Consider the following 99,208-nt stretch of genomic DNA (forward strand, 5'->3'; position numbering starts at 1 on the left):
GCCTTCGCGGCCGCCTGTCAGAGCCTGCAGACGCTCATGTTCGGTCGAGGCGTCGATGGTCCGGGCGCCTTCGCCGGTCTGGGCCACGGTCGCAACCTGGCTGGCGGCGTCGTCCTTGCGCCAGAACATGATTCGATTGGCCCAGCTTTCTTCCTTGTGGGCGATGTTGCCGAACTCGTCATCGACAACATAGCGGGCTAGGGGGTCGGCGCGATCGGCGCCGGCCTGGGCGGTCAACGCCTGCTCGCCGGCGGTGCGGGTCACGGCTTGGCGCTGGCCCAGCAGAATCTGGCGCGCGGCGCTTTCCGGGGCCAGCTCCTGCGGGCGCGGGGCGCCGGGCGAAGGCGGGGTCAGGCCGTATTCCGGCGGCACCACCAGCGGGGCGCTGGCCACGGTGACGAATTCGTCCGGCACGACCTTGGACAGGCCGACGCTCTGCTTCATCGATCCGCAGGCGCTCAGGCTGAGGGCCGCGCCGGCGGCCAGGGTCACGATCAGGACAGGACGGTTACGCATGGGTCGTTCGGCTCCGGGAGGCGCGCCGCACGGGCGCAGGCTCGGGTCGATAAGTTAAGAGGGTGTGATTACGACTTTTCGTGGGCCGCGCCAACTGTCGAACGGCGCTCGGACAGGAAGCTGTCCAGGATCAGCAGGACGACGCCGACGGTGATGCCGCTGTCGGCGATGTTGAAGATCCAGGGGAACAGGCCCGTGCCGGAAAAGTCGAGGAAGTCGACCACGCCGCCGAAGCGAATGCGGTCGATGACGTTGCCGATGGCGCCGCCCATGACCAGGCCGATGGCCGCGATCAGCAGTCGGCGGTCCGCCCGCGTCGCCCACCAGGCCAGAAGCCCGGCCACGACGACGGAGAAGACGCTCAGGATCCAACGCCCGGCGCCGCCGCCGAACAGGCCGAAGCTGACGCCCGTGTTCAGCACATAGGTCAGGTTGAACACCGGCGGCGCCACCTCGGCGATGCGGAAGCCGTCGGGAATGTGGGTGATGTGTTCCGCGCCGATGGCGCTCAGCACCCAGGCCTTGGTCAGCTGGTCCAGCACGATGACGGCGAGGGCGATCAGATAGGCGCCCAGGGCGAGACGGGAAATCTTCATGCCGAGCGGGTTAGCAGGAAGACGTTCGGCGGCGAAGAGGGAAATCGAAGAGGCGCGGATCGTCCGCACGGCCTTTCCCCTCGGTTTTCCCTCGCTATAAGCAGGGCATGACCCTGCCTCATCCGCTGCCCCGCCTGTCCGCCGTCGCCGACGACTACGACATCCTGCTCTGCGACGTCTGGGGTGTGATCCACAACGGGCGCGAAAGCTGGCCTGCGGCCTGCGAGGCCCTGACCCAGTTCAATGAGAAGGGCGGCCATGTCGTTCTGATCTCCAACTCGCCGCGCCCCTCGCCGGACGTGGTGGCGCAGCTGGACGCCCTGGGCGTGCCGCGCAGCGCCTGGCAGGCCTTCGTCACCTCGGGCGACGCCACCCGCATGGAACTGGCGCGCCGCGCGCCCGGACCGGCCTGGATCATCGGGCCGGACCGCGACTTCGTCCTCTATGAAGGTCTGGACCTGACCAGCGCCCACGACGCGGGCGACGCCGCATTCATCTCCGTCACCGGCCCCTATGACGACACGACCGAGACGCCCGAGGACTATCGCGAGCGCCTGACGCCCGCCGTCGAGCGTGGGCTGGAGCTGATCTGCGCCAACCCCGACCGCATCGTCCAGCGCGGCGATTCCATCATCTACTGCGGCGGCGCCATCGCCGATCTGTATGAGTCCATGGGCGGCCGCGTGGTCATGGCGGGCAAGCCGTTCGCGCCCATCTACGCCCTGGCGCTGAAGGAGGCCGAGGGGTTGATGGGGCGGCCGGTCGATCGTTCGCGCGTCCTGTGCATCGGCGACGGCGTGGTTACGGATGTGCTGGGCGCCGCCGAGCAGGCGCTGGACTGCCTGTTCATCGCCCAGGGTATTCATGGCGACGCCGCCAAGGGCCCGGACGGAACGCTCGATCCGGCGCGTGCGGCCGAACTCCTCCGTGCCGAGACGACCTTCGCCCGCTACGCCGCTCTGGAACTGACGTGGTGAGTCTCGCCATTTCGTCGCACCTGCCTTAAAGGGCCGCTCATGGTTGATCTGGTCCAAGCGCACCCGTCGGGCGGTTACATCCTCGACGAACTCCACGTCGGCATGGCCGCAGAGAAGACGGTTCACGTCACCGAAGAGCGGATTCGTCTGTTCGCCGAGGCGTCCGACGACTTCAATCCGGTGCATCTGGACGAAGCCTTCGCCGCCAAGACGGCCTATCGCGGTCGGATCGCCCACGGCCTGCTGTCGGCGGCCTTCGGTTCGGCGGTGGTGGGGACCATCCTGCCGGGCGCGGGCTCGATCTACATCTCTCAGACGCTGGCCTTCCACTTCCCGGTGCGGATCGGCGACACGGTGCGGATCGTCATCACCGTCATCGCCCTGGACCACGACAGCGCGCGCGGCGAGCTGCGCTGCGAGGGCTTCGTCGAGGACAAGCTGATCATGGACGGCGTGGCCGTCGTGCGCGTGCCGCGCCGCCGCAAGCCCTCGGCGCGCTGAGAGCCGTCCGCATGGTCGAGGTCATTCGCGACTGGCGCGGTCTGACCGCCGCGCAGCAGGGGGCGGCCGTGGCCGTCGGCGCCTTCGACGGCGTGCATCGCGGCCATCAGGCGGTCATCGCCTCGGCGCGCGAGGCGGCGGATCGCCTTGGCGTCCCCCTGGCCGTGGTCAGCTTCGATCCTCATCCGCGCCGCCTGTTCCAGCCCGAGGCCGCGCCCTTCCGCCTGATGACGCCGGACCAGATGGCGCGCGCCCTGGCGCCGCTGGGCGTCGACCGCCTGTATCTGTTGCCGTTCGATCGCGAGATGGCGGGCATGTCGGACGAGGAATTCGCCCGCCGCGTCCTGTCCGAGGGCCTGGGGATCAGACACGCCGCCGTCGGCTTCGACTTCACCTTCGGCAAGGGCCGCTCCGGCTCGCCGGCTCTGCTGCAAGCCTATGGCGAGACGCTGGGCTTCAGCGTCTCCGTCACCGACCGCATCGACGACGCCTCGGGCCTGAAGCTGTCGTCCAGCGCCGTGCGCGAGGCGTTGAAGGCCGGCGACATGGATCGCGCCGCCGCCATCCTGGGCCGCCCCTTCGCCATCCAGGGCGAGGTGATCCACGGCGACAAGCGCGGCCGCACCATCGGCACGCCGACCGCCAACATCGCCATGGGCGACTATATGCGCCCGGCCTATGGGGTCTATGCGACCCGCACCCGGCTTCCGGACGGGCGGGTGGTCAAGGGTGTCGCCAATCTGGGCGTGCGTCCGATGTTCGAGGTCGAAGAGCCCCTGCTGGAAGTCTGGCTGCTGGACTTCGACGAAAGCCTCTACGGCCAGGTGCTGGAGACCGAGCTGATCGCCTTCCTGCGCGGCGAGATGAAGTTCGACGGCCTCGACGCGCTCAAGGTCCAGATCGACGCCGACGCCGCCGCCGCCCGCGCGCTTCTGGGCTGAGGCCTGGGCGCCCCTGCGGCGTGACTCATTTGTAAGTCGGAACGGCGTTCGTCCTGAGCTAGCCTCTGCGTTCAACAGCGGAAGAGGCTCGCCATGAGGCAGGGATTTTCGCGTGTAGTTCTGGCGGCGGTTCTGGCCGTCGCGGCCGGATCGGCGGCGGCCCAGGCGCCGCAGGTCGTCACCTATAAGACGGCGGGCGAGCAGGCCCTGTCCGCCCATCTGTTCGCCCCGAGCGATGTCGCTGCCGAGCCGCGACCGGCGATCCTGATGTTCCACGGCGGCGGCTGGGTGGCGGGCGAACCGGCCTGGACCTATCCGGCCGCGCGGCGGATGCAGGCGCAGGGCCTGGTCGCCATCCCCATCGAGTATCGCCTGTCAGGCGAGACGGCGACGCCCGCCGACGCCTTGTCCGACGCCTGCGACGCCTTCGCATGGGTGCGCGCCCATGCGGCGGAGCTGGGCGTCGATCCGCAGCGAGTGGCCGGTTACGGCGTCAGCGCGGGCGGGCATCTGGCCGCCGCCACCGGGTTGGGCGGCTGTGCGGAAGGGATCAAGGGGCCGGACCTGCTGCTGCTCTGGTCGCCCGCGCTGGACCTGGCCCAGGACGGCTGGGTGCGGCGGCTGCTGGGCGGAGCCGATCCGGCGACGATCTCACCGCTGAGTTTGGCGGCGCGAGGCGGTCCGCCCGCCGTCATCGTGCAAGGCGCGGCCGACACCTTGACCCCTGCGCGCGGCGCTCAAGCCTTCTGCGACGCCCTGGTTCAGACGGGCGGGGCCTGCGATCTGCATCTCTATCCGAACCTGGGGCATCTGCTGACCCGCAACCTCGACAATCAGGAAAGCGACTTCGACCCCGATCCCGTCGCCCGCGCCGACGGCGAAGCGCGGCTGGACGCCTTCCTGGTCGCGCACGGTTACGGATCAAAGCCATAGCGGGCCGCTTGCGCGCCGCGCCCTGCGCGACCAGATGAAGAACGGCGTTCACGGGAGCGGCGAATGCAGAGTGATAATCCAATGGCCTGGCGAGCGATCGCGGGCGTCTGCGCCCTGTGGGCCGCCGCGGCGGCGTTCAGCGGGGCGGGCGTGTCGGCGCCGCTGCTGATCGGAGCCTTGGCGCTGATTTGCGGCGTCAACGCCGACGCCCGGCGCTGGACGACAGGCAAGCTGTCGTGGGCCTTGTCCGGCTCGGCGTTGCGGCTCGTTCTGGTGATGATCGGCGTGATGATGCTGTGGCAGACCGTCGGCCTGGAAGTGGCCCTGTTCGCCGCCGGTGACGTGCTGGCCTATCTCGAAGTCCTGACGGCGGTCAGCCTGATGACCGCCCAGGCGCGGCTGGCGCCGGTCAGGGCGGCGATGACGCGGCGCGTGACGGCGCTCATGCAGCCGCTGCGCCGCTTGAAACTCAGAAGTCGGGCGCGCCGTATCCGGCCGAAGACGCCGCCGTCTTCCAGCGACGCCGACGGACCGGCGGGCGTCTGGGCCTTCGCTTGAGGCTTTAACTCTCCGCCTTTTCGGCGATGGCCATCAGGTCGTCGTGCAGCGACTTGCCCTTGTCGTCGATGATGTCGGCGATGCGCCACATCGGGCCTTCCTTCACCAGCTTCAGCGTCTGGCGACGCTCGCGGCCGTGGTTGGTGAAGACGACCTCGGCGGTCGCGGCTTGGGGGCCGTCGGGCGTCATCGTCACCGCCTTCAGGGCGAAGCCGTCGATGTCCTGGCAGGCGCAGATGGGGTCGTAGTTCAGATAGGGGACTTCGTCGCGGGACTGAGCCTCGCGGAAGTCGACGCCGATCAGGGCGTTCAGGGTGCGTGAATAGAGCGGGTCGCGGCCGGGGGTGATCGCCGCCTCGGCCGGGTCGGGCGCATCACGAGGTTCCGCCGCGCGGGCGTAGAGGGCGCGCACGAAGGCCTCGGCGTCTTTTTCGCCCGCCGCATAGACGGCGGCGCGGCCTGTCAGGGCCGACGCGGCGGCCTCGGCCGGAGCGGGCGCCTCCTTTTCCGCCGAGCAGGCCGCCGCCGTCAGGGCCAGCACCGCCGCCGTCGCCAAGGCCTGAATACGCATCCGATCCGTCTCCCGTCTGTTCGCCTGGACTATGGCGCCGGGGGCGTGCGGTCTGCTAGAGCTTTCCCATCATGACCGTTCGCGTGATCCGTCCGATTTCGATTAGCCGCCCGGCGTAGCGCTGCAGGGCTGACAGCCCCGCGCACGTCGGGATTTCTCGAAACATTCCGCCGGGAAGACGCCGCCTTGAGCCATCAGGGCATGGGCCGTCCGGCGCCTTCACGCTAGACTGACGCCCGACGCCGTTTTCATGACGGCCGTGCGCGCAAAGACGAAAAGACATTCCATGGCCGACGCCGACACCCAGACCCCTTCCGGCCGCGACTATCGCGACACCGTCTTCCTGCCCGAGACGCCGTTCCCGATGCGCGGCGGCCTGCCCAAGAAGGAGCCGGAAATCCTGGCCCAGTGGGGCGACCTGTACGGAACCTTGCGCGCCCTGCGTCAATCGCAGAAGGCGCCGCTCTATGTGCTGCACGACGGCCCGCCCTACGCCAACGGCGACATCCACATCGGCCATGCCCTGAACAAGACGCTGAAGGACTTCGTGGTCCGCTCGCGCTTCCTGCTGGGCTATGACGTCGACTACGTGCCCGGCTGGGACTGCCACGGCCTGCCGATCGAGTGGAAGATCGAGGAGCAGTTCCGCGCCAAGGGCCGCCGCAAGGACGAGGTGTCGAAGGAAGAGTTCCGCACCGCCTGTCGCGAATACGCCGGCAAATACATCGACCTGCAGCGCGACCAGTTCCTGCGTTTGGGCATCACCGGCGACTTCGCCAACCGCTACGCCACCATGGACTTCACGTCCGAAGCGGCCATCGTCGCGGAGTTCCACAAGTTCAAGAACTCGGGCCAGCTGTATCGCGGCTCCAAGCCGGTGATGTGGTCGCCGGTCGAGCGCACGGCCCTGGCCGACGCCGAGGTCGAGTATCACGACCACGTCTCGCCCACGATCTGGGTCAAGTTCCCGGTGGTCGGCGCGACCGACAGCCACCCGGACGACCTGCTGACCTTCCGTGCAGCGACGCCCTCGATCGTGATCTGGACGACCACGCCGTGGACCATCCCGGCCAACCGGGCGATCAGCTACGGCCCCGAGATCAACTACGGCCTGTATGAGGTCACGGCCCTTGAGGAAGGGCTGGACTATGAGCCGTGGGCCAAGCCGGGCGACCGCTTCATCCTCGCCGACAAGCTGGCCGAAGAGGTGTTCAAGGCCGCCAAGATCGCCGCCTGGACGCGCGTCTACGACATCGACCCGTCGGGTCTGGAGTGCGCCCACCCGCTGGCCGCGCTGGACAGCGGTTATGGCTTCTCGGTGCCGCTGCTGGCGGGGGATCACGTCACCGACGACGCGGGCACCGGCTTCGTCCACACGGCGCCGGGCCACGGCGCGGACGACTTCGCCGTCTGGCTGGCCCACGGTCATCGCGAGGTGCCGGACACGGTCGATCCCGACGGCGCCTACTACGACCACGTGCCCCTGTTCGCGGGCCTCAAGGTGCTGGAGACCGAGGGCAAGAAGACCGGCAAGTTCGGCCCCGCCAACGGCGCGGTGATGGAAAAGCTGATCGAGGCGGGCAACCTGCTGGCGCGCGGCCGGATGGAGCACTCCTATCCGCACAGCTGGCGCTCCAAGGCGCCGATCATCTTCCGCAACACGCCCCAGTGGTTCATCCGCATGGATGAGGAACTGGAAGACGGCGCGACCCTGCGCGACCGCGCTCTGAACGCCATCGACGCCACCGCCTTCCACCCGGCGGCGGGCAAGAACCGCATCCGTTCGATGGTCGAGGGCCGCCCCGACTGGCTGATCAGCCGTCAGCGCGCCTGGGGCACGCCGCTGGCCATGTTCGTGGACAAACAGACCGGCCAGCCCCTGCACGACCCCGAGGTCGACGCCCGCATCGTCAAGGCCGTGGCCGAGGGTGGCGCCGACGTCTGGTTCTCGGCCCCCGACGCCGACTTTCTGGGCGCGCACGATCCCGAGCGGTTCGAGAAGGTCACCGACATCCTCGACGTCTGGTTCGACTCGGGCTCGACCCACGCCTTCACCCTGGACCCGCGCACGGCCGAGAGCGGCTATACGGGCGACCGCCCGTCGCACTGGCCCGCCGACCTCTATCTGGAAGGTTCGGACCAGCATCGCGGCTGGTTCCAGTCGTCGCTGCTGGAGGGTTGCGGCACACGCGGCCGGGCGCCGTTCAACGCCGTCCTGACCCACGGCTTCACCCTGGACGAGAACGGGGAGAAGATGTCGAAGTCGCGGGGCAACACCACCGACCCCCTGACCATCATCAAGGAGTCGGGCGCCGACATCCTGCGTCTGTGGGTGGCCCTGGTCGACTATTCGGACGACCAGCGCATCGGCAAGCAGATCCTGCAGACCACGGTCGACGCCTATCGCAAGCTGAGGAACACCGTCCGCTATCTGCTGGGCGCGCTGAACGGCTTCGATGAGGCCGAGCGCCTGACCGACTATTCGCAGTTCCCGCCGCTGGAGAAGTTCATCCTGCACCGCCTGTGGGAGCTGGATGGCCAGGTGCGCCAGGCCTATGCCGAATACCGCTTCCAGGACGTGGTGCGGCCGGTGCTGGAGTTCTGCTCGGGCGATCTGTCGGCGCTGTATTTCGACGTGCGCAAGGACAGCCTCTATTGCGACCGTCCCGACAGCATCAAGCGCCGCGCCGTCCGCACGGTGATGGACGAGGTGTTCAGCCGCCTGACCGCCTGGCTGGCCCCGCTGACGCCCTTCACGATGGACGAGGCGTGGACGACGCGCTTCCCCGAGGCGGGCACCAACTGCGCGCGGGTGATCCCCGAAACGCCGGGCCAGTGGCGCAACACGGCCGAGGCCGAGCGCTGGACCAATGTCGAGACGGTGCTGGAGGTCGTTAACGAGGCGCTGGAGGCCGCGCGTCGCGACAAGGTCATCGGCGGGGCGCTGGACGCCTGGCCGGTAGTGACGGCCCCGGCCGAATTGCTGGCGCCGTTCGAGGGCCTGGACGCCGCCGAGGTGTTCCGCACCTCGGGCGCCGAGCTCAAGATCGGCGGCGAGGCGGTGACGGTTGAGGTGAAGACCGCCGACTATCCCAAATGCGCCCGCTCCTGGCGCCGGGTGCCGGACGTCGGCTCTGACGCCGACTACCCTGACCTGTCGGCCCGTGACGCCGATGCCGTGCGCTGGCTGGACGCGCAGAAGGTTTAAACAGGATCAGGCCCCTCCGCTCCGGCGCAGGGGCCTTTTTCTTCCTTCTCCCCTTGTGGGAGAAGGTGGCAGGCGGAGCCTGACGGATGAGGGGTGTGTGCGCAGCGGCCTAAACGGCTGCCACGACGCCCGAAACGCCAGAACGTCAAATGGCGCGCCGACACCCCTCATCCGAGCGCCTCCGGCGCCCACCTTCTCCCACAAGGGGAGAAGGGATCAGACGGCGTCGTGGAAGATCAGCCCCAGCGTCATCCGCTTGCCCGCGCGCACCGTGCTGACGCCGTGGCGCATCTGCACGCGATAGTCGCCGCGCGTGCCGGCCACCGGGCGTTCGCGCACGGCGAAGATGACGGCCTGTCCTTGTTTCAACGGCGCGACATGGGCCTGCGACTGCGAGCGGGGCTTCTGCTCGACCAGAACGAACTCGCCGCCTTCGAACTCGGACGGATCGCTCAGCAGGATGGCGGCCTGCAGCGGGAAGACCAGATCGCCGTACAGATCCTGATGCAGTCGATTGTAGTCGCCGGGACCGTAGCGCAGCATCAGCGAGGTCGGCCGCGTCTGTCCCGCCGCCCGGCAGCGGGCGGTCAGTTCAGCCAGTCGCGCCGGAAAGCCGGGTCGTCCCATCCGTCTCGCCCAGTCGTCGGCGATCGGCGCCAGGCCTTCGTAGAGATGCGCGCGCAGTCGCGGCAGGGGATCGGGCAGGGGATCGGCGAAATACTGATACTCGCCCTGCCCAAATCCGTGGCGCTGCATGACGATGCGGCTGCGGAATCGCTCGGGCTGATCATAGAGGGTCTGCAGCGCCTTACAGGTCGCGGGCGTCAGCAGGGGGCCGGTCATGGCCCAGCCCTGGGCGTTCAGGTCGGCGGCGATGCGGGGCCAGTCTAGGGCGGCGTCGGTCATGCCGCCATCAGAGCGCGCGGCGGCCCGACTGTCTGGCGGCTTTCGGCCGTGGCCTAGAGGCGCACCCTCTGCTCGGCCGATTTCAGCGTCGAGCGGACGAAGTCGGCGGGCGGGTCGGTTTCGGCCAGGACGGCTTCCTTGATGGCCCGCGGCTCGCCGAACAGGTGGCCCTGGCCCATGCCGATGTCGAGTTCGAGGATGTCGACCACCTGTTTCTCGCTCTCGACCTTTTCGGCGATCAGTTCGAGGCCATGGCGGCGGGTCAGGGGGGCGAAGTCCCCAGCGCGGATATCCGGCTGGCTGGGCAGGGGGGCGGCGCCGTCCAGATCAAGAAGTTGCTCGATCAGCAGGTCCGCCGCCACCTTGATGAAGCGCACGTCCGAGCGTTGCAGGTCGGCGAAATCCAGGTCCAGCGTCTGCACCTTATCGATGGAGAAGCGGAAGCCCAGGTCGGCCAGCTTGGCCATGTTGCGCGCCTCGATGGCGCCGCGCGCGTCAAAGGTCGCCTGACCCAGTTCGAAGATCAGGGCGTCCTTCAGGTCGCGGTTCTGGCTCAGGAAGTCGAGGAACTGCGGGAAGAAGGTCTCGTCGCCCAGAGACGCCAGCGAAATGTTGCAGAAGACGCCGACCTTGCGGTCCTGCCCGGCCAGACGGCGCACGATCTGGGCGCAGCGGAACAGCAGCAGGTTGTCGATGGCGGGCAGCAGACCCTCGCCCTCGGCCACCGACAGGTATTCGGCGGGCATCATCACCCGGTTCGACGGGTCGCGCAGGCGGGTGAAGCTCTCATAGAAGACCGTCCGCCGCTGGGGCAGGGTCACGACCGGCTGCAGATACAGGTCGACGCGGTTCTCGCTGAGGGCGTCGTGGACAGTCTTCAGCAGGGTGTTCGACTGGACCTGACGGCGGCCCTCGAAGGTGTCGGCGGTCAGGGTGGAGGCGGCCAGCCGCTCCTCGATGGATTCGCTCATCTGCTGGACCAGGCCTTCCAGCATCCGCACCTCGCCGGTCAGGGCGTCGGTGCGCGACAGGGCGCCGGTCTCGATGGCTTGCGCCAGTTCGGTCAGGGCCCCTTGGGTCGACTCCATCGCATCGGCCAGCAGGCGGTGGGCCTCGCGCACCTTGGCGATCTCCAGACGCAGGGCGCGACGGTCGGCCATGCCGGTGACGAGGGCGTGAACGCCGGCCATGATCCCCAGCGCGCCCAGCACCCCGGCCGCGCCCGCGCCGCCGCCCAGACCGGCGCGCCAGATCGCCGCCCCGATGGTCAGGGCGAGGAACAGGTAGCCGAAGAACAGGAAGCCGCCGGTGATCTTTCGCATGGGGCCGGTCAGAACCGCCTTTCCCTATAGAATCGATCAAGTATCACGTTAACGAAGGCTAACGGCTAGGGTCCGCGCGGATAAACGGGCGGTAAAAGGAGGTTAACGCATGGAATTGTTCGATCTGAGCGGCAAGGTCGCCATCATCACCGGCTCTTCCAAGGGCATCGGCAAGGCCATCGCCGAGCGTCTGGCCGAACACGGGGCGCGCGTCGTCATCTCCTCGCGCAAGGCCGGGCCGTGCGAAGAGGTCGCCGTCGCCATCAATGAGAAGCACGGCGAAGGCCGCGCCATCGCCATTCCCGCCAACATCGCCTCCAAGGAAGACCTGCAACGGCTGGTGGACGACACGCGCACCGCCTTCGGCCGGATCGACATTCTGGTCTGCAATGCGGCGAGCAATCCCTACGCCGGGCCGATGGCCGGCATCGCCGACGAGCAGTTCGAAAAGATCCTTCAGAACAACGTCATCTCCAACCACTGGCTGATCGGCATGGTCGCGCCCGAGATGCTGGAGCGGAAGGACGGGGCGATCCTGCTGATCTCCTCCATCGGGGGCCTGCGCGGCAACGCCCTGATCGGCGCCTACAACATCTCCAAGGCGGCGGACATGCAACTGGCGCGCAATCTGGCGGTGGAGTTCGGTCCGTCGAACGTGCGGGTGAACTGTATCGCGCCGGGCCTGGTTCAGACCGATTTCGCCCGCTATCTGTGGGAGAACCCGGAGCTGCTGAAGACCGTCACCGAACCGGCGCCGCTGAAAAGGATCGGCCAGCCGGATGAAATTGCGGGCACGGCGGTCTATCTGTGCAGCCCTGCGTCGGCCTATGTGACCGGCCAGACTCTGGTGGTGGACGGCGGACTGACGATTGCCTGGTGAGAACAACAAGACGCGCTCAAACAGCCCGAAGGGCGATAGCGCCGCCAAACTGGGGCAGGATATCGTCTGGCGGCTGGAGGCGGCGGCGTTCAGGGCGCTGTTCGGCTTCCTGCGCCTGCTCGGGGTCGAGCGGGCCTCGGGTTTCGGCGGCAAGCTGCTGCGGACGCTGGGGCCGCTGACCGGCACGCACAAGACGGTGACGCGCAATCTGCGCATCGCCTTTCCCGACATGGATGAAGGCGAGCGCAAACGTCTGGCCGTGGATCAGTGGGAGCAGACGGGCCGCACCTTCGCCGAACTGGCGGTCATGGACCGGCTGACGCCGGAAAGCGGGCGCATTGATCTGGTCGGCATGGAGCGGCTGCACGCCATCCGCGACTCTGGCCGGCCGGTCGTGCTGATTTCGGGCCATCTGGCCAATTTCGAGGTCATGGCGGCGGTCATCATGGCGGCAGGCGTGCCGTGCCAGGTGACCTATCGCGCGGCCAACAACCCCTATGTCGACGCCCTGATCCGCCAGAGCCGCGAGCGTTACGGCATCAAGCTGTTCGCGCCCAAGGGCGACGGCACGCGCGAGCTGATGGCGGGGATGAAGCGGGGCGAATCCATCGCCCTGCTGGTCGATCAGAAATACAGCCAGGGGCCGGAGGTCGAGTTCTTCGGCCAGCCGGTCAACGCCTCGCCCGGCGCGGCGCGCATGGCGCTGAAGTTCGGCACGGTGATGCAGCCCCTGTCGGTGGTGCGCCTGCCCGGCGTGCGCTTCCGCGTCACGGCGCACGAGCCGATAGCCGTCCCTGATACGGGCGATAAGGCCGCCGATGTGAAGGCGGGCGTTCAGGCGGCCAACCGCTTCGTCGAGGATCGGGTGCGCGAGCATCCGGTCGACTGGTTCTGGGTCCACAAGCGCTGGCCGCCGAAGGTCTATGAGGCGCTTCGGGCGCCGGAAACCTAATCCACTACGCCGTCGTCGGCACGGCGGAAGGGACCAGCGTAGCGCTCGGTTCGTGTGCGGCGACGGTCCGGGCCGAAATAGCTGGGTGAACGCACAAAGGGCCGCGGACGCAGGATCACCGCCTCGATCCGCGTCAGCAGGGTCTGGGCCTTCACCGGCTTGGCGACGAATTCGGTCACCCCCGCGTCACGGGCCTCGGTGACACGGCTCTTCTCGGAATGGCCCGTCATCATGATGACCGGCAGATAGGGGTTCGGGCTGTCGCCCTCGTTGCGGACTGCGCGGGTGAAGGCGGCGCCGTCCATCGGCTTCATGCGGAAGTCGACGATGGCGATGTCGACCGCCTCCTGACGCAACAGGTTCAGCGCCGCCGCCCCGTCCTCCGCCTCGGTCAGGCGGCCCACGCCGACGGACTTCAGCATGGCGGCGACGATGGCGCGCATATTGGGATTGTCGTCGACCAGCAGGACGTGGATCGAACTCAGGGCGGACTGCATCTCGGGGCACCGACGAACAGGGAGGCCGGATGCGATCCAGCGACAACATCAGAAATAGGGCTCAGCGCCCGGCGGCCGCCAGATACTCGTGCGGTCCGGCGTAGGCCTCCTGCTTTTCGACCGACCAGTAGCGCAGGGCGGTCAGGGGAATGGCCGCGCCGCTGACGGCGCACCGCACATAGGCCCCGGCGGACAGGACCGCGAACTCGCCGTCGCCGTAGTGAAGGCAGGCCTCGCTGGGGACGGAAGAGGGGGGCTGGGTGCTCATGCCGCCATCATAGCGTGAAGCTTGTGCGGGACGAGAGCCGAATCGCCGTCATCTGGCCGCCTGTCGTTCACAATTTCGGATGTTCCATGTCCCGCTCGCCCGCCGACATCCTGGCCGCCGCCGTTTCCGCCGCTGTCCTAGTCGCCGCGCCCGGCGCGATCGCCCAGGACGGTGCGGCCGAGCGCCCGACGATCCGCGACCTGGGCCGGGCGCCGGGCATCCTGTCGCCGGGGCCGCTGAACGCCATCACCGACGTGGCGGGCGTGAAGGTGGGGCAGGTGACGCTGCGTTCGGGCGACAGCGTCCGCACCGGCGTCACCGCCATCGTGCCGCACGGCGGCTCCCTGTTCCGCGACAAGGTTCCGGCCGGACTGTCGGTCGCCAACGGCTTCGGCAAGCTGGCGGGCGCGACGCAGATCATGGAACTGGGCGAGATCGAGACGCCCATCGTCCTGACCAACACCTTGTCAGTGGCGCGGGGAATCGACGGCGTTCTGGACTGGACGCTGAAACAGCCGGGGCATGAGGACATCCGCTCGGTCAACGCTGTGGTGGGCGAGACCAATGACGGCGGGCTGAACGATATCCGCGCGCGCGTCGTCACGGCCGCCGACGTGGTGCGGGCCATCGAGACGGCGAGGCCGGGGCCGGTCGAGCAGGGCGCGGTCGGCGCCGGGACGGGGACCATTGCGTTTGGTTTCAAGGGCGGCATCGGCACAAGCTCGCGCAAGCTGCCGGACAGTCTGGGCGGCTTCACCGTGGGGGTGCTGGTCCAGTCGAACTATGGCGGCGTGTTGAGCATCGACGGGGCGCCGGTCGGGGTGCGGCTGGGCCGCTACTACCTGCGCGAAGAGGTGGAGAATGAGCGCGCCGACGGTTCGATCATGATCGTGGTGGCGACGGACGCGCCGCTGTCGGACCGCAATCTGGAGCGGCTGGCGAACCGCGCCTTCGCCGGGCTGGCGCGGACGGGGGCGGCCTTCTCGAACGGCTCGGGGGACTATGCGATCGCTTTCTCGACGGCGGAGGGCGTGCGGCGGACGCCAGAGCGGCGGGCTGGGCAGGCGAGCGTCGCCGACTGGCCTAACGACCGCATGTCGCCCCTGTTCGTCGCAGTCGCCGAGGCGACGGAGGAGGCCATCCTCAACTCCCTGCTGAAGGCGCAGACGACGGCCTCGGTGATCGACGGCAAGCCGGTCACGGTCGAGGCGCTGGATATTGAGGCGGTGAAGGCGGTGCTGGCTGAGACCGCCAGCCGTTAGGGAGCCGCGCCTCTAAACCGGCTCATCCCGGCGTCCGCCGGGATCCAGTGAGAGCGACGCGCTCGGTCTTCTGAAGACTGGCGCTGAGTTTAGGCACAGAGGTTGAAGCCAAAGCACTGGGTCCCGGCGTCCGCCGGGATGAGCGGAATTGGCAATGATGAGCGGAGCTTTAAGGGGTCAGAACAGGTCGCCTTGGCCTGCAGGCGGGGCCTTCGGGCGTGGCATGGGCTTGGGCGCAAGCGTCGGACGCGGCGTCGCGCCCTCGCCGTCGATGGTGGCGCCCTTGGCGCCGTCGCCGAAGACGATCTGCACCGCCTGCCCCGGCGACAGCGCGGCGGCCGAGGCGATCATCGCGCCGTCGGCGTCCTCGATGCGGGCGAAGCCGGGCTTGGGCGTCTTGGGGTTCAGCGTGGTCAGGGCGCGGGACAGGGCGGCGAGGCGGTCCTCGGCGCGTTCCAGCCGACGCGGCATGACGCCGTCCAGACGCACGCTCAGGGCCTCCAGTCGCGCCTGCCGTTGGTCGAGGCGGCGGTGCAGGGGCGCGGGGCTGAGGCGGCCCGTCGTCTGCAGCAGGCGGCGCTCGTTGCGGGCGACGCCCGCCCGAAGCGCAGAGCTCAGACGGTCGGCGGCGCCGCGCAGGCGGTCCTGACCGCGCTCGACGCGGGCGCGCAGCAGGCCGGGCGTCAGCCGACCGGCCGCGACGGCCAGCTGGCGTTCATGCACGGCGACGTTGCGGTGCAGCCCTGAGCCCAGACGGCTGGCGGCGTGGTCCAGCCGTTGCTGCGGCAGGGCCAGCAGGTCTTCGGGCCGGGCGGGCAGGCCGCGCGCAGCGGCGCGCAGGCGGGTGCGGCGGTCCTCCAGCATCCGCGCCCCGGCGCGCGACAGCCGTCCCTCCAGATCGCTGAGCGCCCAGCGCAGGTCGGCCAGAACCGGCGTGGCGATCTCGGCCGCGCCGGTCGGGGTCGGCGCCCGGCGGTCGGACACGAAGTCGATCAGCGTGGTGTCCGTCTCGTGCCCCACGGCCGAGATGATGGGGATGCGGGCGGCCGCGACCGTGCGGGCCAGCGCCTCGTCGTTGAAGCACCACAGATCCTCGACCGAGCCGCCGCCGCGCGCGACGATCAGCAGGTCGGGGCGGGGGATCGGGCCGTCCGACGTCATGGCGTCGAAGCCGCGGATGGCGTTGGCGACCTGACCGCTGGCGGCGTCGCCCTGAACCACCACCGGCCAGACGATGACGCGGCTGGGCCAGCGCTCGGCGATGCGGTGCAGGATGTCGCGGATGACGGCGCCGGTCGGGCTGGTGATGACGCCGATGGTGGCGGGGAAGGTCGGCAGGGCCTTCTTCTTCGCCGGGTCGAACAGGCCCTCGTCGCGCAGTTTGACCTTCAGCCGCTCCAACTGGGCCAGCAGGGCGCCCGCGCCCGCCGCCTCCATGCTCTCGATCACGATCTGATAGGAGGACCGCGCCGGATAGGAGGTGATCTTGCCGGTGACGATGACCTCCAGTCCCGTCTCGGGCTGGACGCCCAGACCGCGCACCACGCCTTTCCAGATCACGCCGTCGATGGCCGATTTGTCGTCCTTCAGCGTCAGATAGACGTGGCCCGAGGCGTGGCGGTTCACCTTGGAGATTTCGCCGCGCAGCCGCACATGGCCGAAGCGTTCCTCCAGGGTGCGTTTGAGCGCGAAGCTCAGCTCCGAGATCGACAGCGGCGGATTGTTGTCGCGGGCGGGCTGCGGGGCCGCGCCCTCGAAGGCGTAGTCGTCGTCGGAGGTCATGGCGCCACCCTAGCCGCCGCCGCCGCGCCCGCAAAGACATGGTCGGCAAGCGTGGCGGAACGGCCGCGTCCCCGCGCGCGTTCGCCGATCATGGTGCAGTCTCAAGACCCGTTTCCGGAAGAGCCGACGGCCGATGACCTGCCGCCCGACCAGGCGCGCGAGCGCGAACTGGCGCGTCGCAGTAACAATCCGACGCTCAGCCCGTGGCTGGTTCTGGGGCTGATTCTTCTGGCCGGCGCCGGCGTCTATGTGGTCTCGGCCCTGATCTAGAGACAGGAGGGTTCGATGATGAAGACCTTGTTCGCGGCCGCCTCGGCCGCGGCTCTGCTGGCGGCCTGTTCGCAGCCGCCGGCCAAGCCCGATAAGACGCCCGAGGCCTCGCCCGACGCCGCCTCGGCGCCGACCATGGCTGGCGCGCCCGCCGCTGGGGCCGGGGCCATGGCGCTGGGCCTGACCGTGGCTCAGTTGGAGGACGCCGACATCATCACGCCGGCGGGCGTCGATCTGGGCGATGTCCAGCGGGTCGATGTGGACGCCTCGGGCGTTGTCACCGGCCTGATCATCGAGCCGGCAGGCGAGGGCGGACCGCGCTGGGTTCGCATTCCGCTGGATGGTCTGACCACCCGCAAGGAAGGCGATGACTACGACCTGGTGTCGACCATGACGCTGGCGCAGTTGAAGGCCTTGCCCGCCTGGGTTCCCTGATTTGCGTGACCCAAGGGGCCGCTAACCCTTTCCGGCGCTTGACCGGGACGGCGCGTGCGGCCATTCCGCCCCCATGAACATTCTGCTCGTCGGATCGGGGGGGCGCGAACACGCCCTGGCCTGGAAGATCGCCCAGTCGCCGCTGGTGACGCGGCTCGTCGTCGCGCCCGGTAATCCGGGCATGGCCAAGCTAGGCGAGATGCGCCCGGACTTGAAGGCGACCGATGCCGAAGGCCTGGCGGCCCTGGCGCGCGAGATGAAGGCGGACCTGGTCGTGGTCGGTCCGGAATCGGCCCTGGCCGAGGGTCTGGCCGACCGGCTGAACGCGGCGGGCATTCCCTGCTTCGGCCCGACGCAGGCGGCGGCGCAGCTGGAGACGTCCAAGGCCTTCTCCAAGGCCTTCCTGCAACGCCACGGCATTCCGACTGCGGGCTATGGCGTCTATGAGGACGTCGCCTCGGCCAAGGCGGCGCTGGATCAGTATTCGGCCCCCTATGTCATCAAGGCCGACGGTCTGGCGGCGGGCAAGGGCGTGGCCATCAGCCCCGATCGCGCCGACGCCGAGGCCGAGATCGAGCGGATGCTGGGCGGCCGGTTCGGCTCGGCCGGGTCGCGCGTGGTGATCGAGGAATTCATGGACGGGGAGGAGGGCTCCCTCTTCGCCCTGTCGGACGGGACGCGGGCCGTGCTGTTCGGCGGCGCCCAGGACCACAAGCGCGCCTTCGACGGCGATCTGGGCCCCAACACCGGCGGCATGGGCGCCTATTCGCCCGCGCCCGTCTTCACGGCGGCCTTCACCCAGGCGGCGAACGACCGCGTCGTTGTCCCGACCATTCAGAAGATGGCCGAGGAAGGCGCGCCCTATCGCGGCGTTCTCTATGTCGGGCTGATGGCGACGGCGGAAGGCCCCAAGGTGGTCGAGTTCAACGCCCGCTTCGGCGACCCGGAATGCCAAGTGCTGATGATGCGGCTGGACGGCGACGTCGTGCCGCTGCTGCTGGCCTGCGCACGCGGCGACCTGACCCAGGCGCCGGCGCCGGCCTTCAAGCCGGGCGTGGTGATCTGCGTGGTGCTGGCGGCCAAGGGCTATCCCGACAGCCCGCTGGAAGGCTCGGTCATCCGGGGCGCGGATCAGGACTTCGGCCCGCACGTCCAGGTCTTCCACGCGGGGACCAAGCTGCGGGACGACGGCGCCCTGGCGGCGGCGGGCGGCCGGGTGCTGAACGTCTGCGCCTATGGCGACGACGTGGCTCAGGCGCGCGAGCGCGCCTATGAGGCCATCGCCAAGATCGACTGGCCGGGCGGTTTCCACCGCACCGACATCGGCTGGCGGGCGCTGGAGCCGCGCTAAGCGGCTCAGCCGTGCTTTAGGTCATGGCGAACAACAGCCGGCCTTCGCCCATGCGTTCGCGCAGGGGGATCAGGTCGGCGTGGGACACGGAGAAGCAGCCGTAGGAGCGGCCCAGCTTGCCCTGTCGCGCCAGGAAGGCGGGGTCGGCGTAGTCGGCGCCGTGGATGATGATGGCCCGTTCGCGCGCCAGGTTGTTGGAATACTCCAGCCCGTCCAGCAGGACGTTCGGCCCCTGCTGGCTGCCCCAGCTGGCGCCCGCCGTGGCGTAGGCGCCGATGGACGACATGTGGCTGTCCGGGCGGTTCGAGAACTGCTGCGCATAGCCTGAATGCGCCGGGTCCGAGCCGCGCCCGTGGCTGGTGCGATAGGCCGTGACCCAGCCGCCTTCCAGATCGACCTCGTAGAAGCGGTCCTCGCCCGAGAATTTCTGGAAATCGACCAGATACATGCGGTCGCGCCGGCTGATCTTATGGCCGTGCACGTCCATGGCGGCGCGAGCGCGTTCGAGCAGATCCTTGCGGACGACGCCGTGGGGATCGATCATAGTTCCGGTCTGCGCGACCTGGACATGAGCCGCCGCCGCCCGCTCAGGTAGGGTCGGAAGCGTAGGCGCGACGGCTCCGGCGAGCTGAAGGCTGGTGGTGGAAGCGGCGGAGGAACACCCCGCCAACAGGGCCGAACCGCCCAGGATCAAGCCACGTCTGGAAAGCCGCATGCGACGCCCCTCGCACGTTAAACAACTGTATCGGCTTGTTTCATGAACCGTCCGTGCAAGGCAACCTTGGCCTTGGCGCAAAGATTGGAACGGTTATGTTGCCCGCTCTAGTAACGGGAGGGATTCATGAAAAAGCTTGCCCTGATTGTGACCGCGGCCGTTTTGGCCGCTACCGGAGCCGAAGCGCGTCAAACCCCGGCGCCCGCGTCGGTTTCCGCCGAACAGCTGACGAAGTTCGTTCAAGTGGGGCGGCTTTTGGCCGATCCGGCCAGCGGCCGGGTGCTGCGCGATAAAACTCTCGTGATCAGAGGGAACCAAGTCGTCGAGATCCGCGACGGCTTCGTAGGCGAGGGGAATATCGTCGACCTGCGTTCGGCTTTCGTCTTGCCCGGCCTGATCGACAGCCACGTCCATCTGGGCAGCGAGCAGAGCCCGAACAGCCGCCTGGACCGGGTGACGATGTCGAACGCCGACCAGGCCATGGTCGGCGCGCGTCATGCCCGGCGTACCCTGAACGCGGGCTTCACCACGGTGGCCGACCTGGGCGGCGCCAATGAGTCGATCTTCGCCCTGCGCGACGCCGTGCGGCGCGGCGACGTGCCGGGGCCGCGCATCATCGCGGCCGGTTCGTCCGTCTCGGTGCACGGCGGTCACGGCGACGCCAACGGCTATCGCGAGGACATCCTGCACGTGATGTCGAACGAGAGCGTCTGCTCGGGGGCCGAGGACTGCCGTCGCGCGGTGCGGACGCAGGTGCGCGCCGGCGCCGACATCATCAAGATCACGGCTACGGGCGGGGTGCTGTCGAACACCGCCGCTGGTCTGAACCAGCAGTTCACCCAGGACGAGCTGGCCTCTATCGTCGAGGTCGCGCACCGCATGGGCCGGCAGGTGACGGCCCACGCCCACGGCGTCGACGGCATCAACGCCTTCCTGCAGGCTGGCGGCGATTCCATTGAGCACGGCACCTATCTGGACGACGAATCCATGCGTCTGTTCAAGACGAACGGAGCCTGGCTGGTGCCGACACTGCTGGCGGGAGATTTCGTGGCGCGGGTCGCGTCGAGCCCTGACAACTTCTTCACCCCGGCCCAGACGGCCAAGGCGTTGGAAGCCGGACCCAAGATGCTGGACATGGCCGCGCGCGCGCATCGCGGCGGGGTCCGGATCGCCTTCGGCACCGATTCCGGCGTCTCGGCCCATGGCGACAACGCCCAGGAATTCGCCCTGCTGGTCCGGGCGGGCCTGACGCCGCTTGAGGCCATTCAGTCGGCCACCGTCGGCGCGGCCGAGCACCTGAAGATCTCGGGAGAGGCGGGCCGCATCGCGCCGGGCATGCCCGCCGACCTGATCGCGGTCACGGGCGATCCTTTGACCGATGTGACTGAGCTTGAGCGCGTCCGCTTCGTTATGAAGAGCGGCCAGGTCTTCCGTCAGGACTGAGGTTTCAGTTGATCCAGCAGGAAGGCGGCGAAAGCCGCCTCATCCTCGAAACGCGCGACCACGGGCCAGGGCGATACCCTGGCCCTTCTTTCCGGGGTGAGGCGCACCCAGTCCTTTTCCGTCGTCACCAGTCCTGCGTCGTAAAGGGCGGCGCGGTCGGTCAGGAAGGCGAAGTCGCGATCCGACAGTTCGGCGTGGTCGGGAAAGGGGACGAAGTCCTTCAGGTCGCACCCGGCGGCGATCAGCGACCGCTCCACCTTCCACGGCTTGGCGATGCCCGCGAAGCCGACCTGCGGTCCCGGCGGCGGCGGGCCTTCAGGCTCCAATCGGGCCAGGAAAACGGGCAGGCTGGCGAATGTCTCGAGCAATTCCGGATCGACCTCGTCCAGATCGGTCGGCAGCAGAATGATCACCCCGTCGGCGCGCGCCAGGCCCGCCTTCAACGGCTCGCGCATCGGGCCGGATGGAAAGACGGAGCCGTCGCCGAACGGCCATTCGCCGCCCCGCGTCTCGCCATCCACGACGATCAGGCTGATCGTCTTCTTCAGCGACGGGTGCTGATGGGCGTCATCCAGCACCAAGACGGCGACGCCGGTTTCGGCCGCCGCGCGGGCCCCGGCGACGCGGTCGCGAGCGATCCAGGCGGGCGAACCCAGCGCCAGCATCAGCGGCTCGTCGCCGACGTCGGCGGCCGTGTGGGCGGCGGGATCGACACGGACCGGGCCTTCCAGCCTACCGCCATAGCCGCGCGACAGGGCGGCGGCCTCGATCCCCCGATTCCGCAGCAGGCGCAGCGCCTCACGCGCCACGGGCGTCTTGCCCGAGCCGCCGACGGTCAGATTGCCGATGGAGATGACCGCCGCGCCCGGATCGACCGGCGTGGCGCGGGCGATCTTGCGCGCCGTGACGCCCGCCCACAGCCATGAGGCGGGCTTCAGCATCATCCGCGTCATCGGGGCGTGGCGGCGGTCGCGGCTATACCACCAGCGGGGGGTGTTCAGTTTCATGGGCGCCTGCGTGAAGGGGCGGCGGGCAGGTGGGTCTGAAGCGCCAGCCACAGGCGGTCCAGCCCGGCGGCGGCGGCCTCTGCAGAGCGGCGGGCGCGTTCGCCCATGTCGCGGCCGGCCTCGGGATCGGCCAGCATGGGGCCGACGACCGAGGGCAGCTCGGCGGGCGACAGGACGGAGACGAGGCCGCCCGCCTGTTTCAGCATCCGGGTCACGGCCTGCCAGTTGCTGGCGTCGGGGCCGGTGACGATGGGCTTGGCCAGCCGCGCAGGCTCCAGCGGATTGTGGCCGCCGACGGCGCCGCCGCCCAGCGCCGGGGCGAAGGAGCCGCCCATGACCACCACATCGGCCAGCCGCAGGAACAGGCCCAGTTCGCCCAGCGTATCGGCCAGGTAGATGTCGGTCTGGTCGCAGATCGGCTGGCCCTGGCTGCGCCGGGCGAAGCCGTAGCCGTCGTGGTTCAGGGCTTCGGCGATGGCGTCGGCCCGTTCCGGGTGGCGCGGCACGACGATCAGGAACAGGCGGTCGGCCAGATGATCCAGCGCGCCGACGATGGCCATTTCCTCATGCTCATGGGTGCTGGCGGCGACGACGACGGGGCGGTCGTCGATCAGGGCCGACAGGCGGGCGAACTCGCCCTTGTCATAGGGCAGGGGCTCGCCGGACAGCTTCAGATTCACCTGACCGTCGACGCGGGCGCCCAGGGCCGTCAGCCGGTCGGCGCTGTCCTGATCCTGAGGCCAGACGTGCTGGAACCCGTTCATCAGGGCGCGGGCCATGCCCGGGGCCTTCTTCCACCCTTGGGCCGTCTTGTCGGTGATGCGGGCGCTGACCAGGGCCAGAGGCACGCCGCGCTTGCGGGCGGTGGTCAGGAGGTTGGGCCACAGCTCGCTCTCGACAAAGACGCCGACATTGGGCCGCCAGTGGTCGAGGAAGGCCGCGACCGCCGAGGGGGCGTCCACAGGGGCGAATTGATGGATTACGCCGCGCGGCAGGCGCGTCGCCAGCACCTGGGCCGAGGTCAGGGTGCCGGTAGTGACCAGCACCGTCACATCGGGCCGGTCCTTGCGGATGCGCTCGGCTAGCGGAAGGATCGACAGGGCCTCGCCGACGCTGACGCCGTGGATCCAGACCAGAGGCCCGTCGGGGCGCGCCATGCCGGGCAGGCCCAGCCGTTCGTCGACGCGGGCGGGGTCTTCCTTGCCCTTGTTGACGCGGGCGTCCAGCAGGCGCGGGGCCAGCGGCTCCAGCAGGCGGGTCAGCAACTGATAGGCGATCAGGGCGGGGCTGAAGGCCACGGTCAGACGCGCTCCAGCCCGGTGAGGGCGTCGGCCCGCGCCTCGACGGCGGTCAGGCGCGCGGTCCAGTCGGCGGCGACCTCGGCCAGGTCGGCGTCTTCAGGATACCAGGCCTTGTCCCAGACGATGGCGCCTTTCCCGAACGGCAGGGGCAGGATCGCTCTGTCCCAGCTGTTCAACCGGATCGCGGGTTTGCACGACAGGCCGATGAACAGAACCGGCGCGCCGGACATCTTGGCCATCAGCGGCAGGCCCTCGGCCATCTGGCGGGCTGGGCCGCGCGGGCCGTCCGGCGTGATGGCCAGACCGCCGACCTTCAGCTGCTTCAGGCCGTCGCGCAGGGCCTGTGCGCCGCCCTTGGACTGTTTGGCCTTGTCCTTGTTGGCCGAGGAGCCGCGCACGGCGGGAATGCCCAGGCGGCCGACGGCCTTGGTGAAAAATTCACCGTCAGGGCTGAGGGAGACCAGACCCTTGACCGGCTGTGCCCGCGTCATCGGCCAGCAGACCGGCGCCAGGGCGAGGCGCGAGTGCCAGAAAGCGCACAGGACGCCGCCGCCGTCGGCCCAGACCTCTTCGGCCGCCTGTTCGTTCTCATGCGTCCAGCGGGTGGTGGCGTAACAGAACCGCATCCACTCGGACAAAAGCCAGGCGGCGGTGTTCTGGATGATCGGATTGCGGAGGGGTCTCATGCGCCGGTCTCGTCGGGCAGTTCAGCCAGCGGGGACAAGGCGATCGGATCGCTGTCCAGCGACTGCTGACGGGCCAGGCGGGCATAGAGGCCGCCGTGCGCCACCAGGGCGTCGTGGGTTCCTTCCTCGACCACGCGGCCGCCATCGATGACGTAGATGCGGTCGGCGTTCTTCACCGTCGACAGGCGGTGGGCGATCATCAGGGTGGCGCGGCCGTCCATCAGACGCTCCAGAGCGGCCTGAACCAGGGCCTCGCTCTCGGTGTCCAGCGCGCTGGTCGCCTCGTCCAGCAACAGGATGGGCGCGTCCTTCAGGAAGGCGCGGGCGATGGCGAGGCGCTGGCGTTGGCCGCCGGACAGGCGGGCGCCCGCCTCGCCCACGCGGGTGGCGTAGCCGTCGGGCAGGGCGGCGATGAAGTCGTGGGCGGCGGCGGCGCGGGCGGCCTCGACGATGTTCTCGGCGGTCGCGCCGGGGCGGCCATAGGCGATGTTGGCGGCGATGGTGTCGTCGAACAGGAAGGGCTCCTGCGTCACCAGGGCGATGTGGTCGCGCAGGGACGAAAGGCTCAGCTCGCGGATGTCGCGGCCGTTCAGCGTCACCCGTCCCGCCGTCACGTCATAGAAGCGCGGCAACAGGCTGAGGATGGTCGACTTGCCGCCGCCCGAGGGACCGACCAGGGCGATGGTCTCGCCGGGCGCGACGTGCAGGCTGACGTCCGACAGGGTCGGGGCGGACCCGTCCTCGTCGGCATGATAAGCGAAACTGACATGGTCCAGGGCGACGGTGACGGGGCCGGGGGCGACCACGGCCGCGTCATTGGCCTCGCGGATCTCGGGTTCGATGTCCAGGGCGGCGAACAGGCGGCGCGCGGCGGTGAAGCCCTCGCTCAGCACCGTCGTCAGGTTCGTTACTTGCCGCAGGGCCTGACCGGCCAGCAGCAACATGCCGATGAAGGAGGCGAAGGCGCCGACCGTCATCTGGCCCTGGCTGGCGCTCCACCCGGCGTAGGCCATGACGGCGGCGACGACGCCGTAGGCGACGATGTCGCTGGCCGGACCGGAGAAGGCGCGGCTGTCGGCGCCCTTGATGACATGGCGCTGGCGGCGGTCGATGACGGTGGAGACGCGGGCTTCCTCGGCCGCCTCGCGATTCTCGATCTTGATGACGCGAACGCCGTCCAGGTTCTCCATCAGGGCGCTGGACAGGGCCTCGGTCTCGACCATGGCGCCGCGCGCGGCCTTGCGCGACTTCTTGCCGAAGCGGCGGATGATCCAGCTGACGATAGGCACGCCCAGCAGCACGATCAGCGTCAGCGGCAGGTCAATGAAGCCCATGGCGACGATGACGCCCAGCAGCATCAGGGCGTTCTGGGTGTAGTTGACCACGCCCGAGGTGAAGGCCTCGCGCACCAGGTTGGCGTCGAACAGGACGGAGGAGACGAACGTCCCCGAATGCTGACTGCGCAGGCGCGACAGGTCGGCCCGGATCATGCCCGAGAACAGCTGCTTCTGGATGTCGCCGACGATGCCGTGGCCCAGCCGGTTCACCAGCGCCGCCTGGCCCGCCATGCTCAGCGAACGGATCACCGCCACGACGATGATGAACAGGGGAATGGCGATCAGCACCTTGTCCGCCGGGATGGTGACGGTCTTCCAGATCGTCACCGGCCCCTGATGCCGGCCGAACAGCAGGTCGATGGCCGGTTCCAGGAACTTCAGCAGCAGGGCTGTCAGGCCGCCGGATACGCCCGCCAGCAGCATGGAGGTGAAGAAGGCCGGCTTGTGTCGCGACAGATACTCGCGCCAGATGCGGACGAGCAGGGGCCGCAGCGGCTCGCGGGCGTCGGCATGGGGGGCGGGAACGGTCATCGGCCTTCGGTCGAACGGCTGAGGCGTCAAGTCAAGCGGCCGCGCGCGAGAGAGACGGCCTTGGGACGGGTGACGCCGGGTGCAAACGGCGCTATCTCGCCGTCATGGGGCGCTACGATCTGACTACGCCGTTCGGCCGTTTCAAGGCGCGCTGGTCCTATTTCTGGAAGGATCACGCCTTTCTGCGCACGGCGTTCACCAACGCCCACTGGCTGGGGCCGGACCTGGTGCGGACCAATCAGCCGTCGCCGCGCCAGTTGGCCTGGTGGAAGCGGCAGGGCGTCCGCACCGTCGTCAATCTGCGCGGCCAGAGGGACGAGGCCTATTACTGGCTCGAGAAGGACGCCTGCGAACGGCTGGGGCTGACCCTGATCGACGCGCCGCTGGATTCGCGCGATCCGCCGGGCAAGGACCGTGTGCGCAGGGCCAAGGCGCTGTTCCAGACGATGGAGTATCCGGCCCTGATCCACTGCAAGTCGGGCGCGGACCGGGCGGGAATGATGGCGGTCTTCTATCGCCACTTCCACCTGGGCGAGCCGATCTCGGCGGCGATGGAGGAGCTGGGCAAGCGCACCCTGCACAGCCGTGAGGGGCTGACCGGCGTGCTGGACTATACGCTCGAGAAATATGTCGCCGAGGTCGAACCCACGGGCGTCAGCTTCGAGGACTGGGTCGAAAGCGACGCCTATGATCCCAAGGCGATCCGCGCCGAGTTCAAGGCCGGATGGTGGGGCAAGCTGGTCGTCGACCGCCTGTTGAAGCGCGAATAGGGGTCAGCCCCAGGGGCCGCGTCCGGCGGCGGGCGGCGGGGCGTTGCGCGCCGCCTGTTCCTTCTTCCACCGCTTGATCTGACGAACTTGGTCGCGCTGGCGGGCCAGGACGATCAGCCACAGGGCCAGGACGGCGATCAGGGAGACGACGCCGAAAATCTGCTGGCCGTCCAGCGTCTGGCCGAAAAGGGTCAAGGTCTGCGTTCCCGATCAGCGGGGGTGATGGGGTCGTTCCAGGCGGTGTCTTGATCCTCGCCGGGGCGGGCGACGTGCGGCGGCCCCTTGCGCACGACCCAGACGATCGCCGCCACGGCGACAATCACCAGAAGCAGGACGATGAGGGTCGGCAGCATGGGAAATCCTGTTCATGACAAAGGCGGCTGATGAGAAAGCGCATCAGCCGCCCCTGCGGTTCCTGAACAGCGGCGTAACTGCGCCGTGAACGGTGGATCAGGCGTCGGTGCGCGGGTCGATCAGCTTGTGCGCGTGCAGGATGAAGTAGCGCATGTGGGCGTTGTCGACGGTCGCCTGGGCGCGGGCCTTCCAGGCCTTCTTGGCTTCTTCGTAGTTGCCGAAGGCGCCGACGAACTCGACCTGCGACAGGTCGCGGAAGACGGGCTCGGCCGGATGGCGCATTTCGCCGCCGATGACGAGGTGAAGCAGTTGGGGGTCGTGAGAGTCGGCCATGGAGAGGGGGTCCATTGCGGGAGGAATGTCAGATGGCCAGCGGGATAGGCGCTGTACGCCTCACGATCAACGGGTGAAGGGCCGGCGCGGCGCATATCAGGCTGGTTTGACGCGGATCGGGGCGATTAAAGCGCCACGGACGGCCCATATGGTCGCTGACCTTGGCTCCGGCTTCTTCAGCGATCAGGGCGCCGGCGCAGACGTCCCAGTCCCATTTGGGGCTGATGGCGATGGCCGCATCGAAGGCCCCCGCCGCCACAAGCGCCATGCGATAGGCTAGGGCGTTGCGCTTGGAGAAACGCATCGGCGGCCACGGCTCGTCCCATTCGCGCGCCTCCATCAGCCGGGCGTCGGCCAGAAGCTCGGCGTCCTCCAGATCGTCGGTGTCCGAGGCGCTGATGGGGCGGCCCTGAAGGCGAGCGCCGCCGCCCAGGGTGGCCTCGAACACCTCGTCCATCATCGGGGCGTGGATGACGGCGGCGACGGGGCGGCCGTCCTCGACCACGGCGATGGGCACGCACCACCACGGCTTGTTCTTCATGAAGGCGACGGTGCCGTCGATGGGGTCGACGACGAAGATGCGCTTTTTCGACAGGCGGTCCGTGCTGTCGGCCGTTTCCTCGGACAGCCAGCCATAGTCGGGCCGGGCGGTCAGAAGCGTGTCGCGCAGCAGCTGGTCCACCGCCAGATCAGCGCTGGTGACGGGCGAGCCGCCGTCCTTGGACCAGACCTTCAGCCCGGCCTCGCGGTGTTCGAGCGCCAGCCGACCGGCGGCCAGGGCCGCGTCGCGGATCAGGGCGAGGTCGGCGCTGTAATCGCTCATTTGCCCGCGATCGCTACCTTGTCGAACAGGAGGGAGGGGCTGTTGAACGAGCCGCGGAACTCCAGATCCCCGGCGCGCTGCAGGCGGGCGTAGAGCTCGATCAGATTGCCCGCCACGGTGACTTCGCTGACCGGATAGGCGCGCTGGCCGTCCTCGAACCAGAAGCCGGACACGCCCGCCGACCAGTCGCCGGTGTTGCCGTTCAGCGAGGGGCCGAACATGGAGGTGATCAGCAGGCCCGTCCCGGCCTGGGCCATCAGGGCGTCCAGATCGCCTTCGCCCGGCGTCAGGTGCAGGTTGTGGGTCGAGACGCCCGACGGCCCTGCCAGCCCGCGCGAGGCGTGGCCGGTGGTTTGCAGGCCCAACTGGGCCGCCGAGGCCGTGTTCAACAGCCAGGTGGTCAGGACGCCGTTGCTGATGATCTCGCGCCGCTCGACCGCCACGCCCTCGTCGTCGAAGGGGGTGGAGCCGAGGCCGCGCGCGCGGAACGGGTCGTCGATCAGATCGACGCCGGTCGGCAGCACGGCCTGGTTCAGATTGTCCTTCAGGAAGGAGCTGCCGCGCGCGATCGACGGGCCGGAGATGGCGCCCAGCAGCGGCGACAGCACCTGTGTCGCCACGCGGTTCTCGAAGATGACGGGAGCGGTGGTCGAGGCGATCTTGCGCGGGCCGACGCGGGCGACGGCGCGCTCGCCCGCCTTCAGGCCGATGGAGGCGGCGTCCGGCAGGTCGGACAGGTGACGGACGGCGCGGCTTTCGCCGCCGCGCTCCATGGCGCCGTCCTTCTCGGCGATGACGCCGACGCCCAGAGAGAAGGCGCTGCCGCGATGGCGGCCGTCGAAGCCGTGCGAGGTGACGAGGCGCCACTCGCTGGCTGACCATGAGGCGTGGCCGCCTTCGGATTTGGACACGCCGGAGACAGCCAGGGCCGCGGCCTCGGCCTCGGCGGCGGCGGCTTCCAGCGCCTCGGCCGAGCGTTCGGCGGGGTCATAGAGGTCGAGGTCCGCGTGCGGCGCCGCGGCCAGACGGTCCTGCGGCGCGAGGGCGGCGTAGGGATCTTCCGGCGCCAGCTTGGCCATCGCCACGGCGCGCTCGACCAGACGGGCGCGGGTCGCGTCGGACAGGTCGGAGGCGGACACCGTCGCCTGACGCCGCCCGATGAAGACGCGCAGGCCCAGATCGCGGGCTTCTTCACGCTCGACGTCTTCCAGCGCGCCGTTGCGCACGCCGACGGACAGGGAGGCGCGATGGGCGGACACGGCCTCGGCCGCGTCGGCGCCGGCCTTCAGCGCGGCGGAGATCAGATCGTTCAGGATGTCGGGGGAGGGCGTCTTATCGGACATGCCCCGATATGGCGGAGGGAAGGGTTGGCTGCAACAGCATACCCTCTCCCGGCGGGAGAGGGCTTGAGCGCACGAGAGCGTCAGCGATCGTTCTTGCGCGAAAGGGTGAGGGGCTTGTCCCGTCAGTCGGCGAAGCCGTGGCGCGACGGCCTTGCGGCCGACCTCACCCGCGAACCCTCACCCTTTCGCCTTAGCCAATCGCTACGCTCTTGGAGGCTCAAGCCCTCTCCCATCGGGAGAGGGTTACAGGATCGACCAGGCGATTAGGCTGAGCGCCGCCACCAGCAGCGCCAGCCAGGTCAGGATCATGCCGACCGAGCGGCCCAGCGACGGTCCTTCCTGGAACAGCAGGCCCAGGGCGTGGATCACCCGCCCGGCGAACAGCATCCCGCCGACCGCATGGATCAGCAGGGCCGGGGCGCCGAGGAAGGCCAGCAGGATCAGGCCGCACATCCCGGCGGGGATGTACTCGGCCGCATTGGAGAAGGCGCGGGTGGCGCAGACCAGCTCGCGCACGCCGCCGTCGCCAAACTCGACCAGATGCTGACGCCGCCGCCGCACCACCACGCCCGACAGGACGAACAGCAGCAGGATCAGCAGACCGCCCCACAGGGCGGCGGCCTGAATGGTCGGGATCAGGCTCAATTTTCACGCCCCACCGGATAGAGGCGATAGCGCTGGTCGTAGAAGGGCGTGCGCTCATAGAACCAGGCCAGACGCGCGTCGCCGTCGGCGGCGAAGGCGGGATCGGCGGCCAGCTTCGCCTCGAACTCGGCCTTCAGCGCCGGGTCGGCGGCCAGCATCTTTTCCGCCAGCGGGGCGATGGCGTAGGCCTCGATGTATTCGACGCGGTTCAGCACCTCGGGGAACATCCCCCAAGCGAAGAAGCTCTCGTTCGACTGCGGCTCCAGCAGCAGGATGGCGACGTCGCCCATTGGCTGATCGGTCGGCACGCGGACGGAGCCGACGGGGAAGGTCCAGTCGTGGGCTTCGGGCCGGACCTCGCTGACCGAGATCGGCACATGGCCTTCATTGGTCCGGCCCGACACCTTGGGATCAACGAGGCGCAGCATGTCGACGGAGACGGTGCGCGGGGCGTCCAGCACCTCCATCTGCACGCCGTGGACGCGCAGGCGCTCGATCACGTCCTGACGATAGGATGGCACCCAATAGGCGGTCGGCCGCTTCAGCGTCAGCGTGGGGTGCGAGCCATAGAAGGGCATGGGCCACAGTTCGGCGTCCGGCTGGCCCAGCCAGCGGATTTCGGGGCGGCCCGAGGCGACGCTGTCGAAGCTCTCATAGCGGATGCCCTTGAACGGGCGGGTGCGCGAGGGCGTCTCGTCGCCGTCGAAATTGGCGGGCAGTTCGGCGGGGCGCAGGGCGCGGTCGGCGGCGATGGCGGCGCGCAGGTCGCCGGACTTTTCGGCCAGCAGCTTCAGGGCTTCCTCGAGGAAGACGTAGGTGCCCAGCACCCGCTGCGCGTGCGGCTTCAGGCTGTGGTTCTCGATCAGAATGGTCGGGACGTGGGCCGCCGAACCCCAGCCGTTGGAGAAGCGCTCGCCCAGGCCGCCGTCGTTCAGACCCTTCTTCGGATCGCGGTCGTCGATGGCGAAGACCAGCTCGCCGGGAATGTGGCCTTGAGCCTCCAGCGCCTCATACATGGCGGGCTTGAAGGCGGCGTCCAGCCATGAGGCGATGGCCGGGCTGCGGCTCCAGACGCCGTCCTCGCCGTTGTAGCCGAAGGTGACGTCGTATTGATAATCGATGCCGTCGGTGACGTGGATGTCGACGTAGAGGTCCGGCTGATATTTGTGGATCAGGCCCATGGCGGCCTGCATCTCGACCTGATCCAGCTTCATGAAGTCGCGGTTCAGGTTCTGGTTGGTCGCCGTGTGGCGCCAGCCCTGGATGCGCGGCCCGCGCTGGTTGGGGCGCGAATAGGCGCCTGCGCGCTCGTGCCCGTCGACGCTGAGGATCGGGATCAGGATCAGGTTGGCGCGGTCCAGCAGGCTGTCTTTTCCGTAGAAGGCGATGTCGCGCAGCAGCATCATGCCCGCGTCCTTGCCGTCGATCTCGCCCGGATGGATGCCGGCCTGGGCCAGCAGGACGGGCTTGGACGGATCGAACGTCGCGCCGTCCTTGGACGCGATCACGGCGTAGATCGGGCGGCCTTCCGGCGAGGTTCCGAACTGCTCGATGCGGATCAGGTCGCTGGCGGCGTCCAGTTTGTCGAACCAGGCGCGGGTGTCGGCGTAGTTGGGCGAGAAGTCATGCGCCGCATCGGCCTCGAACCCCGTGACCCAGGGATCGGCGGCGCCTCGCAGCAGGGCGCGGCTGGGGCCGTCCCAGGCGGGCGCGGGCGGCAGGAAGGCCTGGTCCCACGGGGCTTCGTTGGGAACGGAAGCGGACGGGGTCTGGGACATGGCGGGGCTCGCGAGACAAACTAGGGCGGCGACGGCCGCTGTGACGAAACGGTCTAGGCGCATAGGCCCTTCGTGATCCGATCACAGCCGTCTGGCAACCCCGGCGCAGTTCGCGAGAGGCGCGTCCGGCCGCGCGTGTCGGCCGGACGCAGTGTCGTTACGCGGGCAGTTCCACGCGGTTCATGTTGCCGATGGCGCTGTTGTAGCGATCCACGACGGACTCGCGGTAGCTGTCCGAGTTGGACTGCTTGAAGTCGCGATAGGCGCCGACCATGCCGCTGAGGTTGTCGGCGATGCTGGACAGGTAGGACTTGTTGCTGTTGTCCGCCGGCATCTTGGCCTGTTCCTCGCGCAGCTTGGCGATGGCCGCTTCCATCGCCGGCAGCTGGGCGTCCGCTTCGGCCTTGTTGTCCTCCATCACCGCATTGGTGAACAGGTCCGCCTTCTGCATGGCGTCCAGCAGGCTGGCCTCGGCGGCGTGGCCTCCCTTGCGCATGGCCTCCATCTTGGCCGCGTTGCTGGCGCGCTGGTATTCGGTCAGGGCGACATCCAGTTGTTCGATGCCGGCGACGCTGCCCTGATAGGCCTGGGTCTGGGCGGCGTGGGCCGCCTTGGCCTTGGCCAGGCCGTCGTCGCGATAGGCGCGGGATTCGAAATAGGGGTCGAGCGCCTGCCACTGGGCCAGCAGGGCCTCCAGTTGCGGGATCAGCTTGTCGGCCGCCTCATCGGCCTTCTTGCCCTGATTGCCGCCGTTCAGCGCCCGGCCTTCCTTCAGCTTCGCGATCGCGCGCTCCAGGTGCGAGATGTTCTCCGGGAAGTAGAGATTCGCCGTGGCCGAGGCGTTCGGGATGTCCAGCTTCTGATAGTCGCCGAAGTATTTCGACACGCCCCAGTGGTCGTCGATCAGCGCGTTGAAGGCGTCGATGTAGAGGTTCATCTTCTCCTGGGTGGCCTCGTTGCCCGCCGCCTGGGCGACCGACTTGGGCGCCGGATTCTCGGCGTTGCCCTTGCTGTCGCCGCACGCCGAAAGGCTGAGCGCGGCGGCGAGTGCGAGCGTGGCGACGCCGGCGCTGGTGCGTGAAATCATATGGATTCCCCTAGGCCGATCAGCGCGCCCCAAGCGTCGCCGTTCCTTCGGTCGGGAAACTGAACGCCGATCAGCCATTTGGGTTCTCTGGCGAGACGAGTTTTTGCAATCGGTTCCTAAAGACCGGTTCTGCGCTTCCAGATCGGCGCACCGTCGCCGGGCAGGCCGAGGCTGTCCCAGATGTCATTGACCCGCTCGACCACGGCCTCGTCCATGCGGATCTCCTCACCCCATTCGCGCTTGGTCTCGGGCTCCCACTTGTCGGTGGCGTCCAGACCGATCTTGGACCCCAGCCCGCTTTCGGGGCTGGCGAAGTCCAGATAGTCGATCGGGGTGTTCTCGATGACTGTGATGTCGCGCGCCGGGTCCATCTTGGTCGAGACGGCCCACATGACGTCCTTCCAGTCGCGGGCGTTGATGTCGTCGTCCACGACGATGATCCACTTGGTGTACATGAACTGGCGCAGATAGCTCCAGCAGCCCATCATCACGCGCTTGGCGTGGCCCGGATAGGCCTTCTTCATCGACACCACGGCGATGCGATAGCTGCACCCCTCGGGCGGCAGCCAGAAGTCGGTGATCTCGGGAAACTGCTGGCGGATCAGGGGGATGAAGACCTCGTTCAGGGCCTCGCCCAGCACGGACGGCTCATCCGGCGGACGGCCGGTGAAGGTGGTCAGATAGATGGGGTCTTTGCGCATGGTGATCGCCGTCACCTGGAAGACCGGGAACTTCTCGACCGAGTTATAGTAGCCGGTGTGGTCGCCGTAGGGGCCTTCGTCCTCGAACTCGTCCAGCAGGACGTGACCTTCCAGAACGATCTCGGCCTGGGCCGGCACCATCAGCGGCACGGTCTTGCACGGGACCAGCTCGGCCTTGGAGCCGCGCATCAGGCCGGCGAACTGATACTCCGACAGGGTCTCCGGCACCGGGGTCACGGCGGCCAGAATGGTGCCCGGATCGGCGCCCAGAACGACGGCGCAGGGCAGGGGCTCGCGCTTACCCGCCTTCTTGTGCCGGGCGTAGTGCTGGGCCCCGCCGCGATGGGCCAGCCAACGCATGATCGCCTTATCCTTGTCCAGCACCTGCATCCGGTAGATGCCCAGATTGAAGTCGTCTTCGCGCTCGTCCGAAGGCCCCTTGGTCACGACCAGACCCCAGGTGATCAGGGGCGCAGGCTCGCCGGGCCAGCAGCCCTGTATGGGCAGGGCGGTCAGGTCGATCTGATCGCCCTTCAGCACCACCTCCTGCACCGGGGCCTTCTTCACCGTCTTGGGCCGCATGGACATGACGGTCTGGGCCAGCGGAAGCATTTCCATCGCGTCGCCGAACCCGCGCGGCGGCGTCGGGTTGCGCAGGAAGGCCAGCAGTTCGCCGACCTCGCGCAGTTCGCCCGCCGTGGTGCGCTGTTTGCCCTCAAGCGTCACCCCCATGGCGACGCGCTTCACCGTGCCGAACAGATTGGCCAGGCAGGGGATGGGGCTGATCGTGCCGTCGGGCATGACGGGCTTTTCGAACAGGACCGCCGGGCCGCCGTTGCGCAGCAGCCGGGTCTGGATCTCGGTCATCTCCAGATGGGTGGAGACGGGCTCGGACACGCGAACCAGTTCGCCGTCGGCTTCGAGGGTCGCAATGAAATCGCGCAGGGACTTGTAGGCCATGCGCTGACGCTTAGGCGGACGCGAGCCGTCTGTCACGCCGTCCGAACGCGCGATCGATCGCCACGACGACCAGCCCCAGCAGCAGGAAGAAGACCAGCAGCCCCGCGAAGTTCGCCGCCGCCCGCGCCAGGCCCAGTTCGCTGACATTGACGAACCAATAGGGCCACCAGCCCGTCATCGCCCCGTGCGCCAGGGTCCAGCCGCCGTAGAGCAGCGGAAAGGCCAGCCATTTGACCGCGTCGATCCAGCGCAGCCGCCCCTTGGCGGTGAACAGCAGCCAGTCGCCGACGAAGGCCAGGGGCATGACGGTGTGCAGCAGAGCGTCTGCGACCTTCTGCCAGCCCTGCGGATTCCATGTCTGGGCCAGCAGCAGATGATAAACGACGCCGACCACGACGATGTACATGGCGACGGCGGCCCGCACGCCCTCGCTGCGGCTCCATCGGCCCAGAGGACTGTCGGGCGCCAGCGCCGGCCCCGTCAGGGCCAGCGCCGCCAGCAGATTGGTCAGGATGGTGAAGAAGCTGAAGAAGTTCAGCGTCAGCTCGCCTGCGCTGGAGCCGGGATTGTTCCGCAGCAGCAGGCCGTATTGCAGGGCCAGGGCGCCCCAGCCGACCACGGCGAACAATCCGCGATAGAGCCGCGCCGTCATCAATAGGCCGGGGCGTCGGACACCAGCGCCCACACCGGCAGGCGCAGGGCGCGGGTGGCGGCGTCCAACTGGGCGGCGTCCAGGTGCTCACGTCCCGCCTCGACCCGGCGCAGGGCCTCGGGCGTCAGGTCGATGGCGGCGGCCAGGTCGTCGAAGGCCACGCCGCGCTGGTCGCGCCAGCGGCGGATGCGCGCGCCGACGACGGCGTCCATCGGATCAATCCCCGGAAAGCCCAGAACCGAACCCATGGCGTCCTCCTCGGCGCATGCGCCCTAGAACCGTGTCGGATCAGGCATCCTGATCCCATTGGAAGGCCTCGTCCAGCCAGTCGCCGATGCGGCCGTCGGGGCGGGCCAGGGCGCTGATCCGCGCCATTTCGTCGGCCGACAGCTCAAAGTCGAAGATGCCGAAGTTCTCGGCCGCGCGGCTTTCCTTGGCGGTGCGCGGAATGGCGATGACGCCCTGTTGGATAATCCAGCGCAGGGTGATCTGGCCGTTGGTCTTGCCGTGGGCCTTGGCGATCTCGCCGATCACGGCGTCGTCGGCGATCTTGCCCTGCGCCAGCGGCGACCAGGCTGTGATGGACGAGCCCAGTTCCCGCGCCGTCTCGATCAGCGTCTTCTGCGACAGATAGGGGTGGTATTCGACCTGATTGGTGATCAGCGGCGCGCGCGACAGGGCGGCGGCCTCGCGGAACAGGGCCGAGGGGAAGTTGGACAGGCCGATGTTCTTGGTGAAGCCCTGATCGCGCGCCGCGTTCAGGGCGCTGATGGTTTCCGCCAGCGCCGGCGTCGGCTTGGGCCAGTGCAGCAGCAGCAGGTCCGGCGTCAGGCCCAGGCTGAGGGCGGACTCTTCGGCCTGACGCAGCAGGGCGTCGTGATGGAAGTGATCGACCCAGATCTTGGTGGTGACGAAGATGTCGTCGCGCGTGACGATGCCTTCGGCCACGGCGTCGGCGATGCCGTCGCCGACCGCCTTCTCGTTCTTGTAGATCCAGGCGGTGTCGATGTGGCGATAGCCGATGCGCAGGGCTTCGCGCACCATGCGGCGGGCGTCGTCGGCCTCCAGCTGCCAGGTGCCGAAACCGAGCAGGGGAATCTCCACGCCCGAGGCGGTTACGGTCGGCTGATCGGAATAGGGCATGGGGGAGGCTCCGGTGGGACGATGAGCCTGGGATATAGGCGCCCGCTCAGGCGTCGCCATTGTCCAGCCAGTGGAAAATCCGATCCCACAACGGCTCCATCCCCTTGCGGAAGGCGCCTTCGTGGCCGATGCGCCGCGCCCCAAAGTCGCCGGGCGCATGCACGCTCATGTTCGAGCGGGCGTTGGGGTAGACGCTCAACAGATCGCGCGCCGTGCTGGGCGTGGCGATGGGATCGTCGGTGAAGATCCAGGACCGGATCGGGGCGGTCACGGCCTCATAGTGATGGGGCCGCAGGCTGGTCTCCAGCTCCTTGGAGAAATACGCGCGCTTCATGCACCAGCGCCGCCAGGTGGTGAAGACGCCGCGCGGCAGGTCGGTCCCGGCCCACAGGCCGCCGCCCTTGATATAGCCGTGGCGCATCAGGCTGAACGGTCCGAAGCCCAGCCAGAAGAACAGCTCCATCGGATTGTAGCTGCGATGGTGCCCGCCCCACCAGCCGGTCCCGACCGAGACGAAGGCGTGCCGCTCGATCCGGTGGTGATTGGGCATGAAGCCGATGAAATGGCCGCCGACGCTGTGACCGACATGGACGACGCGCAGGCCCGGCGCCGCCTCGATCAGGGCGTCCAGCGCGGCGGGCATGTCCAGCCGTCCCCAGTCGGGATAGTCGATGGTTGAGCCCTTCAACTCATCCGGCCGCGACCCGGCGATGCCCCGGAAGTCATAGGTCAGCACCGCCACCCCTCGCTGCGCCAGATAGCGGGCGAACCGTTCGTAGAAGCCCTTGGGAAAGCCCGTGCCCGACGAAACCAGCACGGCGATCCGGGGCTGGGCGGCCGAAACCAGCCGCATCGACAGCGGATAGTCGTCGGCGGCCGAGGCGATGAAGTCGCGCGTGACGAGATCGGTCATAAGTCCGTCCTGTTTGGAAACGAACCTTAGCCGGTTGACGCCGCGTCAGGTCAAGGCTTTGCGGGGGCGGTCAGAGGGGGTGAATTCACATCAGAGGTTGGTCGCTTCCCTCACCCCGCTCATCCCGGCGGACGCCGGGAAGAGCGGGGTGTAACGATGTGCGCCGGATCAATAGGCGAGGGCGTTGCCGTCCTTGCGCATTTCGGTGGCGGCGCCGTAGGTCCAGCGGCCCTGTTCGTTGATCTGCTTCATCACGTTCTGATAGCCGCCGAAGCCGCCGTCGGGCGGACCCAGATCCCAGCCCATCGCCGTCAGTTGCTGCTTGGTCGCTTCGGGCACGCCGGATTCGAGGTGCAGCTTGCCCACGCCTTCGGCCGGTTGGCCGGTCGGTTCGGATGAGCCGTAGTGCTGCCAGCGCGGGCTGTCGCCGGCTTCCTGCGGGTCGAGGCCGTAGTCGACCATGTTGATGATGATCTGGGCCTGTCCCTGCGGCTGCATCCCGCCGCCCATGACGCCATAGGCCAGCCACGGCTCTCCGTCCTTGCAGGCGAAGCCGGGGATGATGGTGTGGAAGGGGCGCTTGCCCGGCGCATAGACGTTGGGGTGGCCGTCGCTCAGGGCGAACAGTTCGCCGCGGTTCTGGAACATGAAGCCCAGGGTGCCGCCGTCCGGGCCGTCGGCGACCAGACCCCCGCCCATGCCGCGATAGTTGGACTGGATCCAGCTGACCATCATGCCGTCGCTGTCGGCCACGCTGAAGTAGGTGGTGTCGCCCTGCGTCGGCGCATCGCCGGGGAAGACGCGGTCCATGACGCGGTCGGGACGGATCAACTTGGCCCGTTCGGCGGCGTATTCCTTGGAGTTCAGCCAGGCGGTCGGGGCCTTGGCGAAGCGCTCGTCGGCGAAGTAGCGGGCGCGGTCCTCGAACGCCAGGCGCTTGGCCTCGGCCTGGACGTGGATCGAGGCGGCGGACTGGAAGCCCATGGCCTTCAGATCGAACTGTTCGCAGATGTTGAGGATCTGGTTGGTCGACAGGCCTTGCGTGTTCGGCCCCAGCGAATACACCTCGACCCCGCGATAGGTGGTCATCAGCGGCTCGACCCATTCGGTGCGATGGGCGGCCAGGTCGGCGCGGGTCATCCAGCCGCCGATGCGTTTGAAATAGCGTTCGATATGATCGGCGATCATCCCGTCATAGAAGGCGTCGCGGCCGCCCTCTGCGATCAGGCGGTAGGTGCGGCCTAGGTCCGGATTGGCGAAGATTTCGCCCGTTCTCGGCGTGCGGCCGCCGGTCAGCCAGACCTTCTTTCGGTTGTCGTTTTCCTCGATCGTCGCGGCGCTGCGGTCGAAGCCGGCCATGTTGCGTTCGAGGTAGTAGGCCACGACCTGCGGCACGGGCACGCCCTGTTCGCACAGTTCGGCGACGGGCAGCAGGACATCCTTCCACGGCAGTTTGCCGTAGCGCTGGTGTGCGCTCCACCAGGCGTCGACCGCACCGGGGACGTTGACCGTCACCGCGCCGTAGCGGGGCAGATAGCCGTCAGCCCCGGCCTTTGAACGGGCGGTGGCCAGCGACAGGCCGCGCGGGCTGTTCCCCGAGCCGTTGAAGCCGACGACCTTCTTCTGCGCCGGATCCCACATCAGGCCGAAGGCGTCGCCGCCTATGCCGTTGGCGGTCGGCTCCAGGAAGCCCAGGGCGGCGTTGATGGCGATGGCGGCGTCGATAGCCGAGCCGCCGCGCCGCAGGGTGTCCAGGCCGATCATCGTGGCGGCGGGGTGGGCCGTGGCGGCGGCGCCGTTCGCGCCCCAGACGGTTGAACGGCCCACGAACTTCGGCCCGGTGATGCGGTCGCCGATGCCGACGCCGGCGTAAGGATCCGGCCGGGGCGTGGAGCGGGCGGGAGGCGCCGCGTATGGGGCCGGGGCTCCGGTCGCCTGTTGTGCGCTGGCGGTTCCCGCCATCAGAGCGCCCGCGGGCAAGGCGGACAGGAACGTGCGGCGACGCATGGCGATAAACTCCCCCTCTTTCGAGGTCCGCATTGAGGCGGGAACGGGAGGGCGATGCAAGCGGTCGAATGACTGCCGGGCAAAGAAAAAGGGCCGCCGAGGCGACCCTTGATCCGATGGGATCGAAACGATCCTATTCGATGTCTTCGTTCAGCAGGCCGACCTTGAAGAAGCCGTTCTCCTGAAGCTTGTTCATGACTTCCATGAACTGATTGTATTTCACTTCCGGCTGGGCGCGGACGAAAACGCGCTCGTCGCGGCAGTTGGCCACGGCGCCCTGGGCGGAACAGACGTCAGCCGGCAGGGTGGCGATCGAGGTTTCTTTCTCGGCGATGTAGAGCGAGCCGGATTCCTGGATGGTGATGTACACCGGCTCCTTCGGCTTCTCGGCGTCCGGCGCCGGCGGCGTGGCCGGCGGCAGGTCCAGCTTGATCGAGACGGTGGCCATCGGCGCCGCGACCATGAAGATGATCAGCAGAACCAGCATGATGTCCACGAACGGCGTGACGTTGATGTCCGCGTTCTGTTGGGCAAGTCTGCCGCCGCCGCCGCCGCCGCTCGAGGAAAGTTTCGCGCCCATACGCAGTCGTCTCCATCAAGGCCCGCACCCTCCGGCGGACCGCACTGAAATTCAGACTCGTCTCTTGGCGTCCCAGGGCGGCCTTGTAAAGCCGTCGAATGCGAGGAAATGACCATGCAGGGGAATAAGATTGCGAATTCGGTCAGAGGCCGCCTTCTCCGCGATCAATTCAATCCCTGACGACCAACGCCAGCGTTCTTCGGATCAACCCTTGGCCAGCTTGAGGAATCGTTCGGTCAGGGCCGGGTCGTCCTTGAAGGCGCCGGTGAAGCGGGTGGTGATGGTCGAGACGTGGCGGTGATGCACGCCGCGCGTCGTCATGCACTGGTGCGCCGCATCGACCAGCACGGCCACGCCCCTGGGCTGCAGGTGCGATTCGATGGCGTCGATGATGTCGTTGGTCAGGGTCTCCTGGTTCTGGAGACGACGGGCGAAGATCTCGACCACGCGCGCCAGCTTGGAGATGCCCACCACCTTCTCGCCCGGCAGATAGGCGACGTAGGCCTTGCCCAGGAAGGGGGCCAGGTGGTGCTCGCAGTGGCTCTCGACCTCGATGTCGCGCAGGATGACCATGTCGTCATAGCCGGTCACGTCCTCGAAAGTGCGCGACAGCTCCTTGCCCGCATCGGCCTCATAGCCGTCGAACCATTCGCCATAGGCGTCGACCACGCGCTTGGGCGTGTCCAGCAGGCCTGGGCGGTCGGGGTTGTCGCCGGCCCAGGCGATCAGGGTGCGCACGGCCTCCAGAGCCTGTTCGCGGCTGGGACGCTGCGGCGCCTCATTGGCGACGAGGACGGGCTTGGCGGGGGTGGTGCTCATGAAACGATCCGGCGGCGGCGAGAGCGCCTGTTCAGAATACTATTATATATGGACTTGGGCGCGCGGCCCTGACTGTCTATCAGGCCGCTATATGGGACACCTCGTCCGTCCCGCAAGAAAACTCGCAAAAGACCTGACCCATGGCCCTGCACATCCACGACACCCTGCGCCGTGAAAAGCGCCTGTTCGCGCCACGTGATCCGAACCGGGTGAGCCTCTATGTCTGCGGCCCGACGGTCTATGACTACGCCCACATCGGCAACGCCCGTCCGCCGGTGGTGTTCGACGTGCTGGTGCGCCTGCTGCGCCGCACCTATGGCGCGGACAAGGTGATCTACGCCCGCAACGTCACCGACGTGGACGACAAGATCAACGCCAAGGCCGCCAAGGAAGGCGTCGCCATCGGCGAGATCACCGCCCGCTATGAGGCCGCCTATCTGGCCGACATGGGCTTGCTGAACGTCTCGCCGCCCGACATCGCGCCGCACGTCACCGACTATATCGAGGCGATCACCAAGCAGATTCAGGCCATCATCGACGCCGGCTGCGCCTATGCCGCCGAGGGTCATGTGCTGTTCGACGTGTCGTCCTATCCGTCCTACGGCGCGCTGTCGGGGCGCAATCTGGACGACATGATCGCCGGCGCCCGCGTCGAGGTGGCCCCCTACAAGAAGAACCCGCACGACTTCGTGCTGTGGAAGCCGTCCAAGGCGGACGAGCCGTCATGGCCCTCGCCGTGGGGCGAAGGGCGCCCCGGCTGGCACATCGAATGCTCGGCCATGATCGAGGAGACGCTGGGCCTGCCCATCGATATCCACGGCGGCGGGATCGACCTGGTCTTCCCGCACCATGAGAATGAGATCGCCCAGGGCGTCTGCGCCCACGGCCATGCGCATGGCGATGAGGCGCATGACGAATACGCCCGCTACTGGATGCACAACGGCTTCCTGACCGTGGACGCCGAGAAGATGTCCAAGTCGATCGGCAACGTCCTGCTGCTGCACGACCTGGTGCAGGCCATGCCGGGCGAGGTGGTGCGCTGGGCCCTGCTGAGCGCGCATTATCGTCAGCCGCTGGACTGGAACCAGACGCTGCTGGAGCAGAGCCGCAAGAATCTGGACCGCCTCTACGGCGCCCTGCACCGCGCGGCCGGGGTCGAGGCGGCGGAGGTCGAACCGCCGGTGGAGTTCCTGAAGTCCATCGAGGACGACCTGAACACGCCAGGGGCCATGGCGACCCTGTTCGCCCTGTCCAGCGACATCGAGCGCGGCATGACGGCGGGCGATACGGCGGCGGTGGCCGAGGCCAAGGGGCGGCTGATCGCGGCGGCCTCGATCCTGGGGGTGCTTCAGGCCGATCCGGCGGAATGGTTCTCGGGCGTCGACGAAGGGCTGAAGGCCGAGGTCGAGGGCCTGCTGGAACAGCGCGCCGCCGCCCGCACGGCCAAGAACTGGGCCGAGGCCGACCGCATCCGCGACCGGCTGAACGAACTGAACGTCGTCGTCATGGACGGCCCGCAGGGCGCGACCTGGCGGATGAAGGGCTGAGGTTTCCTTCTCCCACAAGGGGAGAAGGACGCTATCGCGCTCGCCTGATCAGCTCTTCCGCCAGCACGTCCGTCAGATAGCCGTCGGCCGTCCGACCGTTCGCCTGCTGCCAGCGGCGCAGGGCGGCGCGGGTGTTGGAGCCGATGACGCCGTCGACGCCTTGCGTGTCGAAGCCCATGCGCGTCAGGGCCTGCTGGGCGCCGACGCGCTGGTCCCGCGTCAGGGGGCCGTCGTTGGGCCAGGCGGCCTTCAGCGCAGGCTTGCCCGACACGCCGTCGGCGATCATGCCGATGGCGAGGGCATAGCTGACCGAGTTGTTGTAGCGGCGGATGACGTAGTGGTTGGGCAGGGCCAGGAAGGCCGGGCCCTTGGCGCCTTGCGGCAGCAGGATGGCCGCGCCCTCGGCCGCCTCGGCGCTGTTGGGCGAGGAGCCGTCGGCCAGGCGCACGCCGCGGGCGGTCCAGTAGGACCAGGGGTGTTTCGGCCCCTCGGCCTGGCTGTAGTCGAAGTTGGAGGGCAGGGTGACTTCATAGGCCCAGCCCTGGCCGCGCTTCCAGCCCGCCTGGGCCAGCAGATTCGCCGCTGAGGCCAGGGCGTCGGCGTCCGAGCCCCAGATGTCGACCTTGCCGTCGCCGTTCTGATCGACGCCCAGCCGCAGATAGTTGTCCGGCATGAACTGGGTCTGGCCCATGGCTCCGGCCCAGCTGCCTTTGAGTCCTGCGCGGTCGCGCTTGCCCGTCACGACGATGTCGAGGGCGTGCTTCAGCTGGTCCTCGGCCCAGGCGCGGCGGCGGCCGTCATAGGCCAGGGTCGCCAGCGAGCGGATGACGTCGAAGTCGCCCTGAACCTGACCGAAGGCGCTTTCCTGAGCCCAGACGCCCAGCAGGATTTCGGTCGGCACGCCGTATTTCTGGGTCACGTCCCACGGCACGCGGTCGACGCGCTGGCGCGCCATGGCGATTCGCGCGGGCGTGGTGGCGTTCTGGATATAGACCCCGGCGGGGCGCGAGAATTCCGGCTGGTTGCGGTCCAGGCGGATGATGCTGGGGTTCGGCGTCACGCTCTCCAGCTCGCGGGCGTACTCCCATTTGCGAGCGCCGCCGTGACGCTCCAGGAAGCTCTGCTTCCAGGCGTCGAAGCTGGCGTGGTCATAGGCCTCGCTGAGGTCCGTCTGGGCGGGCGGGGGCGTGGGGGCGGGCGTGGCGGGCGCAGGCTCGACCACGGGCGGCGGCGCAGGCTGGGGCTGCGGCGGCGTGGGAACCATGGGGGTGCAGGCGGCGACCGAACCCAACAACAGAAGACGATAAGCGATACGCATAGTCACAGGCTAACGCCCCCGAATTCCACGACCAATCACAAGCGCGCGAAGGCTGGATCAGTTTCCGTGATAAGGGTGAAAACGGCGTTAACCCTTCTTGAAAGCAGGCGGTTAATCCGCCGAATTTACATTGCAGCGTTCCCTGAGTGTGGCCTGGTGGCGGAGGGGCGACGCGCCGGACGTGCAAGTCCGGAGATCCTCCGTTCGACTCGGAGGCCAGGCCTCCAGCGGATTCCCCGCGCGGAATGTTGACGAAAGGCGAAGGCCTCTCTATACGACCGCCTCCGCCGCAGGTTCGCCCGCGGCTCTTTTGTTTTACTCGCCCTCACGGGCCTCCAACCGGGACATCCGACCATGAAGGTCCGTAGCTCGCTGAAGTCGCTGAAGGGTCGCCACCGCGACTGCAAGATCGTTCGTCGCAAGGGCGTTCTGTACGTCATCAACAAGACCGACCCGCGCTTCAAAGCCAAGCAAGGCTGATCACGCGCGATCGGCGCGCCCGGCCTCTTGCAGGCGAGGCGCGCGCCGAACGTCGGTGGATGGGATGACTATCCACAGGGCCGCGGGCGTTGTCCGCGGCTTTTTCGCGTCCGGCGTTGAGCCGGGCGCCTGTGCGTGATTAGTGATTCTTTCTTCGGCGCCCTAACGGCCTTCGGCCTGCTTGAGGGCGTGGTTTTCTCTTGCCCTGACGGCCCCAGGCCTGTTTGAGGGCGTAGTTCTTCCTGCCCTAACGGCTCTCGGCCTGTTTGAGGGCGCAGCCTGATTTTGAGTTCTGGAGTTTAGTCATGGACGACGCTTCCTTCGACGCCAGCCCCGATGTCCTGACCGCCACGGCCCAGGGCCGCCTTCGCTCCATCATCGAGCGCCTGGAGCGCCTCGAAGAGGACAAGCAGGCCGTCATGGTCGACATGAAGGAGGTCTTCGCCGAGGCCAAGGGTGAAGGCTATGACGTCAAGGTGCTGCGCAAGGTTCTGCGCCTGCGCAAGCAAGACAAGGCCAAGCGTCAGGAAGAAGAAGCGATTCTGGACCTCTACCTCTCGGCTCTCGGCGAGATCTGAGGGAGGCGGGCCTGAAGCGCACGCCCTTCAAGCCCTCCGGCGACGGCCCTTCACGCTCCAGCAGGCTGAAGGGCGGCGGCGCCCTTAAAGCCAAACCTTCTCTGAGCCCCTGGGAGCAGCAGAAGGAGGCGGCGAAACGATCCGCGCTCAACGCCCTGAAACGCGCCCGCCGCTCGGCAGAGAAGGCGGGCGTTTCCCTGTCTGAATGGGAGGGTGAATTTCTCGATTCGGTGGGCGAGCGGATCCAGACCCATGGCCGCGCCTTCGCCGACCCGGAAAAGGGCGCGCCGGGTCAGGCCCTGTCGGCCATGCAGGGCCGCAAGCTGAAAGAGATCACGGCCAAGGCCAAGGGCGAGCTGCGTCGATTCGGACGGCGTCGTGGAGAGGCCGCGCCCGATGAGGGCGAATGAGGCCTGCAACCGTCCAGCTTGGCCGTGCGTTGCGCCTGCGGATTTCCAAACCCTTTGAGAGGGAAGACTGATGAAACGCTTCGTCTCCGCCGCCCTGACCGGCGGCCTTCTGAGTTTGAGCCTGGCGCTGGCCGCGTGCGGGGACCGGCCGGGCGCGGCGCCCGAGGCGGCTTCGGAAGCGACGCCGGATCTCAGCGGCGGTCCCGCGGCGGCGCCCCAGGCGGTCAGCCCGGCGCCGGACGCCGCCCAGGCGCTGCCCGCCGTTGATGAAGCGGCGGCGCGCGCCTTCGTCCGCGAGGAAGGCTCGACGCTGGAGGTGCTGACGTTCGACCGGGTCGGCTCGGTGACGAAGGAGGGGACGGTGAAGGGCTATGCGGCGCCGGTGTACGCCGTACCCGTCGCGGCGGGACAGACGCTGAAGGTCGCCTTCAAACCGTCCAACACCAACCTGTATTTCAACATCAGCGACGCGGCCGACCAGGGCGGCGCGGCCGTATTCCGGGGCGAGGTCGACGGTCAGATGGCTGAGCTGAAGGCCTCCAAGGACACGACCTATGTCATCACCCCGTTCCAGCCTCGCGCCACGGCGCGCCGGGGATCGGAGGGCGGCTACAGCCTGACGGTCAGCCGGAACTGAGCCAGGGCATGAAGACGAAGGGCGGCGGAGACGAACTCCACCGCCCTTTTCGCTGGCTAGGGCAGGGCGTTCAGGCGCATGGCCGACAGATAGGGCTGATAGGCCGCGCGGGCGGCCGCCGCGCCGGACAGGTGGTCCTGTTCGATGTGGATGGTCAGGCCGTAGCGATCCTTCAACACGCTGATCAGAGAATCGACGTCGCCACCTGAAGCCATGGACTCGATGCCGATGACGGCGACTTCGCCGGTCGGGCCGTCCATGACCACGGACAGGTAATTCTCGCCGCCGATCGAGGCGAGGGCTGTCGGGGAGGACAGGGCCAGCTCGCGTCCGCCCTTGGTTATCTCGACGGCGGCGACGGCGCTCTTGTAGGCGGTCTCCTGAGCGCCGGCGATGAGGCCGGACAGGGGACCGCTTTCCTCGGGAACCGGCGCCTTGGAATCGATCAGCAGGATTTCGGTGCTGGTCCCCGGCTCGCCATAGGTCATGGAAACCGAGAAGGCCTGGCAGTCGATCTCGGTCAGCGGCTTGCCGGCGATGGTCTGGGCCGTCGGCATGGCGGCCAGCAGGGGATGGTTCTCGCACTCGGGCGGCAGGGCGACCTTGGACGCGGCGGCTTCGGCCTGGGGCGGGGCCTCGGGGTTGGAGCAGGCGGCGGTCAGGGCGGCGACGGACGTCAGGGTCAAGGCGACGGCGAGGTGGCGAAACAAGAGGGGCGGCTCCCTTTCGTGAACAGAACGCAGGGAGGGTGTGGCCCGTAAAGTTCGCCTTTGAAACCCCGAACGGAAACGACGGGCCCTGTTTCGGGCCGCGTCCGGGCGTTCTTCAGCCGGCTTCCTTGAGCTGTTCCTCCAGCCCCTGTTCGCGAACCTTGCGGTAGAGGGTGGAGCGGCCGATGCCCAGGCGGCGGGCGATTTCCGACATATGGCCGGAATAGACTTCGATCGCGTGCTGGATCAGGTCGCGTTCGATCTGTTCCAGGGTGCGGACGTGGCCGCGGTCATCGGTGATGCGAACGGGGCTGTCGTGCTGACCGTCGTCGTCGGTCGAGACGGACGCGGAGGTCGACGCTGGCGCATCCTCGCCGCTCGGCGCGGCGGCCACGGCGTCCAGCGGCACGGCGACGCCCGAGATGGCCGGGAAGTCGTGCGGCTGCAACAGGGGCGAGTCGGCCAGGACCAGGGCGCGATAGACGGCGTTCTCCAGCTGGCGGACGTTGCCGGGCCAGTCGTGGCTCTGCAGCAGGGCCAAGGTCTCGGGCGAGCAGCCGATGACGCGCTTGCCTTCCTCAAGGTTGAAGCGGGCGATGAAATGCTCGACCAGGGCCGGGATGTCCTCGCGCCGTTCGCGCAGGGCCGGGGCCTCGATCGGGAAGACGTTCAGGCGATAGAAGAGGTCTTCGCGGAAGGCGCCTTCCTTGACCTGCTGGGCCGGGTCGCGGTTGGTGGCGGAGACGATGCGGACGTCGACCTTGACCGGGCGCTTGCCGCCGACCGGATCGACCTCGCCCTCCTGAAGGGCGCGCAGCAGCTTGACCTGCATGTCCAGCGGCAGTTCGCCGATCTCGTCCAGGAACAGGGTGCCGCCGTTCGCCTCGACGAACTTGCCGGCGTGTTTCTCATGGGCGCCGGTGAAGGCGCCCTTCTCGTGGCCGAACAGGATGGATTCGACCAGATTGGCGGGCAGGGCGCCGCAGTTCACCGCGATGAAGGGCTTGCCCGCCCGGTCCGAGGCGCCGTGCAGGGCGCGGGCGATCACTTCCTTGCCGACGCCGCTTTCGCCGGTGATCAGCACGGGGATGGAGGACTTGGCCGCGCGTTGGCCCAGGGCCTTGACCATCCGCATGGGTTCGCTGTCGCCGACCATGTCGTCGAAGGAGGAGCGGCCCGCAGCGCGCTTCTTCAGACGCCCGATCTCGGCGGTCAGCTGGGTCATCTGCAGGGCGTTGCGGACGCCGACCAGAAGGCGGTCGGGGCCGACCGGCTTGACGAAGAAGTCCTGGGCTCCGGCCTGCATGGCCTTGACCACCGTTTCTATGCCGCCGTTGGCCGTCAGCACGATGACCGGCGTGGCCACGCCCGCCGTGCGCATTTCGGCCAGGGCCTCCATGCCGGACAGGCCGGGCATGACGAGGTCCAGCAGAACCACGTCGGCGCCGCCGCCCTTGGTCAGACGGTCGATGGCCTCGCCCCCGCTTTCGGCGTGGACGACCGCATAGCCTTCACGGTCCAGAACCGCCTGAATCAGGCGGCGCTGCGTGGGATCATCGTCGACGACCAGAACGGTCTTGGCCATTGGAGCACACCCTTCAACATCACCATCGAACGGCCGTCCTCATTGGTTCGGGACTGGCTCGTTTCGACACAACCCTAGAACGGAGGGAATGAAGATCGGGTTTCGGAGACCTGAGTCAGGGGTTAACGGCGACGGGTGTTGGGCAGGCGGCTTCCGGTTGCAGCCGCCCGGTCACGGCGCCCATGCTCAAGTTCGGCCAGGGCGCAGCGACGGCCTTGAGATCGGGATGCTTGAGCGCCTCGCGCAGGTCGCGGCCGCCGGGGCCGGGGCAATGCGGAACGTGATAGTCGCCCTGATGAATCCAGCGGCCCTCGGCGTCCTGTGCGAACAGGGCGATGTTGTAGGCGGTCGCCAGCAGGATCTCATCGCGGCCGTCGCCGTTCAGGTCGCGCTGCGCGGCGAGGCAGTTGTCGTGGCTGTTGCAGGCGAAGCGCGGGTCGCCGGTCGTCGTCGGAGCCAGGAAGGCGGCGGGCAGGGGCTTGTTCGCCGGCCACGGGGCGATGATCGGCTGGCGCGGAGGCGTGCCGACCTCGACCAGATCATAGCGCGAGGTCGAGGCCTGGGCCGCCTCGGCGCGACCGGCGATCTCGGCGTCGGAGGATTTGGCCAGCTCGGCCAGGGCGGTGCGTCCCGTCTTGCCAGCGCCGAAGCGCAGGAAGGCGTAGTCGAACTGAGCCGTACTGACGGCGCCGCGCTTCAGCCGGGCGGTCTGGTCGTTGACGGACAGGCGGGCCGGATCGGCCAGGGGGCTGAACAGGGCGAGGATGACCAGCACCGTCAGGACGGCGGCCAGGACGTTGGTGCGCTCCAGCGGCTTCATCCAGGCGGTCTTGCGCCACAGGGGCGACAGGGCGGCCCAGCCGTAGCCGGCGGCGTAGAGGACGCCGACCAAGGCGCAGGCCGAGGCGATGATGCGGTCGGGCGTCAGGCCGTGCTGGCCGATGCGAAGGCTCAGACCCCAGACGGCGATCAGGATCAGCGGCGTCAGCAGCACCGAGGCGACCCGCACCGCCAGGCGCAGGGCGGCGGGCGGCAGATTGTCCTCGCGTCCATCCTGATAGGCGGTGTTGATCAGCACGATCAGGGCGGCGGCGGCCGACAGCACCAGGGCCGTTGCGCTGCCCGTCTTCCACAGCCCGTCCAGGCCGGTGAAGGGCAGGGCGGCCAGGAAGCCCGCCACCAGGACGGTGATGACCAGCAGCAGCCAGGACAACAGCATCAGCGCCACCGTCCGCACGCCCCGGATCAGGCCGCCGCGCACGTCGGTCAGCTGCACCGCCACGGCGAAGACCAGGCAGGTGACGGGGATGGAGAACCACTCCTCGCCCAACAGGTCGCTCAGGAAGCTGAGGCCGATGACGCGGAACAGGGCCGCGCCCAGGAACAGCAGCAGCCAGAAGGCGCCGGTGAAGCCTAGCGACAGGATCAGTTGCACGCCCGCCTTCCACGCCGTGTCGAAATAGTCGTCGTAATCAGCGATCCAGCGTCGCCCTTGGACGGCCGGAACGATCAGGTGATGGGCGATGAACAGGGCGGCTGCGGCGAAGGCCACGACCGGGAAGCGCAGATAGGGCGGGCGGAAGTAGTCGCTCGCCTGCTGGGCTGCGTCGTGCCAGCCCAGCAGCGCCAGAACCGCCGCCGCCGCCGCGCCCCACAGCGCCAGCGTCTTCCATCCCATCCGCCCGACGCCCGCCAGCAGCATGATCGGCGCGAACGCCGCCGCTAGCACCAGGGCGGCGAACAGCGAAGGCTGGGTTCCGGGCCAGGCCAGGGCCGTGGCGTCCGACGCCGAGCGATACAGGAGATAGAGAACCAGCCCCTGGATCAGGCCGATCCCGATGCGGATGGCGGCGAGCCCGCGCGCGCCTTCCAGCGAGGCGCGGCCGGTGGGGTCGAGGGCGGTATGGGTCATATTTGAACAGTGCTCGATTTTGAGGGCGAAGGGAAGACGCTTTTCATCGTCCTGGTTTGAGGCTGACCTGCTGAGAGAAGGGCGGCTTGCATCGCGCCCTTCGCCTCCCCACAACCAAGGGCATGAACGCGCCCGTCAAAACGACCGAATTCGCCGACGCCCCGCTGTGGGATCTGTCCGACCTCTACGCCTCGCGCGAGGATGCGCGGATCGCCGCCGATCTGGAGCGGGCCAGGGCGTTGGTCGACCGGATGAACGCCTGGCAGGGGCGGCTGGCCGCGCTGACGGGCGCCGAACTGGGCCGGGCGCTGGACGAGGCGATCGGGCTTTACGAACAGGCGGCGGACGTGATGGGGGCCTTGGGCGCCTACGCCTTCCTCGCCGCCTCGACCAATCGCGAGGACGCGGCGGCGCAGGGGTTCGAGGCCGATGTGCGCGAGAAGCTGACGGTCATCGCCACGCCGACCGTCTGGCTGACGCTGGAGATCAATGCGCTGGACGAGGCGGCGGTGGAGGCGGCGCTGGCGGCCCATGCGTCCGCCGCGCGCTGGGCGCCGTGGCTGCGCCGGGTGCGGGCGATGAAGCCGCATGAACTGTCGGCCGAGCTTGAAACCTTCATCGCCGAGCGCGGGCCGATCCAGGCACAGTGGCCGCGCCTGTTCGACGAAACCCTGGCCGTGCTGCGCGCGCGCGTAGGGGATGAGGAGCTGACCCTGGCCGAGGGGCTGAACCGTCTCAGCGACGCGGACGGCGCCAAACGTCAGGCGGCGGGCGAGGGCCTGTCGAAGGCCTTTTCCGGCATCGCCCGGACCATGGCCATGGTGCTGAACACCGTCGCCGCCGAAAAGGCGATGGAGGATCGCAAGCGCGGCTTCAAACGCCCCGCCGACAGCCGCCATCTGGGCAATGAGGTCGACGGCGAGAGCGTGGACGCCATGGCCGAGGCGGTGGGCGAAGCCTATCCGCGTCTGGCGCATCGCTATTATGCGCTGAAGGCCAAGGCGATGGGCAAGGATCGGCTGGCCCACTGGGACCGCAATGCGCCGATAGAGGCGGCGGCGTCGCGCGCCTATGACTGGGCGGGCGGGCGCGAGCTGGTGCTGTCCAGCTTCGCCGACCTTGGCGGGGACTTCGCCGAGCGAGCGGGCTGGTTCTTCGACCGGCCGTGGATCGACGCGCGGGCGCGGGCGGGCAAGCAGTCCGGCGCCTATGCGCATCCGGTGACGGCGGATCGGCACCCCTATGTCTTCCTGAACTGGATGGGCGAGCGGCGCGACGTGCTGACCCTGGCGCATGAACTGGGCCACGGGGTGCACCAGACGCTGGCGGCGGGGCAGGGGTCGCTGCTGGCCGACACGCCTCTGACCCTAGCCGAGACGGCGTCGATCTTCGCCGAGGGGCTAACCTTCGACCGCTTGCTGGCCGAGGCGACGCCGGACGAACAGCGCGCCCTGCTGGCGGGCCGGATCGAGGACGGGCTGAACACGGTGGTCCGCCAGATCGCCTTCCACCGCTTCGAGACGCGCTTCCATGACGAGCGGGCGGCGGGCGAGGTGCCGGTCGAGCGCATCCGCGACATCTGGATGGAGGAGCTGGGCGCCAGCCTCGGCCCGTCCGTCGACCTGACCGGCTATGAAGACTGGTGGGCCTATGTCAGCCACTTCGTCCACGCGCCCTTCTATGTCTACGCCTATGCGTTCGGCGACCTGCTGGTCGCGGCGCTGATGGAGACGCGGGCCAAGGATCCGGCGGCCTTCACGCCGCTGTATCGCGAACTGCTGTCGGGCGGCGGGGCGCGGACCTATGTCGAGGCGCTGAAGCCGTTCGGCCTGAACCCGCGCGACCCGGCCTTCTGGACCATCGGAACCAAGCGGCTGGAAGGCCTGATCGATCGGTTCGAGGCGCTGGGATGAGGCGCGGGCTTGAGCCGTGCGCAGGCCTCGCTATAAGGGCCGTCGAAATCTCGACTCTTTTTTGGATGCCCCATGGCCGACCAGCACGCTGAAGCGACCGCCCCCCACGTCCACGGGGAAATGAACATCACGGAGCAAGCGGGCACCTGGACGCTGTTCATGGGCCTGACCAAGTGGTTGTCGTTGGCCACGGCCGTGCTGATTCTGTTCCTGACGGTGTGGTTCGCCGTCGGCGCCGGTTTCATTCCCGCCTTCATTAGCGGTGTCGTGCTGTCGGTCGCGGGTTTCTTCATGCTGCGTTCCAAGTCGTCGCACTGAGTTTCGGCTCTCTGGAAACAGAGGTGTCCTGAAGGCCCGCCGGTTCGTCCGGCGGGCCTTTTGCTTGTGGGGCTTTGACGCCGCTTCCAGCTTCGGCCTAACGTCGCTTTCGGACCCTGGGGATTGGGAGGATTCGCTTGGCCGTCGCCATCGCCGTGACCCGTGAACGCCGTGAAGGCGAGACGCGCTGCGCCGTAACCCCGGAAACGGTCAGGAAGCTGGCCGATCTCGGCGCGACCGTGACGGTCGAGGCGGGGACGGGCCTGGGATCATCCATTCCCGACGACGATTACGTCGTGGCGGGGGCCAGCGTGCGGCCCGACCTGGCGGCGGCGTTGGCGGGAGCTGACATCCTGCTGAAGGTGCGCGGCCCGACCGCGTCGGAGATCAGCGCCCTGAAGCCCGGCGCGGTGGTGGTCAGCCTGCTGGACGCCTGGCGCGACAAGGCCACGCTTGAGGCGTTGAGGGGCGCCAACGCCACCGCCTTCGCCATGGAGTTCGTGCCGCGCATCACGCGCGCCCAGGTGATGGACGTGCTGTCGTCCCAGGCCAATCTGGCCGGATATCGGGCGGTGATCGAGGCGGCCTACGCCTATGGAAAGGGCTTCCCCATGATGATGACGGCCGCCGGGACGGTGGCTGCCGCCAAGACCTTCGTCATGGGCGCGGGCGTTGCGGGGCTTCAGGCCATCGCCACGGCGCGGCGTCTGGGCGCGGTCGTTACAGCCACCGACGTGCGCCCTGCCGCCAAGGAGCAGGTCGAGAGCCTGGGCGCCAAATTCGTCGCGGTCGAGGATGAAGAGTTCAAGGCGGCCGAGACGGCGGGCGGCTACGCCAAGGCCATGTCAGCCGAGTATCAGGCCAAGCAGGCCGACCTGACCGCCGCCCACATCATCAAGCAGGACGTGGTGATCACCACCGCCCTGATCCCCGGCCGCCCGGCGCCGAAGCTGGTGACGGCGGCGCACGTCGCCTCGATGAAGCCTGGCTCGGTCATCATCGACCTGGCGGTCGAGGCGGGCGGCAACGTCGAAGGCTCGAAGCCGAATGAGGTCGTGACCACGGCCAATGGGGTGAAGATCGTCGGCTGGAGCAACATGCCCGGCCGCATCGCCGCGGACGCCAGCGCCCTATATGCGCGCAACCTGGTCACCTTCCTGGGGTTGATGATCAAGGACGGCGCCCTGGCGGTCGATCTGGAGGAGGAAATCCTCAAGGCCGCCGTCGTCACCCACGGCGGCGCCGTGGTGCATGAAGGAGTGAGAGGCTGATGGAACACGTTGATCCCACCGTCTTTCGCCTGGCGATCTTCGTCCTGTCGATCTTCGTCGGCTACTATGTCGTCTGGAGCGTGACGCCGGCGCTGCATACGCCGCTGATGGCCGTGACCAACGCCATTTCCAGCGTCATCATCGTCGGCGGCCTGATCGCGGCGGCGGCGATGAGCGCGCAGGCGGGCGGGCCGAACGCCTGGATCGCCAAGGGCGCGGGCGTGGCCGCAGTCACCCTGGCCAGCGTCAACATCTTCGGGGGCTTCATGGTCACGCGCCGGATGCTGGCCATGTACAAGAAGAAGGAAAGGCCCAAGGCTTCGTGACCCTGTCGCCCATCCTGCTGGCCTTCTATGCCTCCTGGGCCGTCACGGGTCTGGGCGTGGCCCTGTGGATCTGGAGCTGGGTGCGGGTGAAAGACCCCATCGGGCGCCTGCGGTTCCAGGACTGCGGGGTCGTGCTGGTTTTCGCCGCTGTCCTGACGCGCATCATCATTCAGGATCGTCAGATGACGGTCTTCGACTGGGCGATGATCCTGCTCGGGCCTCTGTTCATCGCGGCCGCCCTGTGGCGGTTGTCGCGCACCCAACCCGTCAAACGCTAGCAAGAGTATCGCGTGATGAAGACTGTCTTGATTTCCGTCGCGGCCGTGTCGGCTGTTGTCGCCCTGGCCGGGGCCGCCTCTGCGCAATCGACCCGCGAAGTGGGCAAGAATCCCTACGGCGGCCTGCACTGGTCGGTTGTCGCGCCGCAGGGCGCCAGCTGGGCGCTGGAATGCGGTTTCGCGCCCGTGACGGTGCGCGGCGTTCACATGAATCGCATCAAGCACACGGGCTCGGGCCGGATGACCGGGCGGTTGCCGGGCGCGGACGGCCGCTGCCAGGTGATCAAGACGGGCGGCCAGGGAACGGTCGGTCTGGCGGTGGTCAAGAACGGCCAGGCCACGGCGGCGGGCACCAACGGCGGCGCGCCCGCCATCGTCAACGTTTTCTGATTCAGGGTTGAAGGAAGGGGGAGGGGATGAACGCATCGATCGCGGCGCTGGCCTATCTGGCGGCGGGGGTTCTGTTCATCCTCTCGCTCAGGGGGCTGTCCAGCCCTGTGACCAGCCGACGGGGCAACACCCTGGGCATGGTCGGCATGGCCCTGGCCGTCGGCGTCACCCTGCTGACGCTGGGGACCAGCGGGGCGCTGGATCCCCTGACCCTGGCCCTGATCGCGGGCGGGGTCGTGGTCGGCGGCGGCGCGGGCGCGGTCATCGCCAACCGCGTGCCGATGACGGCCATGCCGCAACTGGTCGCGGCATTTCACTCCCTGGTCGGCCTGGCGGCCTGTCTGGTGGCGGTGGGGGCGGTCTATGCGCCCGACGCCTTCGGCATCGTCACGGCGACGGGCGGGATCAAGACCCTGTCCATCGTCGAACTGAGCCTGGGCGTGGCCATCGGGGCCATCACCTTCACCGGCTCGGTTATCGCCTTCGCCAAGCTGGACGGGCGGATGAGCGGGGCGCCGATCATCCTGCCGGCGCGGCACCTCATCAACATCGCTCTGGCGCTGGCTCTCGTCTTCCTGATCGGCATCCTGATCGGGACGGGCGGGACGGCGATCTGGGCCTTCTGGGGCGTGTTCGCCATCGCCCTGATCCTGGGCGCGACCCTGATCATCCCCATCGGCGGGGCGGACATGCCCGTCGTGGTGTCCATGCTGAACTCCTATTCCGGGTGGGCGGCGGCGGCGCTGGGGTTCACGCTGGAGAACATCGCCCTGATCATCACCGGGGCCCTGGTCGGGTCGTCGGGCGCGATCCTCAGCTACATCATGTGCAAGGGCATGAACCGCAGCTTCATCAGCGTCATCCTGGGCGGTTTCGGCGCCGAGGCGGGCGCGGCGGCGGGCGGCGGGGCGGTCGAGACGCGGCCGGTCAAGCAGGGCTCGGCCGAGGACGCCGCCTTCATCATGAAGAACGCCTCCAAGGTCATCATCGTGCCCGGCTACGGCATGGCGGTGGCCCAGGCTCAGCACGCCCTGCGCGAAATGGCCGACACGCTGAAGGAAGAAGGCGTCGAGGTGAAATACGCCATCCACCCCGTCGCGGGTCGGATGCCGGGGCATATGAACGTCCTGCTGGCCGAGGCCAACGTCCCCTATGACGAGGTGTTCGAACTGGAGGACATCAACAGCGAGTTCGCCTCGGCCGATGTGGCCTTCGTCATCGGCGCCAACGACGTGACCAATCCGGCGGCCAAGACCGATCCGCAGTCGCCCATCTATGGGATGCCGGTGCTGGACGTGGAGAAGGCGGGCACCGTCCTGTTCATCAAGCGGTCGATGGGCAGCGGCTACGCCGGGGTCGAGAACGAACTGTTCTTCCGCGACAACACCATGATGCTGTTCGCCGACGCCAAGAAGATGGTTGAAGGGATCGTGAAGGCCCTTTGACGGTCGTGCGCGAGAACCCTTCGCGCGGCGGTGCGTTGGCTTGCGACGCCCAACCTGAGCCGTGGAGACATCATGACCGCATTCCAAGGACTGAAAACCGTCGCCGTGCTGGGCGTCCTGGCCGGACTGGCCGCTTGCGGTCAGGCGGAAAAGACGGCCGACAAGGCTGACGCTACGGCCGAGGCGACCCAGGCGGCGCCTGAAGCCGCCTCTGCAACGGGCGGCGCGCCGACCATCGACCAGATGATGGGCGTGCAGGTGGCCTATCTGGAATCCAAGCTGGGTCCGGCCCGCACGGTTCAGGACAAGGAACGCACCTATGAGATCGGCGGCTGCACGGTCCGCGTCCGCGCCGAGGGCGACGAGGTCGTCGGCTACGCCGTGCCGATGACGCCGGCCTGCTCGACCCAGGCGCTGGCGGCGTTGAAGGACTATGATCTGCCGCAGAAGATCGACCTGACCATGGGCGAGTTCGCCGCCGCGCGCGGCAACGCCGACTTCAAGGCCGACTGCCTGATGCTGTGCGGCAATGCGGCCGACCCGTGGGTCTATCTGGAAAGCGCCGGCCCGCGCGTCTCGCCGGGCATTCGCGCCTCGGCCGTGATGGTCAGCGACGCCACGATCGACGCCTCCTTCCGCATCCGCGACGCCATCAAGGCGGCCAAGGGCGAGGACTATGTGATCGACACGACCTTCAACTGCAGCGCGGACTTCGACCAGATGGCGGTGCGCGAGCTGAAGGCCGTCCGCATCGACGAGATCGAGGTCGGCTACGTCCCCTACGGCCGCTGCTGAGGGCGAGGGCGATGAAGCGCGGTGCGGTTCTGCGCATCGGGGCGGTGCTGGGGACGGCGGCCGTCGTCCTGGCGGCGTGCTCGGCGATGATCCCGGTGAACATCAGCGGAGGGCTGGAGCGGCCGGTCGCGACCTTCGGAGTCGATCCCGCCAAGCCCGAGAAGGCCTGCCTGGGCGGCATCGCCGTGCATGAGCGGTCGAACGCCATGATGCGCCCGGTCTGGTCGATCGAGGCGCGCGGCCGCAACTGTCGGGGCGTGAGGCAGGTGGTCTATGGCGAGACGCCCGAGGGGTTCGAAACGACAGTAGAGACGGCGGCGCTGAAACCGGGCGTGCGATACAGCGTCTTTGGCTACGGCATGACCGGCGGCCCGCTGAGCCGCGTGCCCTGGCGCGGTGGGGACGAGGTGGTGTTCGAGAATGGCCGCTGGCGTCCTGTCACGCCGCAGGAGCGCGGGCCGCGCGTGGACGCGGGCGGCGAAGCACCTCACTAGCGGCTGGATGGAAGGCGAGGGGGATTTCACGCTCGAAGAAGTCGTCGAGAACCTGGGGCTGCGGCCGCTGGTCGAGGGCGGCTGGGGGCGACCCATGGCGGGGGCGGACGCCGCCGCGCGCGGTGAGACGGTCGGCGTCTATCGCCTGCTGACGCCCGAGGCGCCGGACGACTGGCGCGCCACCGAAGCCGAGGAGCTGTGGACCGCCTATATGGGCGCGGCGCTTCAGGTCGAACTGGCCACGGAGACGGGCGTGCGGCGCGAGACCCTGGCGGCCGGATCGGGTCAGTGGGTCACGGTTCCCGCGGGCGGCTGGCTGAGAACGCGCGCGCTCGGCGGATGGTGTCTGGCGGGGCGGATCGGACAGGCGCAAGGTGACGGCCTGTCCTGAGCGGGAGGCCGGGAATGAGCGAGCCGAAGACCAAGCCCACCGACGCCTCGGTCGAGAACTTTCTGGCGGCGGTCGAACCGACGCGACGGCGCGAGGAGGGGCGGACGCTGTGCGCCCTGATGCAGGCGGTGTCGGGCGAGGCGCCGGTGATGTGGGGGCCGTCCATCGTCGGCTTCGGCCGCTACGCCAACGTCACCGCGAACGGCAAGAGCGCCGACTGGCCGCGCATGGGCTTCTCGCCGCGCAAGGCGGCGCTGACCCTGTATCTCGCCTCGACGCCGCAGACGGAGGCGCTGCTGGCGCGGTTGGGTCCGCATACGACCAGCACGGCCTGCCTCTACATCAAGCGGCTGGATCAGGCGGACATGGATGTGCTGCGAGCGCTCTGCGTCGCCAGTTGGGACGAGATGAAACGCCGCTATCCCTGATTGGCTTGCCGAGGGCGGCGAACGGATTATAGCGGATTCATGCGCACCTTTCTGATCGCCGCCGCCGCCCTGCTGTCCGCCTGCGCCCTGGCGCCGCTGGCCGCCGCCGAAACGCCGGTCCAGCCGGTCGACCTGCTGCTGACCTCGGCCACGGTGGTCGATGTCGAGAAGGGGACGACGACGCCGGATCAGTTGGTCGCCGTGCGCGGCGGCGACATCGTGGCCGTAGGCCCCGAGGGCGAGGCGGGCCGCTATCGGGCCGTGCGGACGCTGGATCTGGGCGACCGCTACGTCATGCCGGGGCTGTGGGACATGCACGTCCACTTCGGCGGGGGCGAGACCCTGATCGAGGAGAACGCCGAGCTGATGCCGCTTTACGTGGTCAACGGCGTGGTGGCGGTGCGCGACGCGGCGGGCGATCTGGCGCAGCAGGTGCTGGACTGGCGCGCGTCGCCGCCGACCGCCGATGCGCCACGCATCTTCACCTCCGGCCCCAAGATCGAGGGCATCGCCCCCGTCTGGAAGGGCGTGATCGAGACCGGCAGCGAGGCCGACGTGGACGCGGCCCTGGACCGGCTTCAGGCCCTGCGCGTCGACTTCGTCAAGATCACCGACAACACCCTGACGCCCGAGCTTTTCATCTACGCCGTGCGCGAGGCGAAGAAGCGGGGCATGAAGACCTCGGCCCACATTCCGGCCAGCATCACTGTGCTGACGGCGGCCGAGGCGGGCTTGTCGTCGATCGAACACCTCGATTACGCCATGAAGGCGGGTTCGCGTGATGAGGCGGCCATCGCGGCCGACTATCTGGCGGGCAAATACACCTACGCCCAGACCATGCGTCGCTATGCCGACACCTTCGACGTGGAGACGGCGCGCCGGGTCTATGCGCGGTTGGCGGAGCTGGGCACGGCCGTGTCGCCGACCCTCTACGGCTCGACCACCCTGGCCAATCTGGACAAGGACGACCATTCGCACGACGACGGACTGGCCTATGTCGGGCCGGGCATCCGGGCGACCTATGACTGGCGCGTCCAGCGCGCCGCCCAGGCCACGCCGCAGCAGGTCGAGGACCGCCATTTCGTCAAGGACGTCACCGCGCGCACCCTGCCCATGCTGCGCGACGCGGGCGTGACGATCCTGACCGGGACGGACGCGGGCTTCCTCAACTCGTTCAACTATCCGGGCTTTTCGCTGCACGACGAGTTGGAGCTCTATGTGTCGCTGGGCCTGACGCCGCGCGAGGCCTTGGCGGGCTCGGTCGTGGACGGACCGCGCTTCCTGAGCCAGGGCGAGCGTTACGGCGCGGTGGCGGCGGGCAAGTCGGCGGATCTGCTGGTGCTGGAGGCGAACCCGCTGGCCGACGTCAGCGCCACGCGCGACGCCGAGACCGTGGTGCTGCGCGGCCGCCTGATCGACGCGGCCGAGTTGGAGCGGATGCGCGCCGAGATCCGCGCGCGGGTCGCGGCGCGCAACGCGGTCTTCAAGCCTTCGCCAGCGTCCTGACCTTGAAGGCGACCCAGATCAGCAGCAGGCCGAACAGCACGGCCCAGGTCGCGATCAACCACAGCAGGCCGATGGCCCCGGCGCCGGGCATGAAGACCAGGATCAGGCCGAAGATCACCGACAGGGCGCCGGCGGCGCCCAGCGTCCACTCATTGGCGATCTCGTTACGCAGGCGGACGGCGCCGATGATCTCGAGCACGCCGCGCAGGATCGACCAGAAGCCGATCAGATAGACCAGGACCAGGGCCGTCAGGCCCGGCCAGGCGAAGACGATGACGGCGGTCAGGATACTGACCGCGCCGCCCAGGGCCAGCCACCAGCGGGGGACCATGCCGCCGCCGCGGATCGCCGCGATCAAGGCCAGAATCCCGTCTGCCAGGGCGTAGATCCCATAGAGCATGATGAGGGTCAGCAGGCTGATTTGCGGCCAGACGAAGGTCAGCACGCCGAACGCCACGGCGGCGATCCCGCGCAACAACAGCAGCCACCACGACCGATGCAGGGCGGATCTGACGAAGCCTTCCAGCGAAGGCGCGGCGTTGGAAGAGGTCATGAGTTCAGCTCCCCTTGGGCGTGGCGGCATACGGCCACGCTGGGCCAACGCGGGCGCGTGGGGGAGGGTTCCTCAACCTGCTTTCCCGCTCAGGCCGCCGCGCGCCAGTCGGAGCGGGCGTTGAACGGCGGGGTGTGGAACTCGTCCCACAGGGCGTCTTCGTTGGTGTAGCGGCTGGTCGAGGCGCTGATGACGTCCACGACCTGTTCCTCCTGACGGTCCCAGATGACGGCCAGATCGCTCTCGGTCTCGCACGGCACGATCATATAGCGGTCGGCGAAGGTCTTGCGGGCGGGCTTTTGAACCGTCGGGGTGCGGGCGAAGGCCATGTCGTGATCTCCTGAAGCGATTGCCTCTTGCTGATGATGAGAGGATGCGACAGCATTACGCCAGTTTCGGACGTATCTCTGTGGAGAAGTCATTTGCGGCACGACAAGGCGGCCCTGGTCATCGATCTGGCGCGGGGCATGGCGGCCAGCGCCGAGGGGCTGACGCTGAACGAGATGGCGGCTCAGCTGAACGTCGGCCGCCGCACGGCCGAGCGGATGCGCGACGCCGTGCTGATGCTGTTCCCGCAGGTCGAGGAGGTGTCGGATCCGCCGACCAAGCGCTGGCGCATCCGGGGCGGGCTGTCGGCCTTTGAACAGGCGCCGACGGCGACCGAGATGCTGGAGCTGACCAAGGCGGCGGCCGCCCTGCGCGCGGCGGGCGAACCGGCGCGGGCGGCGGCGCTGGAAAGCCTGGAGCGCAAGGTGAAGGCGGCGATGCGCTCGACCACCCTGAACCGCATGGCGCCGGATCTGGAGGCTCTGGTCCGGGCCGAGACCATCGCCGTCCAGGCCGGGCCGCGCCCCAGCGCCGATGAGACGGTGCTGGCCGAGATTCGCGGAGCGGTGCTGGCCGAGCGGCCGCTGAACTTCATCTACGCCCGGCCCGGCGCCGAGGCGCGCACCCGCACCATGACGCCGTGCGGCCTGATGTTCGGGCGCGCCAACTATCTGGTGGCGGCGGATCGCGAGAGCGGGCGCATCCAGACCTTCCGGCTGGACCGGATGAGCGCGGTCGAGGCGGGCGAAGGCATGGCGCGCCCGCCCGAAGATTTCGATCTGGGCGCCTTCGCCAGCCAGTCCTTCGGCATCTATCAGGACGAGATCGAAGAGGTCGCCGTCCGCATCGCGCCCGAGGGCGCCGACGAGGCGCGCGGCTGGCGCTGGCACCCGACCCAGACGATCGAGGATCAGGCCGACGGATCGGTCGTGGTGCGGTTCCGCGCCTCGGGCATGCGCGAACTGGCCTGGCATCTGTTCACCTGGGGCGAGCAGGCGACCATCGTGGGGCCCGAGCGGCTGAAGGCGGTGATGGCCGAGGAGCTTGCTGCGGCGGGCCGCGCCCTCGAACGGGCGTAAAGCTGAGGAAACCGTAAGGTGACGGGCGGCGTTTGCGAGCCCTAAGCTGCGCCATTCCTCATGGGAGACTGCTTTTCGTGCGTCTGAAAGTCCTGTCCACGGCGGCCGTCGCGGCCGCCATCCTGCTGACCGCCTGCGCCGCCAGCCCTGCGCCCGGCCGCTGGAACGTCGAGGCGGCGCCGCAGGTGACGGTGACGCGCGAGGATGGGCGGTTGTCCGTCGACTATGTCTTCAACCGCGACGCCGTGGTCTGGGCCTTCATGGACTCGGCGCTGATCTCGGAGGTGCGCGAGCCGTGGCGGCCGCGTCAATGGACGGTCGAGACGCCCGGCGTGGTGATGGAGCGACGCGGCCACTACGACATCATCCGCAGCACGGATGGCGGCCCAGTGCCGCGCCATGTCCGTTTCAGCGTGACGCCTCAGGCGGTCGAGCTGGAGGCGGAATACAAGACCCTGGTCTTCTCGGACGGGGCGGTGGCGCTGCCGACGCGGCAGATGGACGTCTTCGCCCTGGGCTCGCCCGAGGCGGCGGAGGCGATGCCGGCGGACCTGAACGGCGTCAATCTGGACGGCGGGGCGTCGCGCGTGACCTGGCGCGACCTGGACGGGCCGGTGCTGTTCAACGGCGAGCGCCACGCGGAACTGACGACGACGGGCGAGCGGTCCTATGTCCTGCTGGGACAGGCGCGGGTGACGCCCGGCGAGGGGCTGACCACCGTCATGGACCCCAATCTGCCGCCCTGGATCGGCGAGAAGATCCGCGACTTCGCCCCGCGCGTGGGCCAGTTCTACCTGCAACGCCTGGGACGGCCCGGTTCGGGCGGCGAGAAGCCGGTGGTCATGGTGTCGTGGAACGGCCCGACCGAGCGGATGACCAGCATGGGCGGCAGCGTCCTGCCCGGCCTGATCGTCATGTCGTTCGAGGGGACCGGCGTGACCCGGCCGACGGCGGAGATGGAGCGGGTGTCCCGCTGGTTCATCGGCCACGAGAGCGCCCACTTCTGGCTGGGCCAGACCGTGCGGTACGAGTTCGCGCGCGACGCCTGGATCACCGAGGGCGGGGCCGACCTGATGGCGGTGCGGGCGCTGAAGGCGCTGGACCCGGCCTATGACGACCGCAAGGCCCTGCAGGAAGAGGTCGACGACTGCGTGACCCTGAGCCAGGGACGCGGCGTGGCCGAGGCGGGCGAGCGCGGCGAGCACCGCGCCTATTACGCCTGCGGCGCGGTCTTCGCCATGACGGCTGAGGGGGCGCAGAAGCGACGCGACGGCGGCGACTGGTTCGGCTTCTTGCGGCCTCTGCTGGACGCCAACCGTCGGGACGGGGTGCTGAGCCGCGCCGAATGGCTGAACACCCTGACGCGCGTGTCGGGCGATCCGACGCTGGCGGCCGACATCGGGCGGATGCTGGATCAGGGCGCGGCCGATCCGTCCGCCGAGATCGCCGGCCTGTTCCGCCGCGCGGGCGTGCCGCACCGGATCGAGGGCGGTCGCGTCATTCTGATGAACTGATCGGCGAATTGATCCTGCTCAAGGCGCGGAACGGCGTTTGGCGCGTTGATGGGGCGTATCCTGAAACAGGAGGCCGCCATGCCCTGGACCAGTCTGATCGTCTATGTCGACGATGAAGCCGACAACCCCGCCCGCCTGACCGAAGCCTGCGCCTTGGCCAGCGCGCATGGGGCGCGGCTGATCGGGGTGTCGGGCTGCGCGCCCGAGACGCCGGTGGCCGACGCCTATGGGGCGGGCATATTGCTGGGCGAGGTGATGGCGGCCCAGCAGGCGCGCAACGAAACCACGCTGAAGTCCGCCGAGCAGAGGTTCCGCGGCGCGATCGAGGCGGCGGGCGTCGAGGGCGAGTGGCGCGGCGACGTCGGCGATCCGACCGGCCTGACTCTGCGCTGCCTGAGGGCGGCGGACGCGGCCTTGGTCGGGCGCGACGCGGGCGGAGCCAGCGCCTGGTGCGCGCCGCACCCTGCGGACCTGGCCATGCGCTCGGGGCGGCCGGTGGTGGTTCTGCCGCCCAACCCGATCCGTTCGATGGTGGACGCGCCGGTGCTGCTGGCCTGGACCGACACGCGCGAGAGCCGTTTGGCGGCTCAGGCGGCCCTGCCTCTGTTGAAACGCGCCGACGGGGTGCGGGTGGTCGAACTGTGCGACCCGGACGATACCGACGGCGCCCGCTTGCGGACGCAGGATGTCGCGCGCTGGCTGGCGGGGCACGGCGTCGCCGCCGAGCCGGACGCTCGCGCCCACGACGACCGCCCGCACGGCCGTCGCCTGATCGACTGCGCCGAGGAGATGGGGGTGGGGCTCATGGTCTCCGGCGCTTGGGGGCATGCGCGGATGCGGCAGTGGATCTTCGGCGGGGTGACGCAGACGTTGCTGAACGAAGCGCCCGTGGCGCTGATGCTGGCGCACTGACTTTCCTTCTCCCCTTGCGGGAGAAGGTGGCGGCCGCAGGCCGACGGATGAGGGGGTGCGCTGTCGGTGAGAGACCCCTCATCCGACCTCGCTTCGCTCGGCCACCTTCTCCCACAAGGGGAGGAGGAAGAGCTAGGCGAACGGGTAGGGGCTGACGGACTTGGACCAGTCGTCGACCGTCAGGGCGCGGCCGACCGGCGGGGCGGCGCGTTCGGCGCAGGGGTGGCGTTCGCACAGGCGGCAGGCCGGGCCGATGGGCGTGACCTCGGGTTTCTGCAGGTCCAGACCGCGGGCGTAGGTCAGGCGGTGGGCGTGGCGAAGCTCACAGCCCAGGCCTATGGCCAGATCATGCCCCTCGGTGAAGGCGTCCTGGCCTTGACGGTCAACGGTGCGGGCCAGGGTGAACCAGCGCCCGCCGTCAGGCGTCTCGATGATCTGGGTGACGATGCGGCCCGGCGTGCGGAAGGCCGAGTGCAGCCGCCAACGCGGACAGGCGCCGCCGAAGCGCGAGAAGGGAAAGGCGCCGGAGGCGTATCGCTTCGACACATTCCCCGCCTGATCCACCCGCATCAGGAAGAAGGGCACGCCGCGCGCCGTCGGCCGCGACAGGGTGGTCAGCCGGTGGGCGATCTGCTCGAAACCGACGCCGAACCGGGCCTGGAGCCGGGCCAGGTCATAGCCGGTTTCCTCGGCCGTGCGCTGGAAGGCGGCGTAGGGCATCAGCACGGCGGCGGCCAGGGTGTTGGTCAGCGAGGTCTTCAGCAGGTTGCGCGTCGGTGCGTCGGGAGCGTTCGCCGCCTCGGTCAGGGCCTGAAGCTCAGGCCCGTGCTCCATCAGGGCCAACTGATTGGCGACGGCGAAGGCGCGCGACGACGGGCCTAGCGCATCGGACAGCAGCAGCCGCCCCCGGTGCGGGTCGAAACGGCGGGTCCACTCGACCATGACCTCGACGGGCAGGGTGCGGACCGTCAGGCCGTGGCGGGCGAACAGTCGGGCGCGGGCCAGAGCCTCGAAGCCTTCGTCGGGGGCGGGGGCCTCGGCGTGCAGGGCGTCGTGCAGGGCCTCGCCCAAGGCGTCGAGGTCGGGGAAGTGGTTATGGCGGGACTGGACGTATTCGCGCACCCATTCGGACGGGCTGTCGGTCGGGGCCGCGCCGCCGCCCGCCTCGATCTCGGCCCGGTCGCGCACGCGGCGGTCGGTGAAGGCGCGATAGAGGCGCAGCACGGCGTCGGCGGCGGCGGGCTGATCCTCGGCCAGTTGCATGATCTCGTGACGGGGCACGGCCAGACCCTGAAACAGGGGATCGGCGAAGACCTCGGCCAGTTCCGCCTCTGACGCCGGGCCGCCGGACTGGCCGAGATTGCGCAGGTCGACGTCATAGGTCTCGGCCAGCCGCAGCAGCAACTGGGCCGAGACGGGGCGCTGGTTGCGCTCGATATGGTTCAGATAGGAGGGCGAGACGCCCAGGTCCGCCGCCATCGCCGTCTGCGACAGGTCGAGATCGCGCCGCAGCCGCTTGAGGCGGCCGCCCAGGAACAGCTTGCGATCAGCGGCGGCGTTCATGGCGGGATCATGTCACATCATGACTTCATGGCAAGTGTCATGATGTGACCGTTTGACTTGAATGATGCGTCTGGTTCTGTGTCATTCGTGACGGATGCGTGTTCAGGTCTTGGGGACGGCGGCTGCGGCCGCGCCTTATCGAGACCGAGACGAACATGACGACCTTCGCCGATCTGGTTCCTTCGCCCGCCGGCCGTTTCGACGGCATCGAGCGCCCTTATTCGCCTGAAGACGTCCTGCGTCTGCGCGGCTCGGTGCCGATCACCCATACGCTGGCCGAACGCGGCGCCAACCGCCTGTGGGAGCTGCTGCACAGCGAGCCCTATATCAACGCCCTGGGCGCCGTGACCGGCAATCAGGCGATGCAGATGGTCCGCGCGGGCCTGAAGGCCATCTATCTGTCGGGCTGGCAGGTCGCGGCCGACGCCAATACGGCCAGCGCCATGTACCCGGACCAGTCGCTGTATCCGGCCAACGCCGCGCCGGAACTGTGCCGCCGCATCAACCGCACCCTGCAGCGCGCCGACCAGATCGAACACGCGGAAGGCGGCGCCAAGCGCGACTGGTTCGCCCCCATCGTCGCCGACGCCGAGGCCGGCTTCGGCGGACCGCTGAACAGCTTCGAGATCATGAAGGCCTTCATCGAGGCGGGCGCCGCGGGCGTCCACTTCGAGGACCAGCTGGCGTCCGAGAAGAAGTGCGGCCACCTGGGCGGCAAGGTGCTGATCCCGACCCAGGCGCATGAGCGCAACCTGATCGCCGCCCGCCTGGCCGCCGACGTCTGCGGCACGCCGACCCTGACGGTGGCGCGCACCGACGCCGAGTCGGCTCAGCTGATCACCTCGGACATCGACGAGCGGGACCACCCCTTCATCGACCGCGAGAACCGCACGCCGGAAGGCTTCTATCGCCTGAAGCCGGGCACGGGTCTGGACCACTGCATCGCGCGCGGCCTGTCCTACGCCAAATACGCCGACCTGCTGTGGTGGGAGACCTCGCACCCCGATCTGGACGATGCGAAGAAGTTCGCCGAGGCGGTCCAGAAAGAGCATCCGGGCAAGCTGATGGCCTACAACTGCTCGCCCTCGTTCAACTGGGAAGCCAAGCTGGACAAGGACACCATCGCCAAGTTCCAGCGCGAGCTGGGGGCCATGGGCTACAAGTTCCAGTTCGTGACGCTGGCGGGCTTCCACAGCCTGAACAACGGCATGTTCGAGTTGGCCAGCGGCTACCGCGATCGCGGCATGGCGGCCTATTCGGAGCTGCAACAGCGCGAGTTCGCCAACGAGGCGACCGGCTACACCGCCACGCGCCACCAGCGCGAGGTCGGCACTGGCTACTTCGACGATGTCGCCACGGTCATCTCTTCGGGCCAGTCCTCGACGACGGCCCTGAAGGACTCGACCGAAACCGCCCAGTTCCACGCCGCCTGAGTTCCACGCCTCACAGGAAAGGAAATGACATGGAGCCCATGACCCGTCCGCAAGCCATCATCGACTTCTGCCTGGCGCCGCTGGCGCTGGATGGATCGATCGAGGCCGAGCGCGAAGTGCGCCGCCGTCTGGAGCACGTGCTCAAGACCTTCGAGGCCAAGGCGGTCCGTCCACTGAGCGTGGATTTCTCGACCATGCCCAGCCAGGTCATCAACGAGGCGGCGCACGGCTACGAGTGAGCCGCGTCGGCATTGAAAGAAGGAGACCTCAGGCCGCGGCTTCCGCGGCCTGAGGCGTCTGTGCCGTCAGGTCCGAGACCATGGCCAGAAGGTCTTCGACGCTGAAGGGCTTGGCCATATGGCGGTCGGCGCCGGCGGCCAGGGCCTCGTCCAGATGTTGGGCCAGGGCGTTGGCGGTCAGCATGACCACGGGAACGTGCGGCAGGCCCATGACCGCCTCGTGCAGACGGATTTCCCGCACGGCGGACAGGCCGTCCATGACCGGCATCTGCATGTCCATCAGCACCAGGTCGAAGGCCTGGGCGCGATAGGCCTCCACCGCCTGGGCGCCGTTCTCGACCGAGACGAGATCGAAAGCGGCGCTGTCCAGGATCAACTCGACGACGCGGCGATTGGTCGGATGATCGTCGGCGGCCAGGATGCGCAGGCGGCGCGGCGCGGCTTCTGCGTCCGGCGCGGCGACGACGGCGTCCTTCAGGACGGGACGCAGCGGGACGGCCGGCGCCTGGGCCGGCTTGAGCGGCAGGCTGAGGATGAAGGCGGCGCCCGCGCCCGGCTCGCTCTCGCAACCCAGGTCGCCGCCCATCATGGCCGCCAACTCGCGGCAGATCGCCAGGCCCAGGCCAGAGCCGCCGTAGTGGCGGGTAATGTCGCCGTCGGCCTGTTCAAAGCGGTTGAACAGACGCGCTTGCGTCTGGGCGTCGAAGCCGATGCCGGTGTCCTGAACCACGAAGCGCAGGGTCTGGGGCGCCTCGGCCGGGACGGCGTCGACGGTCAGGCTGACGAAGCCGGAGGCGGTGAACTTGACGGCGTTGGAGACGAGGTTGGTCAGCACCTGCTTCAGGCGTACCGGATCGCCATAGGTCCACACCTGGGCCTCGGGCGCGACCTCGACAATGAACTGCAGCCCCTTGTCCCTGGCGGCGGCGGCGTAGAGGAGGGCGGCTTCCTCCACCGTGCGGGCCAGGTCGAGCGGTTCCTCCTTCAGCTCCAGTCGACCGGATTCGACGCGGGCCAGATCCAGAATGTCGCTGAGCAGGGTCTGGAGAGTGCGGCTGGACGACTGGATCAGCTCGAGCATTTCCTGCTGGTGCTGCGACAGTTCGGTGCGCGTCAGCGCCTGGGCCACGCCGATCACGCCGTTCAGGGGCGTGCGGATTTCATGGCTCATATTGGCCAGGAAGCGGCTCTTGGCGCGATTGGCGGCGTCGGCGGCGTCGGCGGCGTCGCGCGCCTCGGCGAGGGCGTCGGCGTTGCGCTTCAGGTCGCTGATGTCCGAGCAGACGGTGACGGCGCCGCCGCCGACGGTGGGGCGGTCCTGGACGCGCAACCAGCGGCCCGCGACTTGCATTTCGCGCGGCGCGAGGAGCGTTCTGCGGCTGGTCAAGCGCTCTGAGATCCAGGCCTCTTCGCGACCGATCGCGTCAGCGTAGACGCCGGCCTTGATGCCGACCTCGAGCACCTCGCGGAAGGAGACACCGGGCCGCAGCACGGGGGCCAGATACGGGTGAATCTCGCTGTAGCGCTGATTCCACATGACGAGGCGGTCATCGGCGTCATAGACGCCGACGCCGTCGGGCATGGCCTGCACGGCTTCCAGAAGCTGCCCCAGGACGCTGCGTCGCGACCACCAGATCATGCCGGTGAAGAAGGCGGCCACGCTGAGGGTCAGAGCCACGCCGAGGGCGATCCACAAGGTGACGACGGCGGCGCTCGCCCCTTGGCTGAGAAGCACGCCCGGCGCGGGGGTCAGGCTTACCGCCGTCATGGCGATGAAGTGCAGCCAGGCGACGCCGCCGGAAGATAGGGCCGTGGCGGCGGCCAGACCGCGCCACTTGTTCATCGCAGGCAGCCAGGCGACCGCGCTGAAAAGGACAAGCGCGCCCGCCACGGCCAGAACGACCCGCGGCGCGTTCCAGGTCAGGACCGCCCCGGACAGGCGCATCGCATCCATGCCGACGAAGTGCATGGCCGCGACTCCGGCCGTGATGACGGCGCCGGCGGACAGGGCGGAGCGGCGCCGCCAGCCTGTCTCGGTCGCGCCGACCAGATGCAACTGCATGGCGACCCAGAAGGCGGCCGTGACGATCACCAGCGACAGGAAAGTCTGCAAGGGATCGTAGCGGATATCCACCCCGACGTCGTAGGCCAGCATGGCGATGAAGTGGGTCGTCCACACGCCCAGTCCGGCGACCAGCGGCGCCGACAGGGTGTAGGGACGACGCGCGCGGGGCGACAGGCGACGGGCGCGTTCGGACAGAAGCAGGGCGATGCCGATGCTGAAGACGCAAGCCAGGATGGCCAGGGAGGCGATTCGCCAGTCGTGGCGTTCAACCAGACAGCCCAAGACGCCGCCCATCATGATGCTCCCTCAGCCCCTAGCCGTTCCGCCGTAAATCCGTGAAGAAACCAAGCTACACATCCCGTGCGTCGATCCGGCCGACTCAGCAGGCTGCCGACGAACCATAGGTCGTGCTGCTGAATAATGAGATAACGTCGGTCTAGATGCCTTACGATCACTCTCCGTCACCTGTCGCGCCTATGGCGTCGTCCCGGCTGTGGACCGCCGGCGCCAGCGGGGGCGTCGCCATCCTGGTGATGGCGGTCCTGGCGGTGATGAAGCCGGAGCTGGCGGGCTGGCTGGCGGCGGGGGCCGTCGCGGTCGCGCTGGCGACCTGGCTGGTTAACCGCAACCCGCCGGCGGCCGCCGATGAGATGGAATTCGAGCCCGGCGCCGTCGATCTGGGGCCTGATGCGGCCCTGCTGGGCGATGTGTTCGAAGCGCTGGACGATCCCTTGCTGATCATCAGCGGCGGCGAGGCCGACGACATCGCCGGACGCCGCATCGCCCTGGCCAATGCAGCGGCGCGCGAGCTGTTCAAGCTGAACGGGACGGGCGGGGGGCTGCTGGTCTCGGTGCTGCGCGAGCCGCGCGTGCTGGAGGCGGTGGACGAGGCTCTGTTCGAAGGCGTCGGCGCCGAGGTCGATTATGTCGGCGGCGGCGTTCAGGAGCGGCACTGGCGAGCCTTCGTGCGTCCTCTGCCGACGCGCGAGGCTTCGGCCTGGGGCGGCGGGGCGCTGACGCTGCTGGCGCTGCGCGACGAGACGGACGTGCGCCGCATGGAGAAGATGCGCGTCGACTTCCTGGCCAACGCCAGCCACGAACTGCGCACGCCGCTGGCGTCGCTGTCGGGGTTCATCGAGACGCTGAAGGGCCACGCCAAGGACGACCCCAAGGCGCGTGACAAATTCCTCGACATCATGGCGGTGCAGGCCGACCGGATGCGGCGGCTAGTCGCCGATCTGCTGTCGCTGAGCCGGATCGAGCTGAACGAACACATCGCGCCCCTGGGCCGGGTCAACCTGGCGCGGGCGACGGCCGATGTGGTCGATGCGGTCAGCGTCATCTCCAGCGAGCGGCAGGTGACGATCCATGCGGAGCTGCCGCATGGCGGCGCGGCCGTGACCGGCGACCGGGACGAGATCGCCCAGGTGGTGCAGAACCTGATCGACAACGCTCTAAAATATTCCAGCGCAGGCGGGACCATCGAGGTCGGCATCGAGATCGACCGCACTCTGAACGAGGCCATGGCGGCGCGGATGAGCGAGGGCAACCGCCTGTCCCTGGCGACCCCCGACCGCGAGACGGGCCAGCGCTACGCCGTCGTCACCGTGCGCGACCACGGGCCGGGCATGGCGCGCGAGCACCTGCCGCGCCTGACGGAGCGATTCTATCGCGTTGAGGGCCAGAAGAGCGGCGATCGACAGGGCACGGGCCTGGGCCTGGCCATCGTGCGCCACATCATCATTCGCCACCGGGGCGGCCTGTCCGTGGACAGCGCGCCGGGGCATGGGGCGATCTTCGCGGCCTGTTTCCCCCTGGCTCCGCCATCCGAAGCGTGAAGTCCGGGTTCGGAGCGATCGTCATGGACCTGCGACATTGCGGCTGGGCGTCGTAACAGAACTGTCATCCAGCCGTCTTAATCCGCTGACGTATCGCAGGCAGTTTCCCGGCCGAAACGCACCGAACCCGGCGCGTTCCTGATTCCTGCGCTGATCGGACCGGATGATCTGGATTTTCCTGCTGCTGCTGATCGCCTTCGCCGTCCTTGCCTATGTGGCCGGGCGGGCCTTGGCCGTTCGCCGGAGCCAGGGGGCGAAGTCGCATTCGCGTCCTGGCCAACATGGGCTTTACGCCCTGATTTGGGTCGGGGTTCCGGCGCTGGCGATGCTGATCGCCGCCTCGGTCTTCTCGACCTCCATCGAGGAGCAGATGATGCGGGCGGGCGCGCCTGACAGCGTCACCCAGCTGGAGCCGTTCCGCCGCGAGGCCTTCTTCGCCGACGCCCGCCTGGTCGGCGCCGGGCAGGAGGCGCGCCAGATCTGGCCCGCGCCCTATGCCGAGGAACTGCCCGCCGAGGGGCGCCGCGCCCACCGCATCGCCGCCGCCCTGAACTGGGGCGGGGGCGTCGCCGCCCTGATCGCCGCCGTGCTGGGCGGCCTGTTCGTCTTCACCCGCATCCGCCCGGACCTGCGCGCGCGCAACAAGGTCGAAGGCTGGATCACCGGCGTCCTGTTCGCCTGTTCGGCGGTGGCGGTGCTGACCACGGTCGGCATCATCTTCTCGCTGGTGATCGACTCCTTGCGCTTCTTCAGCATGGTGCCGATCACCGAGTTCCTGTTCGGGACCAAGTGGAGCCCGCAGATCGCCATTCGCGCCGATCAGGTCGGGTCGTCGGGCGCCTTCGGGGCCGTGCCGCTGTTCGCGGGCACCTTCCTGATCATGGCCATCGCCATGGCGGTGGCCGCCCCGATCGGCCTGTTCTCGGCCGTCTATCTGTCGGAATATTCGGGCAAGAAGACCCGCGCCCTGGTCAAGCCGGCGCTGGAAGTCCTGGCGGGCGTGCCGACCGTGGTCTACGGCTTCTTCGCCGCCCTGACGGTGGGGCCGGCGCTGCGCGTCTTCTTCAACGGCATCGGCGACATGCTGATCGGCGGGCCGTTCAATGAGCTGGGCCTCTATCTGTCGCTGGTCCAGAACCAGATGGCCCTGGTCGCGGGCGCGGTCATGGGGATCATGCTGATCCCCTTCGTCAGCTCCCTGTCGGACGACATTCTGAACGCGGTGCCGCAGTCCCTGCGCGACGGCTCCTACGCCATGGGCGCCACCAAGTCCGAGACGATCAAGAAGGTGCTGCTGCCCGCCGCCCTGCCGGGCGTGGCCGGGGCCCTGCTGCTGGCCGTGTCGCGCGCCATCGGCGAGACCATGATCGTGACCATGGCCGCCGGTCTGGCCGCCAAGCTGACCCTGAACCCGCTGGAGACGGTCACGACCGTCACCGTCCAGATCGTCACCCTGCTGACCGGCGACCAGGAGTTCAACAGTCCCAAGACCCTGGCCGCCTTCGGCCTGGGGCTGACGCTGTTCGTCGTCACCCTGCTGCTCAACATCGTCGCCATGCGCATCGTGCAAGCCTATCGGGAACAGTATGACTGACGCCGCCTCTCCCTCGACCGGCGTCAGCCCGCGCACCCAGCGCCTGAAAAGCCGCCTGCGCGCCCGCTATGCGCGTGAGACCCGCTTCCGCTGGTACGGCCGCGCGGCCATCGGCGTGGCCCTGACCTTCCTGGTGATCCTGCTCGGCAGCATCGTCACCCAGGGCTACACTGCCTTCTACGCCCACACCGTGACCCTGCCGGTGTATATGGACCCGGCGCGGATCGACCGTTCCTATCCGCAGGGCGCCAATTTCGAGCAGATCGTCGCCGAGCAGCAGATCCGCCGCCTGGGGATCCAGGACGACGAACAGGGAACCAAGGCCTCGGCGATGAAGGCCCTGCTGTCCTCGGAGCTGAAGTTCCAGGCCGCCAAGATGATCGCGCGCCAGCCCAGCCTGCTGGGCCAGACCGTGCCGGTCGCCGCGCCGCTGTCGGACGACGCCGAGATGTATCTGAAGGGCAAGATCACGCGCGATCAGCCCGAGGACCAGCGCCGCGTCACCAATGAGCAGATGGACTGGCTGGATCGGATGAAGGCCTCGGGCGCCGTGCGCGCCCACTTCAACGCCGCCCTGTTCACCAAGGGCGACTCGACCCAGCCGGAGCTGGCGGGCCTGTTGGGCGCCGTGGTCGGGTCGGCCCTGATGCTGATGGTGACGGCCCTGATCGCCATCCCTGTCGGAGTCGGCGCCGCCGTCTGGCTGGAGGAATATTCGCCGCGCAACCGCATCACGGCGATCATCGAGGTCAACATCAACAACCTGGCCGCCGTGCCGTCCATCGTCTACGGCCTGCTGGGTCTGGCGCTGTTCATTAACTTCATGCACCTGCCGCGCGCCAGTCCGCTGGTCGGGGGTCTGGTGCTGGCGCTGATGGCCCTGCCGACCATCATCATCGCCACGCGCTCGTCGCTGAAGGCTGTTCCGCCCTCGATCCGCGAGGCGGCCCTGGCCATGGGCGCCAGCCGCACCCAGACGGTGTTCGGCCACGTCCTGCCGCTGGCCATGCCCGGCGTGATGACTGGCGCCATCATCTCCATGGCCCACGCCCTGGGCGAGACGGCCCCGCTGCTGCTGATCGGCATGATCAGCTTCGTGCCGGGCGTGCCGCACGCCATCGACGAACCCGTCGGCGCCCTGCCGTCGCTGATCTACATCTGGGAGAACGCCTCGGAGCGCGCCTTCCACGAACGGACGGCGGCCGCCATCCTTGTCCTTCTCGCCTTCATGATCGTCATGAACGCCGCCGCAGTCTTGCTGCGCCGTCGCTTCGAACGCCGGTGGTAAATCTTATGAAGTCCCGCATCTTCCGCGCTCCCGATGGCTCGTCGACCGGCGGCGCCGCCGAGGCCGCCACCCTGTCGACCGCCCCGGCCGTCGGCGCCCACGCCTCGGCGCCGCTGGGCCCGATCAAGATCGCCGCGCGCGACATCTGCGTCTTCTATGGCGAGAAGCAGGCCCTGTTCGACGTCTCGCTGGAGATTCCGGACAAGACGGTTACGGCGCTGATCGGTCCGTCGGGCTGCGGCAAGTCGACCTTCCTGCGGACCATGAACCGCATGAACGACACCATCCCCGGCACCCGCGTGACCGGCCGGATCGACATGGACGGCGCGGACATCAACGACAAGAAGATCGACCCGGTGCTGCTGCGCGCCCAGGTCGGCATGGTGTTCCAGAAGCCGAACCCCTTCCCCAAGTCGATCTATGAGAACGTGGCCTATGGGCCCAAGATCCACGGCCTGGCCTCGACCAAGGGCGAGATGGACGAGATCGTCCAGAAGTCGCTGAAGCGCGCCGGTCTGTGGGACGAGGTCGCCGACCGCCTGCACTCGCCGGGCACCGGCCTGTCGGGCGGCCAGCAGCAGCGTCTGGTCATCGCCCGCGCCATCGCGGTCGAACCCGAAGTCATCCTGATGGACGAGCCCTGCTCGGCGCTGGACCCGATCGCCACGGCCAAGATCGAGGAGCTGATCGACGAACTGCGCGAGCGTTACTGCATCGTCATCGTCACCCACTCGATGGCGCAGGCGGCCCGCGTGTCGCAGCGCACGGCCTTCTTCCACATGGGCAAGCTGGTCGAGACCGGCGACACCGAAGAGATCTTCACCAACCCGCGCGAAAAGCGCACGCTCGATTACATCACCGGCCGCTTCGGCTGAGGACGCGACGATGAACCAGCATACGGTCAAGGCTTACGGCGACGAGCTGAACCAGTTGACGGCCGAGGTGGTCCGCATGGGCGGCCTGGCCGAGGCCCAGGTGGCGGACGCCATCGAATCCGTCGCCCGCCGCGACGTGGCGCTGGCCAAGGCGGTGGTCGAGCGCGACAACCGCCTGGACGCCCTGCATCGCGACATCGAGAAGAAGGCGATCCGCCTGATCGCCCTGCGCCAGCCGGTCGCCAGCGACCTGCGCCGGACGCTGGGGGCGATGAAGCTGGCTTCGGACCTGGAACGGACCGGCGACCTGGCCAAGAACATCGCCAAGCGGGCGCTGATCCTGGCCGAGGCCGAGCCGATGCAGCCGCTGACCCGCTCGATCGAGCGGATGGGGCGGCTGGTGTCGAACCGGCTGCGCGACGTGCTGGACGCCTATACGGCCTCTGAGATCGAACGCGCCCTGTCGGTCTGGCAGACCGACGACGAGGTGGACGAGCACTACAACGCCCTGTTCCGCGAACTGCTCACCTATATGATGGGCGACCCGCGCACGATCACGGCCTGCACCCACCTGCTGTTCATGGCCAAGAACCTTGAGCGGATCGGCGACCACGCGACCAATATCGCCGAGACGGTCCACTATGAGATCACCGGCGAGGACATGCTGGGCGAGCGGCCGAAGGCCGTGCCCGGCCCTGGCGAAGAGCCGACGCCGACCCCGCATCTGTCTGCGTCGCCCGACGCGGCGGACGACTGACACCCCTACATCGCTGACGACTTCGACGAACCGGAGAGGCTGACGTGCAACCCTATATCCTGGTGATGGAAGACGAGGACGCCCTGGCCACCCTGCTCCAGTACAATCTGGAGAAGGAAGGCTATGACGTGGCCGTCGCCGCCGACGGCGAGGAGGGGATGCTGCAGATCGACGAGCGCACCCCCGACCTGATCCTGCTGGACTGGATGCTGCCCAAGCTGTCGGGCATCGAGGTGTGCCGCCGTGTGCGCGGCCGGGCCGAGACCCGTAACCTGCCGATCATCATGCTGACCGCGCGCGGCGAGGAGACGGACCGCGTGCGCGGTCTGGACACCGGCGCCGACGACTATATGACCAAGCCCTTCTCGATGACGGAGCTGACCGCGCGCATCCGCGCCGTTCTGCGCCGCATCCGTCCGGGTCTGGCCGACGACCGGGTCAATCACGCCGACATCATCATGGACCGCGTCGCCCACCGCGTCAGCCGCGCAGGCCGCGAGGTGCATCTGGGCCCGACGGAGTTCCGCCTGCTGGACCACTTCCTGAAGCATCCGGGCCGGGTGTTCAGCCGCGAACAGCTGCTGGACGCAGTCTGGGGCTCGGACGTCTATGTCGAGGCCCGCACCGTCGACGTCCACGTCGGCCGCCTGCGCAAGGCGCTGAACGTCGAAGGCACGGTCAACCCGATCCGCACCGTGCGCTCGGCGGGCTACTCGCTGGACCTGAATAACTAGGCGGTGACTCCTCTGGCGCGGGCCACGACGCTCCACGCCGCTCCACCCCCTGCCGTCATCCTCGGGCTTGACCCGAGGATCCAGCCGTCCGCCTGCACGGCGTTGAACGGGTGAGCGCGCCGTCGCCCTGGATCCTCGGGTCAAGCCCGAGGATGACGGCGTGTAGAGGCGGGAAACGGAGCGTATGGGGCGAAGTTCGGGCGTGCGGGGGCGGGGAGCAGGAGCTTAACTTTTCTTCATCTGCATCTGTGCGCCCCTGCCGCCGCCTCTGAACGACGACGTCGCATCGGGGGAGGGAAGTCATGCCGGACGCAGTGATCGCCATGTGGGGCTGGGTCGGCGCCGTCGCGCTGGCGGCTGGGGCGGCGGCCGTGCTGTCGCGCGGCAAGGTGCGCTGGGGCTGGCTGGTCGCGGGCCTGTTGCTGATGGCGGTCTATGACGTCGTGCTGACGCGCGGCTATGGCCATATCCCGCTGGATTTCGGACACTCGCGCTGGAACTGGGAGGGCAAGACGCTGGCCGTGCTGCTGTCGCTGGCGGTCGCCAGCCTGCCTGTCGTCGGATGGCGACGCAGCGGCTTGACCCTGCATCAGGACCGGCAGGGACTGAAGGGCGGGCTGATCCTGTCGGGCCTGCTGGTCCTGCTGTTCCTCGGCCTGGCGATCTGGGCGCCGGGCGAGGGGTTCGACGCCGACAGTCTGGCTTTCCAACTGACCATGCCGGGGCTGGACGAAGAAATCTTCTATCGCGGGGTGCTGCTGCTGATCCTGAACGAGGCGTTCGGGCGGCCGTTCCGCGCGCTGGGGGCGCAGATGGGCTGGGGCGCGGTTCTGACGGCGCTGGCGTTCGGCCTGACCCACGCGCTGGGCTATCAGGACGGCGCCTTCACCTTCGACTGGGCGCCGATGGCGACGACGGGTCTGGCGGGGCTGCTGCTGGTCTGGCTGCGTGAGAAGACCGGCAGCGTGCTGCTGCCGGTCCTGCTGCACAACTACGGCAACGCCGTCTTCATGCTGATCTGAGAGATCAGGCCTCGGCCGTCTCTAGCTCGGCCGGGTCGATCTCATAGTTGGTCGAGCAGTATTCGCACGTCACGCGGATCTTGCCGTCGTTCTCGACCATTTCGGCGCGCTCTTCCGCCGGGAAGGACTGCAGCACGCTGGCGATGCGGTCCTTCGAGCAGCGGCAGACGGCGGCCAGGGTCTTGGCGCCTTCCAGCCGCACGCCGTCCTCGTGGAACAAACGGTACAGCAGGGTCTCGGCGCTGATGATCGGGTCGATCAGCTCGTCGTCGCCGAGGGTGGCGAACAGGGCGCGGGTGCGCTCCCACACCTCTTCGGTCGAGCCGCGCGACTCGTCGCCGGCGATGACCTGAATCATTGCCCCGCCGGCGCGCCAGGTGCGGCCCGCGTCCGTCTCTACCTCGCCGACGGCCAGGCGCACCTTGGTCGGCACCTGTTCGGACTGGGAGAAGTAGTGTTCGGCGCACAGCGACAGGCTCTCGCCCTCGATGGGGGTCACGCCCTGGGTGCGTTCGAAGTCGGCGCCGCGGTCCACCGTCATGATGAAGACGCCGCCGCCCAGCAGGGTTTTGGCCCCCGGACGGGCGAAGCCTTCCGACGCCTTGGCCACCTCTTCCGGGTCGAACCGGCAGAAGCCGCGCAGATGGCCGTCCGTGCCGTAGTCGGCGACGACATAGCGGACCGGGCCGTCGCCCTGAGCCTGGACGATCAGGCGGCCGTCGAACTTCAGCGCCGAGCCGACGATGGCGGCCAGGACGCAGGCCTCGCCCAGCAGGGCGGCGACCGGCTCGGGATAGGCGTGGGCCGACAGGATCTTGTCGACCGCTTCGCCCAGGCGGACCAGGCGGCCGCGCACCGGCCAGCCTTCGATCTGGAAGGCGGCGGCGAAGTCGTCCGTCGGGGCGGCGATGGGGGCGTCGGGCGCGTGATCGGTCACGGCGTGAAATCCTGAAAACTGTCGGAAGCGGCGCAACATAGGGAGCCGAAGCCCGCTTGGTAAGGGGAGGGCGTGTCGCCCGCGCCACGGCCCCGTGCGGTTTAACGTGCGGTTCGGCAAGCTTGACCGGACGCAGGGAACCCTTTGTGCTGAAGCTCGCTCCTTTAGGAACCGAAACCGCTTCCTTCCCCAAGAGGTCTGACATGATGGATCGTGAGTTCAACGTCGTGGACGAGGTCCGCAAACACCCTGGAATCACTGCGGGCGTCGTGGCCGTCCTGGCGGGCGTGGGCCTGGCGACCATCCTGCTGAACCAGCGCTCCGGCCCGACCCGCTATGAGCGGATCAAGACGCGCATCGACCCGCGCGGCTGGTTCGACGCCGAGGCCCTGCGTCACCGCTTTGACGACATCGCGCGCGGCGTGCGTCACGGGGCGGACGACCTGACCCATCGCGCGGCCGACCTGGGCGACTACGCTCATGAACGGGCCGGACGTTTCGGCGCCGACGCCCGCGATCGGGCTGACGAATGGTATCGCCGCACCAAGAAGAAATCGCGCCGTCCGATGCGCCGCTACACCAAGCAGGCGCGCCGCTATGCCGAGGACGCCGGCGACTTCGCCCGCGATCACGCCAAGGAAGGCGGCGCCCTTCTGGCCGTGGCCACCATCGCCGCAATGATTGGCGCGGCGGCCCTTGAAAGCCGCCGTCGGGGCGGAAACGGCGGCCGTTGAACCGGTTTTCAGCGGTAAATAGAAAAATCGTGCGGAAAGGGGTGCTGCGGCGCCCCTTTTCATTGCTGCGAATGCGAAGAAGGTCTAGAGCCCGCGCATGATCTCGCCTGTCTTCATCTTCGACTTCGATTCCACCCTGGTTCGCATCGAGACGCTGGAGGCGTTGGCCGAGCTGGCGCTGAAAGACGCGCCCGACGCCGCCGAGCGCAAGGCCCGGATCGCGGCCCTGACCGACGACGCCATGAACGGCCGCATCGGCTTCGGCGAGGCGCTGAAACAGCGGCTGGACCTGCTGGCGCTGCGCCGCGAGCACGTCGAGGCCCTGACCGATCGGATTCTGGACGAGGCGACGGTCTCCATCCGCCGCAACGTTGACTTCTTCCAGCGCAACGCCGAGCGCATCTACATCCTGTCGGGCGGCTTCCGCGAAGTGATCGCCCCCCTGGCCGAGCGGCTGGGCGTGGCGGCCGATCATGTGCTGGCCAACGACCTGATCTATGACGACGAAGGCCGCGTGACGGGCGCGGACACGACCAACCCACTGTCGCGCGAGAACGGCAAGCCCGAGGTGATCCGCGCGCTGGGTCTGGAAGGGCCGGTGGTCATGGTCGGCGACGGCTGGACCGACGCCGAGGTCAAGATCCAGGGCGCGGCCGACCGCTTCTACGCCTTCACCGAGATCGAGCGCCGTCCCAAGGTGATAGAAGTCGCCGACGCCGTCGCCGCCTCGCTGGACGAGGTGCTCTACGCCGAGGGCGTGGCCGGGCGCTGGTCCTATCCGCGCAACCGTATCCGCATGCTGCTGCTGGAGAACGTCCACCCTGCCGCCGTCGAGCGGCTGGAGGAGGCGGGCTATAGCGTCGAGACCATGAAGGGCGCGTTGGATGAGGACGACCTGATCGAGGCGATCAAGGGCGTGCACGTTCTGGGCATCCGCTCCAAGACCAATGTCAGCCGCAAGGTGCTGGACGCGGCGGACCGGCTGATGGCCGTGGCGGCCTTCTGCATCGGCACCAATCAGGTCGATCTGGACGCGGCGGCGGACAAGGGCGTGGCTGTGTTCAACGCCCCCTATTCCAACACCCGCTCGGTGGTCGAACTGGCCATCGGCATGATGATCGTCCTGATGCGCGACGTGGCTGACAAGTCGCGCGAGATGCACAAGGGCGTGTGGAACAAGTCGGCGACCGGGTCGCGCGAAGTGCGCGGCAAGACGCTGGGCATCGTCGGCTACGGCGCCATCGGCAGCCAGCTGTCGGTGCTGGCCGAGAACCTGGGCATGCGGGTGCTGTTCTATGATCTGTCGGAACGACTGGCGCTGGGCAATGCGCGGCGGATGCGCTCGCTGGACGCCCTGCTGGCCGAGGCGGACGTGGTGACGCTGCACGTCGACGGCCGCAAGGAGAACGCCGCCATCATCGGCGCCGATCAATTCGCGAAGATGAAGCCGGGCTCCCTGTTCCTGAACCTGTCGCGCGGCCATGTGGTCGATGTGGATGCGATGGCGGCGGCGCTGAAGTCCGGTCGTCTGGGCGGGGCGGCGGTCGACGTCTTCCCCGAGGAGCCGCGCACCAACGCCGACCCGTTCGACAGCCCTCTGGTCGGTCTGGACAAGACCATCCTGACCCCGCACATCGGCGGCTCGACCGAAGAGGCGCAGGAAGCCATCGCCGAGTTCGCGGCGGAGCGGCTGCTGGGTTATCTGAACCGGGGCGACACCACCTTCTGCGTCAACCTGCCGAACGTGCAGCTGGCCGAGGTGACGCGCGCGCACCGACTGCTGCACATCCACCGCAACCAGCCGGGCGTGCTGGCCGAACTGAACCGCGCCCTGTCGGATGCGGGGCTGAACATCCTGGGCCAGCACCTGAAGACGGACGAGCGGACCGGCTATGTCATCACCGACGTTGACCGCGACTATGACCGCGAGGCGCTGACGGCGCTGAAGCTGCTTCCCGGCACAATCCGCTTCCGCCGGCTGCATTAGGGGCGCGCTCTTTTGATGCCGCTCATCCCGGCGGACGCCGGGATCCAGTGCTTTGGCCACAAATTCAGCGTTCGAAGGTTCGCCCCTTTATGCGTCCTCACACTAACGGTGGAGGGCGTTGCTCTTACTGGATCCCGGCGTCCGCCGGGATGAGCGGGTCGCAATGTACTAGGCTGATCGTCGATCACCTTCCGTCACGTCATCTTGCGTCCTGAGAAAAGCGGCGCAGAGTGCGGGGTAACGACCGCATACGGACGGTCGATGGGAGGGAAATCGATGTCTCGTCTTCTTCGCGGAGCGGCGCTGGCCGCTCTGAGCCTGGCCGCCGTATCCGCCGCCGGGACCGCCTCGGCCCAGAGCTACAACCGTCTGGTGGTGTTCGGCGACAGCCTGTCGGACAACGGCAACCTGTATCTGGCGACGGGCGGATCGACCCCGACCTCGCCGCCCTATGGCGCGGGGCGATTCTCCAACGGGCCGGTGTTTACCGAGCGGCTGGGCTTCACCGCCGCCAACTTCATGGGGCCGGTGACGGGCAACATCAACTACGCCTTCGGCGGGGCGCGCACCGATAGCCAGGCCCAGCCGCTGGGGATGCGGCTGCAACTGGCCCAGTACCAGCAGCGCGGCGGAACTTTCGGCGCCAATGACCTGGTCAGCGTGCTGGGCGGGGCGAACAACATCTTTCAGGGACTGCCGGCGGCGGGGGTCTCGACCAATCCCACGGCGAGCATTACGCCGGTGGCGCAGAGCGCCGCAGCCGACATCAACTTCATCGTCAACGGCATCGCCCAGGCAGGTGCGGGTACAGTGCTGGTCACGAACCTGCCGAAGCTGAGCCTGACGCCGCAGTTCCGCGGCACAGCGGCCGCGCCGCTGGCCGACTTCGCCGTCACCACCTTCAACGGCGCTCTGTTGACCGGGCTGAACACGACGGCGGCGGCGCGGCCAGGAACGAACATCATCCTGATGGACCTGTTCAAGGTCGGGGACGTGATCGCCAACAACCCCAGCGCCTTCGGCGTGTCGAACGTGACCCAGGCCTGCTTCAACGGCGTGACGCTGTGCTCCAACCCGGACGACTACTTCTATTTCGACGGGGTTCACCCGACGGCCAAGGGGCATGCGGTGATCGCGCGTCTGGCGAACGACTACCTCTATTACGGCGATCTGGGCAGCCAGACGGCGGTGCTGGGCGAGACGGCCTGGCGGCACCGCGAGGACGCGCTGGACGGCTCGACCGCCGCCCTGTCGGGGCGTGAGGCGTGGACGGGCGGAACCTCGATCTCGGTCGAGGGGCTGGTCGACAAGACCGAGACCGACGCGCGCGGCGCCATCGGCGAGGCGTCCTCCGACGGCTACGGCGTGCGCATCGCGCTGGAAAGCGGCACGGAGAGCCTGCGCTTCGGCCTGGCCGGATCCTATCGCAACGCCGATGTGGACGCGGGCGCCCTGCGCGCCGACGTCGACAGCTTCGGGCTGGACGTCTACGGCGGCTGGCGCTCGGGCGACCTGTTCGTCAATGCGGCGGCGGGCGTGGCTCAGGACGACTTCAACGACATCAACCGCCTGACCAGCTTGGCGCCGGTCGTCCACAGCGGTTCGACGCGCGGCGTCTCGACGGGCGCGCGGCTGCAGGGCGGCATGTGGTTCGATCTGGGCGGTTTCGCCCTGTCGCCGCGCGCGGCGGTGGCCTGGACCAACGCCGACGTGGACGGCTTCAACGAGCAGGGCCCGGCGGCGCAGTACGCCTATGCTGACCGTTCGGTGCAGGCGACGACGGCTGAGATCGCCCTGCGCGCGGAGGGCGGGACCGAGCGGGTCCGCTTCTACGCCGAAGGCGGTTACCGCGACACGCTGAGCGATGACAGCGACGCCGTGCGCACCGGCATCCTGGGCAACCCGGCCCAGGTTCTGGCCCGCGACGTAGATCTGCCGTTCGGCGGGCAGGTGCTGGCCGCCGCCGGGATCGAGGGCACGGTCATGGAGCGGCTGAAGGTGTCGATCGGCTACAAGGGCCGCTTCGGCGACCATGCCGACAGCCATATGGCGGCGGTGAAACTCAGCCTGCCGCTGTAGGTCTTGAAACGAAGGTTTCCGAGGTGCGACCCCGTGTCGCCCTCGGAGCGCCCCATTCATGTCCCGGTGAAATTGCAAAAGACGGTCAATTCCGGCCGTCGGCGACGTTGAATTTTCGCCATCCGCGCGCGTGTTTCGCGCCTTTCTGACGGCTCCTCCGCGCTGACCAAGCGCTCAGAATGAGTCGTTAGAGTATGCGTTTAGTTCCTCCGGCCGTGCGGCCGCATGTGATCCGTTTCGGCCAGACGGGCGTCCTGGCCGGTCTGGCGGTTCTGGCCATGGCGGCCGCGCCCGTCGGCATGATTTCCGGCGCGCCCGAGAAGGTCGTCGACATCTCTGCCCCTATCGCCCCGCCGGTGAAGGCGGTGGCTGAACCCGCCGGTCCGGTCACCCGCAAGATCGTCTTCGAGGCCCCGTTGAAGGGCTATCGCATCAACTCGCCCTTCGGCCTGCGCAAGCTGGCGATTGAGGCCAAGGCGCGGGCGCACAAGGGCGTGGACATCGCCGCCCCGACCGGCACCGGCGTCTTCGCCACGACCGAGGGCAAGGTGCTGCGCGCCGGCTATCAGGCGGGCGGCTACGGCAACTTCATCGAGATGCAGCACCCCAACGGCATGACCAGCCTGTACGGCCATCTCAGCCGCATCGACGTGCATACGGGCAAGGTGGTGGCGGCCGGCGAGCGTATCGGCCTGGTCGGCTCGACGGGCTATTCGACCGGCCCGCATCTGCACTTCGAGGTGCGTCGGAACGGCGGCCAGATCGATCCCGCCAAGATCGTCGGCCAGAGCTTCGATATCCGGGTGAAGGCCCCGGCCTGATGCGTCAGGCGGCGCGGCATCATGACCAAACCGTAATGTAAAATACCCTTTCCATTACCTGCGCGCTGTCGTTAGATTCGATCCTTGGGCTTTTTGCAGGGGGACCGAATGGTCGCGGCGCTGACGCTGGACGGAATCAGCAAGAGATATGGCGGCTTTCAGGCCGTCTCCGACCTGAGTTTTCAGGTAGAGAAGGGCTCGATCTGCGGCTTCCTGGGACCGAACGGGGCGGGCAAGACCTCGACCCTGCGGATGATTCTGGGGCTGCAGCCGGCCACCAGCGGCCGTATCGACATCCTGGGCGCGGACGACGGGCGCAAGGTGCGCGACCGGATCGGCTTCCTGCCTGAGGAGCGGGGCCTCTACAAGAAGATGACGCCGGTAGACGCCATCGCCTTCTTCGGCGGGCTGAAGGGCCTGCCCCTGCCCGAAGGCCGCCGTCGCGGCCGCGAGATGCTGGAGCAGATGGGCCTGGGCGAGGCCAGCAAGAAGAAGATGAAGGAGCTATCCAAGGGGATGGCCCAGAAGGTCCAGCTGATCGCCTCGGTGGTGCATCAGCCGGAGTTCGTGATTCTGGACGAGCCGTTCTCGGGTCTCGATCCGATGAACCAGCAGGGGCTGGAGGCCATGATCCGCGCCCTGGCCGACAATGGGGCGACGGTGCTGTTCTCGACCCACGTCATGCAGCACGCCGAGCGTCTGTGCGACAAGGTGGTGCTGTTGGCCCGCGGCCGTAAGGCGTTCGAGGGCACGGTGGACGAGGCGCGGGCGACGTCGCCGCGCTTTCTGGAGCTGGAAGGGGCGCTGGATCGCAACGCGGTCGCCGCCCTGCCGGGCGTCAGCGGCATCGAGATTCTGGCTGAGGACGGCGCCGTCAGCACCCTGCGCGTCGGCCTGACGCCGGGAGCCGAGGCGCAGAGCGCCCTTCGCGCCGCCTTCCTGGGCGGGCTGGACGTGCGGCGCTTCCAGATGAAGGAGCCGACCCTGCACGACGCCTTCATCGCCCTGACCGGCGACCACCCGGACGAAGATCAGTCCGTCTCCAAGACCGATAAAGCGGGAGCCGCCTGATGAACCGGATTCTTCTGATCGCGCGCCGCGAGTTCCTGGCCTACGCCAAGACGGTCGGCTTCTGGCTGTCGCTGCTGGCGTTTCCGCTGTTCGCTGTGCTGGGCGGCGCCATTCCGGTGCTGATGAAGCATGCGGAGCCGGTGCGCGAGGCCGTCATCGTCGATGAAACCCCGGCCGGGTCCGGCCTGGCCGCCGCCGTGCGCCAGGCGCTGGAGACCGAACGCGGACGCACCGATATCGCCGCCCTGCGTATGGCCGCCGTGCCCGAGTCGGGGACGGCGGGGGGCGACCGGGTGCGCGAGGCCGCCGAGAAGGGTGGTTTCGACGCCGGGCTTGAGGCGCTGAAGAAGGAGGCCCCGCGCGCCGCCGCTGGCTTCAAGACGCCCAAGCGCTCCTTTGAACTGGTCGAGGCGCCCGCTGAGCTGATGGCTGCCGCTCCGGGCGAGGCGCGCGACGCCCTGGCCCGCCGCTATGTCGACAAGGATGCGCCCGAGAGCGAGCGTCTGAACGCCGTGGTCTTTCTGACCGAAAAGGACGGCCAGCCCGGTGCGCGCGTCTGGACCGGCCGCGCCACCGACGACGTCGTGGAAGACGCCGTGCGCGACGCCCTGAAGTCCGCCAACCGCAGCCGTGTCTTCGTGTCCAGCGGCATCGACCCCTCTGTGGTGGCGCAGACCGAGCGCTTCCGGCCCGAGGTTTCGGTCTTCTCGCCGCGCGCGGCGTCGGGGGGCGAGGTGTCGTTCCGCGATAAGCTGCCGGTGATCGTCGGCCTGGCGGTCGGCTTCATCCTGTGGTCGCTGATCATCACCGGCGCCTCCATCCTGCTGAACAGCGTGATGGAGGAGAAGTCGAACAAGATCCTGGAGGTGCTGCTGTCCTCGGCCTCGGCGACCGAGATCCTGGCGGGCAAGGTGCTGGGCGTGGCCCTGCTGACCCTGGCCGTGCTGGGCGCCTGGGGCGGCATCGGCGCCATCGGCCTGATCGCCACCGTGCCCGACGTGGCGCGGGACATCGGTTCGGTGTTGCTGACCGACGGCCTGTTCGTCTACTTCCTGCTGTTCCTGGTCGGCGGCTATCTGATGTACGCGGTGCTGTTCGCGGCCATCGGCGCCTTCTGCGACACGCCGCGCGATGCCCAGACCCTGATGGGGCCGATCATGATGGTGTTGGTCGTGCCGATCCTGGTCATGCAGATGGCCATCCGCACCCCCGACGCCATGGTGGTGAAGGTGATCAGCCTGATCCCGCCTTTCACCCCCTTCGTCATGGCCGCGCGCGCGCCCAGCGGACCGCCCCTGATCGAGATCATCGGCGGCCTGATCGGCATGTTCCTGTTCGCGGCCCTGATGATCTGGGCGGCGGGCCGCGCCTTCCGCGCCGGCGCCCTGTCGGATGTGAAGCTGAGCTGGAAGAGCTTCATGGGCGCCGTCACGGGCCGGTGAAGCTAAGGGGAGGGAGGCTTGCCTCTCTCCCGCTCATCCCGGCGGAAGCCGGGATCCAGTGCTTTGGCTTCAACGCGCTGCGATCAATGAATAGGCCTCAGACAGGCGCTCTCACTGGGCCCCGGCTTCCGCCGGGGTGAGCGGAGACAAAATGCACAAAGAAAAAGGCCGCCCCGGCGATCCGGGGCGGCCTTTGATCTTTCAGGCGTCAGCGGGTCTTAGCGACCGCGACCCTTCGGAGCCGGCAGCAGGCCTTCGCGCTGGGCGCGCTTGCGGGCCAGCTTGCGGGCGCGACGGACGGCTTCAGCCTTCTGGCGAGCGCGCTTTTCCGACGGCTTTTCAAAGTGCACGTGACGCTTCATTTCGCGGAAGCTGCCTTCGCGCTGCATCTTCTTCTTCAGGGCTTTCAGCGCCTGATCGACATTGTTGTCGCGGACAAAAATCTGAACCAGGGGTCTCTCTCCTTTGGCCGCCCGCCGCGTCCTTTCCAAGGGAGACGGGCAGACAAAACAAAACCACGCTCGAGAGGAGGCCTCCCAAGTGAAGGCGCGCTGATACATGATCGGGGGGGGCGTGTCCAGATCGTCGCGCCTAATCGTGATGGCTCGAAACGCCCGCCGGATGGGCGTATCGTGCCGCCCATGACCGAGACAGCCGAGACTGCTCCGAAGGGCGATTGGGCCGACCGCACTGAACAGGCCGTTCTGGACGCGGCCATAGAACGCGCGCCCGCGCTGGGCTGGAACGCGCGCCTGACGCGCGCCGCGTGCGAGGCATGCGGCCTGTCGCTGGGCGACCAGGAACTGCTGCTACCGAACGGCCCGCGCGATCTGGCGGTCCTGCTGTCGCGTCGCCACGACGCGCGGGCTCTGAAAGCTCTGGAGGCCACGCCTGCGGCCACGATGAAGATTCGCGAACGAATCGCCGCCGCCGTCTCGGCGCGGATGGAGGCGGGGGCGCAGGATATCGAGGCGGCCAAACGCTGTGCAGGCTTTCTCAGCCTGCCGACCAACGTCGACCTGGGCTTCAAGCTGGCGTGGGAGACGGCGGATCACCTGTGGCGCTGGGCCGGGGATACGGCGACGGACCAGAATCACTACTCCAAGCGGGCGATTCTGGGCGGCATCCTGATTCCCGCCCTGACCATGCGCTGGTTCGACGGACGCGAGGCGGCGGAAGGCTTCGTCGCCCGCCGCATCGACAACGTCATGGCGTTCGAGAAGTGGAAGGCGGGCAAGGACTTCGACGCGCCGGTGCGCACGATCACGGATGTGCTGGGGCGGCTTAGATACGGCGCCAAGGCCTGATGACCCTCTCCCATTGGGAGAGGGAAGGCGGGGAGAGGGTTAAAGGATGCGGTTGATGTGGGCCATCTTGCGGCCCGGCCGGGCGTCGTGCTTGCCGTAGAGATGCAGGCGGGCGTTCGGCTCGGCGGCCAGTGCGCGCCATTGCTCGACCTCGTCGCCCAGCAGATTGGTCATCTCGACGCGGGCGTGGGCTTGCGTCGGGCCCAGAGGCCAGCCGACGACGGCGCGGATGTGCTGTTCGAACTGGTCGCAGACGCAGCCGTCCTGGGTCCAGTGGCCGGTGTTGTGAACGCGCGGGGCGACCTCGTTCACCAGCAGTTCGCTGTTTCCCATGTCGAACAGTTCGATGCCCATGACGCCGATGTAGTCGAGGCCGTCCAGAACGGCGGCGGCGATCGCTTCGGCGCGGCCTTGCGTGGCCGTGTCCACGGCGGCGGGGGCGGTGGTGGTCTTCAGCACGCCGTTCTTGTGGACGTTCTCGCCCAGAGGATAGACGGCGACCGCGCCGTCGCGGCCTCGCGCGGCGATGACAGACAGCTCGCGCTGGAAGACGGCGGCGGCCTCCAGCACGGCGGGGCGGCGGCCGATGGCGTCGAAGGCGGCCTCGGCGTCGGCGGCGTCGCGGATCCACACCTGGCCCTTGCCGTCATAGCCCTCGCGCCGGGTCTTCAGCAGGGCGGGCAGGCCAAGCGCGGCGATGGCGTTGGTGAGGTCATCCAGCGTCGTCACGGCGGCGAAGGCCACGGTCGGGGCGCCGACGGCGTTGAGATAGGTCTTCTCGTCTACCCGGTCCTGGGCCACGGCCAACGCCGTCGGTCCCGGCGCGACCAGGGCGCCCGCTTCGGCCAGGGTCTCGACCGAGGCGGCGGGGACGTTCTCGAACTCGAAGGTGACGACGTCGCACAGGCGGCCCAGCGCCTGTAGGGCGTCAGGATCGTCATAGGGGGCGGTGATCTGGGCGCGCGAGACGCGGGCGGCGGGGCTGTCGGGCTGGGGATCGAGGATCACCACGTCGAAGCCCAGGCGTGAGGCGGCCTGGCTCAGCATCCGGCCCAACTGGCCCCCGCCGAGAATGCCGAGGGTCGAACCGGGAGGCAGGGGAAGATCGGGCATCAGTCTTCGACGCTTTCGGCGACGGATTCGGTCTGGGCGGCGCGGAAGGCCGACAGGCGCTCGGCCAGGGCGGGATCGGACAGGGCCAGGATCTGCGCCGCCAGAATTCCCGCGTTGGCGGCGCCCGCCTCGCCGATGGCCAGGGTGGCGACGGGCACGCCGCCGGGCATCTGGACGATGGACAGCAGGGAATCGAGGCCCTTCAGCGCCTTGGACTGTACCGGCACGCCCAGCACCGGCAGATCGGTCATCGACGCAGCCATGCCGGGCAGGTGGGCCGCGCCTCCGGCGCCGGCGATGATGACCTTGAAGCCGTTCGTCTTAGCCGTCGTGGCGAAGTCATAGAGGCGCTGGGGCGTGCGGTGGGCGCTGACGACCTTGGCCTCCCAGGCGACGCCCAGCTGATCCAGACGGTCGGCGGCCAGCTTCATCGTGGGCCAGTCGGAGCGGCTGCCCATGATGATGGCGACAGGTGGCGTCGTGGCCGGCGGCGTGGAGGCGGTCATGCGCAAAGGCTCCCCAAGCGGAAAGCGGCCCGTTACAGCACCCGCGTTGCGCCCGCAACCGAGGACGCTAGACTCCGGCGCGTCGCGGGGCCTTGAGTCGGCCGGAAATGCGACGCCGGAGCCCGCCTTGAACCACCTGGCCGAACAGACGACCTCTGCGGGCGACGATGCGGAACTGCGCGCCGAGATCGCGCGCCTGCACGCCGAGGTGGCGGCCCTGACCGAACGGGCCGAGCGAGCCGAGGCTCTGGCGGACCACGACGTGCTGACCCCCGCGCTGAATCGGCGCGGCTTCATGACGGTGCTGACGCGCAACCTGGCCTATTGCCGCCGCCACGGAGTCGAGGCGGCGCTGCTGTATCTCGATCTGGATGGGTTCAAGGGAATCAACGACGGCCTGGGCCATGCGGCGGGAGACGCGGCTTTGATCGCCGTGGCCGAGCTGTTGCTGGCGAACGTGCGCGAATCCGACGCCGTCGGCCGCATGGGCGGGGACGAGTTCACCGTGTTGCTGATGAACGCCGGCGCCGAGGAAGGGCGCGAGAAGGCGCGGCGGCTGAGCGAGGCGCTGCAGAGCGAAGGCTTTATCTGGGATGAGAGGCGGGTGGCGCTGGGCGGCTCGTTCGGCGTGCGCGCATTCGCCGGTCAGACGGACGCGGAGGTCTGGCTGTCCGAAGCCGATGCGGCCATGTGGCTGCGCAAGAAGGCGCGGCCGGAGGCGACGCGCTGACGAATTGAAAAGGGCGCCGAGGTCAGTCTCGGCGCCCTTCTTTTCCTAGCCGTTCAGCAGGCTGTTGCGACGGCTGTACAGCAGATAGACCGCCACCCCGATCACGTTCCAGATGACGAAGTTGATCTGGGTCGAGGCCGGCAGGCTGAAGAACAGATAGACGCAGCCGGCGATGGCCACCGGCCCGACCAGCCACCACACCGGGGCGCGGAAGACGCGCGGACGGCCCGGTTCGCGGCGGCGCAGCACGATCAGGCACAGGCCGACCGAGGCGAAGGCCACCAGCGTTCCGGCGTTGGCCAGGGCGGCCAGATCGCCCAGCGGGATGAAACCGGCGATGATCGCCATCAGCACCGCCGTACCCGCCGTCACGCGCACCGGCCCGCCCGAACGCTCGGACACATGGGCCAGGCTGCGCGGCAGCAGGCCGTCGCGGGCCATGACGAAGAAGATGCGGCTCTGGCCGAACATGAAGGCCAGGATGACGGTGGGCAGGGCGACGACCGCCGCGCCCGCGATCAGGGTGGCCCACAGGTCGGACCCGACGGTGCGGATGATGTGGGACAGGGGCTCGGGCGACTTCATGAAGTCGGTGAAGGGCATGGCGCCCAGGGCGGCGATGGCCACGGCCATGTAGATGGCGACGCAGGCCACCATCGAACCGATGATGCCGATGGTCAGGTCGCGGGCGGGATTGCGGGTCTCTTCCGCCGCCGTGGCTACGGCGTCGAAGCCGTAGAAGGCGAAGAAGATGATGGCCGCCGCCGCCATGACGCCCATCTCGGCGCCGATGCCGTGCGAGAAGCCGTAGGGCATGAAGGGCTTGAGGTTGGCAGGGTTGAAGTGGGGCAGGGCGATCGCCACGAAGGCGATCAGGGCGGCGATCTTGACCACCACCAGCACGGCGTTGATCGAGGCGCTCTCCTTGGTGCCGGCGACCAGAAGACCCGCCACGGCGGCGACGATGATGACGGCGGGCAGGTTGACGATGCCGCCCTGCGACGGGGCCGAGGTCAGCATGGCGGGCAGGCCCATGCCGATGCCCTCCATCATGCCCGAGAAATAGCCCGCCCAGCCCACGGCCACGGCCGAACAGACGACGGTGTATTCCAGGATCAGGCTCCAGCCGACCATCCAGGCCGCGCCCTCGCCCAGGGTGGTGTAGGAGTAGGTGTAGGCCGAGCCCGACTCCGGGATCATGGTCGCCAGCTCGGCGTAGGCCAGGGCGGCGCAGACGCAAACGATCCCGGCGATGACGAAGGCCAGCATGACCGCCGGTCCGGCCCGCTCAGCCCCGACGCCGATCAGGGTGTAGATGCCGGTGCCGACAATGGCGCCGACGCCCAGGGCGACCAGGTGCGGCCAGGACAGGGTGGGCTTGAGCCCGTTCGCCTTGGGCGCGCCTCCCAGCACAGGCAGGGCCTTGCGGCGTGTCACGAAACTCATGCGTCTCCCCCGGTAGTCTTCGATGGCGAAGTAAAAATATTCGGTATAACGGCGTTTTTCCGTAGCATTTTTGGCCCACAACCTACCTTGGTAAGCTGAGCCGCAACAGAAAAAACGACCCGATTGGGCCGTATTCAATCCCTATCACTGGATCATAAATTCAGATTTGCCGCAGAAACAACGCTTCTGTTGTAGGGCTGGGCCGAATTTCTACATTTCGAAGATGGTGATCGGTTTTGGTGATTGGTGTGAATTTTATTCCGTCGTTTGGATAATATCCGAAACTTCTGTCTTCGATGCAGTGCTAGCGAATTGGGGAACGGCTGAGGGGCCGGGCAAACGCTTGCAGGGCCGATGGCCCTCGATCTTGGGAGGGATTGCGGCTTGCGGACGATGTTTGGGGAGAAGTCTGTCTTCAAGGGCGCCGGCGCGGCGTGTGCGGTTGCGCTGCTGCTTGCGGCGGGGACGCCGAACGCGGTGTCGGCTCAGGCTCAAGCGCAGGCGGCGTCGGCGCGGGCCACGCTGAACCCCGCGCCGCCGAGACGCGCCGACGAGGGCTATGGTCCCTATCCGCTGATGGTGGTGCGCGGCGCCATGCTGATCGACGGCACGGGCGCCCCGCCCATGGGGCCGGTCGACATCGTCATCGAGAACGACAAGATCACCGACATTATCCAGGCGGGCTGGCCGGGCCTGCCCGAGCGTGAAGGCCGCCCGCCGCTGAACGCCACGCATGAGATCGACGCGCGCGGCATGTACGTCATGCCCGGCTTCGTCGACGCCCATGCCCATGGCGGCAGCCCGCAGAAGGCGCCGGATCTGGAGTACGTGTACAAACTGTGGCTGGCGCACGGCGTGACGACCGTGCGCGGCGTCAGCCTGGCGCCGCACGACATCGCCGTGTCGGAAAAGGCCCGTTCGGCGCGCGGCGAGATCGTCGCGCCGCGTATCTACAACTACCAGACCCTCGGGTCGGGCTGGTCGCGCGGCCGTATCCGCAACCCCGAAATGGCGCGCGAGTGGGTGCGCTGGGGTGCGGCCAACGGCGTGGACGGGATCAAATTCTTCCTGCGCGGCGACGAGACGCCCGAGGTGGTCCTGGCCGCCATCGACGAGGCCAAGAAGAACCAAATGGGCACGGTCGCCCACATCGCCCAGCCGGGCGTGGCCCAGTTGAACGCCGAACAACTGGCGGCGGCGGGCCTGGGGACCATCACCCACTTCTACGGCCACTTCGAGTCGCTGCTGGGCGGGCGGACGATCCAGGATTATCCGACCGACTACAACTTCTACGACGAGCAGAAGCGCTTCGGCGAGGCGGCCGAGATCTGGGACGAGGTCGAGCCGGGTTCGGCGGAATGGTACGCCTATCTGGAGGCGCAGAAGAAGGCGGGGGTCGTCTTCGATCCGACGATGACCATCTATGCAGCATCGCGCGATCTGATGCGGGCGCGCAATGCGCCCTGGCACCAGACCTATACGCTTCCGGCGCTGGCGGACTATTTCCAGTCCACGCGCGACAATCACGGCAGCTACTTCTTCGATTGGACGACGTCGAACGAGGTGGCGTGGCGCCGCTTCTACGAGCGGTTCATGCGGCTGGTGAACGACTACAAGAAGGTCGGCGGCCGGGTGACGGTGGGCTCGGACTCGGGCTTCATCTGGAAGCTGTACGGCTTCGGCTACATCGAAGAACTGGAGCTGTTGCAGGAGGCGGGCTTCCACCCGCTGGAGATCGTGCGCGCCGCGACGATGGACGGGGCGACGACCCTGGCTGAGCCGACCGGCAAGGCGCCGACCTTCGGCGTCGTGCGGCCGGGCATGAGCGCGGATCTGGTCATCACGACCGAGAATCCGCTGGCGAATTTCAAGACCTTGTATGGCACCGGACATGAGCGCCTGAGCCCCGAGAACCGCATCGAGACGGTCGGCGGCGTGCGTTGGACGGTGGCGCGTGGGGTCGCCTACGACGCGCCGGCCTTGTTGGCCGACGTGCGGGCGATGGTCGATCGGCAAAAAGCCGAACGAGGGGAGGCGCAAGGAGGGCGCTGATCCGCAACAGACGACGCAGGCGAGGTCGAATGGGGACGGCGCGCCTGTGATTCAGATCAGAAAAACGAGGGGTGATCCAATGAGACTGTCTGCGTACCTGAAGACCGGCACGATGATCGCCGGTCTGGCCGTCACGGCCGCCGCCGCCCAGCCCGCCCGGGCGCAATCCGAAGTCCCGGCCCCGGAACCGGAAGCCAGCGCCGTCGCCGACATCGTGGTGACCGGCTCGCGCATCCGGCGTCCGAACGTCGAGGCGTCGACCCCGGTCAACGTCGTCGACGCTCAGGAAATCGAGAACATCGGCGTCACCAACCTGATCGACGCCATGGCCCGCCAGCCGCAGGTCGGCCTCGGCAGTTCGGCGTCCAGCACGACCAATACGGTCGCGGGCCAGGGCCTGGCGACGCTGAACCTGCGCAATCTGGGCTCCAGCCGAACGCTGGTGCTGGTCAACGGCCGTCGTCACGTGGCCGGGTCCAGCGGCACCAGCGCCGTGGACGTCAACACCATCTCCAAGACCACCATCGCCCGCGTCGATACGGTGACGGGGGGCTCGTCGGCGGTGTACGGCGCCGACGCCGTGGCCGGGGTGGTCAACTTCATCACCAAGCAGGACTTCGACGGTATCGCCGCGCAGGCCCAGTACGGTTCGGCCGACGGCCCGAACACCTATTACGGCTCGATCGCAGTGGGGCGGAACTTCAACGACGGCCGCACCAACATCATGGCCGCCGCCACCTACGACCAGACCGAGGGTCTGTACCGCCACGAACGCGATTACGCGATGAGCGGCCTGGCCTACATCCCGAACCCGAACAAGAAGAGCCCGGACGACGGCTTGCCGTCCTTCATCATGGCGCGGGACGTTTATACCAACATCACCAACGACAGCTTCACCCCGGTGATCGTCACTCCGATCGGCGGCAATGCGGCCTACAGCCTGACCTTCACGCCCGATGGCAAGCTGGTTCCCTTCGATCGCGGCCAGGTGGTGGTCGACGGCGCGGGTCGCCCGCAGAAGGTCTCGATCGGCGGCGATGGATTCAAGTTCCGCGAAGACGCCCTGCGTACTCCGGTCGAGCGCTACGGCGGCGAGCTGCAGCTGCGCCACCAGTTCCAGCCGTCGGGCGATTTCATCAGCGAGCTGAACCTGTTCGCCGAGGGCAAGTATTTCCACACCGAGGCGACCAGCCAGCGCGAGAACGGCACCTTCGCCGGCGACGTGGACGGCAGCAAGTTGGTGACGGGCAACGCCTATCGCATCCAGGCCGACAACGCCTTCCTGCCCAGCGATCTGAGGGCCATGCTGACCGCCGCCGGGGTCGCGCGCTTCGACATTACCCGCAACGACCGCGACTTCGGCATCCGCACCTATGAGAGCGTGTATGACACCACCCGCTTCGTGACCGGGATCGACGGAGCCTTCAGCAATGGCTGGCGGTTCGAAGCCTACGTCAACTACGGCCAGACCGAGTCGCAGTTCACCAACTTCGATCGACTGCAAAAGGAGTTCTACGAGTCGATCGATGCGATCAATCTGAACGGCCAGATCGTCTGTCGCAGCGAAGATGCGCGGGCCCGGGGCTGTCAGCCGCTGAACCTGTTCGGGGCCGGAATCGCCTCGCAGGAGGCGATCGACTACTCCTATATCCACACCGTCCGGGACGACGTGACGCGCCAGTGGAACGCGGTGGCCAGCGTCAACGGGGAGCTGTTCTCCTATCCGTCGCTGTTCAGCGGGACCAGCCTGCCGGTCGCCTTTGCGGCGGGCGTCGAGTGGCGCAAGGAATACGCTCGTTCAGTGCCGGACGAACGTTCGCAGAAGGGGCTGATCTTCCAGAACGCCCAGCAGATCACTGAAGGGCGCTATGAGTCCAAGGAGATCTTCGGCGAGATCAACCTACCGCTGCTGGCCGATGTCCCGTTCGTGCAGTACCTGGATCTGACGGCGGCCTATCGCTACCAGGACTACACCACCACGGGCGGCGACAGCAGCTATGGCCTGGGTCTGGAATGGACGGTCAACCGCGACATCCGTTTCCGCGGCAACTACGCCAAGGCGGTGCGCTCGCCCAACATCAACGAACTGTTTGGCGGCGGCAGCGAAGGCTACAGTCAAATCGAGGATCCCTGCGACGCGACGCGCCTGAACCTGGGCAACGCCTCGGCCAATCGCAAGGCGAACTGCGCGGCGCTGGGGCTGAGCCCGAACTTCGTACAGTCGACCGCGACACGGCCTGTGGTCAGTCAAGGCAACCCCGATCTGAACCCGGAAGAGGGCGAGACCCTGACGATGGGCGTGGTGCTGACGCCGTCGTTCCTGCCGGGCTTGGCCCTGACGATCGACCGCTATGAGATCGAGATCAGCGACGTGATCGCCTCGCTGGGCTGGCGCAACATCATCAACAACTGCGTCGACAGCCCGAGCCTGAGCAACCCGTTCTGCGCTAGCGTATCGCGGGGTTCGGACGGCAACATCACCCGCGTTCTGAACCAGGTGCTGAATGTGGCCGAGTACACCAACTCGGGCTGGGACGTGACCGCGTCCTATCGCACCGACCTGGCTAAGCTGGGGCTGCCGGACTATGGCTCGCTGTCATTCAATGCGGCGGCCGGCTTCCTGGACGAGCTGACCTACGACCCGGTTCCGGGCGACGCCAGCGTGCGGGACGAGCAGGCGGGCGAACTGCCCAATCCCAAGCGTCGCATGAACTTCCGCGTCACCTGGGACTATGATCGGGTCTCGCTGTCTTACGCCAACCAGTATCTGGGCAGCATGGTCCGCAGCAACCAGGATCCGGCGGGCGCCTATGAGCCTTACAAGGCGCCGTCGTGGATCACCCACGACCTGCGCGCTGAATATCGCTTCGACAAGTATTCGGTCTTCGCGGGGGTGAACAACTTCACCAATGAAGAACCGCCGCAGACGCCGTTCACCTGGACCGGCACCTCGCTGAACACCGGATTCAACGGAAGCATCTACAACAACCTGGGCCGCTATGCCTACATTGGCGTGAACGCCCGGTTCTGATCCGAATAGGGAAGCCGTCCGGTCACGGGCGGCTTCTCGCTCTGGGCGGCCTGCGGGCGTCCGCATGATTTATTGGGGGAGAATGCAGTTGAAGACCCTGACCGCGTACAGCGCCATCGCCGCCGCCGTGGGCGTGATGGCTTTCGCCGCCCTGCCGGCGACGGCCGTCGCCTCGGCGCCCGCGTCGGCTTCGGCGACGAGCGCCGCCGCCGTGGACGCCCAGTTCCGCGCCATCGCTGAAGAGGAATACGCCTGGCGTCAGAAGGAGATGCCGTCGCGCGCCTCCAAGCCGTCCAACCTGCCGGACGTCAGTGCCGCGACCCAGCAGCGTCGCCTGGCCTATTGGACCGATATCCAGAACCGGCTGAACGCCATCTCCCTGGATCAACTGTCGCCGTCCGAGCGCACCAACTACGCGGTCTATAGGCATCAGATCGACAACTACGTCGATGACGGGCGGCATCGCCTGTACGAGATGCCCTTCAATTCTGACAGTTCCTTCTGGTCGTCGATCTCGGGCATGGCCAACCAGACCTTCACTTCGGTGGAGGACTATGAGCGCTATCTGTCGCAACTGCGCGACACGCCGCGCTACTTCGATCAGCAGATCGTCAACATGCGGGCCGGTCTGGCGCGCGGCTTCACCCAGCCCAAGGCCTCCCTGGTCGGGCGGGACGTGTCGATCCTGGCGGTGACCGAGCCGACGAGCCCGCAGGCCAATCCGCTCTACAAGCCCTTCATCGACATGCCGCCGGGGATCTCGGAAACAGACCGGCGGCGCCTGCGCGCGTCAGCCGTCCAGGTGATCCAGCAGCAGGTCGTGCCGGCGCACCGCACCTTGCTGAGCTTCATCCGCGATGAATATGTGCCGGGCGCGCGAGACACCCTGGGCGCCAACCGCCTGCCGAACGGCGACGACTTCTATCAGACGCAAATCCGCCAATACACGAGCGTCAACCTGACGCCGGATCAGATCCACCAGATTGGCCGCGCCGAAGTCGCGCGCATCCGCGCCGAGATGGAAGCGGTGATGCGCAGCACGGGCTACACGGGTGATTTTGCGCAGTTCATCACCTTCCTGAAGACCGATCCTCAATTCCAGTATGAAAAGCCCGAGCATTTGCTGTGGCACGGCGCCTGGGTGATCAAGAAGGTCGACGGCAAGATGGGGCAGTACTTCAACCTGAAGCCCCGCGACACCTTCAGTCTGGTGCCGGTGCCGGACGCCATCGCACCTTTCTATACTGCTGGACGGGGCGGTAATGGGACGTGCCTGCTGAACACCTATGATCTGCCGTCGCGACCGCGCTACAATATCCCGGCGTTGACGGTGCACGAGTGCAATCCCGGCCACGCCTGGCATGGCGTCCTGCGTCGCGAGCACGCCAAGCTGCCGGAGTGGCGCTCGCAGGCGGGCATCTCGGCCTTTGGCGAGGGGTGGGCCCTGTACACTGAAAAGCTGGCTGTCGAGATGGGCATCTACGAAGACGCCTATGAGGACTTCGGCCGCCTGAATTACGAGATGTGGCGAGCGGCGCGGCTGGTGATCGACACCGGCCTGCATTCCAAGGGCTGGACCCGCGATCAGGCGATCGCTTTCCTGAGCGAGAATACGGCCCTGTCTGATCATGAAGTCGGGACGGAGATCGACCGCTACATCACCTGGCCGGGGCAGGCTTTGGCTTACAAGCTGGGCGAGATCGAGATCGTGCGTCTGCGTCGTCAGGCGGAGGCGGAACTGGGGGCGGATTTCGACATCAAGGCCTTCCATGATCACCTGTTGGCCCTGGGCGTCGCCACCATTCCGGCCATGACCGCCGAGATGGAAGCCTTCATCGCCGAGAGCAAGCAGGCCGCCGCCGCTCGCCGAGCAGAGTAAAGCCCGAGGACGCGTAAGAGGCGTTGTTTTCGACCGGCGGTTTTCCTCCCAGGTCGCCGGTCCCGCCGCCTGCTGATCCATTGCGGATCAGCAGGCGGTTTGACACAGTTCGGAGTAGGTAAATGCGTAAGGGGGAGCCGCGCATGAGCGCAGCGGATTACAAGTTGGACGATGCGGATCGCCGCATTCTGAGGGTGCTGCAACAGGACGGGCGGATCACGAACCAGGATCTGGCGTCGGCATGCAATATGTCGGCGTCATCCTGCTTCGAGCGGGTGCGGCGCCTGCGCGAACGAGGGGTGATCATCGGCTATACGGCGTTGATTGACCCGAAGTTCGCCGAGCGGGAGCTGTTGATCTTCATCGAGGTGCTGCTTGACCGCACGACCTCGGACATTTTCGATCAGTTCGCCGATCGCATCCGCCGCTCGCCCGAGGTGCTGGAGTGCCATATGGTGGCTGGCGGTTTCGACTATCTGGTCAAGGTGCGGATGAAGGACATGGCCGCCTATCGCGTCTTCCTGGCCGATACCCTGATCACCATGCCGGGCGTGCGTGAAACCCGCACCTATGCGGTGATGGAAGAGGTGAAGGACACTTCGGTCCTGCCGTTGTAGCTGGAAAGCTTGCGGAGGCGACGCAGAACCGCCTCCGCAACAGATTCACCAGTAGCCGCCGGGGCAGCTGCCGACCGCTTCAAGCGTATAGTAGGGCGAGGTGGTTCCGTGCACTGGCGCTGCGACGGTCGCCAGAAGCGCGGCGGCACGAATCTTACGCATACGCATGACGAGTGAGCGGCAGCCGTGTCGTTGCGTTCTGACGTGCCCCCCGTTTCTCATCCAGCCATAACAAGAGTCCGAGGTTGATCTGGGTAGAGATTGGTTGGGTTGGCAA

Annotated in this window: 97 protein-coding genes and 1 tRNA gene (1 of these 98 running past the window's edge); 56 read left to right on the top strand and 42 right to left on the bottom strand. The window is 68.1% G+C overall.

Features of this window, described 5'->3' with window-relative positions:
- Together AC3A3G_RS07065 and lspA are read right to left on the bottom strand one after the other, a co-directional pair.
- Positions 1 to 516 carry the 5' portion of a DUF3035 domain-containing protein gene (locus tag AC3A3G_RS07065; RefSeq protein WP_200168078.1) on the bottom strand. Its footprint begins 51 nt before the window's first position, so the window shows 516 of its 567 coding nt (coding positions 1-516); it begins with the start codon at positions 514 to 516; the stop codon falls past the left edge of the window.
- A 68-nt stretch (positions 517 to 584) separates the two neighbouring features.
- Positions 585 to 1,112, bottom strand: coding sequence for a signal peptidase II (gene lspA, locus AC3A3G_RS07070; RefSeq protein ID WP_200168079.1), 528 nt, complete (start codon positions 1,110 to 1,112; stop codon positions 585 to 587).
- A gap of 107 nt (positions 1,113 to 1,219) precedes the next feature.
- On the opposite strand from lspA, the gene AC3A3G_RS07075 reads away from it, so the two are divergent.
- The 5 genes from AC3A3G_RS07075 to AC3A3G_RS07095 all read left to right on the top strand — a co-directional run bounded on the left by AC3A3G_RS07075 (position 1,220) and on the right by AC3A3G_RS07095 (position 5,022).
- Positions 1,220 to 2,089, top strand: a complete 870-nt coding sequence (locus tag AC3A3G_RS07075) for a TIGR01459 family HAD-type hydrolase (protein ID WP_200168080.1) — start codon at positions 1,220 to 1,222, stop codon at positions 2,087 to 2,089.
- A 39-nt stretch (positions 2,090 to 2,128) separates the two neighbouring features.
- Entirely contained in the window at positions 2,129 to 2,590 is a 462-nt protein-coding gene (locus tag AC3A3G_RS07080; RefSeq protein ID WP_046652125.1) for a MaoC family dehydratase, read from the top strand.
- Positions 2,591 to 2,601: 11 nt separating this feature from the next.
- The gene (locus AC3A3G_RS07085; protein WP_368924950.1) at positions 2,602 to 3,531 is read left to right on the top strand and encodes a bifunctional riboflavin kinase/FAD synthetase; all 930 of its coding nucleotides are present in this window, start codon (positions 2,602 to 2,604) and stop codon (positions 3,529 to 3,531) included.
- 93 nt (positions 3,532 to 3,624) lie between these two features.
- Positions 3,625 to 4,464, top strand: a complete 840-nt coding sequence (locus AC3A3G_RS07090; protein WP_487487849.1) for an alpha/beta hydrolase — start codon at positions 3,625 to 3,627, stop codon at positions 4,462 to 4,464.
- An 81-nt stretch (positions 4,465 to 4,545) separates the two neighbouring features.
- Positions 4,546 to 5,022: a hypothetical protein gene (locus AC3A3G_RS07095; RefSeq protein WP_487487850.1), complete on the top strand. Its 477-nt coding sequence runs from the start codon at positions 4,546 to 4,548 to the stop codon at positions 5,020 to 5,022.
- 4 nt (positions 5,023 to 5,026) lie between these two features.
- Here AC3A3G_RS07095 and AC3A3G_RS07100 read toward each other — a convergent pair whose 3' ends face one another.
- On the bottom strand, positions 5,027 to 5,593 hold the full coding sequence (locus AC3A3G_RS07100; RefSeq protein WP_125899976.1) for a DUF3828 domain-containing protein: 567 nt from the start codon (positions 5,591 to 5,593) through the stop codon (positions 5,027 to 5,029).
- Between the two features lie 286 nt (positions 5,594 to 5,879).
- On the opposite strand from AC3A3G_RS07100, the gene ileS reads away from it, so the two are divergent.
- Positions 5,880 to 8,801 (top strand): isoleucine--tRNA ligase, encoded by a 2,922-nt coding sequence (gene ileS / locus AC3A3G_RS07105; RefSeq protein WP_487487851.1) that lies wholly within the window; start codon positions 5,880 to 5,882, stop codon positions 8,799 to 8,801.
- A gap of 216 nt (positions 8,802 to 9,017) precedes the next feature.
- On the opposite strand, the gene AC3A3G_RS07110 is transcribed toward ileS, so the two are convergent.
- Both AC3A3G_RS07110 and tipF read right to left on the bottom strand, forming a co-directional pair.
- Positions 9,018 to 9,707, bottom strand: coding sequence for a 2OG-Fe(II) oxygenase (locus tag AC3A3G_RS07110; protein ID WP_200168086.1), 690 nt, complete (start codon positions 9,705 to 9,707; stop codon positions 9,018 to 9,020).
- Between the two features lie 53 nt (positions 9,708 to 9,760).
- Entirely contained in the window at positions 9,761 to 11,029 is a 1,269-nt protein-coding gene (gene tipF, locus AC3A3G_RS07115; RefSeq protein WP_487487852.1) for a flagella assembly cyclic-di-GMP phosphodiesterase TipF, read from the bottom strand.
- 109 nt (positions 11,030 to 11,138) lie between these two features.
- On the opposite strand from tipF, the gene AC3A3G_RS07120 reads away from it, so the two are divergent.
- Both AC3A3G_RS07120 and AC3A3G_RS07125 read left to right on the top strand, forming a co-directional pair.
- Complete coding sequence (locus AC3A3G_RS07120) at positions 11,139 to 11,909, top strand: SDR family NAD(P)-dependent oxidoreductase (RefSeq protein ID WP_200168088.1); 771 nt, start codon at positions 11,139 to 11,141, stop codon at positions 11,907 to 11,909.
- A 49-nt stretch (positions 11,910 to 11,958) separates the two neighbouring features.
- Positions 11,959 to 12,861, top strand: coding sequence for a lysophospholipid acyltransferase family protein (locus AC3A3G_RS07125; protein ID WP_487487883.1), 903 nt, complete (start codon positions 11,959 to 11,961; stop codon positions 12,859 to 12,861).
- Here AC3A3G_RS07125 and AC3A3G_RS07130 read toward each other — a convergent pair.
- On the bottom strand, positions 12,858 to 13,358 hold the full coding sequence (locus AC3A3G_RS07130) for a response regulator (protein ID WP_487487853.1): 501 nt from the start codon (positions 13,356 to 13,358) through the stop codon (positions 12,858 to 12,860). The two genes, AC3A3G_RS07125 and AC3A3G_RS07130, sit on opposite strands and share 4 nt — an antisense overlap.
- A gap of 61 nt (positions 13,359 to 13,419) precedes the next feature.
- Positions 13,420 to 13,626: a DUF2093 domain-containing protein gene (locus AC3A3G_RS07135; protein WP_200168090.1), complete on the bottom strand. Its 207-nt coding sequence runs from the start codon at positions 13,624 to 13,626 to the stop codon at positions 13,420 to 13,422.
- An 86-nt stretch (positions 13,627 to 13,712) separates the two neighbouring features.
- Between AC3A3G_RS07135 and AC3A3G_RS07140 the strand changes: the two genes are divergently transcribed.
- The gene (locus AC3A3G_RS07140; RefSeq protein ID WP_200168091.1) at positions 13,713 to 14,888 is read left to right on the top strand and encodes a DmpA family aminopeptidase; all 1,176 of its coding nucleotides are present in this window, start codon (positions 13,713 to 13,715) and stop codon (positions 14,886 to 14,888) included.
- 177 nt (positions 14,889 to 15,065) lie between these two features.
- On the opposite strand, the gene xseA is transcribed toward AC3A3G_RS07140, so the two are convergent.
- Positions 15,066 to 16,670: an exodeoxyribonuclease VII large subunit gene (xseA, locus tag AC3A3G_RS07145; protein WP_487487854.1), complete on the bottom strand. Its 1,605-nt coding sequence runs from the start codon at positions 16,668 to 16,670 to the stop codon at positions 15,066 to 15,068.
- Between the two features lie 51 nt (positions 16,671 to 16,721).
- Here xseA and AC3A3G_RS07150 point away from each other — a divergent pair, with 51 nt between their 5' ends.
- The 3 genes from AC3A3G_RS07150 to purD all read left to right on the top strand — a co-directional run bounded on the left by AC3A3G_RS07150 (position 16,722) and on the right by purD (position 18,726).
- On the top strand, positions 16,722 to 16,940 hold the full coding sequence (locus AC3A3G_RS07150) for a hypothetical protein (protein WP_487487855.1): 219 nt from the start codon (positions 16,722 to 16,724) through the stop codon (positions 16,938 to 16,940).
- Between the two features lie 15 nt (positions 16,941 to 16,955).
- Positions 16,956 to 17,375, top strand: coding sequence for a PRC-barrel domain-containing protein (locus AC3A3G_RS07155; RefSeq protein WP_200168093.1), 420 nt, complete (start codon positions 16,956 to 16,958; stop codon positions 17,373 to 17,375).
- Between the two features lie 73 nt (positions 17,376 to 17,448).
- The gene (purD, locus tag AC3A3G_RS07160; protein ID WP_200168094.1) at positions 17,449 to 18,726 is read left to right on the top strand and encodes a phosphoribosylamine--glycine ligase; all 1,278 of its coding nucleotides are present in this window, start codon (positions 17,449 to 17,451) and stop codon (positions 18,724 to 18,726) included.
- Positions 18,727 to 18,742: 16 nt separating this feature from the next.
- Here purD and AC3A3G_RS07165 read toward each other — a convergent pair whose 3' ends face one another.
- Positions 18,743 to 19,441 (bottom strand): murein L,D-transpeptidase catalytic domain-containing protein, encoded by a 699-nt coding sequence (locus AC3A3G_RS07165; RefSeq protein WP_200168095.1) that lies wholly within the window; start codon positions 19,439 to 19,441, stop codon positions 18,743 to 18,745.
- 126 nt (positions 19,442 to 19,567) lie between these two features.
- Here AC3A3G_RS07165 and AC3A3G_RS07170 point away from each other — a divergent pair, with 126 nt between their 5' ends.
- Positions 19,568 to 20,884 carry a metal-dependent hydrolase family protein gene (locus tag AC3A3G_RS07170; RefSeq protein ID WP_200168096.1) on the top strand — a complete coding sequence of 439 codons (1,317 nt, stop codon included), beginning with the start codon at positions 19,568 to 19,570 and terminating at the stop codon, positions 20,882 to 20,884.
- Here the strand turns inward: AC3A3G_RS07170 and lpxK are convergent.
- Genes lpxK through AC3A3G_RS07190 form a run of 4 tightly spaced genes read right to left on the bottom strand, consistent with a single transcriptional unit; the run spans position 20,875 to position 25,746 of the window.
- The gene (lpxK, locus tag AC3A3G_RS07175) at positions 20,875 to 21,891 is read right to left on the bottom strand and encodes a tetraacyldisaccharide 4'-kinase (protein WP_200215824.1); all 1,017 of its coding nucleotides are present in this window, start codon (positions 21,889 to 21,891) and stop codon (positions 20,875 to 20,877) included. The genes AC3A3G_RS07170 and lpxK overlap by 10 nt on opposite strands.
- Positions 21,888 to 23,189 carry a 3-deoxy-D-manno-octulosonic acid transferase gene (locus AC3A3G_RS07180; protein WP_200168098.1) on the bottom strand — a complete coding sequence of 434 codons (1,302 nt, stop codon included), beginning with the start codon at positions 23,187 to 23,189 and terminating at the stop codon, positions 21,888 to 21,890. Before AC3A3G_RS07180 ends, lpxK begins: the two co-directional genes overlap by 4 nt.
- A 2-nt stretch (positions 23,190 to 23,191) precedes the next feature.
- Positions 23,192 to 23,878: a lysophospholipid acyltransferase family protein gene (locus AC3A3G_RS07185; protein ID WP_200215822.1), complete on the bottom strand. Its 687-nt coding sequence runs from the start codon at positions 23,876 to 23,878 to the stop codon at positions 23,192 to 23,194.
- On the bottom strand, positions 23,875 to 25,746 hold the full coding sequence (locus AC3A3G_RS07190) for an ABC transporter ATP-binding protein (RefSeq protein ID WP_200215820.1): 1,872 nt from the start codon (positions 25,744 to 25,746) through the stop codon (positions 23,875 to 23,877). The genes AC3A3G_RS07185 and AC3A3G_RS07190 overlap by 4 nt, the downstream gene beginning before the upstream one ends.
- 104 nt (positions 25,747 to 25,850) lie before the next feature.
- On the opposite strand from AC3A3G_RS07190, the gene AC3A3G_RS07195 reads away from it, so the two are divergent.
- Entirely contained in the window at positions 25,851 to 26,516 is a 666-nt protein-coding gene (locus tag AC3A3G_RS07195; RefSeq protein WP_125899992.1) for a protein tyrosine phosphatase family protein, read from the top strand.
- 3 nt (positions 26,517 to 26,519) lie between these two features.
- Here the strand turns inward: AC3A3G_RS07195 and AC3A3G_RS07200 are convergent, their stop codons facing one another.
- From AC3A3G_RS07200 to folE, 16 genes are all read right to left on the bottom strand, one after another.
- Positions 26,520 to 26,711: a hypothetical protein gene (locus AC3A3G_RS07200; protein WP_487487856.1), complete on the bottom strand. Its 192-nt coding sequence runs from the start codon at positions 26,709 to 26,711 to the stop codon at positions 26,520 to 26,522.
- Positions 26,708 to 26,869 carry a hypothetical protein gene (locus tag AC3A3G_RS07205; protein ID WP_292056660.1) on the bottom strand — a complete coding sequence of 54 codons (162 nt, stop codon included), beginning with the start codon at positions 26,867 to 26,869 and terminating at the stop codon, positions 26,708 to 26,710. The genes AC3A3G_RS07200 and AC3A3G_RS07205 overlap by 4 nt, the downstream gene beginning before the upstream one ends.
- 97 nt (positions 26,870 to 26,966) lie before the next feature.
- On the bottom strand, positions 26,967 to 27,218 hold the full coding sequence (locus AC3A3G_RS07210) for a DUF4170 domain-containing protein (protein ID WP_003165766.1): 252 nt from the start codon (positions 27,216 to 27,218) through the stop codon (positions 26,967 to 26,969).
- Positions 27,219 to 27,231: 13 nt separating this feature from the next.
- Positions 27,232 to 28,026 carry a 3'(2'),5'-bisphosphate nucleotidase CysQ gene (locus AC3A3G_RS07215; protein WP_487487857.1) on the bottom strand — a complete coding sequence of 265 codons (795 nt, stop codon included), beginning with the start codon at positions 28,024 to 28,026 and terminating at the stop codon, positions 27,232 to 27,234.
- A complete protein-coding gene (locus tag AC3A3G_RS07220; RefSeq protein WP_487487858.1) occupies positions 28,023 to 29,369 on the bottom strand; it encodes a TldD/PmbA family protein in 1,347 nt (448 codons plus the stop codon). Before AC3A3G_RS07220 ends, AC3A3G_RS07215 begins: the two co-directional genes overlap by 4 nt.
- A gap of 243 nt (positions 29,370 to 29,612) precedes the next feature.
- On the bottom strand, positions 29,613 to 30,014 hold the full coding sequence (locus AC3A3G_RS07225) for an MAPEG family protein (RefSeq protein WP_125899995.1): 402 nt from the start codon (positions 30,012 to 30,014) through the stop codon (positions 29,613 to 29,615).
- Positions 30,011 to 31,792: a M14 family metallopeptidase gene (locus tag AC3A3G_RS07230; RefSeq protein WP_200168106.1), complete on the bottom strand. Its 1,782-nt coding sequence runs from the start codon at positions 31,790 to 31,792 to the stop codon at positions 30,011 to 30,013. The genes AC3A3G_RS07225 and AC3A3G_RS07230 overlap by 4 nt, the downstream gene beginning before the upstream one ends.
- Before the next feature lie 157 nt (positions 31,793 to 31,949).
- Entirely contained in the window at positions 31,950 to 32,879 is a 930-nt protein-coding gene (locus tag AC3A3G_RS07235; protein ID WP_200168107.1) for a DUF3829 domain-containing protein, read from the bottom strand.
- 116 nt (positions 32,880 to 32,995) lie between these two features.
- The gene (locus tag AC3A3G_RS07240) at positions 32,996 to 34,540 is read right to left on the bottom strand and encodes a UbiD family decarboxylase (RefSeq protein WP_200168108.1); all 1,545 of its coding nucleotides are present in this window, start codon (positions 34,538 to 34,540) and stop codon (positions 32,996 to 32,998) included.
- A 10-nt stretch (positions 34,541 to 34,550) separates the two neighbouring features.
- Positions 34,551 to 35,192: a Pr6Pr family membrane protein gene (locus AC3A3G_RS07245; protein WP_200168109.1), complete on the bottom strand. Its 642-nt coding sequence runs from the start codon at positions 35,190 to 35,192 to the stop codon at positions 34,551 to 34,553.
- A complete protein-coding gene (locus tag AC3A3G_RS07250; protein WP_125900001.1) occupies positions 35,192 to 35,440 on the bottom strand; it encodes a helix-turn-helix domain-containing protein in 249 nt (82 codons plus the stop codon). Before AC3A3G_RS07250 ends, AC3A3G_RS07245 begins: the two co-directional genes overlap by 1 nt.
- A gap of 40 nt (positions 35,441 to 35,480) precedes the next feature.
- Positions 35,481 to 36,335: an aldo/keto reductase gene (locus AC3A3G_RS07255; protein ID WP_200168110.1), complete on the bottom strand. Its 855-nt coding sequence runs from the start codon at positions 36,333 to 36,335 to the stop codon at positions 35,481 to 35,483.
- A 46-nt stretch (positions 36,336 to 36,381) separates the two neighbouring features.
- Positions 36,382 to 37,248: an alpha/beta hydrolase family protein gene (locus AC3A3G_RS07260; RefSeq protein ID WP_487487859.1), complete on the bottom strand. Its 867-nt coding sequence runs from the start codon at positions 37,246 to 37,248 to the stop codon at positions 36,382 to 36,384.
- 168 nt (positions 37,249 to 37,416) lie between these two features.
- Positions 37,417 to 39,255 (bottom strand): gamma-glutamyltransferase family protein, encoded by a 1,839-nt coding sequence (locus tag AC3A3G_RS07265; RefSeq protein WP_487487860.1) that lies wholly within the window; start codon positions 39,253 to 39,255, stop codon positions 37,417 to 37,419.
- A gap of 133 nt (positions 39,256 to 39,388) precedes the next feature.
- Positions 39,389 to 39,835: a biopolymer transporter ExbD gene (locus AC3A3G_RS07270; protein ID WP_125900005.1), complete on the bottom strand. Its 447-nt coding sequence runs from the start codon at positions 39,833 to 39,835 to the stop codon at positions 39,389 to 39,391.
- 204 nt (positions 39,836 to 40,039) lie between these two features.
- On the bottom strand, positions 40,040 to 40,654 hold the full coding sequence (gene folE / locus AC3A3G_RS07275) for a GTP cyclohydrolase I FolE (RefSeq protein WP_487487861.1): 615 nt from the start codon (positions 40,652 to 40,654) through the stop codon (positions 40,040 to 40,042).
- A gap of 140 nt (positions 40,655 to 40,794) precedes the next feature.
- Between folE and cysS the strand changes: the two genes are divergently transcribed.
- Positions 40,795 to 42,201 carry a cysteine--tRNA ligase gene (cysS, locus tag AC3A3G_RS07280; protein ID WP_200215814.1) on the top strand — a complete coding sequence of 469 codons (1,407 nt, stop codon included), beginning with the start codon at positions 40,795 to 40,797 and terminating at the stop codon, positions 42,199 to 42,201.
- A 31-nt stretch (positions 42,202 to 42,232) separates the two neighbouring features.
- Here the strand turns inward: cysS and AC3A3G_RS07285 are convergent, their stop codons facing one another.
- Positions 42,233 to 43,519, bottom strand: a complete 1,287-nt coding sequence (locus AC3A3G_RS07285) for a lytic murein transglycosylase (RefSeq protein WP_200215812.1) — start codon at positions 43,517 to 43,519, stop codon at positions 42,233 to 42,235.
- A gap of 150 nt (positions 43,520 to 43,669) precedes the next feature.
- Here AC3A3G_RS07285 and AC3A3G_RS07290 point away from each other — a divergent pair.
- From AC3A3G_RS07290 to AC3A3G_RS07310, 5 genes are all read left to right on the top strand, one after another.
- Positions 43,670 to 43,746 (top strand) — tRNA-Ala (locus AC3A3G_RS07290).
- A gap of 127 nt (positions 43,747 to 43,873) precedes the next feature.
- A complete protein-coding gene (gene ykgO, locus AC3A3G_RS07295) occupies positions 43,874 to 43,999 on the top strand; it encodes a type B 50S ribosomal protein L36 (RefSeq protein ID WP_003165750.1) in 126 nt (41 codons plus the stop codon).
- A gap of 305 nt (positions 44,000 to 44,304) precedes the next feature.
- Positions 44,305 to 44,577 (top strand): nucleoid-associated protein GapR, encoded by a 273-nt coding sequence (gene gapR, locus AC3A3G_RS07300; RefSeq protein WP_003165749.1) that lies wholly within the window; start codon positions 44,305 to 44,307, stop codon positions 44,575 to 44,577.
- Positions 44,578 to 44,678: 101 nt separating this feature from the next.
- Complete coding sequence (locus tag AC3A3G_RS07305; protein WP_200167788.1) at positions 44,679 to 44,987, top strand: hypothetical protein; 309 nt, start codon at positions 44,679 to 44,681, stop codon at positions 44,985 to 44,987.
- A 70-nt stretch (positions 44,988 to 45,057) separates the two neighbouring features.
- A complete protein-coding gene (locus AC3A3G_RS07310) occupies positions 45,058 to 45,624 on the top strand; it encodes a hypothetical protein (protein ID WP_200215810.1) in 567 nt (188 codons plus the stop codon).
- Positions 45,625 to 45,680: 56 nt separating this feature from the next.
- Here AC3A3G_RS07310 and AC3A3G_RS07315 read toward each other — a convergent pair whose 3' ends face one another.
- The 3 genes from AC3A3G_RS07315 to AC3A3G_RS07325 all read right to left on the bottom strand — a co-directional run bounded on the left by AC3A3G_RS07315 (position 45,681) and on the right by AC3A3G_RS07325 (position 49,831).
- On the bottom strand, positions 45,681 to 46,334 hold the full coding sequence (locus AC3A3G_RS07315) for a hypothetical protein (protein WP_234287722.1): 654 nt from the start codon (positions 46,332 to 46,334) through the stop codon (positions 45,681 to 45,683).
- Between the two features lie 115 nt (positions 46,335 to 46,449).
- Positions 46,450 to 47,919, bottom strand: coding sequence for a sigma-54-dependent transcriptional regulator (locus AC3A3G_RS07320; RefSeq protein ID WP_487487862.1), 1,470 nt, complete (start codon positions 47,917 to 47,919; stop codon positions 46,450 to 46,452).
- Positions 47,920 to 48,034: 115 nt separating this feature from the next.
- Positions 48,035 to 49,831: an FG-GAP repeat domain-containing protein gene (locus tag AC3A3G_RS07325; RefSeq protein ID WP_487487863.1), complete on the bottom strand. Its 1,797-nt coding sequence runs from the start codon at positions 49,829 to 49,831 to the stop codon at positions 48,035 to 48,037.
- 122 nt (positions 49,832 to 49,953) lie between these two features.
- Between AC3A3G_RS07325 and AC3A3G_RS07330 the strand changes: the two genes are divergently transcribed.
- From AC3A3G_RS07330 to AC3A3G_RS07385, 12 genes are all read left to right on the top strand, one after another.
- Positions 49,954 to 51,744 (top strand): M3 family oligoendopeptidase, encoded by a 1,791-nt coding sequence (locus AC3A3G_RS07330; RefSeq protein ID WP_200167775.1) that lies wholly within the window; start codon positions 49,954 to 49,956, stop codon positions 51,742 to 51,744.
- A gap of 72 nt (positions 51,745 to 51,816) precedes the next feature.
- Positions 51,817 to 52,062: an aa3-type cytochrome c oxidase subunit IV gene (locus AC3A3G_RS07335; protein WP_165906523.1), complete on the top strand. Its 246-nt coding sequence runs from the start codon at positions 51,817 to 51,819 to the stop codon at positions 52,060 to 52,062.
- A gap of 137 nt (positions 52,063 to 52,199) precedes the next feature.
- Positions 52,200 to 53,333 carry a Re/Si-specific NAD(P)(+) transhydrogenase subunit alpha gene (locus AC3A3G_RS07340; protein ID WP_487487864.1) on the top strand — a complete coding sequence of 378 codons (1,134 nt, stop codon included), beginning with the start codon at positions 52,200 to 52,202 and terminating at the stop codon, positions 53,331 to 53,333.
- Positions 53,333 to 53,659, top strand: coding sequence for an NAD(P) transhydrogenase subunit alpha part 2 (locus AC3A3G_RS07345; RefSeq protein ID WP_024353336.1), 327 nt, complete (start codon positions 53,333 to 53,335; stop codon positions 53,657 to 53,659). The genes AC3A3G_RS07340 and AC3A3G_RS07345 overlap by 1 nt, the downstream gene beginning before the upstream one ends.
- Positions 53,656 to 53,937: a hypothetical protein gene (locus AC3A3G_RS07350; RefSeq protein WP_368924684.1), complete on the top strand. Its 282-nt coding sequence runs from the start codon at positions 53,656 to 53,658 to the stop codon at positions 53,935 to 53,937. Before AC3A3G_RS07345 ends, AC3A3G_RS07350 begins: the two co-directional genes overlap by 4 nt.
- Positions 53,938 to 53,952: 15 nt before the next feature.
- Complete coding sequence (locus AC3A3G_RS07355) at positions 53,953 to 54,327, top strand: hypothetical protein (protein WP_125900014.1); 375 nt, start codon at positions 53,953 to 53,955, stop codon at positions 54,325 to 54,327.
- A gap of 26 nt (positions 54,328 to 54,353) precedes the next feature.
- Entirely contained in the window at positions 54,354 to 55,772 is a 1,419-nt protein-coding gene (locus AC3A3G_RS07360; RefSeq protein WP_312293929.1) for an NAD(P)(+) transhydrogenase (Re/Si-specific) subunit beta, read from the top strand.
- A gap of 72 nt (positions 55,773 to 55,844) precedes the next feature.
- Complete coding sequence (locus AC3A3G_RS07365; protein ID WP_368924680.1) at positions 55,845 to 56,567, top strand: hypothetical protein; 723 nt, start codon at positions 55,845 to 55,847, stop codon at positions 56,565 to 56,567.
- 11 nt (positions 56,568 to 56,578) lie between these two features.
- Positions 56,579 to 57,061: a hypothetical protein gene (locus tag AC3A3G_RS07370; protein ID WP_487487865.1), complete on the top strand. Its 483-nt coding sequence runs from the start codon at positions 56,579 to 56,581 to the stop codon at positions 57,059 to 57,061.
- Between the two features lie 7 nt (positions 57,062 to 57,068).
- The gene (locus tag AC3A3G_RS07375; protein ID WP_487487866.1) at positions 57,069 to 57,452 is read left to right on the top strand and encodes a cupin domain-containing protein; all 384 of its coding nucleotides are present in this window, start codon (positions 57,069 to 57,071) and stop codon (positions 57,450 to 57,452) included.
- 14 nt (positions 57,453 to 57,466) lie between these two features.
- Entirely contained in the window at positions 57,467 to 57,880 is a 414-nt protein-coding gene (locus tag AC3A3G_RS07380) for a DUF1801 domain-containing protein (RefSeq protein ID WP_125900020.1), read from the top strand.
- A 39-nt stretch (positions 57,881 to 57,919) separates the two neighbouring features.
- Positions 57,920 to 59,386 (top strand): amidohydrolase family protein, encoded by a 1,467-nt coding sequence (locus AC3A3G_RS07385; protein WP_487487867.1) that lies wholly within the window; start codon positions 57,920 to 57,922, stop codon positions 59,384 to 59,386.
- Here the strand turns inward: AC3A3G_RS07385 and AC3A3G_RS07390 are convergent.
- Both AC3A3G_RS07390 and AC3A3G_RS07395 read right to left on the bottom strand, forming a co-directional pair.
- Positions 59,364 to 59,939 carry an HdeD family acid-resistance protein gene (locus AC3A3G_RS07390; protein WP_125900022.1) on the bottom strand — a complete coding sequence of 192 codons (576 nt, stop codon included), beginning with the start codon at positions 59,937 to 59,939 and terminating at the stop codon, positions 59,364 to 59,366. The two genes, AC3A3G_RS07385 and AC3A3G_RS07390, sit on opposite strands and share 23 nt — an antisense overlap.
- A gap of 89 nt (positions 59,940 to 60,028) precedes the next feature.
- Entirely contained in the window at positions 60,029 to 60,268 is a 240-nt protein-coding gene (locus AC3A3G_RS07395; RefSeq protein WP_191743326.1) for a hypothetical protein, read from the bottom strand.
- A 93-nt stretch (positions 60,269 to 60,361) separates the two neighbouring features.
- On the opposite strand from AC3A3G_RS07395, the gene AC3A3G_RS07400 reads away from it, so the two are divergent.
- The 3 genes from AC3A3G_RS07400 to AC3A3G_RS07410 all read left to right on the top strand — a co-directional run bounded on the left by AC3A3G_RS07400 (position 60,362) and on the right by AC3A3G_RS07410 (position 63,771).
- Positions 60,362 to 61,345, top strand: coding sequence for a helix-turn-helix transcriptional regulator (locus tag AC3A3G_RS07400; protein ID WP_487487868.1), 984 nt, complete (start codon positions 60,362 to 60,364; stop codon positions 61,343 to 61,345).
- A 77-nt stretch (positions 61,346 to 61,422) separates the two neighbouring features.
- Entirely contained in the window at positions 61,423 to 62,859 is a 1,437-nt protein-coding gene (locus tag AC3A3G_RS07405; RefSeq protein WP_487487869.1) for a hypothetical protein, read from the top strand.
- Positions 62,860 to 62,937: 78 nt separating this feature from the next.
- Positions 62,938 to 63,771 (top strand): hypothetical protein, encoded by an 834-nt coding sequence (locus tag AC3A3G_RS07410; RefSeq protein ID WP_487487870.1) that lies wholly within the window; start codon positions 62,938 to 62,940, stop codon positions 63,769 to 63,771.
- Between the two features lie 132 nt (positions 63,772 to 63,903).
- On the opposite strand, the gene AC3A3G_RS07415 is transcribed toward AC3A3G_RS07410, so the two are convergent.
- Positions 63,904 to 65,334, bottom strand: a complete 1,431-nt coding sequence (locus AC3A3G_RS07415) for a helix-turn-helix domain-containing protein (RefSeq protein ID WP_487487871.1) — start codon at positions 65,332 to 65,334, stop codon at positions 63,904 to 63,906.
- Positions 65,335 to 65,489: 155 nt separating this feature from the next.
- Between AC3A3G_RS07415 and aceA the strand changes: the two genes are divergently transcribed.
- A complete protein-coding gene (gene aceA, locus AC3A3G_RS07420) occupies positions 65,490 to 66,767 on the top strand; it encodes an isocitrate lyase (protein ID WP_200167759.1) in 1,278 nt (425 codons plus the stop codon).
- 29 nt (positions 66,768 to 66,796) lie between these two features.
- Positions 66,797 to 67,006 carry a hypothetical protein gene (locus tag AC3A3G_RS07425; RefSeq protein ID WP_487487872.1) on the top strand — a complete coding sequence of 70 codons (210 nt, stop codon included), beginning with the start codon at positions 66,797 to 66,799 and terminating at the stop codon, positions 67,004 to 67,006.
- A 28-nt stretch (positions 67,007 to 67,034) separates the two neighbouring features.
- Here the strand turns inward: AC3A3G_RS07425 and AC3A3G_RS07430 are convergent, their stop codons facing one another.
- Positions 67,035 to 69,368 (bottom strand): ATP-binding protein, encoded by a 2,334-nt coding sequence (locus tag AC3A3G_RS07430; RefSeq protein ID WP_487487873.1) that lies wholly within the window; start codon positions 69,366 to 69,368, stop codon positions 67,035 to 67,037.
- 179 nt (positions 69,369 to 69,547) lie between these two features.
- Between AC3A3G_RS07430 and AC3A3G_RS07435 the strand changes: the two genes are divergently transcribed.
- The 7 genes from AC3A3G_RS07435 to AC3A3G_RS07465 all read left to right on the top strand — a co-directional run bounded on the left by AC3A3G_RS07435 (position 69,548) and on the right by AC3A3G_RS07465 (position 77,179).
- Entirely contained in the window at positions 69,548 to 70,909 is a 1,362-nt protein-coding gene (locus AC3A3G_RS07435; RefSeq protein ID WP_368924661.1) for a sensor histidine kinase, read from the top strand.
- Positions 70,910 to 71,072: 163 nt separating this feature from the next.
- On the top strand, positions 71,073 to 72,503 hold the full coding sequence (gene pstC / locus AC3A3G_RS07440; RefSeq protein WP_487487874.1) for a phosphate ABC transporter permease subunit PstC: 1,431 nt from the start codon (positions 71,073 to 71,075) through the stop codon (positions 72,501 to 72,503).
- Positions 72,496 to 73,791, top strand: coding sequence for a phosphate ABC transporter permease PstA (gene pstA, locus AC3A3G_RS07445; RefSeq protein WP_312054127.1), 1,296 nt, complete (start codon positions 72,496 to 72,498; stop codon positions 73,789 to 73,791). The genes pstC and pstA overlap by 8 nt, the downstream gene beginning before the upstream one ends.
- A gap of 5 nt (positions 73,792 to 73,796) precedes the next feature.
- The gene (gene pstB / locus AC3A3G_RS07450) at positions 73,797 to 74,666 is read left to right on the top strand and encodes a phosphate ABC transporter ATP-binding protein PstB (protein ID WP_487487875.1); all 870 of its coding nucleotides are present in this window, start codon (positions 73,797 to 73,799) and stop codon (positions 74,664 to 74,666) included.
- 10 nt (positions 74,667 to 74,676) lie between these two features.
- Positions 74,677 to 75,423: a phosphate signaling complex protein PhoU gene (gene phoU, locus AC3A3G_RS07455; RefSeq protein WP_003165712.1), complete on the top strand. Its 747-nt coding sequence runs from the start codon at positions 74,677 to 74,679 to the stop codon at positions 75,421 to 75,423.
- Positions 75,424 to 75,467: 44 nt separating this feature from the next.
- Positions 75,468 to 76,157 carry a phosphate regulon transcriptional regulator PhoB gene (phoB, locus tag AC3A3G_RS07460; RefSeq protein ID WP_003165711.1) on the top strand — a complete coding sequence of 230 codons (690 nt, stop codon included), beginning with the start codon at positions 75,468 to 75,470 and terminating at the stop codon, positions 76,155 to 76,157.
- A gap of 302 nt (positions 76,158 to 76,459) precedes the next feature.
- Entirely contained in the window at positions 76,460 to 77,179 is a 720-nt protein-coding gene (locus AC3A3G_RS07465) for a CPBP family intramembrane glutamic endopeptidase, BDIM_20840 family (protein ID WP_200167745.1), read from the top strand.
- Positions 77,180 to 77,183: 4 nt separating this feature from the next.
- On the opposite strand, the gene AC3A3G_RS07470 is transcribed toward AC3A3G_RS07465, so the two are convergent.
- On the bottom strand, positions 77,184 to 78,116 hold the full coding sequence (locus AC3A3G_RS07470; RefSeq protein ID WP_487487876.1) for an Hsp33 family molecular chaperone: 933 nt from the start codon (positions 78,114 to 78,116) through the stop codon (positions 77,184 to 77,186).
- A 203-nt stretch (positions 78,117 to 78,319) separates the two neighbouring features.
- Between AC3A3G_RS07470 and AC3A3G_RS07475 the strand changes: the two genes are divergently transcribed.
- From AC3A3G_RS07475 to AC3A3G_RS07500, 6 genes are all read left to right on the top strand, one after another.
- The gene (locus AC3A3G_RS07475; RefSeq protein WP_487487877.1) at positions 78,320 to 78,850 is read left to right on the top strand and encodes a hypothetical protein; all 531 of its coding nucleotides are present in this window, start codon (positions 78,320 to 78,322) and stop codon (positions 78,848 to 78,850) included.
- A gap of 97 nt (positions 78,851 to 78,947) precedes the next feature.
- Positions 78,948 to 80,837, top strand: coding sequence for a phosphoglycerate dehydrogenase (gene serA, locus AC3A3G_RS07480; RefSeq protein WP_487487878.1), 1,890 nt, complete (start codon positions 78,948 to 78,950; stop codon positions 80,835 to 80,837).
- A 276-nt stretch (positions 80,838 to 81,113) separates the two neighbouring features.
- Positions 81,114 to 82,916 carry an autotransporter domain-containing protein gene (locus tag AC3A3G_RS07485; RefSeq protein WP_487487879.1) on the top strand — a complete coding sequence of 601 codons (1,803 nt, stop codon included), beginning with the start codon at positions 81,114 to 81,116 and terminating at the stop codon, positions 82,914 to 82,916.
- Positions 82,917 to 83,110: 194 nt separating this feature from the next.
- Positions 83,111 to 83,737, top strand: coding sequence for a M23 family metallopeptidase (locus tag AC3A3G_RS07490; RefSeq protein ID WP_292060289.1), 627 nt, complete (start codon positions 83,111 to 83,113; stop codon positions 83,735 to 83,737).
- A 108-nt stretch (positions 83,738 to 83,845) separates the two neighbouring features.
- Positions 83,846 to 84,808: an ABC transporter ATP-binding protein gene (locus tag AC3A3G_RS07495; protein ID WP_289647744.1), complete on the top strand. Its 963-nt coding sequence runs from the start codon at positions 83,846 to 83,848 to the stop codon at positions 84,806 to 84,808.
- Positions 84,808 to 86,250 carry an ABC transporter permease gene (locus AC3A3G_RS07500; protein WP_487487880.1) on the top strand — a complete coding sequence of 481 codons (1,443 nt, stop codon included), beginning with the start codon at positions 84,808 to 84,810 and terminating at the stop codon, positions 86,248 to 86,250. Before AC3A3G_RS07495 ends, AC3A3G_RS07500 begins: the two co-directional genes overlap by 1 nt.
- 218 nt (positions 86,251 to 86,468) lie before the next feature.
- Here the strand turns inward: AC3A3G_RS07500 and rpsU are convergent, their stop codons facing one another.
- Positions 86,469 to 86,702 carry a 30S ribosomal protein S21 gene (gene rpsU, locus AC3A3G_RS07505; RefSeq protein ID WP_087139870.1) on the bottom strand — a complete coding sequence of 78 codons (234 nt, stop codon included), beginning with the start codon at positions 86,700 to 86,702 and terminating at the stop codon, positions 86,469 to 86,471.
- 189 nt (positions 86,703 to 86,891) lie between these two features.
- On the opposite strand from rpsU, the gene AC3A3G_RS07510 reads away from it, so the two are divergent.
- Positions 86,892 to 87,557 (top strand): COQ9 family protein, encoded by a 666-nt coding sequence (locus AC3A3G_RS07510; protein ID WP_200167728.1) that lies wholly within the window; start codon positions 86,892 to 86,894, stop codon positions 87,555 to 87,557.
- A 39-nt stretch (positions 87,558 to 87,596) separates the two neighbouring features.
- On the opposite strand, the gene AC3A3G_RS07515 is transcribed toward AC3A3G_RS07510, so the two are convergent.
- Entirely contained in the window at positions 87,597 to 88,670 is a 1,074-nt protein-coding gene (locus AC3A3G_RS07515) for a 5-(carboxyamino)imidazole ribonucleotide synthase (protein WP_200215796.1), read from the bottom strand.
- Positions 88,670 to 89,176 carry a 5-(carboxyamino)imidazole ribonucleotide mutase gene (gene purE / locus AC3A3G_RS07520; RefSeq protein WP_200215794.1) on the bottom strand — a complete coding sequence of 169 codons (507 nt, stop codon included), beginning with the start codon at positions 89,174 to 89,176 and terminating at the stop codon, positions 88,670 to 88,672. The genes AC3A3G_RS07515 and purE overlap by 1 nt, the downstream gene beginning before the upstream one ends.
- A gap of 127 nt (positions 89,177 to 89,303) precedes the next feature.
- Here purE and AC3A3G_RS07525 point away from each other — a divergent pair, with 127 nt between their 5' ends.
- Positions 89,304 to 89,906 (top strand): GGDEF domain-containing protein, encoded by a 603-nt coding sequence (locus AC3A3G_RS07525; protein WP_368924648.1) that lies wholly within the window; start codon positions 89,304 to 89,306, stop codon positions 89,904 to 89,906.
- 45 nt (positions 89,907 to 89,951) lie between these two features.
- Here the strand turns inward: AC3A3G_RS07525 and AC3A3G_RS07530 are convergent, their stop codons facing one another.
- On the bottom strand, positions 89,952 to 91,352 hold the full coding sequence (locus AC3A3G_RS07530; RefSeq protein ID WP_125900043.1) for an amino acid permease: 1,401 nt from the start codon (positions 91,350 to 91,352) through the stop codon (positions 89,952 to 89,954).
- Between the two features lie 393 nt (positions 91,353 to 91,745).
- Between AC3A3G_RS07530 and AC3A3G_RS07535 the strand changes: the two genes are divergently transcribed.
- The 4 genes from AC3A3G_RS07535 to AC3A3G_RS07550 all read left to right on the top strand — a co-directional run bounded on the left by AC3A3G_RS07535 (position 91,746) and on the right by AC3A3G_RS07550 (position 98,931).
- Positions 91,746 to 93,404, top strand: coding sequence for an amidohydrolase family protein (locus AC3A3G_RS07535; protein ID WP_487487884.1), 1,659 nt, complete (start codon positions 91,746 to 91,748; stop codon positions 93,402 to 93,404).
- Positions 93,405 to 93,483: 79 nt separating this feature from the next.
- Positions 93,484 to 96,435, top strand: coding sequence for a TonB-dependent receptor domain-containing protein (locus AC3A3G_RS07540; protein ID WP_200167723.1), 2,952 nt, complete (start codon positions 93,484 to 93,486; stop codon positions 96,433 to 96,435).
- 82 nt (positions 96,436 to 96,517) lie between these two features.
- On the top strand, positions 96,518 to 98,314 hold the full coding sequence (locus AC3A3G_RS07545) for a DUF885 domain-containing protein (protein ID WP_234287718.1): 1,797 nt from the start codon (positions 96,518 to 96,520) through the stop codon (positions 98,312 to 98,314).
- A 143-nt stretch (positions 98,315 to 98,457) separates the two neighbouring features.
- Positions 98,458 to 98,931 carry an Lrp/AsnC ligand binding domain-containing protein gene (locus AC3A3G_RS07550; RefSeq protein WP_125900046.1) on the top strand — a complete coding sequence of 158 codons (474 nt, stop codon included), beginning with the start codon at positions 98,458 to 98,460 and terminating at the stop codon, positions 98,929 to 98,931.
- Positions 98,932 to 99,208: the final 277 nt, after the last annotated feature.

The organism is Brevundimonas sp. Soil_N_31 (genome assembly GCF_057655995.1).

Bases quoted from the DNA above. Each gene is read 5' to 3' on its own strand.
- lspA (WP_200168079.1), bottom strand. From the start codon at position 1,112: ATGAAGATTTCCCGTCTCGCCCTGGGCGCCTATCTGATCGCCCTCGCC.
- AC3A3G_RS07075 (WP_200168080.1), top strand. From the start codon at position 1,220: ATGACCCTGCCTCATCCGCTGCCCCGCCTGTCCGCCGTCGCCGACGAC.
- AC3A3G_RS07080 (WP_046652125.1), top strand. From the start codon at position 2,129: ATGGTTGATCTGGTCCAAGCGCACCCGTCGGGCGGTTACATCCTCGAC.
- AC3A3G_RS07085 (WP_368924950.1), top strand. From the start codon at position 2,602: ATGGTCGAGGTCATTCGCGACTGGCGCGGTCTGACCGCCGCGCAGCAG.
- AC3A3G_RS07090 (WP_487487849.1), top strand. From the start codon at position 3,625: ATGAGGCAGGGATTTTCGCGTGTAGTTCTGGCGGCGGTTCTGGCCGTC.
- AC3A3G_RS07095 (WP_487487850.1), top strand. From the start codon at position 4,546: ATGGCCTGGCGAGCGATCGCGGGCGTCTGCGCCCTGTGGGCCGCCGCG.
- AC3A3G_RS07100 (WP_125899976.1), bottom strand. From the start codon at position 5,593: ATGCGTATTCAGGCCTTGGCGACGGCGGCGGTGCTGGCCCTGACGGCG.
- ileS (WP_487487851.1), top strand. From the start codon at position 5,880: ATGGCCGACGCCGACACCCAGACCCCTTCCGGCCGCGACTATCGCGAC.
- AC3A3G_RS07110 (WP_200168086.1), bottom strand. From the start codon at position 9,707: ATGACCGACGCCGCCCTAGACTGGCCCCGCATCGCCGCCGACCTGAAC.
- tipF (WP_487487852.1), bottom strand. From the start codon at position 11,029: ATGCGAAAGATCACCGGCGGCTTCCTGTTCTTCGGCTACCTGTTCCTC.
- AC3A3G_RS07120 (WP_200168088.1), top strand. From the start codon at position 11,139: ATGGAATTGTTCGATCTGAGCGGCAAGGTCGCCATCATCACCGGCTCT.
- AC3A3G_RS07130 (WP_487487853.1), bottom strand. From the start codon at position 13,358: ATGCAGTCCGCCCTGAGTTCGATCCACGTCCTGCTGGTCGACGACAAT.
- AC3A3G_RS07135 (WP_200168090.1), bottom strand. From the start codon at position 13,626: ATGAGCACCCAGCCCCCCTCTTCCGTCCCCAGCGAGGCCTGCCTTCAC.
- AC3A3G_RS07140 (WP_200168091.1), top strand. From the start codon at position 13,713: ATGTCCCGCTCGCCCGCCGACATCCTGGCCGCCGCCGTTTCCGCCGCT.
- xseA (WP_487487854.1), bottom strand. From the start codon at position 16,670: ATGACCTCCGACGACGACTACGCCTTCGAGGGCGCGGCCCCGCAGCCC.
- AC3A3G_RS07155 (WP_200168093.1), top strand. From the start codon at position 16,956: ATGATGAAGACCTTGTTCGCGGCCGCCTCGGCCGCGGCTCTGCTGGCG.
- purD (WP_200168094.1), top strand. From the start codon at position 17,449: ATGAACATTCTGCTCGTCGGATCGGGGGGGCGCGAACACGCCCTGGCC.
- AC3A3G_RS07165 (WP_200168095.1), bottom strand. From the start codon at position 19,441: ATGCGGCTTTCCAGACGTGGCTTGATCCTGGGCGGTTCGGCCCTGTTG.
- AC3A3G_RS07170 (WP_200168096.1), top strand. From the start codon at position 19,568: ATGAAAAAGCTTGCCCTGATTGTGACCGCGGCCGTTTTGGCCGCTACC.
- lpxK (WP_200215824.1), bottom strand. From the start codon at position 21,891: ATGAAACTGAACACCCCCCGCTGGTGGTATAGCCGCGACCGCCGCCAC.
- AC3A3G_RS07185 (WP_200215822.1), bottom strand. From the start codon at position 23,878: ATGAGACCCCTCCGCAATCCGATCATCCAGAACACCGCCGCCTGGCTT.
- AC3A3G_RS07190 (WP_200215820.1), bottom strand. From the start codon at position 25,746: ATGACCGTTCCCGCCCCCCATGCCGACGCCCGCGAGCCGCTGCGGCCC.
- AC3A3G_RS07195 (WP_125899992.1), top strand. From the start codon at position 25,851: ATGGGGCGCTACGATCTGACTACGCCGTTCGGCCGTTTCAAGGCGCGC.
- AC3A3G_RS07205 (WP_292056660.1), bottom strand. From the start codon at position 26,869: ATGCTGCCGACCCTCATCGTCCTGCTTCTGGTGATTGTCGCCGTGGCG.
- AC3A3G_RS07210 (WP_003165766.1), bottom strand. From the start codon at position 27,218: ATGGACCCCCTCTCCATGGCCGACTCTCACGACCCCCAACTGCTTCAC.
- AC3A3G_RS07215 (WP_487487857.1), bottom strand. From the start codon at position 28,026: ATGAGCGATTACAGCGCCGACCTCGCCCTGATCCGCGACGCGGCCCTG.
- AC3A3G_RS07220 (WP_487487858.1), bottom strand. From the start codon at position 29,369: ATGTCCGATAAGACGCCCTCCCCCGACATCCTGAACGATCTGATCTCC.
- AC3A3G_RS07230 (WP_200168106.1), bottom strand. From the start codon at position 31,792: ATGTCCCAGACCCCGTCCGCTTCCGTTCCCAACGAAGCCCCGTGGGAC.
- AC3A3G_RS07235 (WP_200168107.1), bottom strand. From the start codon at position 32,879: ATGATTTCACGCACCAGCGCCGGCGTCGCCACGCTCGCACTCGCCGCC.
- AC3A3G_RS07240 (WP_200168108.1), bottom strand. From the start codon at position 34,540: ATGGCCTACAAGTCCCTGCGCGATTTCATTGCGACCCTCGAAGCCGAC.
- AC3A3G_RS07245 (WP_200168109.1), bottom strand. From the start codon at position 35,192: ATGACGGCGCGGCTCTATCGCGGATTGTTCGCCGTGGTCGGCTGGGGC.
- AC3A3G_RS07250 (WP_125900001.1), bottom strand. From the start codon at position 35,440: ATGGGTTCGGTTCTGGGCTTTCCGGGGATTGATCCGATGGACGCCGTC.
- AC3A3G_RS07255 (WP_200168110.1), bottom strand. From the start codon at position 36,335: ATGCCCTATTCCGATCAGCCGACCGTAACCGCCTCGGGCGTGGAGATT.
- AC3A3G_RS07260 (WP_487487859.1), bottom strand. From the start codon at position 37,248: ATGACCGATCTCGTCACGCGCGACTTCATCGCCTCGGCCGCCGACGAC.
- AC3A3G_RS07265 (WP_487487860.1), bottom strand. From the start codon at position 39,255: ATGCGTCGCCGCACGTTCCTGTCCGCCTTGCCCGCGGGCGCTCTGATG.
- AC3A3G_RS07270 (WP_125900005.1), bottom strand. From the start codon at position 39,835: ATGGGCGCGAAACTTTCCTCGAGCGGCGGCGGCGGCGGCGGCAGACTT.
- folE (WP_487487861.1), bottom strand. From the start codon at position 40,654: ATGAGCACCACCCCCGCCAAGCCCGTCCTCGTCGCCAATGAGGCGCCG.
- cysS (WP_200215814.1), top strand. From the start codon at position 40,795: ATGGCCCTGCACATCCACGACACCCTGCGCCGTGAAAAGCGCCTGTTC.
- AC3A3G_RS07285 (WP_200215812.1), bottom strand. From the start codon at position 43,519: ATGCGTATCGCTTATCGTCTTCTGTTGTTGGGTTCGGTCGCCGCCTGC.
- ykgO (WP_003165750.1), top strand. From the start codon at position 43,874: ATGAAGGTCCGTAGCTCGCTGAAGTCGCTGAAGGGTCGCCACCGCGAC.
- gapR (WP_003165749.1), top strand. From the start codon at position 44,305: ATGGACGACGCTTCCTTCGACGCCAGCCCCGATGTCCTGACCGCCACG.
- AC3A3G_RS07310 (WP_200215810.1), top strand. From the start codon at position 45,058: ATGAAACGCTTCGTCTCCGCCGCCCTGACCGGCGGCCTTCTGAGTTTG.
- AC3A3G_RS07320 (WP_487487862.1), bottom strand. From the start codon at position 47,919: ATGGCCAAGACCGTTCTGGTCGTCGACGATGATCCCACGCAGCGCCGC.
- AC3A3G_RS07325 (WP_487487863.1), bottom strand. From the start codon at position 49,831: ATGACCCATACCGCCCTCGACCCCACCGGCCGCGCCTCGCTGGAAGGC.
- AC3A3G_RS07330 (WP_200167775.1), top strand. From the start codon at position 49,954: ATGAACGCGCCCGTCAAAACGACCGAATTCGCCGACGCCCCGCTGTGG.
- AC3A3G_RS07335 (WP_165906523.1), top strand. From the start codon at position 51,817: ATGGCCGACCAGCACGCTGAAGCGACCGCCCCCCACGTCCACGGGGAA.
- AC3A3G_RS07345 (WP_024353336.1), top strand. From the start codon at position 53,333: ATGGAACACGTTGATCCCACCGTCTTTCGCCTGGCGATCTTCGTCCTG.
- AC3A3G_RS07355 (WP_125900014.1), top strand. From the start codon at position 53,953: ATGAAGACTGTCTTGATTTCCGTCGCGGCCGTGTCGGCTGTTGTCGCC.
- AC3A3G_RS07360 (WP_312293929.1), top strand. From the start codon at position 54,354: ATGAACGCATCGATCGCGGCGCTGGCCTATCTGGCGGCGGGGGTTCTG.
- AC3A3G_RS07365 (WP_368924680.1), top strand. From the start codon at position 55,845: ATGACCGCATTCCAAGGACTGAAAACCGTCGCCGTGCTGGGCGTCCTG.
- AC3A3G_RS07370 (WP_487487865.1), top strand. From the start codon at position 56,579: ATGAAGCGCGGTGCGGTTCTGCGCATCGGGGCGGTGCTGGGGACGGCG.
- AC3A3G_RS07375 (WP_487487866.1), top strand. From the start codon at position 57,069: ATGGAAGGCGAGGGGGATTTCACGCTCGAAGAAGTCGTCGAGAACCTG.
- AC3A3G_RS07380 (WP_125900020.1), top strand. From the start codon at position 57,467: ATGAGCGAGCCGAAGACCAAGCCCACCGACGCCTCGGTCGAGAACTTT.
- AC3A3G_RS07385 (WP_487487867.1), top strand. From the start codon at position 57,920: ATGCGCACCTTTCTGATCGCCGCCGCCGCCCTGCTGTCCGCCTGCGCC.
- AC3A3G_RS07390 (WP_125900022.1), bottom strand. From the start codon at position 59,939: ATGACCTCTTCCAACGCCGCGCCTTCGCTGGAAGGCTTCGTCAGATCC.
- AC3A3G_RS07395 (WP_191743326.1), bottom strand. From the start codon at position 60,268: ATGGCCTTCGCCCGCACCCCGACGGTTCAAAAGCCCGCCCGCAAGACC.
- AC3A3G_RS07410 (WP_487487870.1), top strand. From the start codon at position 62,938: ATGCCCTGGACCAGTCTGATCGTCTATGTCGACGATGAAGCCGACAAC.
- AC3A3G_RS07415 (WP_487487871.1), bottom strand. From the start codon at position 65,334: ATGAACGCCGCCGCTGATCGCAAGCTGTTCCTGGGCGGCCGCCTCAAG.
- aceA (WP_200167759.1), top strand. From the start codon at position 65,490: ATGACGACCTTCGCCGATCTGGTTCCTTCGCCCGCCGGCCGTTTCGAC.
- AC3A3G_RS07425 (WP_487487872.1), top strand. From the start codon at position 66,797: ATGGAGCCCATGACCCGTCCGCAAGCCATCATCGACTTCTGCCTGGCG.
- AC3A3G_RS07430 (WP_487487873.1), bottom strand. From the start codon at position 69,368: ATGATGGGCGGCGTCTTGGGCTGTCTGGTTGAACGCCACGACTGGCGA.
- AC3A3G_RS07435 (WP_368924661.1), top strand. From the start codon at position 69,548: ATGGCGTCGTCCCGGCTGTGGACCGCCGGCGCCAGCGGGGGCGTCGCC.
- pstC (WP_487487874.1), top strand. From the start codon at position 71,073: ATGATCTGGATTTTCCTGCTGCTGCTGATCGCCTTCGCCGTCCTTGCC.
- pstA (WP_312054127.1), top strand. From the start codon at position 72,496: ATGACTGACGCCGCCTCTCCCTCGACCGGCGTCAGCCCGCGCACCCAG.
- pstB (WP_487487875.1), top strand. From the start codon at position 73,797: ATGAAGTCCCGCATCTTCCGCGCTCCCGATGGCTCGTCGACCGGCGGC.
- phoU (WP_003165712.1), top strand. From the start codon at position 74,677: ATGAACCAGCATACGGTCAAGGCTTACGGCGACGAGCTGAACCAGTTG.
- AC3A3G_RS07465 (WP_200167745.1), top strand. From the start codon at position 76,460: ATGCCGGACGCAGTGATCGCCATGTGGGGCTGGGTCGGCGCCGTCGCG.
- AC3A3G_RS07475 (WP_487487877.1), top strand. From the start codon at position 78,320: ATGATGGATCGTGAGTTCAACGTCGTGGACGAGGTCCGCAAACACCCT.
- serA (WP_487487878.1), top strand. From the start codon at position 78,948: ATGATCTCGCCTGTCTTCATCTTCGACTTCGATTCCACCCTGGTTCGC.
- AC3A3G_RS07485 (WP_487487879.1), top strand. From the start codon at position 81,114: ATGTCTCGTCTTCTTCGCGGAGCGGCGCTGGCCGCTCTGAGCCTGGCC.
- AC3A3G_RS07490 (WP_292060289.1), top strand. From the start codon at position 83,111: ATGCGTTTAGTTCCTCCGGCCGTGCGGCCGCATGTGATCCGTTTCGGC.
- AC3A3G_RS07495 (WP_289647744.1), top strand. From the start codon at position 83,846: ATGGTCGCGGCGCTGACGCTGGACGGAATCAGCAAGAGATATGGCGGC.
- AC3A3G_RS07500 (WP_487487880.1), top strand. From the start codon at position 84,808: ATGAACCGGATTCTTCTGATCGCGCGCCGCGAGTTCCTGGCCTACGCC.
- AC3A3G_RS07510 (WP_200167728.1), top strand. From the start codon at position 86,892: ATGACCGAGACAGCCGAGACTGCTCCGAAGGGCGATTGGGCCGACCGC.
- AC3A3G_RS07515 (WP_200215796.1), bottom strand. From the start codon at position 88,670: ATGCCCGATCTTCCCCTGCCTCCCGGTTCGACCCTCGGCATTCTCGGC.
- purE (WP_200215794.1), bottom strand. From the start codon at position 89,176: ATGACCGCCTCCACGCCGCCGGCCACGACGCCACCTGTCGCCATCATC.
- AC3A3G_RS07530 (WP_125900043.1), bottom strand. From the start codon at position 91,352: ATGAGTTTCGTGACACGCCGCAAGGCCCTGCCTGTGCTGGGAGGCGCG.
- AC3A3G_RS07535 (WP_487487884.1), top strand. From the start codon at position 91,746: ATGTTTGGGGAGAAGTCTGTCTTCAAGGGCGCCGGCGCGGCGTGTGCG.
- AC3A3G_RS07540 (WP_200167723.1), top strand. From the start codon at position 93,484: ATGAGACTGTCTGCGTACCTGAAGACCGGCACGATGATCGCCGGTCTG.
- AC3A3G_RS07545 (WP_234287718.1), top strand. From the start codon at position 96,518: ATGCAGTTGAAGACCCTGACCGCGTACAGCGCCATCGCCGCCGCCGTG.
- AC3A3G_RS07550 (WP_125900046.1), top strand. From the start codon at position 98,458: ATGAGCGCAGCGGATTACAAGTTGGACGATGCGGATCGCCGCATTCTG.